General features: G+C 52.3%; 104 protein-coding genes and 1 tRNA gene (2 of these 105 running past the window's edge). 60 read left to right on the forward strand and 45 right to left on the reverse strand.

All coding sequences use genetic code 11. The annotated features are described in order from the left end of the window. The 4 genes from ACO064_RS28660 to ACO064_RS28675 form a co-directional block, all read left to right on the forward strand. Window positions 1–2187, forward strand: the 3' portion of a protein-coding gene (locus ACO064_RS28660) for a B12-binding domain-containing radical SAM protein (protein ID WP_421830616.1). 12 nt of this gene lie to the left of the window's left edge; 2187 of the gene's 2199 nt are visible here — the last part of the coding sequence; the start codon falls outside the window, past its left edge; the stop codon is at window positions 2185–2187. A 344-nt stretch (window positions 2188–2531) separates the two neighbouring features. Continuing rightward, window positions 2532–2753 (forward strand): VF530 family DNA-binding protein, encoded by a 222-nt coding sequence (locus ACO064_RS28665; protein WP_421830617.1) that lies wholly within the window; start codon window positions 2532–2534, stop codon window positions 2751–2753. A gap of 10 nt (window positions 2754–2763) precedes the next feature. Continuing rightward, window positions 2764–3681 carry a glycosylase gene (locus ACO064_RS28670; RefSeq protein WP_421830618.1) on the forward strand — a complete coding sequence of 306 codons (918 nt, stop codon included), beginning with the start codon at window positions 2764–2766 and terminating at the stop codon, window positions 3679–3681. Between the two features lie 98 nt (window positions 3682–3779). Then, window positions 3780–4787: a glycoside hydrolase family 43 protein gene (locus tag ACO064_RS28675; protein ID WP_421830619.1), complete on the forward strand. Its 1008-nt coding sequence runs from the start codon at window positions 3780–3782 to the stop codon at window positions 4785–4787. A 318-nt stretch (window positions 4788–5105) separates the two neighbouring features. Here ACO064_RS28675 and ACO064_RS28680 read toward each other — a convergent pair whose 3' ends face one another. Both ACO064_RS28680 and ACO064_RS28685 read right to left on the reverse strand, forming a co-directional pair. Further along, on the reverse strand, window positions 5106–5477 hold the full coding sequence (locus ACO064_RS28680) for a hypothetical protein (protein ID WP_421830620.1): 372 nt from the start codon (window positions 5475–5477) through the stop codon (window positions 5106–5108). A gap of 25 nt (window positions 5478–5502) precedes the next feature. Continuing rightward, complete coding sequence (locus ACO064_RS28685; protein WP_421830621.1) at window positions 5503–6210, reverse strand: DsbA family oxidoreductase; 708 nt, start codon at window positions 6208–6210, stop codon at window positions 5503–5505. Between the two features lie 230 nt (window positions 6211–6440). On the opposite strand from ACO064_RS28685, the gene ACO064_RS28690 reads away from it, so the two are divergent. From ACO064_RS28690 to ACO064_RS28700, 3 genes are all read left to right on the forward strand, one after another. After that, window positions 6441–7034: a Crp/Fnr family transcriptional regulator gene (locus tag ACO064_RS28690; protein ID WP_421830622.1), complete on the forward strand. Its 594-nt coding sequence runs from the start codon at window positions 6441–6443 to the stop codon at window positions 7032–7034. Window positions 7035–7114: 80 nt separating this feature from the next. Then, window positions 7115–7717, forward strand: coding sequence for a DinB family protein (locus ACO064_RS28695; RefSeq protein WP_421830623.1), 603 nt, complete (start codon window positions 7115–7117; stop codon window positions 7715–7717). An 18-nt stretch (window positions 7718–7735) separates the two neighbouring features. Continuing rightward, window positions 7736–9052 carry a gluconate:H+ symporter gene (locus ACO064_RS28700; protein WP_421830624.1) on the forward strand — a complete coding sequence of 439 codons (1317 nt, stop codon included), beginning with the start codon at window positions 7736–7738 and terminating at the stop codon, window positions 9050–9052. Window positions 9053–9062: 10 nt separating this feature from the next. Here the strand turns inward: ACO064_RS28700 and ACO064_RS28705 are convergent, their stop codons facing one another. From ACO064_RS28705 to ACO064_RS28715, 3 genes are read right to left on the reverse strand one after another with little or no spacing between them, the layout of a single operon-like run. Further along, on the reverse strand, window positions 9063–11312 hold the full coding sequence (locus ACO064_RS28705) for a xanthine dehydrogenase family protein molybdopterin-binding subunit (RefSeq protein ID WP_421830625.1): 2250 nt from the start codon (window positions 11310–11312) through the stop codon (window positions 9063–9065). A gap of 8 nt (window positions 11313–11320) precedes the next feature. Continuing rightward, entirely contained in the window at window positions 11321–12319 is a 999-nt protein-coding gene (locus ACO064_RS28710) for an FAD binding domain-containing protein (protein ID WP_421830626.1), read from the reverse strand. Then, on the reverse strand, window positions 12316–12966 hold the full coding sequence (locus ACO064_RS28715) for a (2Fe-2S)-binding protein (protein ID WP_421830627.1): 651 nt from the start codon (window positions 12964–12966) through the stop codon (window positions 12316–12318). Before ACO064_RS28715 ends, ACO064_RS28710 begins: the two co-directional genes overlap by 4 nt. A 237-nt stretch (window positions 12967–13203) precedes the next feature. Here ACO064_RS28715 and ACO064_RS28720 point away from each other — a divergent pair, with 237 nt between their 5' ends. The 9 genes from ACO064_RS28720 (at window position 13204) to ACO064_RS28760 (ending at window position 26442) form a co-directional block, all read left to right on the forward strand. Continuing rightward, window positions 13204–14241, forward strand: coding sequence for a LacI family DNA-binding transcriptional regulator (locus ACO064_RS28720; protein ID WP_421830628.1), 1038 nt, complete (start codon window positions 13204–13206; stop codon window positions 14239–14241). Window positions 14242–14370: 129 nt separating this feature from the next. Continuing rightward, window positions 14371–15612 (forward strand): mandelate racemase/muconate lactonizing enzyme family protein, encoded by a 1242-nt coding sequence (locus ACO064_RS28725; RefSeq protein WP_421830629.1) that lies wholly within the window; start codon window positions 14371–14373, stop codon window positions 15610–15612. A gap of 38 nt (window positions 15613–15650) precedes the next feature. Further along, window positions 15651–18785: a SusC/RagA family TonB-linked outer membrane protein gene (locus ACO064_RS28730; protein ID WP_421830630.1), complete on the forward strand. Its 3135-nt coding sequence runs from the start codon at window positions 15651–15653 to the stop codon at window positions 18783–18785. A 27-nt stretch (window positions 18786–18812) separates the two neighbouring features. Then, window positions 18813–20360 carry a SusD/RagB family nutrient-binding outer membrane lipoprotein gene (locus ACO064_RS28735; protein ID WP_421830631.1) on the forward strand — a complete coding sequence of 516 codons (1548 nt, stop codon included), beginning with the start codon at window positions 18813–18815 and terminating at the stop codon, window positions 20358–20360. A 129-nt stretch (window positions 20361–20489) separates the two neighbouring features. Next, window positions 20490–21725, forward strand: a complete 1236-nt coding sequence (gene dgoD, locus ACO064_RS28740; protein WP_421830632.1) for a galactonate dehydratase — start codon at window positions 20490–20492, stop codon at window positions 21723–21725. 115 nt (window positions 21726–21840) lie between these two features. Beyond that, window positions 21841–22839, forward strand: a complete 999-nt coding sequence (locus ACO064_RS28745; RefSeq protein ID WP_421830633.1) for a 2-dehydro-3-deoxygalactonokinase — start codon at window positions 21841–21843, stop codon at window positions 22837–22839. An 11-nt stretch (window positions 22840–22850) separates the two neighbouring features. Next, window positions 22851–23495: a bifunctional 4-hydroxy-2-oxoglutarate aldolase/2-dehydro-3-deoxy-phosphogluconate aldolase gene (locus ACO064_RS28750; RefSeq protein ID WP_421830634.1), complete on the forward strand. Its 645-nt coding sequence runs from the start codon at window positions 22851–22853 to the stop codon at window positions 23493–23495. Window positions 23496–23577: 82 nt separating this feature from the next. Next, on the forward strand, window positions 23578–24849 hold the full coding sequence (locus ACO064_RS28755) for an MFS transporter (RefSeq protein WP_421831078.1): 1272 nt from the start codon (window positions 23578–23580) through the stop codon (window positions 24847–24849). A 168-nt stretch (window positions 24850–25017) separates the two neighbouring features. Next, window positions 25018–26442: a sulfatase gene (locus tag ACO064_RS28760; RefSeq protein WP_421831079.1), complete on the forward strand. Its 1425-nt coding sequence runs from the start codon at window positions 25018–25020 to the stop codon at window positions 26440–26442. 97 nt (window positions 26443–26539) lie between these two features. On the opposite strand, the gene ACO064_RS28765 is transcribed toward ACO064_RS28760, so the two are convergent. The 9 genes from ACO064_RS28765 to ACO064_RS28805 form a co-directional block, all read right to left on the reverse strand. Beyond that, the gene (locus ACO064_RS28765) at window positions 26540–26851 is read right to left on the reverse strand and encodes a hypothetical protein (RefSeq protein ID WP_421830635.1); all 312 of its coding nucleotides are present in this window, start codon (window positions 26849–26851) and stop codon (window positions 26540–26542) included. A gap of 425 nt (window positions 26852–27276) precedes the next feature. Next, the gene (locus ACO064_RS28770) at window positions 27277–27744 is read right to left on the reverse strand and encodes a nuclear transport factor 2 family protein (protein WP_421830636.1); all 468 of its coding nucleotides are present in this window, start codon (window positions 27742–27744) and stop codon (window positions 27277–27279) included. Between the two features lie 58 nt (window positions 27745–27802). Further along, window positions 27803–29455 carry an FAD-dependent oxidoreductase gene (locus tag ACO064_RS28775; protein WP_421830637.1) on the reverse strand — a complete coding sequence of 551 codons (1653 nt, stop codon included), beginning with the start codon at window positions 29453–29455 and terminating at the stop codon, window positions 27803–27805. Then, window positions 29430–30953, reverse strand: a complete 1524-nt coding sequence (locus ACO064_RS28780) for a polyamine aminopropyltransferase (RefSeq protein WP_421830638.1) — start codon at window positions 30951–30953, stop codon at window positions 29430–29432. Before ACO064_RS28780 ends, ACO064_RS28775 begins: the two co-directional genes overlap by 26 nt. Continuing rightward, window positions 30946–31161: a DUF350 domain-containing protein gene (locus ACO064_RS28785; RefSeq protein ID WP_138990337.1), complete on the reverse strand. Its 216-nt coding sequence runs from the start codon at window positions 31159–31161 to the stop codon at window positions 30946–30948. The genes ACO064_RS28780 and ACO064_RS28785 overlap by 8 nt, the downstream gene beginning before the upstream one ends. 12 nt (window positions 31162–31173) lie before the next feature. Further along, entirely contained in the window at window positions 31174–31365 is a 192-nt protein-coding gene (locus tag ACO064_RS28790) for a hypothetical protein (protein ID WP_421830639.1), read from the reverse strand. Window positions 31366–31546: 181 nt separating this feature from the next. Continuing rightward, on the reverse strand, window positions 31547–32821 hold the full coding sequence (locus ACO064_RS28795; RefSeq protein WP_421830640.1) for a DUF4178 domain-containing protein: 1275 nt from the start codon (window positions 32819–32821) through the stop codon (window positions 31547–31549). A 14-nt stretch (window positions 32822–32835) separates the two neighbouring features. Then, window positions 32836–33192 carry an S-adenosylmethionine decarboxylase family protein gene (locus ACO064_RS28800; RefSeq protein WP_421830641.1) on the reverse strand — a complete coding sequence of 119 codons (357 nt, stop codon included), beginning with the start codon at window positions 33190–33192 and terminating at the stop codon, window positions 32836–32838. A 21-nt stretch (window positions 33193–33213) separates the two neighbouring features. Further along, window positions 33214–34908 carry a tetratricopeptide repeat protein gene (locus ACO064_RS28805; RefSeq protein ID WP_421830642.1) on the reverse strand — a complete coding sequence of 565 codons (1695 nt, stop codon included), beginning with the start codon at window positions 34906–34908 and terminating at the stop codon, window positions 33214–33216. Window positions 34909–35089: 181 nt separating this feature from the next. Here ACO064_RS28805 and ACO064_RS28810 point away from each other — a divergent pair, with 181 nt between their 5' ends. Next, complete coding sequence (locus ACO064_RS28810) at window positions 35090–35359, forward strand: hypothetical protein (protein WP_421830643.1); 270 nt, start codon at window positions 35090–35092, stop codon at window positions 35357–35359. A 122-nt stretch (window positions 35360–35481) separates the two neighbouring features. Here the strand turns inward: ACO064_RS28810 and alaS are convergent, their stop codons facing one another. Next, window positions 35482–38136, reverse strand: coding sequence for an alanine--tRNA ligase (alaS, locus tag ACO064_RS28815; protein ID WP_421830644.1), 2655 nt, complete (start codon window positions 38134–38136; stop codon window positions 35482–35484). 105 nt (window positions 38137–38241) lie between these two features. On the opposite strand from alaS, the gene ACO064_RS28820 reads away from it, so the two are divergent. Further along, on the forward strand, window positions 38242–38571 hold the full coding sequence (locus tag ACO064_RS28820) for a MerR family transcriptional regulator (RefSeq protein ID WP_421830645.1): 330 nt from the start codon (window positions 38242–38244) through the stop codon (window positions 38569–38571). 109 nt (window positions 38572–38680) lie between these two features. Here the strand turns inward: ACO064_RS28820 and ACO064_RS28825 are convergent, their stop codons facing one another. From ACO064_RS28825 to ACO064_RS28840, 4 genes are all read right to left on the reverse strand, one after another. Further along, complete coding sequence (locus tag ACO064_RS28825) at window positions 38681–40189, reverse strand: capsule assembly Wzi family protein (protein WP_421830646.1); 1509 nt, start codon at window positions 40187–40189, stop codon at window positions 38681–38683. After that, window positions 40186–40386, reverse strand: a complete 201-nt coding sequence (locus ACO064_RS28830; RefSeq protein ID WP_421830647.1) for a hypothetical protein — start codon at window positions 40384–40386, stop codon at window positions 40186–40188. The genes ACO064_RS28825 and ACO064_RS28830 overlap by 4 nt, the downstream gene beginning before the upstream one ends. Window positions 40387–41003: 617 nt before the next feature. Beyond that, window positions 41004–42782 (reverse strand): cytochrome-c peroxidase, encoded by a 1779-nt coding sequence (locus ACO064_RS28835; RefSeq protein ID WP_421831080.1) that lies wholly within the window; start codon window positions 42780–42782, stop codon window positions 41004–41006. A gap of 115 nt (window positions 42783–42897) precedes the next feature. Continuing rightward, a complete protein-coding gene (locus ACO064_RS28840) occupies window positions 42898–44385 on the reverse strand; it encodes a hypothetical protein (protein ID WP_421830648.1) in 1488 nt (495 codons plus the stop codon). A 180-nt stretch (window positions 44386–44565) separates the two neighbouring features. Between ACO064_RS28840 and dprA the strand changes: the two genes are divergently transcribed. Beyond that, window positions 44566–45594, forward strand: coding sequence for a DNA-processing protein DprA (gene dprA, locus ACO064_RS28845; RefSeq protein WP_421831081.1), 1029 nt, complete (start codon window positions 44566–44568; stop codon window positions 45592–45594). A 101-nt stretch (window positions 45595–45695) separates the two neighbouring features. On the opposite strand, the gene ACO064_RS28850 is transcribed toward dprA, so the two are convergent. The 4 genes from ACO064_RS28850 to ACO064_RS28865 form a co-directional block, all read right to left on the reverse strand. Next, window positions 45696–47279, reverse strand: a complete 1584-nt coding sequence (locus ACO064_RS28850) for a DUF4394 domain-containing protein (RefSeq protein ID WP_421830649.1) — start codon at window positions 47277–47279, stop codon at window positions 45696–45698. Between the two features lie 198 nt (window positions 47280–47477). Further along, window positions 47478–48950 carry a capsule assembly Wzi family protein gene (locus ACO064_RS28855; protein ID WP_421830650.1) on the reverse strand — a complete coding sequence of 491 codons (1473 nt, stop codon included), beginning with the start codon at window positions 48948–48950 and terminating at the stop codon, window positions 47478–47480. 12 nt (window positions 48951–48962) lie between these two features. After that, a complete protein-coding gene (gene pyrE, locus ACO064_RS28860; protein ID WP_421830651.1) occupies window positions 48963–49589 on the reverse strand; it encodes an orotate phosphoribosyltransferase in 627 nt (208 codons plus the stop codon). Window positions 49590–49639: 50 nt separating this feature from the next. Beyond that, complete coding sequence (locus ACO064_RS28865) at window positions 49640–50923, reverse strand: hemolysin family protein (protein ID WP_421830652.1); 1284 nt, start codon at window positions 50921–50923, stop codon at window positions 49640–49642. A gap of 145 nt (window positions 50924–51068) precedes the next feature. Here ACO064_RS28865 and ACO064_RS28870 point away from each other — a divergent pair, with 145 nt between their 5' ends. Further along, window positions 51069–51770, forward strand: a complete 702-nt coding sequence (locus tag ACO064_RS28870) for an NUDIX hydrolase (protein WP_421830653.1) — start codon at window positions 51069–51071, stop codon at window positions 51768–51770. Window positions 51771–51846: 76 nt separating this feature from the next. On the opposite strand, the gene coaD is transcribed toward ACO064_RS28870, so the two are convergent. The 4 genes from coaD to ACO064_RS28890 form a co-directional block, all read right to left on the reverse strand. Then, window positions 51847–52302 carry a pantetheine-phosphate adenylyltransferase gene (gene coaD / locus ACO064_RS28875; RefSeq protein ID WP_421830654.1) on the reverse strand — a complete coding sequence of 152 codons (456 nt, stop codon included), beginning with the start codon at window positions 52300–52302 and terminating at the stop codon, window positions 51847–51849. 62 nt (window positions 52303–52364) lie between these two features. Further along, the gene (locus tag ACO064_RS28880) at window positions 52365–53237 is read right to left on the reverse strand and encodes a DUF3822 family protein (protein WP_421830655.1); all 873 of its coding nucleotides are present in this window, start codon (window positions 53235–53237) and stop codon (window positions 52365–52367) included. Window positions 53238–53364: 127 nt separating this feature from the next. Next, the gene (locus tag ACO064_RS28885) at window positions 53365–53853 is read right to left on the reverse strand and encodes an NUDIX domain-containing protein (RefSeq protein WP_421830656.1); all 489 of its coding nucleotides are present in this window, start codon (window positions 53851–53853) and stop codon (window positions 53365–53367) included. A 163-nt stretch (window positions 53854–54016) separates the two neighbouring features. After that, entirely contained in the window at window positions 54017–54454 is a 438-nt protein-coding gene (locus tag ACO064_RS28890; RefSeq protein WP_114404893.1) for a CBS domain-containing protein, read from the reverse strand. Between the two features lie 192 nt (window positions 54455–54646). On the opposite strand from ACO064_RS28890, the gene ACO064_RS28895 reads away from it, so the two are divergent. From ACO064_RS28895 to ACO064_RS28950, 12 genes are all read left to right on the forward strand, one after another. Beyond that, entirely contained in the window at window positions 54647–55036 is a 390-nt protein-coding gene (locus ACO064_RS28895) for a hypothetical protein (RefSeq protein WP_421830657.1), read from the forward strand. A 44-nt stretch (window positions 55037–55080) separates the two neighbouring features. Further along, window positions 55081–56523 (forward strand): ATP-dependent DNA helicase, encoded by a 1443-nt coding sequence (locus ACO064_RS28900; protein WP_421830658.1) that lies wholly within the window; start codon window positions 55081–55083, stop codon window positions 56521–56523. Next, window positions 56510–56803 carry a hypothetical protein gene (locus ACO064_RS28905; protein ID WP_421830659.1) on the forward strand — a complete coding sequence of 98 codons (294 nt, stop codon included), beginning with the start codon at window positions 56510–56512 and terminating at the stop codon, window positions 56801–56803. The genes ACO064_RS28900 and ACO064_RS28905 overlap by 14 nt, the downstream gene beginning before the upstream one ends. A 3-nt stretch (window positions 56804–56806) precedes the next feature. After that, window positions 56807–58156 carry a neutral/alkaline non-lysosomal ceramidase N-terminal domain-containing protein gene (locus ACO064_RS28910; protein ID WP_421830660.1) on the forward strand — a complete coding sequence of 450 codons (1350 nt, stop codon included), beginning with the start codon at window positions 56807–56809 and terminating at the stop codon, window positions 58154–58156. 318 nt (window positions 58157–58474) lie between these two features. Further along, window positions 58475–59275 carry a helix-turn-helix domain-containing protein gene (locus ACO064_RS28915; protein ID WP_421830661.1) on the forward strand — a complete coding sequence of 267 codons (801 nt, stop codon included), beginning with the start codon at window positions 58475–58477 and terminating at the stop codon, window positions 59273–59275. 332 nt (window positions 59276–59607) lie between these two features. Next, window positions 59608–61740 (forward strand): beta-galactosidase, encoded by a 2133-nt coding sequence (locus ACO064_RS28920; protein ID WP_421830662.1) that lies wholly within the window; start codon window positions 59608–59610, stop codon window positions 61738–61740. Between the two features lie 300 nt (window positions 61741–62040). After that, entirely contained in the window at window positions 62041–63669 is a 1629-nt protein-coding gene (locus ACO064_RS28925; protein ID WP_421830663.1) for an NADP-dependent glyceraldehyde-3-phosphate dehydrogenase, read from the forward strand. Window positions 63670–63900: 231 nt separating this feature from the next. After that, on the forward strand, window positions 63901–64791 hold the full coding sequence (locus tag ACO064_RS28930) for a cupin-like domain-containing protein (RefSeq protein ID WP_421830664.1): 891 nt from the start codon (window positions 63901–63903) through the stop codon (window positions 64789–64791). A gap of 330 nt (window positions 64792–65121) precedes the next feature. After that, window positions 65122–65958 carry a hypothetical protein gene (locus tag ACO064_RS28935; protein ID WP_421830665.1) on the forward strand — a complete coding sequence of 279 codons (837 nt, stop codon included), beginning with the start codon at window positions 65122–65124 and terminating at the stop codon, window positions 65956–65958. A gap of 172 nt (window positions 65959–66130) precedes the next feature. Beyond that, the gene (locus tag ACO064_RS28940; RefSeq protein ID WP_421830666.1) at window positions 66131–67111 is read left to right on the forward strand and encodes an SPFH domain-containing protein; all 981 of its coding nucleotides are present in this window, start codon (window positions 66131–66133) and stop codon (window positions 67109–67111) included. Between the two features lie 45 nt (window positions 67112–67156). Beyond that, the gene (locus ACO064_RS28945) at window positions 67157–68254 is read left to right on the forward strand and encodes a hypothetical protein (protein WP_421830667.1); all 1098 of its coding nucleotides are present in this window, start codon (window positions 67157–67159) and stop codon (window positions 68252–68254) included. Window positions 68255–68414: 160 nt separating this feature from the next. Beyond that, entirely contained in the window at window positions 68415–69419 is a 1005-nt protein-coding gene (locus tag ACO064_RS28950; protein ID WP_421830668.1) for an ABC transporter ATP-binding protein, read from the forward strand. Here the strand turns inward: ACO064_RS28950 and ACO064_RS28955 are convergent. Continuing rightward, window positions 69416–70111 carry a head GIN domain-containing protein gene (locus ACO064_RS28955; protein WP_421830669.1) on the reverse strand — a complete coding sequence of 232 codons (696 nt, stop codon included), beginning with the start codon at window positions 70109–70111 and terminating at the stop codon, window positions 69416–69418. The two genes, ACO064_RS28950 and ACO064_RS28955, sit on opposite strands and share 4 nt — an antisense overlap. Before the next feature lie 68 nt (window positions 70112–70179). Next, window positions 70180–71565 (reverse strand): sulfatase-like hydrolase/transferase, encoded by a 1386-nt coding sequence (locus ACO064_RS28960; protein WP_421830670.1) that lies wholly within the window; start codon window positions 71563–71565, stop codon window positions 70180–70182. A gap of 63 nt (window positions 71566–71628) precedes the next feature. Between ACO064_RS28960 and ACO064_RS28965 the strand changes: the two genes are divergently transcribed. The 5 genes from ACO064_RS28965 to bshB1 all read left to right on the forward strand — a co-directional run bounded on the left by ACO064_RS28965 (window position 71629) and on the right by bshB1 (window position 77333). After that, on the forward strand, window positions 71629–72261 hold the full coding sequence (locus ACO064_RS28965) for a 7-carboxy-7-deazaguanine synthase QueE (protein WP_421830671.1): 633 nt from the start codon (window positions 71629–71631) through the stop codon (window positions 72259–72261). Continuing rightward, window positions 72216–74213: an OmpA family protein gene (locus tag ACO064_RS28970; RefSeq protein ID WP_421830672.1), complete on the forward strand. Its 1998-nt coding sequence runs from the start codon at window positions 72216–72218 to the stop codon at window positions 74211–74213. The genes ACO064_RS28965 and ACO064_RS28970 overlap by 46 nt, the downstream gene beginning before the upstream one ends. A gap of 228 nt (window positions 74214–74441) precedes the next feature. Then, the gene (gene trxB / locus ACO064_RS28975) at window positions 74442–75395 is read left to right on the forward strand and encodes a thioredoxin-disulfide reductase (protein ID WP_114404912.1); all 954 of its coding nucleotides are present in this window, start codon (window positions 74442–74444) and stop codon (window positions 75393–75395) included. Window positions 75396–75521: 126 nt separating this feature from the next. Beyond that, complete coding sequence (locus tag ACO064_RS28980) at window positions 75522–76595, forward strand: peptidoglycan DD-metalloendopeptidase family protein (RefSeq protein ID WP_421830673.1); 1074 nt, start codon at window positions 75522–75524, stop codon at window positions 76593–76595. A gap of 3 nt (window positions 76596–76598) precedes the next feature. Next, a complete protein-coding gene (bshB1, locus tag ACO064_RS28985) occupies window positions 76599–77333 on the forward strand; it encodes a bacillithiol biosynthesis deacetylase BshB1 (RefSeq protein ID WP_421830674.1) in 735 nt (244 codons plus the stop codon). A gap of 70 nt (window positions 77334–77403) precedes the next feature. Here the strand turns inward: bshB1 and pdxH are convergent, their stop codons facing one another. Beyond that, window positions 77404–78045 carry a pyridoxamine 5'-phosphate oxidase gene (pdxH, locus tag ACO064_RS28990; RefSeq protein ID WP_421830675.1) on the reverse strand — a complete coding sequence of 214 codons (642 nt, stop codon included), beginning with the start codon at window positions 78043–78045 and terminating at the stop codon, window positions 77404–77406. 96 nt (window positions 78046–78141) lie between these two features. On the opposite strand from pdxH, the gene ACO064_RS28995 reads away from it, so the two are divergent. Next, window positions 78142–80376, forward strand: a complete 2235-nt coding sequence (locus ACO064_RS28995) for a DUF349 domain-containing protein (RefSeq protein WP_421830676.1) — start codon at window positions 78142–78144, stop codon at window positions 80374–80376. Window positions 80377–80527: 151 nt separating this feature from the next. Further along, window positions 80528–80600 (forward strand) — tRNA-Thr (locus ACO064_RS29000). A gap of 218 nt (window positions 80601–80818) precedes the next feature. On the opposite strand, the gene ald is transcribed toward ACO064_RS29000, so the two are convergent. After that, window positions 80819–81958, reverse strand: a complete 1140-nt coding sequence (gene ald, locus ACO064_RS29005; RefSeq protein WP_421830677.1) for an alanine dehydrogenase — start codon at window positions 81956–81958, stop codon at window positions 80819–80821. A 171-nt stretch (window positions 81959–82129) separates the two neighbouring features. Here ald and ACO064_RS29010 point away from each other — a divergent pair, with 171 nt between their 5' ends. Further along, window positions 82130–82591: an Lrp/AsnC family transcriptional regulator gene (locus ACO064_RS29010; RefSeq protein ID WP_421830678.1), complete on the forward strand. Its 462-nt coding sequence runs from the start codon at window positions 82130–82132 to the stop codon at window positions 82589–82591. On the opposite strand, the gene ACO064_RS29015 is transcribed toward ACO064_RS29010, so the two are convergent. The 3 genes from ACO064_RS29015 to ACO064_RS29025 all read right to left on the reverse strand — a co-directional run bounded on the left by ACO064_RS29015 (window position 82592) and on the right by ACO064_RS29025 (window position 85029). Then, window positions 82592–83713 carry an NAD(P)/FAD-dependent oxidoreductase gene (locus ACO064_RS29015; RefSeq protein WP_421830679.1) on the reverse strand — a complete coding sequence of 374 codons (1122 nt, stop codon included), beginning with the start codon at window positions 83711–83713 and terminating at the stop codon, window positions 82592–82594. A 231-nt stretch (window positions 83714–83944) separates the two neighbouring features. Further along, on the reverse strand, window positions 83945–84481 hold the full coding sequence (locus ACO064_RS29020; protein WP_150874975.1) for a ferritin: 537 nt from the start codon (window positions 84479–84481) through the stop codon (window positions 83945–83947). Window positions 84482–84675: 194 nt separating this feature from the next. Then, entirely contained in the window at window positions 84676–85029 is a 354-nt protein-coding gene (locus ACO064_RS29025; RefSeq protein WP_114409620.1) for a hypothetical protein, read from the reverse strand. Window positions 85030–85214: 185 nt separating this feature from the next. Between ACO064_RS29025 and ACO064_RS29030 the strand changes: the two genes are divergently transcribed. From ACO064_RS29030 to lepB, 6 genes are all read left to right on the forward strand, one after another. Further along, window positions 85215–86237, forward strand: a complete 1023-nt coding sequence (locus ACO064_RS29030) for an SPASM domain-containing protein (protein WP_421830680.1) — start codon at window positions 85215–85217, stop codon at window positions 86235–86237. Window positions 86238–86428: 191 nt separating this feature from the next. Next, on the forward strand, window positions 86429–87217 hold the full coding sequence (locus ACO064_RS29035; RefSeq protein ID WP_114409618.1) for a ParA family protein: 789 nt from the start codon (window positions 86429–86431) through the stop codon (window positions 87215–87217). 23 nt (window positions 87218–87240) lie between these two features. After that, the gene (locus ACO064_RS29040; RefSeq protein WP_138994165.1) at window positions 87241–88158 is read left to right on the forward strand and encodes a ParB/RepB/Spo0J family partition protein; all 918 of its coding nucleotides are present in this window, start codon (window positions 87241–87243) and stop codon (window positions 88156–88158) included. An 86-nt stretch (window positions 88159–88244) separates the two neighbouring features. Next, on the forward strand, window positions 88245–88922 hold the full coding sequence (locus ACO064_RS29045) for a DUF5683 domain-containing protein (protein WP_421830681.1): 678 nt from the start codon (window positions 88245–88247) through the stop codon (window positions 88920–88922). A gap of 19 nt (window positions 88923–88941) precedes the next feature. After that, entirely contained in the window at window positions 88942–89670 is a 729-nt protein-coding gene (gene dapB / locus ACO064_RS29050) for a 4-hydroxy-tetrahydrodipicolinate reductase (RefSeq protein WP_421830682.1), read from the forward strand. A 112-nt stretch (window positions 89671–89782) separates the two neighbouring features. Then, the gene (gene lepB / locus ACO064_RS29055) at window positions 89783–90919 is read left to right on the forward strand and encodes a signal peptidase I (protein WP_421830683.1); all 1137 of its coding nucleotides are present in this window, start codon (window positions 89783–89785) and stop codon (window positions 90917–90919) included. A 132-nt stretch (window positions 90920–91051) separates the two neighbouring features. Here lepB and ung read toward each other — a convergent pair whose 3' ends face one another. Next, window positions 91052–91717, reverse strand: coding sequence for a uracil-DNA glycosylase (gene ung, locus ACO064_RS29060; protein ID WP_421830684.1), 666 nt, complete (start codon window positions 91715–91717; stop codon window positions 91052–91054). Window positions 91718–91881: 164 nt separating this feature from the next. Here ung and apaG point away from each other — a divergent pair, with 164 nt between their 5' ends. The 3 genes from apaG to ACO064_RS29075 are packed head-to-tail and all read left to right on the forward strand — an operon-like array spanning window position 91882 to window position 94474. After that, on the forward strand, window positions 91882–92268 hold the full coding sequence (gene apaG / locus ACO064_RS29065) for a Co2+/Mg2+ efflux protein ApaG (protein WP_114409612.1): 387 nt from the start codon (window positions 91882–91884) through the stop codon (window positions 92266–92268). A 39-nt stretch (window positions 92269–92307) separates the two neighbouring features. Next, the gene (locus ACO064_RS29070) at window positions 92308–93081 is read left to right on the forward strand and encodes an O-methyltransferase (RefSeq protein ID WP_421830685.1); all 774 of its coding nucleotides are present in this window, start codon (window positions 92308–92310) and stop codon (window positions 93079–93081) included. Window positions 93082–93088: 7 nt separating this feature from the next. Continuing rightward, window positions 93089–94474 (forward strand): hypothetical protein, encoded by a 1386-nt coding sequence (locus ACO064_RS29075; RefSeq protein ID WP_421830686.1) that lies wholly within the window; start codon window positions 93089–93091, stop codon window positions 94472–94474. Between the two features lie 187 nt (window positions 94475–94661). Here the strand turns inward: ACO064_RS29075 and ACO064_RS29080 are convergent, their stop codons facing one another. The 3 genes from ACO064_RS29080 to ACO064_RS29090 all read right to left on the reverse strand — a co-directional run bounded on the left by ACO064_RS29080 (window position 94662) and on the right by ACO064_RS29090 (window position 99244). Continuing rightward, the gene (locus ACO064_RS29080) at window positions 94662–96548 is read right to left on the reverse strand and encodes a DEAD/DEAH box helicase (RefSeq protein WP_421830687.1); all 1887 of its coding nucleotides are present in this window, start codon (window positions 96546–96548) and stop codon (window positions 94662–94664) included. Between the two features lie 390 nt (window positions 96549–96938). Next, the gene (locus ACO064_RS29085; RefSeq protein ID WP_421830688.1) at window positions 96939–98285 is read right to left on the reverse strand and encodes an anthranilate synthase component I family protein; all 1347 of its coding nucleotides are present in this window, start codon (window positions 98283–98285) and stop codon (window positions 96939–96941) included. Next, window positions 98285–99244 (reverse strand): NYN domain-containing protein, encoded by a 960-nt coding sequence (locus ACO064_RS29090; protein ID WP_421830689.1) that lies wholly within the window; start codon window positions 99242–99244, stop codon window positions 98285–98287. The genes ACO064_RS29085 and ACO064_RS29090 overlap by 1 nt, the downstream gene beginning before the upstream one ends. Window positions 99245–99497: 253 nt before the next feature. Between ACO064_RS29090 and hisB the strand changes: the two genes are divergently transcribed. Beyond that, window positions 99498–100622, forward strand: a complete 1125-nt coding sequence (hisB, locus tag ACO064_RS29095) for a bifunctional histidinol-phosphatase/imidazoleglycerol-phosphate dehydratase HisB (protein WP_421830690.1) — start codon at window positions 99498–99500, stop codon at window positions 100620–100622. A 441-nt stretch (window positions 100623–101063) separates the two neighbouring features. Then, on the forward strand, window positions 101064–101504 hold the full coding sequence (locus ACO064_RS29100) for a hypothetical protein (protein ID WP_421830691.1): 441 nt from the start codon (window positions 101064–101066) through the stop codon (window positions 101502–101504). Window positions 101505–101591: 87 nt separating this feature from the next. Here the strand turns inward: ACO064_RS29100 and radC are convergent, their stop codons facing one another. From radC to ACO064_RS29115, 3 genes are all read right to left on the reverse strand, one after another. Then, window positions 101592–102287, reverse strand: coding sequence for a RadC family protein (gene radC, locus ACO064_RS29105; RefSeq protein ID WP_421830692.1), 696 nt, complete (start codon window positions 102285–102287; stop codon window positions 101592–101594). Between the two features lie 118 nt (window positions 102288–102405). After that, window positions 102406–102669 (reverse strand): 30S ribosomal protein S20, encoded by a 264-nt coding sequence (rpsT, locus tag ACO064_RS29110; RefSeq protein WP_114409604.1) that lies wholly within the window; start codon window positions 102667–102669, stop codon window positions 102406–102408. A 104-nt stretch (window positions 102670–102773) separates the two neighbouring features. Further along, window positions 102774–103175 (reverse strand): Dabb family protein, encoded by a 402-nt coding sequence (locus ACO064_RS29115; RefSeq protein WP_421830693.1) that lies wholly within the window; start codon window positions 103173–103175, stop codon window positions 102774–102776. Between the two features lie 135 nt (window positions 103176–103310). On the opposite strand from ACO064_RS29115, the gene ACO064_RS29120 reads away from it, so the two are divergent. The 4 genes from ACO064_RS29120 to ACO064_RS29135 all read left to right on the forward strand — a co-directional run bounded on the left by ACO064_RS29120 (window position 103311) and on the right by ACO064_RS29135 (window position 108062). Next, a complete protein-coding gene (locus tag ACO064_RS29120) occupies window positions 103311–104270 on the forward strand; it encodes a zinc dependent phospholipase C family protein (protein ID WP_421830694.1) in 960 nt (319 codons plus the stop codon). 87 nt (window positions 104271–104357) lie between these two features. Then, window positions 104358–105545: a class I SAM-dependent rRNA methyltransferase gene (locus tag ACO064_RS29125; RefSeq protein ID WP_421830695.1), complete on the forward strand. Its 1188-nt coding sequence runs from the start codon at window positions 104358–104360 to the stop codon at window positions 105543–105545. Between the two features lie 30 nt (window positions 105546–105575). Beyond that, a complete protein-coding gene (locus tag ACO064_RS29130) occupies window positions 105576–106712 on the forward strand; it encodes an FG-GAP repeat domain-containing protein (protein ID WP_421830696.1) in 1137 nt (378 codons plus the stop codon). A 141-nt stretch (window positions 106713–106853) separates the two neighbouring features. Further along, on the forward strand, window positions 106854–108062 hold the full coding sequence (locus tag ACO064_RS29135) for an FG-GAP repeat domain-containing protein (protein ID WP_421830697.1): 1209 nt from the start codon (window positions 106854–106856) through the stop codon (window positions 108060–108062). An 81-nt stretch (window positions 108063–108143) separates the two neighbouring features. Here the strand turns inward: ACO064_RS29135 and ACO064_RS29140 are convergent, their stop codons facing one another. Next, window positions 108144–109166, reverse strand: coding sequence for a S1C family serine protease (locus tag ACO064_RS29140; RefSeq protein ID WP_421830698.1), 1023 nt, complete (start codon window positions 109164–109166; stop codon window positions 108144–108146). 132 nt (window positions 109167–109298) lie between these two features. On the opposite strand from ACO064_RS29140, the gene ACO064_RS29145 reads away from it, so the two are divergent. The 3 genes from ACO064_RS29145 to ACO064_RS29155 all read left to right on the forward strand — a co-directional run bounded on the left by ACO064_RS29145 (window position 109299) and on the right by ACO064_RS29155 (window position 112424). Then, entirely contained in the window at window positions 109299–109475 is a 177-nt protein-coding gene (locus ACO064_RS29145) for a hypothetical protein (RefSeq protein ID WP_421830699.1), read from the forward strand. An 82-nt stretch (window positions 109476–109557) separates the two neighbouring features. Then, on the forward strand, window positions 109558–110700 hold the full coding sequence (gene glf / locus ACO064_RS29150; protein WP_421830700.1) for a UDP-galactopyranose mutase: 1143 nt from the start codon (window positions 109558–109560) through the stop codon (window positions 110698–110700). Window positions 110701–110945: 245 nt separating this feature from the next. Beyond that, complete coding sequence (locus ACO064_RS29155) at window positions 110946–112424, forward strand: capsule assembly Wzi family protein (protein ID WP_421830701.1); 1479 nt, start codon at window positions 110946–110948, stop codon at window positions 112422–112424. On the opposite strand, the gene ACO064_RS29160 is transcribed toward ACO064_RS29155, so the two are convergent. The 3 genes from ACO064_RS29160 to folP all read right to left on the reverse strand — a co-directional run bounded on the left by ACO064_RS29160 (window position 112410) and on the right by folP (window position 114604). After that, window positions 112410–112703, reverse strand: coding sequence for a hypothetical protein (locus ACO064_RS29160; protein WP_421830702.1), 294 nt, complete (start codon window positions 112701–112703; stop codon window positions 112410–112412). The two genes, ACO064_RS29155 and ACO064_RS29160, sit on opposite strands and share 15 nt — an antisense overlap. Window positions 112704–112882: 179 nt before the next feature. Beyond that, the gene (cdaA, locus tag ACO064_RS29165; RefSeq protein ID WP_421830703.1) at window positions 112883–113713 is read right to left on the reverse strand and encodes a diadenylate cyclase CdaA; all 831 of its coding nucleotides are present in this window, start codon (window positions 113711–113713) and stop codon (window positions 112883–112885) included. Window positions 113714–113758: 45 nt separating this feature from the next. Continuing rightward, window positions 113759–114604 (reverse strand): dihydropteroate synthase, encoded by an 846-nt coding sequence (gene folP, locus ACO064_RS29170; protein WP_421830704.1) that lies wholly within the window; start codon window positions 114602–114604, stop codon window positions 113759–113761. Between the two features lie 90 nt (window positions 114605–114694). Here folP and ACO064_RS29175 point away from each other — a divergent pair, with 90 nt between their 5' ends. Both ACO064_RS29175 and ACO064_RS29180 read left to right on the forward strand, forming a co-directional pair. Then, the gene (locus ACO064_RS29175) at window positions 114695–115252 is read left to right on the forward strand and encodes a DUF1599 domain-containing protein (protein WP_421830705.1); all 558 of its coding nucleotides are present in this window, start codon (window positions 114695–114697) and stop codon (window positions 115250–115252) included. Then, on the forward strand, window positions 115249–115343 hold the 5' end (the start) of the coding sequence (locus ACO064_RS29180) for a BT_3928 family protein (protein WP_421830706.1). It continues 1054 nt past the right edge of the window; 95 of the gene's 1149 nt are visible here — the first part of the coding sequence; it begins with the start codon at window positions 115249–115251; the stop codon falls past the right edge of the window. The genes ACO064_RS29175 and ACO064_RS29180 overlap by 4 nt, the downstream gene beginning before the upstream one ends.

Consider the following 115343-nt stretch of genomic DNA (forward strand, 5'->3'; position numbering starts at 1 on the left):
ATCCTTTTTATTACCCCGCCTTTCACGCAGCTCAACACCCCGTATCCGGCCACGGCTTACCTGAAGGGCTTTCTGAATACGAAAGGATTCCATTCGCATCAGGCTGATCTGGGTATTGAGGTGATTCTGGCTCTGTTTTCGAAAAACGGTTTGCGGACGTTGTTTGCCGAGCTGGACGCTTCGGATGCTGAACTGTCTGAAAATAGCTTTCGCATTTTTTCACTCCGCGACGAGTATATCAGCACCATCGACCCGGTGATCCGGTTTTTGCAAAACAAAAATCCGACGCTGGCCCACAGCATTTGCGACCGTTCCTATTTGCCCGAAGCCTCGCGATTTGCCCAACTCGATGACCTGGACTGGGCGTTCGGCACGATGGGTATTCACGACAAAGCGCGGCATCTGGCCACCCTGTATCTCGAAGATCTTGCCGACCTGATCACCGAAGCGGTCGACCCGCACTTCGGATTCAGCCGCTATGCCGAACGACTGGGCCGCTCGGCCACGCACTTTGATGACCTTCATACCGCTTTGCAGGCGCCCGAAACCCTGATTTCAGTAACCTTAACGAATCTGCTCGAACAACGGCTGCAACAGTGGCAACCCACGGTGGTTTGTCTGACGGTTCCGTTTCCGGGAAACCTGTACGGCGCGTTGAAGTGCGGTCAGTATCTCAAGAAACACCACCCTAACATTGCCGTGATCATGGGGGGCGGTTATGCCAATACCGAACTCCGTTCGCTGAAGGAACCCCGGGTTTTTGATTACGTCGATTACATCTGCCTCGACGACGGCGAAGCGCCCCTGCTTTCGCTGCTGGATTTTCTGGCGGGTCAGCGCGACCGGGCTGGTTTGAAGCGTGTCTATACCCGAACGGAGGGCGTTGTGACCTACTACAACCAGAACCGGGAGAGGGATGTGCCGCAACGTGATACCGGCACGCCCGACTACCGCGATCTGCGACTGAACGACTATTTATCCGTTATTGAAATTGTCAATCCGATGCACCGGCTCTGGAGCGACGGACGCTGGAACAAGCTGACGTTAGCGCACGGTTGCTACTGGGGGAAATGTTCGTTCTGCGATGTCACTCTGGACTACATCAAGCGGTATGAGCCCCTGACGGCGGCCCTGCTTTGCGATCGCATCGAGGAGATTATCGAACAAACCGGTCAGAACGGTTTTCACTTTGTGGACGAAGCCGCACCGCCCGCTTTGATGCGCGATCTGGCCCTGGAAATCATTCGCCGGAAGCTGACGGTGGTGTGGTGGACCAATATCCGGTTTGAAAAAAACTTCACGCCCGACCTTTGCCAGTTGCTGAAACTATCGGGCTGTATTGCGGTGTCGGGCGGGCTGGAAGTGGCGTCGGATCGCTTGCTCGAACGCATGAAAAAGGGTGTGACGGTGGCGCAGGTGGCCCGGGTAGCCGACGGTTTTACGCGGGCCGGTATCATGGTTCATGCGTATCTGATGTACGGTTTTCCGACGCAGACGGCGCAGGAAACCATCGATTCGCTGGAAATGGTGCGGCAATTGTTCGAAACCGGCGTTGTGCAGTCGGGGTTCTGGCACCGGTTTGCGATGACGGCCCACAGCCCGGTGGGGCTGCATCCGGCGGGTTTCGACGTCCAGCGGACTGGCCCCGACCTCGGTTTGTTTGCCGACAACGACCTGGACCACCACGACCCGTTGGGAGCCGATCACAGCCGGTTTTCGGAAGGTTTGCGGAAGTCGCTTTTCAACTACATGCACGGCGTTGCTTTTGAGTTTCCGCTCAAAAAGTGGTTTGATTTCAAAACCCCGCCGACCAGCATTCCACCGAAATATATTGATCAGAGCATTCGTCAATTGCCAGACAGCGAGTTTCGCCCGAATGCGATGGTGATCTGGCCCGGAAGTTTGCCGGTCATATCCATTCTGGAAGTTAAAAAAGGTAGTAAAATAGCTGAAGTAGCCGAGTTGGTTTTCTACTCGAAGAAAAGCGAATGGGCGCTGGAAACGAGCGTTTCGGTGGGAGAGTGGCTGGAGGGCGCGATGCCTAAACTGGTGATTGGGAATCACGAACCCTACTCCCTCGGCGGCTTGAAAGCGGACTTTGAAGCCGCCGGTTTAGGGAGTTTCGGGACCTTTATGCAGTCGGCAACCTGGCGAAATTTGCGTCAGAATGGACTGCTGATTGTGTAAGATTAATAATCTTTTTTGTTGTCGCGTTTCGCCTGTTTGTCGGCCCGTTTTTCCTTCAACGTTTTCTCCGACGGTTTTTTTGCACTTCCTTTTGTGGGTGCTTTTTGCTGTGCCATGGTTTTGGGGATTAGAAGTTATAAATCGAAGAATGGATAGACTGGAAATCAATCCGGTTCTTATCCCGGTTCTCTTGTCTAACGTCTTTTCTCTTCAATCTGGCTTAAGATAACCTTAAAAAACGAATAAAAACTAGCATTGGCGATTAATAAAGAAGATTTGCCCCGGAAAACCCCCGTTTCGCAACTTGGGCTATCTTTGCAGCCGAATGTAACCGTTTTCTGACCATGACCCCACTTCAGCCCAACAACCCGCTTCACGGCAAAACCCTCGAAAATATCCTGACGGAACTGGTGGCGCATTATGGCTGGGCGCGGTTGGGGCAACGCATCACCATCCGCTGCTTTACCGATAATCCGAGCATCAAATCCAGCCTGACGTTCCTGCGCAAAACACCCTGGGCGCGGCAGAAAGTAGAAGAGCTTTACCTAACCCTCAAAACCAAGTAACCTGTTTTTTATGAGAAAACCCTACCTGATCTTCCTGATTTCCACCTTGTTTTTTGGCGGCATGGTGTCCGAAAAACCGGCTGCCGATCCCGAGTTTCCGGATGAACTCGTCCATTTTACACCCTACGAAAACAACCCGGTTTTTGCCGGTACGAAAGCATCCACCTGGGATCATCACATTCGGGAGCGGGGTTACATCCTTCGGGAGGGTAAGAACTGGTATCTGTGGTATACGGGCTATAAAGACGGGAAAAATACGACGAAATACCTGGGACTGGCGACGTCTTCCGACGGGTTTACCTGGAAACGCCATCCGGAAAACCCCATTTATACCGCAGGTTGGGTGGAGGATATGTCGGTCGTGAAATCCGGCAAGACCTATTACATGTTCGCGGAAGGAAAAGAGGACGTTGCCCACCTCCTGACGTCGACCGACCGCCTTCACTGGGAAGAGCGCGGGCCCCTCGATATTCGCGGTGTCGATGGAAAACCGCTCAGTGCCGGGCCGTACGGCACTCCGGCCATCTGGAAGGAAGGCAGTGTCTGGTATTTGTTCTATGAACGGAACGATGCTGCGGTTTGGCTGGCCACCTCCAAAGACCTGAAAAGCTGGAAGAACGTGCAGGATGAGCCGGTTCTGAAATGCGGGCCGGAGAAATACGACCAGTTTGCGGTGGCAACCAATCAGATTATCAAGTACAAAGGGCTCTATTATATGTACTACCACGCGTCGGCTTTCAAAGACTGGCGGGAATGGACCAACAACGTGGCGGTTTCGAAAGACCTGATCCATTGGAAGAAATATACTAAAAACCCCATTATGGAAAAGAATACGTCGAGCGGGTTTCTGGTTCATGACGGTGCGAAATACCGGCTTTACACGATGCACCCGGACGTCCGGGTTTTTCTGCCCGCTTCCCAACCTTAATAAATTTAGTACTTTCGCTTTTTGCCCCTTTAGGTGAACGGGGCAAAAAGCGAGATATCAGACGCAAGTCCTAAAATTGATTCAACTATCCAAATCTGATGAAACGCTATTTTCTGCTTATCGCCTTCTTTTGTTCATGCCTCCCGGTTTTTTCACAAGTTTCAACGGTTCCTCAACCGGCTACGGGGAAAAAATCGACGTCTGGTAATCCGGTGTTTCCGGGCTGGTATGCTGATCCAGAAGGCATTATTCTGGGGAACAAATACTGGATTTATCCGACCTATTCGGCACCGTATAACCAGCAGGTTTTCATGGACGCGTTTTCGTCACCCGACTTGGTGACCTGGACGAAACACGGCCGGATTATCGACACCACAGCCATCAAATGGGCCTGGCGGGCGATGTGGGCACCGGCCATTGTTGAAAAAGGCGGCAAATATTACCTGTTTTTCGGGGCCAATGACATTCAGAACGATCAGAAAGATGTGGGCGGGATTGGTGTAGCCGTGGCCGACAATCCGGCGGGCCCATTCAAGGATTATCTGGGTAAACCGCTGATCGACAAGATCATCAATGGTGCGCAGCCCATCGATCAGTTTGTTTTCAAGGATAAAGACGGCCAGTATTACATGATTTACGGCGGCTGGCGGCACTGCAATATCGCCAAACTGAAAGACGATTTTAGCGGTTTTGTGCCGTTTGCCGATGGTACGACGTTCAAGGAAATAACGCCCAAAGGCTACGTGGAAGGGCCGTTCATGTTCATTCGCAACGGCAAATATTACTTCATGTGGTCGGAAGGTGGCTGGACTGGCCCCAACTATTCCGTCGCCTATGCCATGGCAGATTCGCCGTTTGGTCCTTTCGAGCGGATCGATAAAATTCTCAAGCAGGACCCCAGCGTGGCAACCGGCGCGGGGCATCATTCGGTGATTCAGGTGCCGGGGAAAGACCAGTGGTACATCGTGTATCACCGCCGTCCGCTGACGGAAACCGACGGCAACCACCGCGAAACCTGCATCGACGTCATGGAATTTGATGCGAAGGGGTTGATTAAACCAGTGAAAATCACGGTGGAGGGGGTGAAGCCGCAGCCGTTGAAGTAGCAGCGTTCGTTATTCATTGTTCATTATTCAACATTCGGCGTTCTATATTCAATTTTAATATTAACGCCAGCTATGAGATGATGCCCTTGCCTAACAGTTGTTTGAGTGCCAGCGGCACGTAATGTTAATAGCAAATCGGTATTTCAAGAGTTCCAGGCGTGCCGGAGGTACGCGATATAGGCTGAGTTGCGTACCTCCGGCACGCCTGGAGCTCTTGAAATACCGATTTGCTATTAACATCGGACCCCTCCGGGGTCAATAATCTCACAGTTTGTGTTAAAATTAGGAAATATCGAATATAGAACAGCAAATCCCCCATCATTTAACGACTGCCCGTTTTAAAATACCACCGACGAAACTTCCCAGAAAGGTGAGAAAAATGGAGCCGTAGAGGCAGAAAAGCTCCAGTTCCTGTTTGCCGCCGTTTTCGGGAGCCGCCGTAAAAAAGGTATAACCAACCCACAGAAAAACCGCCTGCAAAACCGCCAGAATCCAGCCTTTCCGGGGTTCCAGAAAACCGATGATGGCAGCACTGACAGCCGCCAGAAAATACGGCCAATGCACCACATCCGCCCATTTGATTACAAACAGCAGCAGCGCACTGTTGGCCAGAACCAACAGGGTGTTGATGAGGAGCCGCGTGTTGAAAAACGGTTCGCGGGCGTAGGAGCTATCGGACGATTGTGGCATCGGGGCGGCTATTTTTTTTGCGAAATTAGTCACAATTCCCATCCGGCGTACACACCGGGCCGGCAATGGTTTCGGCTTCGGCCAACGGGTTGACGTCTTTCCATTCACCGTACGACTTGATTAAAGCACCCAGAAACGTCTCAGGCGCCTGCGCACCGGAAACGGCGTATTTCTGGTTAAAGACAAAAAAAGGAACCCCGGTGACGCCAACCTGACGGGCTTCCCGAATGTCTGCTTTCACCTCGGCCGCAAACTGATCGGATTCCAGCACCTGTTCAACGTCCGGAGTTGCCAGACCAATATCGGTTCCGAGTTGCAACAGGGTGTCGTGATCGGCCGTGTTGAGTCCTTCGGTAAAATACGCTTTAAACAGGCGTTCTTCCATGTCGTCACCCTTGCCCTGGGTTTTGGCCAGCTGCACCACGCGGTGAGCGTCGAATGAATTGGCCACCACAGCTTTGTCGAAGTCATAGTGAAGTCCTACTTCAGCGGCCAGGTTGGTTACATAATCATTCATTTGTTTGGCATAGCCGAGCGTCCAGCCTTTGGCCTCGGCCAGGTATTCGGTAATGCTTTTATCCGGATTCGTTTCCTGAGCCGGGTTAAGCTGAAAACTTTTCCAGACAATCTCAATTGACTCTTTATGATCAAACTGCTCCAGAGCGGCTTCAAATTTACGCTTACCGATGTAGCAAAACGGACACATCACGTCCGACCAGATTTCAACTTTCATATTCTTGGGTAGTTATAAAAAACGAGTTTATCTCATCATTCCGGGGAATCAAACGACTCCCGCCAACCATTAGATGTTGTTACATCAATAAGGATTTCGCGAGAAATTTGGTTCAGGAAACCGGCCACAATCCAACCATCACCGGATTAAATTATCCGTTAAAGTATACTACGACCTTTTTGTACATTTACGGCCGGAATTCCCGGTAGCAAAACCGGTTGATTATAGACATGGATGGACGGGAGAAATCGCTGGAAAGTCTGAAAAAAATGATTTTTCAGGCCGGTGAACTGAGTGAGGTGGAGTGGGAAGCTTTTGCGGCCTTTTGGCATCCGGTCGACTACCGACGGAAAACCACGCTGACCACCGCCGGTGAAATCGAACGCTACCTGTATTATGTGGTCGAAGGCGTTCAGCGGGCGTATTATGTGGGGGAGGGGAAACGGGATGCGACGCTGATTTTTTCGTATACCGGCTCGATGTCGGGCATTATCGACTCGTTTCAATTGCAAAAACCGTCGCTGTATTACCTCGAAACCCTGACCACCAGTCGGTTGCTCCGGATTTCGTACGCAGATTTTAACCGGATTCTTGGCACGTATCCGGCCCTGGAACGCTGGGGACGCATCGGTACGGCGGCTGCGATGTCGGGCCTGATGGAGCGGTATATCGAACTGATGACGTTCAGTGCCGAGGAGAAATTTCGGGTGTTGCTGACCCGCAGCCCGCACGTCCTGCAACTGATTCCGCACAAGTATCTGGCGTCATACCTCGGTCTGGACCCCACCACGTTCAGCAAGCTACTGGCCTCCGTCAAATTGTAGCAGAGAGCAAGAATCTTGGTCTGCGCCAACATTTTTCGGTAGAAACCGTCGTAGGTTTGTCCGTATAAACGCCCGTAGCCATGCCCGCTTTTCAACCCAATGACTTGCTCGATCAGTTAGCCCGCGAAACCCAAACACTCGTCGAGCAGGTTCTAACGGAATTTAGTCCGCTGTCAGTCGATGAGTTAAACCGTCAACCGGCCCCGGACCGATGGAGCATCGCGCAGTGCCTGGAGCACCTGAATAGCTACGGGCATTACTACCTGCCGCAGCTCGAAACCGCCGTTTTGAAAGGCGAAACCGGGTCTATTCGGCCCACTTCAACGTTTCGCAGCGGCTGGCTCGGCAACTACTTCGCCAATTCGATGCGGCCCAAAACCGACGGTTCGATTGCGTTGAAAATGAAAGCCGTCAAGGAACATACGCCCGTTTCGGACCTGAATGCGTCGGCGGTTTTGGCAGTTTTTCTCGAACAGCAACACGCCCTGCTCGAGTTGCTGGAACGTGCTAAACAGGTGAACATTCAGAAACTCCGCATCCCCATTTCCATTGCCCGATTCATCCGGCTTTCAGTGGGCGACACCTTCCGGTTTCTGATTGCGCACGAGCAACGGCATGTGCTACAAGCCCGTCGGGTGGCTTCTGAGCTGATTCTTCGTCCGAACGTTTCGGTGGAATCGTAATATTTCCTAAGTTTGGTCATGCTCCTGACCATAACCATACTCGGCATTCTTGCCCTCATTGCGCTTATCTCGTTTGTCCGCCTTCACACCTTCCTGGCCTTTCTGGCAGTTTCATTGGGCGTCGGCCTGGCCCTGGGCCAAAAACCGCTGGAAATTCTGGATTCAATTCAGAAAGGCATCGGCGGCACCCTCGGTTCCATCACCGCCATCATTGCCCTGGGGGCGATGCTCGGCAAGCTGGTGGCCCAAAGCGGGGCCGCCCAGCGCATTGCCGTCAAACTCATGGATCTGGTGGGCACCCGCCACGCCCGCTGGGCTTTTCTGGTAACCGGTTTCATCGTCGGGCTGCCGTTGTTTTATTCCGTCGGATTTCTGCTGCTGGCTCCGCTGGTCATCACGGTTTCCTACCGGTATAAACTCCCCGCGCTCTACATTGGCTTGCCCATGCTGGCGTCGTTGTCGGTGACGCAGGGCTACCTGCCGCCCCACCCGGCTCCGCTGGCGATTCTGAAACAGTTCAACGCCGACATGGGGCTGACGCTTTTTTACGGCATCATCGTCTCGATTCCGGCCATCCTGATTTCCGGTGCCTTGTTTGGCTCGACCCTGAAACGCTTCACGATCCCAGCCAATCCGGCTTTCATTGCCCCCGACCTGAGCGAAGACCAGATGCCTTCGGCCACCACCAGTTTCCTGACGGTTTTGCTCCCGATCTTACTGATTGGCCTCAGTACCTTTCTGAATCCGTTGCTGCCGGGAAATTCGCTGGTTCAGCAAGTCATTGGATTTGTGGGCGAACCGGTGGTGAGCATGTTCCTGTCGGTGCTGGTGGCGACTTACACACTGGGGCTTCGGCGGGGAAAAACCATGCCGGAAGTGACCGGGCTGTTTGGCGAAGCGGTCAAGGATGTGGCCATGCTTTTCCTGATTTTTGGTGGGGCCGGGGCCTTGAAACAGGTGTTGACCGACGGCGGGGTGAGCCAGTCCATTGCCGCCATGATGGAAAATTCGACCCTGCATCCGTTCGTGCTGGCCTGGGGAATGGCCGCCCTGATCCGGGTTTGCACCGGCTCGTCAACGGTTTCGGGCATTACGACGGCCGGTTTTGTCGCGCCCATGCTGGCGGCAACGGGCGTGGAGCCGAATCTGATGGTGTTGAGCATCGGGGCTGGCAGCATGATGTTTTCGCACGTCAACGATACCGGTTTCTGGCTGTTTCGCGAATATTTTCAGTTGTCGATGGCCGATACGCTCAAAACCTGGTCGGTGATGGAAACGCTGGTGTCGATCACGGGTTTGGCGGGGGTGATGGCGTTGAATCTGATTCTGGGCTAGTTTTGGGTTTTCAGACCAGTTTGTCCACCGTAATCGGCAGTTCCCGAATCCGCTTCCCGGTAGCGTGAAAAACCGCATTGGCCACCGCAGCCGCCACGCCAACGATCGCGATTTCGCCCAGCCCTTTCGCACCGATCGGGTTGACGTGGACATCCGGCTGATCCACAAAAAAGACTTCAATTTGCGGAATGTCGGCGTGAACCGGAATGTGGTAGCTGGCAAAATCGCTCGTTACGTAGCGGCCATACCGGTGATCCATGACAGATTCTTCCATCAACGCCATGCCGATTCCGCCCACGACGCCCCCGATGGACTGGCTGCGGGCGGTTTTGTAGTTGATGATTTTGCCGACATCAGCGCAGGTTACTACCCGTTTGACGCGCACCTCACCCGTGACTGGACTCACCTGAACCTCTACAAAATGACAACCAAACGAATACATGGAATACTGGTCCCGCTCCGGCCCTGATTTCGATTCTTCCGTCATTTCCACCTGGGGCAGCTTGTGATACTTCAGAATATCCGTGTATAAAACGCTTGATCTCGACTCGGCAGTCGGATAAATCCGGCCATTCTTAATCACGATTTCGTCGGGCCAGGCACCGCTCAGGATGGAACCGGGCATGGATGCGCCCAGAATCAGAAGCTTGTTTTTCAGAGCTTTGCAGGCGTCATGAACGGCTGATCCCACGCTGGGAATGGTGGCCGAACCGTTCTGTCCGGGGGCGTCGGGCAAACTGGAATCGCCCAGATCGAAGCGGATTTTTTTCGGACTGACGCCCAGCATCCGGGCCGCAATTTGCGTCATGGCCGTACCGGTTCCGGGGCCAATGTCCATTGTCGCGCTCTGGACCACCACCGAACCGTCGGCTTGCATCATCGCTTTGGCTTTGGAAGGATGGCGGTGAAAACCGTAGAGACTGGACGCCATACCGTAGCCGACCAGCATCCCATCGGCTTGCATCGACCGGGGTTCCGGCTTCCGGTTTTTCCAGCCAAACTGTTCCGATCCTAGGCGGTAACATTCCTTCAGCGACTTGGCCGACCACGGCAGGTTCCGTTCGGGGTCGGCATCGGCGTGGTTGCGCAGCCGCAGTTCCAACGGGTCGAGTTGGAGGGCAAAAGCCAGCTCGTCGAGTGCCGATTCCAGGGCAAACATCCCCGTCGCGTCGCCGGGGCCGCGCATCCAGGTGGGCGTGTTCACATCCAGGTTGAGCAACCGGTAGCGGGTGGAGACATTGAGACAGGCATACATCGCCCGCGTGGCCAGGATCGTTCGTTCCAGGTGTTCTTCGTAGGCCGAAGTCTGCCCAGTGCCTTCGTGCGTGATGGCCGTCAGAATACCGGTTTTAGTAGCACCGATCGCAATTCTTTGTTCGGTAAAAGGCCGGTATCCCACCGAAGTGAACATTAGTTCGCGGCCCAGAACCAGTTTGACCGGCCGTTTGACCTGTTTGGCCGCCAGCACAGCCGCAACCGTATGGGGCCAGACCCGGATGCCCGAACCAAAAGCCCCGCCGATGAATTGGGCGTTGACTTTTACCTGTTCGCGGGGCAGTTTAAATGCCTGCGCCAGATTGCCCTGCGCAGATTTAACCCCCTGATTTTTATCGTAAACTGTCAATTTGTCGTCGGCTTCCCAAACCGCAATAATGGCGTGGGGTTCCAGCGGCTGGTGGTGTTGCGTAGGGATGGTGTACGTGGCTTCCAGTTTGACTTCCGACGATGTCAGGGCGTTGGGATCACCCCGGTCGTAATCCTGAAACGGAGACGTTTTGTTCCGCTGCACATTGAGCGCAATGGCGGCTTTTGACCGGTTGACGACAAAGTCAGTCTGGTGGGTTTCAGTCTGGTAATCAATCTCGACCAGCGAGGCCGCCTGTTGGGCCTGTTCCAGCGTTTGGGCCACCACCAGGGCAACGGGCTGGCCGCTGAAATAGATCAATTCATCGTAAAACACCCGAAAAGCCGTGCCGATCGGAGCCCGTTCGGCGGGTTGTTTGAGAGGTGGGTAAGCAGGTACGCCGGGGGTGTTCCGGTGGGTGATGACGGCCAGAACGCCCGGTGCTGCTTCCGCCGGTTTGGCATTGATGTTTGTAATGCGGCCTTTGGCGATGGTGCTGGTAATCAGTACCGCGTGCGCCAGATTGTCGAGCGGGTATTCGGCGGAATAGGTGGCCGCTCCCGTTACTTTCAATCGGCCATCAACGCGGTTGAGCGAAGGTTCCGGTTCGGCAGGAGGTAGGTGGGCATTTGCCATAGAGTTGATCAGGAAAGACCGGCGGCTAGTTTTAACGCCTGAACAATGGCGTTCGGTGCCACTCTCAGTTTGTAGGCATTGTGTTCAAATGCCCGCGCGCCCTGCATGGCGGCTTCGGCGACTTGGCGAAAAACCGTTTCGGAAACCGCTTGTCCCGTCAGCATTTTTTCCGCTTCGAACAACCGCCAGGGTTTGTGCGCTACGCCCCCCATCGCCAGTCGGACGGTTTTAATCCGGTTTTGGTCGATGTCGAGCGCGGCTGCCACCGAAACCAGCGCGAAGGCGTAGGAAGCCCGGTCGCGCACCTTGAGATACTGAACGTGTTTCGGAAAAACCGCATCGGGAATCTCCACGGCTGTGATCAGTTCGCCGTTCGACAGGGTAGTGTCCTGCTCGGGTCGGTTGTTCGGTAATCGGTGAAAATCTGCCATCGGAATTTGACGTTCTCCACGAGGCCCCTGGACCAAAACGGTTGCTTCCAATGCCGACAGGGCCACGCTCAGATCGCTGGGGTGAACGGCGATGCAGCTCCTGGGATCGGGTTTTTCGGGAACGCCAAAGATGGCGTGCATCCGGTTGATGCCTCCCAAAGCACCACAGCCCGAACCGGGAATCCGTTTGTTGCAGGGGAATGCGCGGTCGTAAAAATACGGGCAACGGGTTCGCTGGAGCAGGTTGCCGCCCACCGTCGCCATATTGCGCAACTGGCCCGATGCTCCAGCATGAAGGGCCTGCGCCAGCAGCGGATGGTTGTCCCGGATCCGCTTATGGCTGGCTACCTCGCTGTTCAGCGCCAGCGCCCCGATTCGGAGAAAACCGTCACGCTTTTCGATCTTTTTCAGCGGCAAGTGATTGATATCGACGAGTTTTTCGGGGGCTGCAATGTTGTGTTTCATCAGGTCGATGAGGTTGGTGCCACCGGCAATAAACTGGGCTTTCGGATTGGAAGCCACCAGTTCGATGGCTTCCCGGATGGTTGAAGGGCGGACGTATTCGAAAGGTTTCATACGTTTTGCCCACCAGTTTTAACGTCCAGAATGGCCTTCACAATGTTGGGATAGGCCCCGCACCGGCAGAGGTTGCCGCTCATGTATTCCTGAATGTCGGCCTCGGAATTGGCGCGCTCTTCACGAATGCAACTCACCGCCGACATCAGTTGGCCGGGGGTGCAATAGCCACATTGAAAACCGTCGTGTTTGATGAACGCTTCCTGCATCGGGTGTAAACGGTCGCCTTTTGCCAGCCCTTCGATGGTGGTTATTTTCCGGCCGTTCTGCATGACCGCAAAACTCAGGCAGGCCAGCACCCGCTGCCCGTCGACGTGAACGGTACAGGCTCCGCACTGGCCGAAATCGCACCCTTTTTTGGTGCCGGTCAGTCCGAGTTGTTCGCGCAATAAGTCGAGCAGGGTGGTTCGCGGATCGGTGGAAAGCCGGTATTTTTTGTCGTTGATCGAGAGGGTGAAGCTCACTTTTTCGGCCGTTCCGACGGGTGCTGCATCCGCATCTGATTCAGCGGTTTTCAGAAGCGGGAAAGGAGAAAGGGCCAGACCGGCCACCGCCAGCGACTGTTTCAAAAACAACCGGCGGTCACGCTGCTCAAAAAAAGTACCATCGTCCGGTGGGGTAGGGTCGTCCGGTTTTTCGTCCGTCATCAAGTTCAGGTTTAGGAGCAGGAATGTTCAATTAAAGTAAGGAATGTTTTTGATAGGAACGCGGATTGAACGGATGTGACGGATCAAAAACTGATTATAATTTTAAAATCCGTTCTGATCCGTCACATCCGACTAATCCGCGTTCCCATCAAATAACAAAATTAAATAAAAAAAATATACCATTTTGTTTTTTGTTTAATCGATTAAACATACATTTGAAGCGCCTGACTGCTCCTCATGAATAAGAAGAAAGTTTCCCTGAAAGACATTGCCGAGAAAGCGCAGGTTTCAACCGCCCTGGTTTCGTATGTTCTGAATGGAAAGGAAAAAGAGAGCCGGGTTGGGCATGAGATCGCCGTTAAAATCAAACAGATTGCCAAAGAGCTGAATTACCAGCCAAATTACCTGGCAAAAAGTTTGCGGAGCGGAAAAACCCAGACGATTGGGTTGATTATTGCCGACATATCGAACCCGTTTTTTGCCAACATCGCCCGCATTGTGGAAGATGAAGCGAAAAAAAACGGGTATACCGTTATCATCGGCAGTTCGGATGAAAAAGCGGAGAAGTCCCGGGATCTGATCACGGTTTTTCTGAACCGACAGGTAGACGGTTTTATCATCGTTTCGTCGGAAAATTCGGAAGAGCAAATTCAATACCTGATCGAGAAAAATGTTGCTTTTGTCTTGTTAGACCGGCATTTTCCAGACATTCCTACCCATTTTGTTTCGCTGAACAGTTACAAAGCCGCCTTCGATGCGGGCGTTCATTTGATTCAGGGCGGTTATAAAAACATTGGGCTCATTGCTTATAAATCAAACCTATTTCACATGCAGGAGCGAATCCGGGGCTATCGGGAGTCGCTGGTGGAAAATGGGATTTCGTTTCACCCGGCGTGGCTGAAAGAAGTGGGGTTCGATACAATCGACGAGGAAATCAAAGTTGGCATCGACGAAATGCTGGCGTCGGCGTTTCCGGTGGATGCCCTGATTTTTGCGACCTACCGGCTGGCCATCACTGGGTTGAAATACATTAACGCGCTGGGCTTAAAGGTCCCGGATGATCTGGCCATCGTCAGTTTTGGTCAGGCCGAAGTGTTTGATCTGTACTATTGCCCGATTACCTACGTCCAGCAACCGATGGAGGAGTTGGGAAAAACCGCCGTTGAAATTTTGATTCATACCCTGAAAGAACCGCATGCTGAAAAAAGACAGATTCTGATGGAAGCACAACTGATGGCGCGGGATTCGTCCCGATCCAAAGCAGCCATTTCCTGAAATTTCATTATTTTGAAGTCTTGCTTAATCGATTAAACAATGCCCCAACCCCCTAAAGGCCGCCCGGCCTTTAGGGGGTTGGGGGCCAGCAGTACACTATTCCTTACCCTTAATTTTTACGTTTTTTGTATGCAACGAAGACATTTTCTGAAATCTGCGGTGCTGGGTTCCGGAGCCATTCTGACCGGTATTCCCTTGTTGAGTGAAGCGGCCATTCCCAAACTGAAGATTACCAAAATCCGGTATTATGCGGCACCCGGTTACAACAAACCGCTGTTTAACCAGGCGCGGGGCATTGTCGAGATTGAAACCGACGGCGGTATTGTTGGTATCGGTGAAGGTGGTTCGAAAGATATGATTGAGCAGTGTGCGCAGATGATGATTGGCGAAAATCCGTTCCGCATCGAACACATCTGGCAGAATCTGTACCGGGGCATGTTTTATCCGCCGGGCCGCGAAAAACTGCACGCCCAGGGTGCGCTCGACATGGCACTTTGGGATCTCAAAGGCAAGGCGCTCGGGGTGCCGGTGTATGAACTGCTGGGCGGTGCGACCCGCGATTACGTCGAATGCTACGCCACCGGTTTCCGGGCGTCCAAAGCCACAACGGAAGAAGGTCGGGCGCAGGACTGCATCAAGGCCGGATTGCGGGCCTACCGGATTGGGCCGACGGGTGGAAACGGCACCGAACCGTTCGATTTTTACGACAACGCGAAGAAAACCATCGACTTCTGCAAACGCATCGACGCGGCCGTTGGCGGGGGCGGTAAATGGGCCGTCGATCTGCACACCCGGTTCGATACGACGGAGGGCATCAAAATCTGCAAGGCGCTGGAATCGCTGGAACCGTATTTTGTGGAAGACATCGTCCGGTCGGAAAACCCGGATGTTTACAAAACCGTGCGGGCGATGACCAACGTACCCATTGCCGTGGGCGAGCAGTTTGGCGACCGCTGGGACAGCAACACCTTCATCGAGCAGCACCTGATCGACTACACCCGGTTTACGGTTCCGAATACCGGCGGTATTTCCGAATTCAAAAAACTGGCGTCGATGTGTGAAACCCATTACGTGGGCATGATTCCGCATTTTACCGGCCCCTTAGCCACCGCTACGCTGGTTCACGTCCTGGGTTCGAGCAGTCCGACGCGCTGCCTGATGGAACTGGGTGGGGGCGAACCCGAACGACCGCCCTACTTTAACGAAGACTACGTGAATTTTAAAAACGGCAAACTATACCTCAATCCCGAACCGGGGCTAGGCGTCAAATTTGATCCGAAAAAAGCAACGTTTGTCCTGGAAGTTACCGCCAACACGAAGTTCCCGCACCCGATCCTGAAAGCCCCGGATGGCTCCATCCATAACTGGTAGAATAAAGAATTTCCTACACCCTTATCTCTATTCCTAACATGAAAAAACCTGTAAAAATCCTGGTATTTCTGCTGGTTCTGGGCCAAACCCTGGCCTTTGCCCAGAACAACCGCGTGACCGGCAAAGTCACCGGGGCCGACAACAAGGCGCTTCCCGGCGTGAATGTGCTGGTGAGCGGAACCACCGTGGGGACAGTCGCCGATGCCGATGGCAACTACGCCATCAATGCGCCCTCAGATGCTTCGCTGGTCTTTTCCTACATCAGCTACATCACCCAAACCGTTGCGGTCAACAGCCGTTCGGTGATCAATGTGCAACTGGTGGAGGATACCAAAAATCTGAACGAAGTGGTCGTGACGGCCCTCGGGATCAAACGCGAAGCGAAAACGCTGGGGTATGCCACCGCCACGGTCAACGCCGACCAGATTTCGACCAATCGCAGCCCCAACCTGATGACCGGTTTGCAGGGCAAAATGGCGGGGGTCAACATCTCGACCATGTCGACCGGGCCGGGCGGCAGTTCCAAAATCCGGATTCGGGGCCAGTCGTCGTTCAGTGGACAAAACAACCCGCTGATTGTCATCAACGGGGTTCCGGTCGACAATTCCAACTATGCCCTGGGCGGCAACTTTGGAAACCGCTCGGCCAACAGTTCGGACGGGGGTGACGGTCTTTCGAGTATCAACCCCGACGACATCGAGACGATGACGGTTTTGAAAGGTGCCACGGCAGCCGCCCTGTACGGGTCGCGGGCGAAAGACGGCGTGGTGATGATCACGACCAAAAGCCGGGGGGCGGGCAAAGGTTTCGGGGTGGAATACAACACCAATTTTACGACCGACACCCCCCTGGATTTTACGGATTTCCAGTATGAATACGGTCAGGGTGAGGGCGGTATTCGACCCACGACGCCCAACCCGACGTCGGGCGTCTGGAGTTTCGGCGAAAAATTCCAGCCGGGCATGACGCAGGTGCTGTTCGATGGCGAAGTCTATCCCTACGAACCGGTGCGCAACCGGGTTCGGCAATTCTACAACATCGGGACCAATTTTACGAACACCCTGACGGTTTCCAACAACACCGAGTCGGGCGGTTTCAGTCTTTCATTTGCCAATACGGACAACAAGGCAATCACGCCGAATTCGGATTTTAACCGGAAAACCATCAACCTGGGTTTCTCGCAGAACATCAATAAAAATCTGGTCGCCAGCGGGAACATCAACTATTCCAACGAATACAACCGCAATCCGACGCAGCTCAACACCCAGGATTTTGCCACGCCCACGGTGGTCATGACGCTGGCAAACTCGATGCCGTTTGAAGCCCTCAAAAACAATCAGGTGCTGCCCAATGGCGATGAGTTCGTGTTTTCGCGGTTTCTGGTACGGAACAATCCCTACTATTCGGTGAACTACCACTTCGAAAACATTAAACGCGACCGGCTTTTTGGCAACGTCGCGCTGAAATACCAGTTTACGAAGTGGCTGTATTTGCAGGGACGGTTGGCGCAGGATTTGTATACCCGGAACCAGGATTATAACATTCCGAACGGCTACGCGCCGATTGCCAAAGCCCCGGCGGGGTACGTCAACGGGTCGTATACGCAGGATGTGCGCAAGTTTGTGGAACGGAATTATGACTTTATTCTGGGCGGAAACCACACGTTCGGAAACATTGGCGTCGATGTTACCCTCGGTGGAAACCAGCGGTTTGTGCGGATGGACTACAACAGCGTGGCTGTGCAGGATTTTGTGCAACCCGGTTTGTATACGGTGATGAACGGACGGGTGAAAAACCCCTTGTACAGTTTGTCGGAACGGAAAATCAATTCGCTGTATGCGGCCGCGACCATTTCCTACAAAGAATATCTGTTCCTGAATGCCACCGCGCGGAATGACTGGTTTTCAACGCTTTCGCCCGAAAACCGCAGCATCCTGTATCCCTCGGTGACGGGGAGCTTCGTGTTTTCGCAGGCCTTTACCAATCTGCCGACCTGGCTGACGTTCGGGAAGATCCGGGCCGCCTATGCGCAGGTGGGCGACGACAACGTAAGCCCGTATTCTAACGCGCTGTTTTATGCCGTCAACAACAACAACTTCCCGACGCCTTCCGGTCAACTGGTTCCGGTGGGGGGCATCAACGCGTCGTCGGTGCCCAACCGCAACCTGCGGCCGTTGCGGGTTTCGGAAGCCGAAGGCGGTATTGAGTTGAAATTCTTCAACAACCGCCTGGGCCTCGACTTTACGTATTACCGGAAAATAACCGAAGATCAGATTCTGGCGACGCAGGTTTCGGATGCGTCGTCGTATACCAACAAACTGATCAACGTCGGTAAAAGCATGAACAAAGGGATCGAGGTGTTGCTGACCGGCACGCCCATCAACACCTCGGCGTTCCGCTGGGATGTCAGCGCCAATTTTGCCTACAACACGTCCGAAGTGCTGACACTGGGGTTGGGCGTGGCCGATACTATGATTACCGTCGGCGGGTCGGGGGGGAGCACGCTCCGGCAGGTGGTGGGCAAACCCATTGGCCAGTTGTTCACGTTTAACTACCTCCGCGATGCGCAGGGAAGGCAGGTGTTTGATAAAGGAAGCGGGCGTCCGTTGCGCAACAACACGCCGGTGAACGTCGGAAATGCCTTGCCAAAATACTTTGGCGGTATTACCAACACCTTCAATTACAAGGGAATAACGCTTTCGGCCCTGATCGATTTCAAATTGGGACACAAAATGATTGGCGGTCAGAACATGAATTACCTGCGCCACGGTCTGCACAAAAAGACACTCGATGGCCGGGCCGAGGGCTACGTCATTGGCAAAGGCGTGAACCCGGACGGCGAAGTGAACACGACGCGCTCCGCCGTGCAGCCGTTCTATGAAACGCCGAACGTGCTCGGGATTTACGAGGATTTTATCTACAACGCCGGGTTCTGGAAACTCCGTCAGCTTACGCTGGGCTACGATTTTACGAAGCTGCTGCCGCAGAAATTTTTCATCAAGGGCATTCGCCTGAGTGCGGTTGCCAACAACGTGGCGGTTTTGAAAAAATGGACCGAAAACATGGACCCGGAGATGGTGAACAATGCGTCGGATAACGCGACCGGTCTGGATTTCTGGCCGAGTTTGCCCCCAACCCGTAGCATGGGTTTCAACCTGAACATCAAGTTTTAATCCGTTGAACGATCCTGAAAAGAAACCATGAAAACGAAACTAAAACTCATTCTGGGCTTGCTGACGACGTTCAGTCTGCTCACCGGTTGCGACGATCAATTCGACGAAATCAATACCAACAAAGTCGATCCCACCACGCTGGCACCGTCGTTCGTAATGAACAAAGCCATCATCGACGCGACTTACCTCGACGGTTTCGGCACACTGCAAATGCTGTGTTACGAATTCGGTATTGTGCAGCAGATCATCACGCCCTACGGCAGTTCGCTGGCCGGGGCCAACTACAACCAGAATAACGTGAGCAACACGCCCCTGGTCTGGCAGAATTTCTACCGGAACGTGCTGAAACAGATTGTCGATGTCGTGGAGAAAACGAAAGAAGATGCCAATCGGACCAATCTGTACCACTCGGCCCGGATCTGGAAGGCGTACTCGTTCATGATTTTGACCGACACCTACGGCGATATACCATATACCGAAGCGGCAAAAGGTTACATCAGCGAAATCACCTCGCCGAAATACGATTCGCAGGAAGTGATTTACAAGGACATCCTGAAAGAACTGGACGAAGCCTCGGCGGCACTGGATGCGACGAAAGCCATTGAAACCACCGACATTTTATACGGCGGCAACGTAGCCAAATGGAAAAAACTCGGGTACTCGCTGATGTTGCGGGCGGCCATGCGCCTGACCAAAGTGGACCCGACGACCGCCAGAACCTACGTGACGAAAGCCGTTGCTGGCGGGGTCATGCAGTCCAACGACGATAACTCGGTGATGCGGCACACGGCTTTGTATAACAACTGGATTGCCAATCACTTACAGGCTCGCGAGAAAACCAATTTTTACCTGACCGCGCCGTTTGTGAATTACCTCAAAACCAACAATGACCCGCGTTTGGCTTCAATTGCCGTCCGGTATGTGGGTGCGAAAGGCGGGCCGGAGCAGGTGGCTTCCCGGGCTTCGACCGATCCGAAAGTGCAGATTGGGATGCCAATGGGCTATGACAACGTGACGGTTTCGACCCCGGCGGTTCTGGCGCAATATGGCGTTGCCAGCCTCTGGGATTTCACGCAGGTCAACCTGAACACGGTGTTGAAACTGGACGCGCCGGAGTTTCACGTCACGCACTCGCAAACGCAACTGCTGCTGGCGGAGGCCGCCGTGCGGGGTTGGGTGACGGGGAATGCGGCTGATTTTTATGCCAAAGGCATTCGGGCGAACATGGAGCAGATGGCTGCTTACGACGCCACAGCCGCCATTAAAGAAGATGCCATTCAGGCCTATCTGGCGGCTCATCCCTTCGACACGGCCAAGGCGCTGGAGTTGATCAACACGCAATACTGGGTGTCGTCGTTCCTGAACGGCCCCGAACTGTTCGCCAATTTCCGCCGAAGCGGCTTTCCGACTTTATCCAAAAACCCCTATCCGGCTTCTGAAATAACCGAAGATTTCATTCGCCGGATGCCGTACCCCGACAGTGAAACCATTGTCAACCAGCAGAATGTCAATGCCGCCATCGCCCGGCAGGGGCCAAATACCTTGAGCACACGGGTTTGGTGGGATAAGAAGTGAGTTATTACACAGAGTTTATCAGAGGACATCAGGGTTTATCAGTGGAAAAAGAGAGAAATAATACTTTGATAAACTCTGATGTTCTCTGATAAACTCTGTGTAACAGTACGTACTTAACCTGATTCAAAAATGAAGAAATCGAGTATTTCCCGACGCACCGCCATCCAGTCGGTTTTGGGCGTAGCGGGCACCACGATCACGGCCTTGCCCCAGTCATCCTACGCGTCCAGTCCCGGCCAGTTCCGGGAGTATGGCAAAGTGAAAATCACCAAACTGGAAACGTTTCTGGTGAAACCCCGCTGGATTTTCCTGAAAATACACACCGATGTGGGCGTGGTAGGGTTGGGCGAACCACTGCTGGAAGGCCGGGCATTAACGATCCAAACCGCCATCAAAGAAGTTGAGCCGTATCTGATTGGCAAAGACCCCCGGCACATTATTCACCACTGGCAGGCCATTTACCGGCATGCGTTTTACCGGGGTGGTCCCATTTTGACGAGCGCCCTGAGCGGGATCGATCACGCCTTATGGGACATCAAAGGCAAGCTGTTGAACATACCGGTTTATGAACTGTTCGGTGGCCCTACCCGCGACCGCGTCCGGATTTACGGCCGGGCGAGCAATGCCGAGGACATGAAGAAACGGAAGGCGGAAGGCTACACGGTGATCAAAACCGGGATTGCCAAGAAAAATCCGGCCAATATTGTGGAGAATCCCCAGTTTGTAAAGTACGCAATCGATAATTTTGCCTCGCTTCGGGAAGCGGGTGGGCCGGAGATGGACATTGCCATCGACTTTCACGGGGCCATTTCGCCCCAACTGGCCAAGGTGCTGATCAAGGGACTGGAACCGTATCAGCCGATGTTTATCGAAGAACCGTGTCAGGCGCAGAACGTAGATACGATGGTGGACATCGCGCGCGGAACCCATTTGCCGATTGCCACCGGCGAACGGATTTTTACGAAATGGGGTTTTCGCGAGATTCTGGAAAAAGGAGCCGCCAGCATCATTCAGCCGGATCTTTGCCACGCGGGCGGGATTACGGAAGGGCGGATCATTGCCGGTATGGCCGAAGCTTATTACGTGCCGATTGCTCCACACAACCCGATGGGGCCGATTTCGCTGGCAGTTGGCTTGCATCTGGCTGCGAGCGTACCCAATTTTCTGGTACAGGAACAGGTTTCGCTGGGCGAGGGCTATTTGAAAAAACCGTTTAAACTGGAAAAAGACGGGACGGTTTTGATTCCGTCGGGGCCGGGTCTGGGTGTCGAACTCGATGAAGCTCAACTCAAAGACAAAATTGGCCACGACTGGAAAAACCCGGAAACGTACAACGCGCTGGACGGTTCTGTCGTCGATTGGTAATTGATTAGCAGTATCCGGTTTTCGGTATCCGGTTTTCGGTATGCGGGACTGGTGTGTCAACTACCGAAAACCGAAAACCGTATACCAAAAACTGAAACTTAAACCAGACTGGTTAATGAGTAACTATTTATTATGTTGTGACTGGGGGACTTCTTTTTTTCGATTGCGACTCATTGACCGGTCCGATTATCGACTCATCGAAGAAGTTACTTCGCAGCAGGGTATCGCCGGTATTTACACGAACTGGAAAGCGATTGGGGAACGGGCCGGCATTGGAAAGGAACAGTTTTTTCGGGATGCACTGCTAAAACAGATCGACTTACTGGCCAGCAATGCCGGAATTAAACTGGATCAGGTTCCGGTGGCGGTTTCGGGTATGGCCTCTTCCTCCATCGGAATGGACGAACTACCGTATGCGTCTTTGCCCTTCGCGATGGATGGCAGTCAGGCCAGTTTTCGCCACTTCGATGCGACCGAAGCGTTTCCGCACGAACTGATTTTGATTTCTGGCGTGAAGAGTCAGGAAGACGTAATGCGGGGGGAAGAAACGCAGTTGATTGGCTTAACGGCCCTCCTCGACCGGGAAGGAAACCGCCCCAACGAAGCCATTTTCATCTTTCCCGGCACCCATTCCAAGCACATGTATGTGCAGGGGGGGCAACTGCTGAATTTTGAAACCTACATGACCGGCGAGGTTTTCAACCTGATGGCTTCCACCAGCATTTTAAAAGACTCCGTGGACGTCAGTGGTTTCAATGACTTTTCGGAGGTTCATCTGGCGGCTTTTAAAGCGGGTCTTTCGGAGGCCGGTGCGCCCTTGTTGAACCGACTGTTTACGGTCAGAACCAATCAATTGTTCGGGAATTTAACAAAACAGCAAAATGCGTTTTACCTGAGCGGACTGTTGATTGGGGCTGAACTAAAACCGCTTCAGGAAAAGGATAGCTGGCAACTGGTTTTGTGCAGTGGAACCAACCTGTTTCCTTTTTATAAACAGGCGATTGAAGACCTGAATTTGTCCGGACGAACGACCACCATTGCCGCCGAGCGGATTGACAAAGCCGCCATCATCGGGCAGGTTATTCTGTTTCAGAACCAGAACCTAAACGTTTAAGCTGTCATCGAATGAGTCAGACTCTTTTTTCCTGGGATTTATTTAAAAAAGCCCCCATCATCGGAATTGTCAGAAATCTGGCGGTTGAGGATGTGATCAAAATCCTGCCGGTTTACCGGAACGCCGGACTCACCACGATTGAAATTACGATGAATACCGCCGGAGCCGAAGACCTCATCCGGTTTGCCGTTGCGCAGGAGCAAACCGGACTGAACATCGGTGCCGGAACGGTTTGTACAGAACCGGAACTGGAGCGGGCGCTGGCGGCCGGGGCGCAGTTTATCGTAACGCCCATTCTCAACGAGAACGTGATCCGGACGTGCGTGGCGCGTGACATACCGATCTTTCCGGGCGCGTTTACGCCTTCCGAAATTTACAAAGCCTGGTCGCTGGGAGCCAGTATGGTCAAGGTTTTTCCCGCGGCATCACTCGGTTATTCGTACCTGAAAGAAGTGAAAGGGCCGCTCAACCAGATCAGGTTGGTGCCGACGGGCGGGGTGAGTCTGGCCAACATGACGGATTTCCTGAAAGCCGGGGCCGACGGGCTGGGTATCGGCGGTCAACTATTTGATAATAAACTGATTCAACAAAAAAACTGGCACGGTTTGCAGCAACATTTCCGGCAGTTTGTCGACCAGCTCTCAGCCAGTCAATGAGTTTCGTCTCCCGTTTCAACCTGACTATTCACCCAAGATCCTACCCCGCGTGTCGACTGTTCAAATAAAGAATTACCGCTGGATGGTTGTCGCGCTGGTGTTTTTAGCGACCACCATCAATTACCTCGATCGCCAGATTATTGGCTTACTGAAACCCATTCTCGAAACCGAATTCAACTGGACGGAAACGGATTATGCCCGGATTGTGATGGCGTTTACGGCCGCCTATGCCATTGGCCTGGGGCTTTCGGGCTGGCTGATCGACAAAACCGGTACCAAACTTGGCTATACGATCACCATTGTTTTCTGGAGTGTGGCCGGGATGCTCCACGCCGTGGCCCGGGGAGCCGTGGGGTTCGGTCTGGCGCGGATTGGCTTGGGACTCGGGGAGGCTGGCAATTTTCCGGCGGCTGTCAAAACCGTGGCCGAGTGGTTTCCCAGAAAAGAACGCGGACTGGCCACCGGCATTTTCAATTCAGGAACCAGCGTCGGCGTCGTGCTGGCGTTGGTGCTGGTGCCCTGGATATTGAGTGCCTACGGCTGGCAGGAAGTATTCTGGATCACCGGCGGTCTGGGCTTTGTCTGGCTGATCTTCTGGTTAATTTTTTACGACATTCCTGCCCGGCAAAAACGACTGACTCCGGAAGAGTTTTTGCTGATTACGAATGGGCAGGAAAAGGACGAAAACAAAGCCGACGGTCAGGTTTCGATCCAGTGGTTTAAACTGTTCACACTGCCCCAAACCTGGGCATTCATCACCGGAAAAGCCCTGATCGATCCGATTTTCTGGTTTTTTTTATTCTGGTTACCCTCTTATTTCTCATCCACTTACAACCTGGATTTAAAAAAAATCAGCCCGGAGTTAATGATCATTTATACTGCCACGACCGTGGGCAGCATTGGCGGAGGCTATTTCTCATCGTGGCTCATTAAAGCGGGCTGGCCGACCCTGAAAGCCCGCAAAACCGCCCTGTTGATTTTTGCCATTCTGGAAGTATCGATCATTCTGGCGCAATTTGCTACCAATGTCTGGATGGTTGTCGCGCTGATCAGTCTGGCCGTTGCCGTGCATCAGGCCTGGGCCACCAACATCTTCACGATGGCTTCCGATCTTTTCCCCAAACAGGCCGTTAGCTCGGTGGTCGGCATCGGCGGAATGGCCGGGGCAGTGGGCGGGATCTTTTTCCCGATGCTGGTGGGGTATCTACTCGACAGCTATAAAGAAGCCGGTAATCTGTCGGCAGGCTACAATATTCTGTTCACAATTTGCGGGTTTACTTACTTAATTGTCTGGACGATTATTCATTTCTTAACCAGAAAGTCTAAATTGGTCGAGCTAAACCAATTGATCTGATTCCGAATGACTCGCGTAAAACCCAGACGTATGCCCCTAAATCCCGAACGTCGGCCCGGCCTAAAGGGGACTTTCAAATCCGGATTAAGCAGTGTCCAAGTCCCCTTTAGGGGATTTAGGGGTAACCTTTCAGGAATTAAGGGCAAACCGCAGAAAATCCTGTTGACCATTTTTTCATTACTTCTTCTTGCCGGACTGCTACCCACACTCAGCGGCTGGGTCAGTCCACCGGCGCCGACGAAGCCCAATGTGGTTCTGTTTTTTATCGACGATCTGGGCTACGGTGATTTGTCGTGCACCGGCGCATTGGGCTACAAGACGCCCAATCTCGATCGGATGGCGGCAGAGGGAACCCGGTTTACGAGTTTTCTGGCGGCTCAGGCGGTTTGTAGTGCCTCGCGGGCGGCTTTGCTGACGGGCTGTTATCCCAACCGGCTCGGCATTTCCGGAGCCTTTGGCCCCAATTCGCCGGTCGGACTCAATCCTGAAGAGGAGACGATTGCAGAGTTACTGAAAGAAAACGGCTACGCGACCGGAATTTTTGGCAAATGGCATTTGGGCAGCCAGACGAAATTTCTGCCGCAACAACAGGGCTTTGATGAATATTATGGTGTCCCATATTCGCACGACATGTGGCCGCTCCACCCCAATCAGGCGAAGGCCAATTATCCGCCTTTGCATCTGATCGAAGGCAGTACGCCCGGTAAGGAAGTCCGGACGCTGGAGGATGCGAGCCACCTGACGTCCTCGATTACGGAGCGGGCCGTCGGTTTTATTCGCAAACACAAGAAAGAACCGTTTTTTATGTACGTGCCGCACCCGCTGCCGCACGTGCCGCTGGCGGCTTCCAGCCGGTTTCGGGGCAAAAGTGCCATCGGTTTGCTGGGCGATGTGATGATGGAACTGGATTGGTCGGTGGGGCAGATTATGCAGGAACTGAAACAGCAGGGGCTGGACAAAAATACCCTCGTCATTTTCACCAGCGACAACGGCCCCTGGCTGAATTACGGCGACCACGCGGGTTCGGCGGGCGGTTTTAGGGAAGGAAAAGGAACGTCGTTCGAGGGCGGTCACCGCGTGCCCTGTATCATTCGCTGGCCGGGTGTGGTGCCAGCGGGGCGGGTTTGCAACAAGCTGTTGACGACAATGGAAATTCTGCCGACGGTTGCGAAATTATGCGGTGCCCGGCTACCGAAGAAAGCCATCGACGGCGTCGATATGGTCGCGTTGTTGAAAGGCGACGAAACCGCTACGCCCCGCGATCACTTCTTCTATTATTACCGAAAAAACAGCCTGGAAGCGGTTCGGAAAGGGGATTGGAAGCTGGTGTTTGCCCATCCGGGTCGCACCTACGAGGGTTTTCCGCCGGGTAAAGGCGGACAGCCGGGCCCAAATACCGAAGATCATGCTTTTCCGATCGCTCTCTATGACCTTCGGCGCGATCCCAGCGAACGGTATGATGTACGGGAACAAAATCCCGAAATCGTGGCGGTTTTGGAAAAATTAGCCGACGAAGCCCGCGCGGATCTGGGAGATGATTTGCAGAAAAGGGAAGGGAAAAACGTGCGTCAGGCGGGGCGGGTTGACAACTAAAGGGATACGTCCGCAACTACCTCATGTGCTGGCAAAATAAAGCCCACTGAGCCAGAAGTCTCCACCGGATGGGCTGGTTCAATGGGCTTTATTTTAATTAATTAGCTGCTTTGGCTGCTTCAATGGCTGCTGCCGCTTCAAGTGCAGCAATGGCCGCACCATTTTTCTCCGCATATTCGTCACGTTGGGATTCAAAGTACGAGAAAATCTCCGTGATGGAATCCAGGTTTTCAGCGATTTTTCCATGCATGGTTCCCAGGGTTTTTTCCAGGTGTGCATCATTCAACCCGTTCATGTTGTCAACCTCGATTTTCCCAATTTTCTGAATGAGGGCCGTCTGACTATTTTGAAGATCCTCGAATTCACGAACAATCTTATTCATCAATTCAAACTTCTGTAGCTTATCCATAATAATAATTTGTGGTAAATACAGAATACTAACCGGATGCCTGCAAAAAAGTTTTACGGATGGGATCATCAAGGTAAAGAAGTTGGGTGTTCGCCGGAGTGAATATTTATCAGCCCACAGCTAAAGCTGTGGGTAAATTGAAGCGAGACCGAATCATTCCGGAACCGTTTTAACGGTTTGCTGGCCGATGAAACCGTTAAAACGGTTCGGTTAGCATGGGGTTATTTTTCGCTTGACCCACAGCTTTAGCTGTGGGCTGATAAGCCAAAATATGAATCCGGCGGTTATTTTATTTAAAGCAATAAGGGAGCTTTTAGCATCCAGATTAAGCTGCGTCCAAGTCCGGCATCGGCCGCCCGGCCTTTAGGGGAACGGAGCAGAAAGCGACAGTCCTAAAACCATTTAACGATCGTTAGAACCAAAACTCAAAACGGGTTTTGCAAAATAAAACCGTTCCAGTCCAGGGCAGATTGGTAGAAATATTCGCGCCAGTTGCCAATCAGGCCTTCGCGGATTTTGACGCTCACCATGCCATGCGCGCTGGAACCGTTGGTGAGTGTAAACTCGCCCGAACCAACCTGGGTTTGTTCGTCGAACGTCAGGTGGTGCCACACCATCTGCACCACTTTCGGGCGTCCTTTCCAGCCGCCAAAAAACTCGAAAATCCGGTCGCGACCCCGGTAAATCTGTTTGTTGGGCGGTTCGGAATAGATGGCATCCAGTGTGAAGCAGTCGGCCGCTTTCCGGCCATTGTTTTCGTTGAGACCGGCGGCCACGGTTTGCATGAGCCGAACAAATTCGGCCCGGTTGATGGGTTTCCGGTTGCCCAACTGGGCCTGAGATTCAACGAATAATCCGAAGAAGAAAAAGCAGAAAAGTAAGGTTCGCTTCATGAAATGGGGGCAGTGGGTGCTTCCTGTTGGAGCAACGATCAGTCGTTCAGATAGATTGTCAGGCGGAGGATTTTTGCCCTAAAATTTCTTTGGCAGCCCGAATGCCCTGGTAAAAAGCTTCTTCAAAAATCGAAATTCCGCTCAGGTCCGAGTGCGCAAAATAGAGTTTGTGGTTGATAGCCGTAGCGGCATTCTGGCGGGCTTCTCCCCAAACAAAACCGGGCGTGGGCGCAATCATGCCATGCCCCCAAATCCAGCAGTCGATGGTCGTAATGAAGTCACTGACACCGGGATGCGCTCTTTCCAGGTCGGCCACCAGCAGCGACACCCAGTCTTCATACGGCGTTTGGTAGGCTTTGCGCCGGGCCAAATCGGGCGGTTCCTGAACCAGCGGCCAATACACCGTAATCACCTTTTGATGACTCGATTTCAGGTGCTGATGCGTGGCCGTAACGTAGCCGACGGAGGGGCTTCCGTAGATCACGTTATCCCAGCAAAGCGGCATGCCCCGGTTTTGCGGCAATCCGCTGACGGTCAGATTGGCCACCAGCCAGGGCGCGTATTCGAATCCGGCGATTACCCGGTTTTTGAGCAGATTCTTCGTAATAAACTGGGGAGTAGCCAGCAAAACCTTTCGGGTCTGAATTGCAGTAGTCTTCTTCTGAACCACATCGTAACTAAGAACGCGAACACCCTGATCGGTTTCTTCAATACGGAAAACCAGCCGGTTGGATTGGATGGGAGACGCTGCCTGTTTTTGTAATTGATTGACCAAAAACGCATTGCCTTCCGGCCAGGTCAGCACTGCATTGGCGTCGGCATTGGCGGCAAGGCCTTTTCGGGCGGCAAAATAATGCAAACCCGCCCAGGCTGAGGTGGTCTTCAGGGTTGTTCCGTAATCATCCTTGCAACCGTATTCCAGAAACCAGCGTAAATACGGCGAGGTAAACTGCTGCTCGTTCAGATAGGTTTCGAACGAAACCGCGTCCCACTGCCGGAAACGGTCATCCGTCGAAGACCCGTCGAGCGGAATGGCAAAGGCATCCCGGCCATCCTTTCCTTTGGCTTGTTTCAGTTCGTCTACGAGTTTAAAAAACCGGGCGATCTGCTGTCTGTCGTCGTCCGAAATCCCCACTTCCGGCACCAGCCCTTCCTGCCAGTGCCCGTTGATGAACAGCCGTTCTTCGGGATCATGACAGAGGTAATAATCATTGTAAACCGGTAAACCGCCTGAATCAAAACCAGTAATGACCTGACTATCGGTCAGAAAATCAAGTAGTTCGTGATTTCGAAGATCAGGAATCGGTAAATAATGCGCGCCCCACGGATAGGCCGATACGGCATTCTGGCCACTGACGGAGTTGCCCCCCGGCCGATCCGCCAGTTCCAGCAGCAACACATCCCGCATGCCCTGCTGCCAGAGCCACCGCCGGGCCGACAAACCGGCCACGCCACCGCCCACGATCAGGACGTCCGTTTTCAGTGTCTGGGTCGGCGGAGGCAGTTTTTCCGGATTCCGCAGCAAATGGCCGACCGCATGATTTGCCCCAACCATCCCGCCCTTGATATGCTGGTGGGACGACGGTTGACAGGCACTCAACCCCGCCGATCCGGCCAGCAAAGCCGACAAACCGAGTCCGGCGGCTTGTTCCAGAAACTGTCGGCGGCCCGGCGATTCGGGCGGGTCAGTGGGCGTAGGGCGTCCAGTCATCTTCGAAATAATGCACCAGCACCTGGTTGTTGAGCTTGTTGATTTCGGTCGGCACCTCGGCCATGTCGGGCGGAAAATTCAGCATGTCGTGGATCGTGCGCGCATTGACAAACCGGAGCCCCTTCGGTAATGGCCCGTCACCCCGCCAGTGGTGGTTTCGCAGCAGCAGAATAAAACCCCATTCGCCAAACGAGGGCACGTAAGCGTGGTACGGAATGGTCTGAAAACCGGAAGCCGCAATCGTGTTTCGAATGCACCAGAACGACTGCCGGGCGATGTAGGGCGAGGTCGATTGCACCACCGCCAGACCACCCGGTAAAATCAGGCGATTGAGTTCCTGGTAGAAGGACGTGCTGTAGAGTTTGCCAATTGAGTAATTCGACGGATCGGGAAAATCAACCACGATCAGGTCGTACCGGGCGGTGTCCTGCCGGACGAAATTGTAGGCATCGGTATTGATAATCTGTACTTTAGACGAAAGCAGGGAACAGTTGTTGAGTTTAAGAAGTACCTCATTCCGGCGAAAAAGATCCGTCATGCCGGGGTCGAGGTCGACGAGCGTAACGGACTGGATTTGCGGGTATTTCAGGATTTCGCGCACGGCCAAGCCGTCGCCACCACCCAACACCAGCACCCGGCTGGCCTTCGGAAGGGCCTGCAAAGCCGGGTGAACGAGCGCTTCATGGTAGCGGTATTCATCCGCCGAACTGAACTGGAGGTTGCCGTTGAGAAAAAGCCGCAACTCGCGGTTGTTGGCCGTCAGCACGATGCGCTGGTACGACGTGCTTTTGCTGTAAATCACCTTGTCCTGAAACGTCAGATTTTCGGTGTAGGTCATGATCTGTTCGGCGTAAACAAAACCGCCGATCAGCAGGAATGAGGAGAGGAGGATGGCCGTGACCAGCGACCGGCGATACGGGTTGGTTTCGGGAAACTGATGCAGTAGAAACCAAGCGACGGCGACGTTCATCAATCCGAAAAACAGGGACGTCCGGATGAGGCCCAGGTAGGGAACGAGAACGAGCGGGAAGATCAGCGAAGCGAGCAAGGCTCCGATGTAATCAAAGGTGAAAACTCTGGAAACCAGGTCTTTGAACGTAAGTTGGTTTTCCAGAATCCGCATCAGCAACGGAATTTCCAGCCCTACCAGAATCCCGGTCAAACTCACCAGCGAATACAGAACCAGCCGAAACGAAGCCGCGTATTCGAACAACACAAAGAGCAGGGGAGCGCTGCCACCGCCCACGATGCCGACCAGAATTTCGATGCGGATGAACCACTTCAACAGATTGCCATCGAGGTATTTGGACAGCCACGAACCGATGCCCATCGAAAACAGATAGACGCCGATGATGGTCGAAAACTGCGTTACCGAATCGCCCAGGAGGTAACTCGCCAGGGTTCCGGCCACCAATTCGTAGATGAGTCCGCAGGTCGCAATCACAAAAACCGACAGCAACAACAACAGGTGCCGGTGTCGGTGATCCGGGTTACTCATGTATGGCGGAACTGATGATAATCGCCACCGCAATCATGAAAGCGGCTGCCAGAATCGAAAGTGCGACGTTTTCTTCGTCGACAATCTTTTTCCAGAGGTTCTCGGGGGCAATTTTCTCAATAATGACGAAACTGATGACCAGGATCAGGATACCGACCAGCGAATAGACGACGGAGGGAACGATGTACTTCAGCGTAGACAAGTCCATGAGAAACAGGGTTTATTTGTGGTAAAAATAACTGCGTCGGCCCGAATGCCGCCCGCCCGAACCGTTTTTGTAATTGTCGAGTTTGTCGACACTTTCCAGATCGTCGCCCAACAACCGGCTGCCCGACATCCCGGCCCAGGCGAATCCGGCCAGGAGCAAACCGCCCGCCAGCACCAGGAATTTTATTTTTGCGAGGTTTTTCATGCGAGGTTTGTATGGCGTGTTAAAGGCTAGTGATTGATAGTTGAGCTGGTTAATTTCGCCCCTAAATCCCCTAAAGGACGGTCGGCCGCTGCCGGACTTTTAGCATCCGGAGGGCTCTGCGTCCAAGTCCGGCAGCGGCCGACCGTCCTTCAGGGGATTTAGGGGCAAAACCGGATCGAAACTAACCCGTCGGTCCAAAATCACTTTCGGCCCACCGTTTCTGTTCGAACAGATTTCGCTGAAAAAATAGAATGATCGGGTATATCGCCAGCAGGGCCAGCATGATAAACAGGTTGGAATACAGGATCGGATTTTGAATCACTTTTAGCTGGAAAGTAACCCGGTTTTTCCCTTCGGACGACGGATACAGGTTGAGGTGATAGCGCCCGGACGGAATGCGTGACAAAATGGCTTCGTCGTCCTGTGCCCCTTCCTGCCAGCTTTCGCCGTATTCAACACCGTGGTAATATTCAACAATGCGCGTGAATTCGTAGGATTGGTTGGTGCTTTCGTTGATCAGACTGACCGGTAATTCAAACCAGTTGTTGTCAATATTCACCTTCAACTGAATCGCCACAGCCGCCGGGCCGTCGATGGTGAAGGAGGGCGACACGATGGGTTGTGAACGACTTCGCACCGTCGAATCCGAGTTCCACGAAAACGCCTGATTAAACAGGGTTTGCTGCGGTTTCAGGAAGTAAAAAAGCACCTGAACGGCTACGATCAACAACGCCAGCCGGGTCGTCAGCCAGATGGCAGGCTCCCATTGATCGGCCACCGGATTAGGCTGGATGGCGCCAACGCCAGTGGGTTTTGGCAAAGCGGTTTCGGTGAGTCCGAAGGCTTTCGAAATTTCTCCCGGCGTTTTGTATTCGGCTTTATAGCATTCGGTTTTCTGGCTGGTAGCCTCCCGGCTAACCAGATAAGGCGGGTGAATATACTCCGAAATGGTCAGTTTCGTATCATCCATCACATCCCAGTAAAACTCCCCGACGGCATTCAGAATGAAGCAGTTGTAACGGTTATACAGCGCATATTCCCGGTCCTGATCCGCGACTTTCGAGCTTTTCGTTTCGGTATAGGTTTCGTCCACCGGCCGAATTACCATCCAGTGTCCCTTGAACTCGGACAGCATCTGGTGCTGACCTTCTCCGGTCATCAGGACATATTCCATCCAGCTCTCCTCGTACTGGACTTCCCGCTTGCGCAGAGCACCCGTCACCCGAATCCATTTGCCGTCGAGGTATCCTTCGGCCCCCAGCGGCAGGGCGGGTGGTACGGGCATGGGCGGAAAAGCCGTGATAATCTCCATCGGGCCGGTGTCGCCATACTGAAAATAGGTGTAGCATTGCCCACAGCAAAAATACGAACTCTCGGCCAGGTCATAGCCCGGAACCGGGGCCTGGCAGTGGGGGCAGTCGAACGAGGTGGGAGAAGAGGATGGATCGGTGGGCATGGTTTCGGACAGCGTCAGCGGATGATTTCCTGTTCGTTTAAAACCGCCGTAGCCCCGAACAGACGCAGGGATTCCTTATAAAACCGTCGGACTTTCGGGCGGTTGTCGCGTAGGAAATTGGACAGGAAAACGTCGAATGTCGCCAGCCCGTTTTCGGGCCAGGTGTGAATCGACACGTGCGATTCGGTCAGGCAGAGAACCGCCGTAAAACCGCCGTTGGGAAACGAGTGATACACCTCGCCGACCTTCGCCAGTTCCAGTTCCTGAATCAGCCTGTCGAAGCCCGCGCGACACCGCTCAACGTCCGTAAGGGCAGACAACGGGGCTTCGAAAGTCGACAGGATGTGCAGGCCGGGGCGGTAGGCATTCATGGCCCGCAAGATAGAATTTTGTTATTTCTTTTTGGAAAAATTTTGCGCTAAAAATACCGCATCAGCTTTCGACCAGCCTTGCCGGGCCAGTTGGCGTTCACGCTCGGCGGTGGCTTTGTCGCCTTTCAGTTCCGCCACGCGGGCGAGGGCAAAATGGGTTCCCGGATAATACGGATCGTGTTCAGCCAGCACCTTGGTGGCTTCTTCGGCGAAATCGGTCAATTTGAGCTGGGCGGCCACCTGCGCGATCATTTCCAGTTGGAAGAGGGCTTCAATCCAGGGATCGGGTCCGGTTTGGTCGCGGGCGCTGGCCTGGAACTTGCGGATGTCGGCCAGTCCTTTTTCCCGGGCTGCGGGGTCGTGCAGGGCAATTAGGGAGGAAAGGAACTTCGGATGCGGATCGAGCCAGGCATTCAGCCAGTCGGTGTGGGCGATGTTTTTGGCTTCCACCAGTTCGGTTTGAGACTGTTTCAGGGCAGCCCGCGCCGATTCGATCTGGTTCTTTTTCAGGGCGATCATCCCCAGTAAATAGTGTCCGATCACGCGTTCGCCCGGTGTTTTGCCTTTTGTCATTTCCTCGGCGATGGGCCTGGCCTCTTCGTCCCGGTTTTGCGTGATCAGCAGGGTTGGGTAGCCCATTTTGTTGTAAAACGTCCGCTCCAGGTTGATCGGGCGTTTGATCTCAAACCGCTCCTTCACCAGTTGTTCCGCTTCCTGAATCCGGCCCTGATACTGGTAGCAGAGTGCCAGCAACGAGATGTTGTGAATATGGTGCCAGTCGTACATCGGGTCGTATTTCTCGCTGGTGTACAGTCCGCGTTCGATGGCGTCCGTCTGTTTCATTTCCGCGATGGCACTATCCACATCCCCGGTTTTCATCAGGTCGTGGGCATACATGTGAAGCGCGTGGGCCAGATTCGGTGCCAGCCGGGCGTAGGCTTTGCCGTGTTTCAGGGCTTCGGTATAATCGCCCATGCCTTCGTAAGCGTGAATCAGATAGTGGTGGGCCGCCGGATGTTCGGGCGCAAACTGAAGGATTTTCTCGTAAATGGCGATGCTGCCCGTCGATGACCCCTGACCGCGGCCGGTGGCGAATTTTTCGTAGGAGTTGCCGGACAGCAGCCACAGTTCCGGATCGGTCGGGAAGCGCTTGACGGCCCCGTTGACTTTCGTCCGGTACTCGTTCAGTAGTTTTTGATTGCTCAGGGAATCGACAGCTTTCAACTGCGCAAACCGCAGATCGATGTGGGCTTTTTCGCGTTCCGTTGCAAATTTTGAAAACGATTTGGCGGTTTCGGCGGCTTTCAAAGCGGCCTGGTTGTCTTCCAGTTGGATATACAGACGGCTCAGGCCGACATGCGCCATCACGAACGTCGAATCGAATTTCAAGGCTTCGTGAAACGACCGGGCGGCTTCCACCAGGGCATACCCGTGCAGATACGCCATACCCTGTTCAAAATACGCCTGTGCCTTCGGGTTTTTGGTGGAGGTCGGCGTGGCGAATTGCCCGACATTCGGACGCAACGCCACGGATTGTTGCAGCAGCGAATTGGGAATCCCGCCGATGTTCGCCATGCCGCAAATGGGGGCATAGGGAACTTCGGAAACCGCCCGCGTTTGCGCCAGTACGGGCGACTTTTGGGTTTGGGAATATTCACCCACCACCAGCGCGATCAGCAGGAGCGGGAGGAAGGTGTAGGTATGGAGTCGTTTCATGAGCGTGTTGGCGGATCGGACGGGCGTTTTGTGGTCGGTTAAAAAAGCGTGTATACGTCCGGGGTGTCCGTAAAAATAGCAATTTATTGGTTGAGATGTTAACCGTTTACGAAAAGGAAAGCAAGGTCTGCCCCAACTTTTGCGCGTCGGAACGGTTTAGTAGAAAACCAGATTACACCGTATGGAAAAGATGTTTGTAGTTCGCATTGTTGCTGTCGATGAGCGGGGCGTTGAGACGCCCACCACAATACCGATGAAATTCGACACGTCGCCCGAGGTCACGTTGATTGAACAGGACTTGGATGCGCAATATCCGCACCTGAAACACCGGGTGGTTGAAATTGACGAATTAAAAACCCCGGAGCAAGTCGAAGATTGGCAGCATTCGTATCTGGGGCCGGTGCTGGGGTCAGAACATACTCCGCTGGAGGAAGAGAAGGAAACTAACTAGGTTTACGGTATTGGGTTTACCGTTTTCGGTGGCTGACGCATTCTACATTCGTTATTCGCTATTCAATATTCGTGATTTTTGAATGCGTCAGCCACCGAAAACGGTAAACCCAATACCGTAAACTATTTCAGCAACTCCCGCCCTTTCGCCAGCGCCCGGTCGAGGCCGGTGGCATCGGTGCCGCCAGCGGTGGCGAAAAACGGCTGACCTCCGCCACCCCCGCGGATTTCTTTCGCCAGTTCTTTCACCAGCGTACCGGCGTGGAGGTTTTGGGTTTTGATCAGGTCATCGGGCAGCATCACGGCCAGTTGCGGTTTTCCGTTGACATCAGCCCCCAGCACCAGGGCGAGGTTATCCAGCTTCGCTTTCAGGTCATAGGCCAGTTGCTTCAGCGCATCCGCCGATGGAACCTCGATGCGTTCCACAATGACAAAATGCCCGTTGGCCGCATACACTTTCGTCAGCAGATCCGCTTTCACTTTCTGGAGCTTCTCGGCTTCCAGCACCTCAATTTTTTTCTGCAACTGATGGCGTTCATCCATCAGGTTTTGAACGGCTTTCAGCACATCTTTCGGGGCTTTCAGGAGTTCTTTCAACTGGTCCAGTGTTGCTTGCTGCTCGTTCAGAAGGGAGAGGGCTTTTTCGGCGGTCACGGCTTCGATGCGTCGGATACCCGTCGAAACAGAGCCTTCGGAGGTAAACTTGAAGAGGCCGATTTGCCCCGTTGCCGGCACGTGCGTTCCGCCACAAAGTTCGACCGAATAATTCGGGTCGAAGGTAATGACGCGCACGAAGTCGCCGTATTTTTCGCCGAACAACGCCATCGCGCCGAGGCTTCGGGCTTCGTCGATGGGAACGTTGCGCCGTTCGTTCAACGGAATGTTTTCACGGATTTTTTCATTGACAATCCGCTCCACCTTTGCCAGTTCGTCGTCCGTCACTTTGGCAAAATGGGAGAAGTCAAACCGCAAGGCATCCGGCCCGACGTACGAGCCTTTCTGCCCGACGTGTTTGCCCAATACTTCGCGTAATGCAGCGTGCAGCAGGTGGGTAGCCGAGTGGTTGTCCTCGATGGCAATGCGACGACCGGTATCGATTTTAGCCAGTACGGCGGTATGATGATCCAGCACTTCTTCCAGATTTTTGTCGTTGGAAATGTGGATGATCAGGTCGTTTTCTTTTTTCGTATCGGCAATGCGGATCAATACGGTTTCGTCGCCCACGCGCAGTTCGAGGCTGCCCGTATCACCAATCTGACCGCCGGATTCGGCGTAGAACGGCGTTCGGTCCAGCACGATCTGGTATTGTGTGCCTTGTTTGTTTTGAACCTTCCGGTATTTGGCAATTCGGGCTTCAGCTTCGGTCTGGTCGTAACCCACAAACTCAACGCCGTCGATGTCGGTGAGTTCCGTCCAGTCGCCGGTTGCTGAGGTCGCATCCTTGCGCGAACGTTCTTTCTGTTGTTGCAGGGCTTTCTGAAAACCGGCTTCATCAATGGAAAGCCCTTTTTCACGGGCGATCAATGCGGTTAGATCGGAGGGGAAACCGAATGTGTCGTTGAGCTCAAAAACCGTCTCACCGTCAATCACTTGACCATCGGACTGCGCCAGATCGGAGGTGATTTTATCGAGTAGTTTCAAACCATTTTCCAGCGTCCGCAGAAAAGCCGCTTCTTCTTCCCGAATCACGGTTGCCACAAAATCACGCTGCGCATTCAGTTCCGGGAAAACGTCGGCAAACTGCATCGCCAAAGTGGGCACGAGTTTGGTTAGAAACGGTTCGGTAAAACCGAGGTACGAATACCCGTAGCGAACGGCCCGGCGCAAAATCCGGCGGATGACGTAGCCCGCCCGCGCGTTCGACGGCACCAGACCGTCGGCGATGGCGAACGAAACCGCCCGGATGTGATCGGCAATCACGCGCATGGCCACGTCCGGATAATCACGCTGCGAACCTTTGTAGGAAATGCCCGACAGTTCTTCGATGACCTGAATGGTGTGCGTAAACACATCCGTGTCGTAATTCGACAGTTTGCCCTGAATCGCCATGCAAAGCCGCTCGAAACCCATGCCGGTGTCGACGTGCCGCGCGGGCAGCGGGTCGAGCGAACCGTCGGCTTTGCGGTTGAACTGCATGAAAACGAGGTTCCAGATCTCCACCACTTGCGGGTGATCGGCGTTCACGAGTTCCTTGCCGGGCTTCAGTTCAACTTCCGACTGGGGCCGCAGATCGACGTGGATTTCGGAGCAGGGACCACACGGCCCCGTATCACCCATTTCCCAGAAATTATCTTTTTTATTGCCGAGAATGATGCGGTCTTCGCCCACAATCGGTTTCCACAAATCCCAGGCTTCCTGATCGAAGGGGACGTTGTCTTTGGCATCGCCCTCAAAAACAGACACATAGAGCCGGTCTTTCGGCAGCTTGTAGACCTCCGTCAGCAGTTCCCACGCCCAGGTAATGGCTTCTTTCTTGAAATAATCACCAAACGACCAGTTGCCGAGCATCTCGAACATGGTGTGGTGGTAGGTATCGAAACCGACGTCTTCAAGGTCATTGTGCTTGCCCGAAACCCGCAGGCATTTTTGCGTATCGGCCACGCGTTTGGCGGGTGGTGTTCCGTTGCCCAGAAAAAAATCCTTAAATTGAGCCATGCCCGAGTTGTTGAACATCAGCGTCGGGTCGTTTTTGGCCACCAGGGGTGCCGACTGAACAATCAGGTGGTTTTTACTCTGGAAAAAGTCTAAAAAATGCTGGCGAATTTCGGAAGAAGTCATGGTACTTGGTGGTCAGTCATCACGCCTGTGATGGCTACGGATTGAAATGTTTTGCAAATTTACGGAAAACTTGTGTTTCTTCCGGTTTGAACGGAAGTTTGTTCTATGGAGGAGTTAACAAAACGGTATTACGGCATTCGCGAGGTGGCCGACATGCTGGGGGTGAACATATCGAAATTGCGGTTTTACGAGAAAGAGTTTCCTACGCTCAAGCCCCGTAAAAACCGCGCCGGTGACCGGATTTATACCAAAGATGACATCGTGCACCTTCGGGAAATTCTGGAATTGGTGGAAGAAAAAAAACTGACGCTGGAAGGGGCGAGGCAACACCTCAAAGCCCGCTCCTCGCGTCAGACTGAAATTAAACAGATGATCGGCCGGTTGCAGGAAATCCGCAAATTCCTGGTCGAAACCCGGAGTCAGTTGGAAGGATAGTTTACGGTTTACGGTATTCAGTTTACGGTTTACGGTGGCTGACGCGTTCCTGTGTGTGCGTCAGCCACCGTAAACTGAATACCGTAAACTGAATACCGTAAACCGTTCTTTACATCCTCCTCGACCGGTATTGGTAATAATCCCAGGTTTTTCGGATGCCTGCGTAGACGCCGTTGCTGCGGGGGAACAAACCGCCCTGATCGGAAGCGGCTGAAACAGTCACGAGCAGACCACTCTGGTTCAGCGGAACGCCCACCTGCAGAAGGGATGAAAACTGTTCGACGGTGTTGGGGAACGGGACATCGTAGGTGCCAAAGTTTTCGCTGTACGACAGCTTAACCTGAAACGTGCCGTTACGCCCAAACCCACCCTGCAAACCGGTGTGGAAGGCCCGAACCCGGTTGTTGCTGAAAAAACCGTACTGTGGCAGATCCGGGCGGGCCGAGGTCATCGGCGTGATGAACGGCGTTCCGATACCTTGCCCAAAATACGACCAGCCACTGCGGTACTGGCTGTGGTTGAAGTAGTTATCCCGCCCCCGCAGTTTGTCGGTGGCTTCAAAAACACTTCCTCCCTGGCTTTTAGTATAGAGCAGTTCCACGACGGCACCCGTGATGCGGAAGCCCGAGTTCGCCGGTTTCAAACTCCGAAAGCGAATGCCGTTGAGGCCATCTTCCAGGTTCGTCCGGTAAAACAGCGAACCGTCTTCGTAAACACTCTGGCGATACAGCAGAATCGACAGTTTTTTGGTGCTGAACTCCAGACCGACGTCGATGCTCCCCAGGTGATTGCCGATGCGGTTTTCCCGGTCGAAGCGGCTGTAATACGTCGTATCGACACCCCGGTTGTAGCCCAGACTACTGCCTGTTACCATATACGAATACGCCTGAAAATTGGAGGGAAACCGGCCTTCCTTGATCAGCCCATCGGAAAGCTCGCTGGTGGTGCCGCCCCACTCGGCCTGGTGGTTGAAACCGGCGTAGAGTTTGATAGGCCATTTTGCCTTGCCAATCCGGGCATACAGGGCTTTCTGGTGAAGATAGGCCCGACTAACAAAACTTTTCTGCTCGAACCAGCCATGCGCATAAAAACCTCGAACCGACAGAATGCCGCCCGTAAAAGGAATAGGGGTATACTGCGAAAGGCCAATCTGAATTTTCGGCAGGGGAAGGGCATTGCCCGACCAACTGAAAGACCCCGAACTCAGGGTTGAATCCACCAGACCGACCACTTCCCGACGCCGTCCGGCTACCAGTTCGAAGGCCCCCGCGCGAATTTTTCCGTAGAGTTCCGGAATGATCAGGGTGGTTTTTGAACCCGCTGCCGTATTGCCCACCAGTTCGACACCGTAGCCAAAGCCAAAAAAATCTCGTTTTTTTTGTGGCGTGTTGTCATCGATGGCGTAAAACCGGGAATCCCAGCGAAGCCCGGTTCGCACGCTGGCATACGGCAAATCCGTTGGTACCGTGCCGTACTGGTTCGAGCGTAGCCAGAAGGGCGTCTGTTTTGAGTTTCCGTAAAAACCGCCCACTTCTGCAAAAAGCTGAATGGGTTTTCGCTCAATCCTGGATTGACAAAATCCGATCAATGGGCAGAAGACCAGTATTAGAAATCTCATTTGTTCCTGACCGGTACGAAAGTGCCGCCTAAGTAGTACATCACGTAAAAACCGATGCCCGCAAACCCCACAGAAATAGAACTTTCACGGGTCAGTTTATACGCCATGAAGGCGCTTCCGAGGGCTAGTGATCCGCTGATCAGAATCAGCAGAACCTGCAAACACCAGGAAAAGAAGGAGCGTTTTTCAATATTCATTTTGGGTGCCATGATCGGTCAAGAAATTTAAGTAGTGTATTGTGCTATGAATTGAACTCTGATTGTACGATATAAAGCCGCAATGTTTCGCCAGAAATCATCGATCCTGACGGATATTAAGGGGAGCAAGAAAAAGTACGGTGGGTAATGAGACGAAAGAGTGATAATGCGCTAATGGAGCGGTGGGTAATCCAGAGAACTGCTTCTGCCAAAACGGGCGAACAGGCGGTTTGAATTGTAGCCTATGGGAAACGGAATGGCAACTACTGAGCTCATGCGATTGGGTAAGTTTTCATTCTTTAACTTTTGGTAACATTAAAGGTTTGAAGAATTTTACCATTTTGAGTAATTTAAAATCAATCTATTTGTAAAGTATTGTGAAAATTTTTTTGCCGGTCTCTGTTTGTGTCTTATAAAAAAGATTAAAACGGCCGCTTCAATAGATTATTTAACTGAATTTTAGGTACTTAACAGGAAGTAAGGAAGAGATTCGGAATGAGTGTAATTCGTGAACATGAGTACTATTGACTGAGTGGTGTCACATAGCACAAAGTATACGTTTTCAAAAAAAAGGAGGTTTGGTCTATACGTTCGGAAAGTGAGTTCCCGTAAATATCCTACTTTGGATCTGACAGCGCCTTCAGAAAGGCAATCACTGCCGCTTGTTCTGAGACCGTCAAATCAAGTTTTTCGGACGGTAAGGTTTGATTTTCGAGCCGGATGCCGAGTCCCCGGCCCCCGCCACGGTTGTAAAACTCTAGTACCTCTTCCAACGTTTGGTACGCACCGTTGTGCATATACGGGCTGGTTTGGGCGCTATTTCGCACCGTTGGCGTTTTAAAAGCAAACTTCAGCGGGTCGAGCCGGAAGAGGGCATAACGACCCGGATCCGGATCGATCTGATGGCGGTTGGGCTGCACTGGAACGCCGATGACCTCCGATTCGGTTTGGGTGAAAACCGGCGGCACCGTTCCGTTGAAGAGCGGCAGAAAGTGGCAGGTTCCGCATTTGGCTTTGCCCATAAAAAGATTAAAACCGAGCCGTTCTTCAGCCGACAAAAGCGGTTTTCCGGTTCCGTGGGGCTGCTCCCGCATGGACTGGTCGAACCGGGAATTGAGACGAACAAGGGATCGCTCGAAGGCTGCCAGGGCATTCTGGATGTGAATGGGTTCAATTGAATCCCTCAGTGTCGGAAAAGCCCGCTGAAACCAAGTCCGATAGCGACTGTTTTGCTGCAACAATTGGGCCGCGTGTTCCAGAGAACCGTGCATTTCGTCCACATTCTGAATGACTTCCGACGACTGATTTTCGAGCGTCGGGGCGCGTAGATCGTAGAACTGGGCATTTTGTAAAGCCGCATTCAACAAGGTGGGCGTGTTGCGCCGGACGAACCCGCGACCCGACAGGGTGGCATTTTTGGGCAACCCGTCGGTGAAGGCTTTATCGGGCTGGTGGCAACTGGCGCACGACCGTTTCCCGCCCGACGACGGATCGTTGCCAGCGGACAAAATCGGGTCAGAAAACAACTTTTTACCCAGCAGCACCTTGGCCGGATTGGTGCGCATAGCGACCGTCGGAGCGTAGAAATCCGGATTGAATGCGTTGGTATCGAACAACGTTTTGGCGTCTGTCCGCAACGCCCGAAGCTCGTTGAACGGTTGGATATTCTGCTGTTTCTGGAACGCCAGCATCTGTGTGGAAAGCGGATTGGCAACCTTAGTGATGAACAGAAACCGGTCGAACGTGTTGAAGTCGGAAGCGCGGTTCAGGTGGGTTTCGGAGTCTTCCAGAAGCTGAATAAGGCGACGGAAACCGGGGGTATTTGTGCTGTAGAAGGATGCATACGTTCTCAAACTCCTGAGCGACGCAGCGGCTTCGGGCAAGGCCGTCTGGCAGCGGGGTGTGTCGAAGCCGCTGATTCCAAGCGTGATGATTCGAAAGATCTGGAGCCGCAGGGCATCGAAAACGTGGGCGTCCGTCAGTGCCGTATCGTTTCCAAAGTCCGCGTACCGCAGCAGTTCGCGCCGGAGTTTTTTGATTTCCCGAATCAGGTCCGACCGCCGGGTGGGATCAAATTCCGGAAAAAGCAATTCTTCGATGACCTGCAAACCGCCGGGTTCCGAAATCCGGTTGTCTTCGGCTTCAATTTCGGGCAGGGGCGGACCGTTGACCAGCCGTGTGGTAGCCGGAAAATAATACTCCGCGAAAGGTTCCAGCTTTTTGTAAGCCTGGCGGCAGGCCAGAAAGGCGGTTTTCAGTGAATCGGGAGAGGTACTGTGTTCGGCCAGGGGCAAAAACCGGGTTTCAATCAGCGTTCGGAATGCCGCCAGATCGTGGGAAAACTGCTGTTTTACGCGTTCCGTTGCGTTTTTCTCAGGAAGTGCTGGCACATCCATTTGCTGGAGTACAACGACAAATAGCAGTGTCGCAGCCAAAAATAAAAGCCCCCACCCCCCTGAAGGGGGCCTAAAAATCGGTGAGTTCAGGCCCCCTTCAGGGGGGTGGGGGCTTTTACTTCGGAACACCGCGCACAATGACAATCTGACCGCCTTCGCCCATATTCCCAATCGCATTGTCGTAGATATTGACGTTTTTGGTGATCGCGCTGCCATCCGCGTTGATGAATTTGGTGTCGCGCCAGGTGTGCGGTTGCAGGTTGATCAGGAACGTGTTCGGAACGCCCACCACGTCCGAAATGTCGGTCATCGCGCCGTATTCCCAGGTGCTGATGCCCTGATGACCAATGATGTTGTAGATGCGCTGAAAGTCGCCATCGTTTCGGCGGTGGTTCATTTCCAGGAACGGTTTGAGCTGTCTGGTGGTAATGCTATATTGCCAGATACGTCCGTCGTGGTCGGGCGTCGAAATCGGCGCGTCGCCATCTTCCCCGATGTACACAAAATTCTCGGTGACGCAGATGTTGTCCGGATTGATCAGGCTTTTGCCCGGATTAGAATACCCCTCGGCCACAAACGACAGTTGCCCTTTCAGCGGGTTGGTGGCGTCCAGTTCCAGGCGGTAAATGCGGCCCCACTGCACCCGGTCGCTGGCATGCGAACCCGTGACGGCAAAATACAGTTCACGCCCGTTTGCCGCGCTGCCTTTCCGGTAGTCGATGTCTTCGACCCGCGCAAACTGAATGGCATTTTTTTCCAGTTGCTGCGCGGCAATCTGGACACCCGTGGCGGTTTTTGCATTGTCGATTTCCACAAATTCGACCTCATACCGCTGGTCGGCCTGCATGTTTTTCTCGATGGGGTCCTGGTTGGTTCGTCGGAGTGTGTAGAGCTTTCCGTTCTGGAGGTCGCCGGGCGTCGTAGAAACGTACATCGTCACCTGCCCATTGCCTTCATCTTCCGTCATCAGCACCACGGTTTTGTTGGGATACGAGCCTTTCGGTAGCGGAAGCGCATTTTCGAACGACGCTTTTCCCAGGGCCGGGAGCGTCCGGTTGCCGTTCTTTTTATCAGCCGCGCCCAGCGGGTCGATGGCGTGAACCCGACCTTCTGCGTCGCTCTCGCCAGCGGTCAGGTAGAGCGGACCAAAACCGTGTTCGGCCGGGGTGGCCAGCGTGGCCGAACAAAGCCGCCAGATTCCGCCTTCGGCATCGACAAGGTATTCACCTTTGACCGGTTTGAAGGTTTTATCCAGATAAACCCGGGAGACCGAGCGGATCATCTCGTGGTTGGTGATCAGTACATAGCCGTCACCTGCCGGATTTTTCAATAAACCGGCTCCATCGGGTTGTCCGGCAAATATGAAATCGGGGGATTGTTCCAGTTTATCGGAACTACTGATGAGGGGCAGAATTTCCAGACTTTCAAAACCGGGCAGGGCCTTGACCAGCGGGGGGGCAGCCGAATGGGCTTTCAGTTCCACCTCCGTTTTGGTAGTCGGCGTGGTTCCGGTTTTTTCTTCTTTCTGACACCCTGCCCATCCAGGTGCTGAAAGGAAGATAACGATTTGGATGAAAGAGCGAAACAGAGTTAACCTTGACATGGAATGGGGGTGTTTAGCAAATATACTTAATTTTTATTTTGCCCCGCACCGTTACTCCGGGCTTCCGATTCCGTCTTGATTAAAACCCTGAATGAGCAGCCTGTGAATCATCCTGAATTATTCTACCAATCGGCCCTGACGTCCGTACCGGGTGTGGGCGACGTATTGATTCGTCAACTGATGAGCTATTGCGGCTCGGCTTCCGAAGTTTTTCGGTCGCCCCTGTCGAAATTGCGAAAAACACCCGGCGTGGGCGAGGTGATTGCCCGCGCTATTTTGCACCAGGACGTGTTGCGGGAAGCCGAACAAACGCAGCAGCGGTGTGAAAAGCTGGGGATTCAGCAGTTGTTTTATACCGACAAAGCGTATCCGGCCCGTTTGAAAGCCCTCTACGATTCTCCGGCGATGCTGTATTTTCAGGGCACCGCCGACCTGAACGCTGCCCGCACCCTCGGCATTGTCGGAACACGGCAGGCCACAGATTACGGACGGCGAATCACGGAAGAACTGATTCAGGCGGTGCAACCCTACCAGTCGCTGGTGATTAGTGGCCTGGCCTACGGCATCGACATTGCCGCCCACCGGGCCAGTTTGATCAACAGCCTGCCAACAGTGGGTGTCATGGCTAGCGGGGTCGATATCGTCTATCCGTATGTTCACAAGAAAACCGCGCAGGAGATGGTGCTGCTCGGTGGTTTGCTGACTGAAAACCGCCCTGGTGTCAAGCCCGACGCCCGCTTGTTTCCGGCCCGAAACCGCATCATTGCGGGCTTGAGTGATGCCATAATTATTGTAGAAGCGGCCACCAAAGGTGGGGCTTTGATTACTGCGGAATATGCCAACAACTACCACCGGGAGGTTTTTGCCGTCCCCGGCCATCTGAATCAGACGTTTTCTCAGGGTTGCAACAAGCTGATTCGGGAAAACAAAGCCCAGATTTATACCAGACCGGAGGATGTGATTGAAGCCCTGAACTGGGATCAGCCGGTGAGCAAAACCGCCCCGACCGACAAAACCGCCCTGGCGCTGGAATTTACGGAAGAAGAAAGTCAGATTCTGGCACTCTTTCGTCAAAAGCCCGACTGGCACATCGATGAGCTTAGTTGGCGAACGCAGATTCACATCGGTAAACTGGCGTCATTGCTGCTGAACCTGGAATTTAGAGGCATGGTCAGGACGCTGCCGGGGAAGAAATACCAGTTGAATTAAGGAATTTCAAATGTAAAATGATGAATGCTAAATGTAAAAAGAGTTTCCAATCCGAAACTTTTACATTTAGCATTCATCATTTTACATTTGAAATTCCCAATTTAAAACCCTAGTCCAATGGCAAATCCCCGCACCGTGGTCGGGAATGTTCCCAGGTTGGTGAGTGCGCCGTTGTTCAGATTGATGTTGTACAGGTTTGTGGAACTACCCGCTGTCAACAGCGCATAGGCTTTGTCGCTCCGCCCGCCGATGTCAAATCCGTTGGTTGCCGTGATATCGATGCCCAGTGGACTTCCACCCACCAGCGTGCCGTCATTCGGCGGAATCTGGCGGTACAAGCGGTTGGAGAAGTCGTCGAGGTCATACAGAACCGTTGTCGTTGCACCCTGAACGTTGTTCGAATAGGCAGCCGCCCGAACCGAAGGCCGGTCAACCGCCGTGGGGCCATAATTGAGCGGTTTGTCGACACTAACGTTCCCATTTGTCGGATCAATCCGCAGGTTTTGACCCGAGTTGCTGATGACCCGAATCCGGTCGACCGTCGGGTTGAAATCAAAACCGTAGTCACTGCCCGTCAGCATGGGCGTAAACGCGCCGGAACCCACCACCGTGAGCTGGGCGTTGTTGGTACCGGCCGGATACGAAATGGTATAAATGCGGCTGGAATTTCCCAGGGCGTAGAGTTGACCCGTTGCCGGACGCATGTCGATACCGCGAATCGTTTCACCCGGTTGTAGTCCGGTAATGTTACGCTGAACCGGTCGAATGTCGAAGGGATCGAAAATCAGCAGGTCGTTGCCACTGACGGCGTAGGCGACGGCATCCGTCGGAATGGCCAGCCCGATGTAGGTTCCGGAACCCAGATCGCCCAGCTTCTGAATGGCACCCGTGGTCAGGTTTACGTTGCCCAATTCGGCTTTGCCACCCACCCAGTAGGCCAGCAGGGCATGGCTGTTGTCGGACGAAATGTCAAAACCGGCACTGCCCGTAATGTCTTTTCCCAGGGGGCCGACGTTGACGAGTGTTCCGTTGTTGGGCGGAATCTGGGAGTAGAGACGATCCGAAACCGGGTCGATGTCATACAAAACCGTGCTGCTCGACACGCCTTTGCTGTTGGTGTAGGCCACCGCTGAAATTGCCGGATTGGTTCCGCCATTGATGTTTCCATCCTGCCCACCGGTTTGAAGCATGCCGGTGTTGGGATTGAGCCGGAGGTTTTGGCCGGTGCTGGTCACCAGCCGGATCAGGTCGACCGTCGGGTTGAAGTCAAAAGCGACCGAAGCCCCGTCGGCGATGGCGGGTGAGAAAGGGTCCACACTTACCGAACGCGCTACCCCCGTTTCCTGGTTGATGACGTAAACCCGGCTGGTGCTGCCCAGTCCGTAGAGTTGCCCCGTTGCCGGGCGGAAGTCGATGGCCAGGATTTTTTCGTTTTCTTTCAGGCCCGTAATCTCGGTATTCGACAGGTTTGCCATCGGGTTCGAAACGGTCTTCTTGTTCAACCGGTTGTTGTCCGTTAAAGCAAAAAATGAAACCTCCGTCGCGCTTTCACGGGCACTGTTGTGTTTCGTAACATCGGGGCTCAGGGCGCTTTCGGGTGACGTACATGCGTTCAGACCCACCATCAGGCCCAGTACCCACGCGCCTGCCGGTAGGCGAAATCCTCCTTTTTTAGTCGTACTCATGTTTCAAATTGTTTTAGAAAGGTTGAATGGAATGATAGGATATTGACAGTCATACGAATGAAGGCGGGTATTTAGATTTCCAACCCGTAAGAATGTTACGATATGGCCCCGGCGTAAAAAGGTGAATCGCTGATAATGAGTAGATTATCAGGATAGTAGTGAAGAAAGATAATACTGCGGTAAAGTTAAAACCAGGGATTACCAGCTCTTTTTAACAGACAGAAACATGCCCTTTTGAGCCGGATATAACGCGCCCTGATCCAGGGCGAAAGAGGCTGACAGGAAGGTGTTGGAAAGCGGTGGGAGGGGAACCTGAGCCGCCAGCAAGGCTGAGAACTGCTCAAAACGGGGAGAATACGGCAGATTGTAGGTGCCGTAGTTGCGGCTGAACGACGCCCGGGCATTGAGTTGTACGCGATAAAGAATTCCCTCCAGGCCGAGATACCAGACATTGACCCGGTTATTGGGGAAGAAACCGCCCCCGGTATATTGCTGCACCCGGGCGGTGTAGTCGGCTCGGGGGGCAATGAAGGGCGTGCCGATGGTTCGGCCAAAATACGACCAGCCTTCCCGGTACTGACCGTGGTTAAAATAATTGTCGGCGCCCTGATACTGAGCCGTCTGGTCGAAAACCGGCCCACTCTGGCTGGTCATCGGCAGCCACTCCACCACGGCCGCATTCCACCGGAACCGGGGGTTGGGTGTGGCGGTTTTGTTCCGGAAACGGAGGCCCCACAAGCCGTCGGGAAAGTTGAGGTAAACGATGCCGCTGACGTCTTCATAAAAATGCTGGTAGTAGAACAAGGTGATTAACCGGGAGGTCGTCCATTCCAGGGCGTAGTCGATGGAACCCAGGTGATTGCCGACCCGGTTTTCGCCATCGAAGGCGGTTTGCTGGCTGGTGGTGAGTTCTTTGGGATACAACCCAAAAATGAGTCCCGTATAATCCCGGAATGAGGAGGGCAGCTTGCCATTCACTGCAAATGAAGTGCCTTTCAGGTAATCGGCGTGACCACCCCACTGCACCTGATGATTCATGCCCACGTAAAACTTCACCTTCCAGTGCGGTTTTCCGAAGCGACCGTAGAGGTATTTCTGGTGCAGATACGCACCCTTGATGTAAGGCGCATTGAACCAGCCGTGGGCATAGCCCAGCCGGAAAGCCACCAGTTTTTTCAGAAAACCGATTGGCACGAAGCCGGGCGTGTGGAACTGCACTTTCGGAATGGGCAGCGCATTGGCCGACCAGGCGACAAAACCGGACGTCAGCGTGGTGTCACCGAGGCCGTATTGCTCGCGCCGTCGGCCCGCCCAGAGTTCAAATTTCCCCAGCCGAACCTTGACATACAGTTCAGGGAGAATAAACTGACTGCTTTGGCCCACATTGACAGCCGCGTAGCCGCCAACGCCCCAATCAAACCGGTGGTGGTTCGTATAAACCGTATCGGTGCGGTAATCACGACTCATCTGTCCCCGCAAGGTTGCAAACGGGCCTTGCAGCGGCACGATGCCGTATTGGTTGGTGCGGAGCCAGAAGGGGGGTTGGCGGGCCGTTGCGCCCATACCCCCAAGTTCGAGGTCGGCCCGAACCGGGCTGGAAAGCCGGGTTTCCTGTGCCAGGGCCGACGTGGCCAGCAGCCAGCCGAATGCCAAACAAACGAGCCGTCTCATCGGCGGTTCAGACTAACGGTTCCATTCCGCCGGATTTTGCCGCCAGGCCGCGAGGGAGTCCATGGCGTCGGCCGAAATGTAGTTCAGATCCCGGGCTTCACCCACCAGCGTTTCGTAGTCGCTCAGGCAGACCAGTTTGACGTCTTTGTCCGCAAAATTTTGACTGGCTACCGGAAAACCGTAGGTAAAAATGGCCGCCATGCCCAGCACTCCGGCCCCGGCTTGCCGCAGCACATCCACCACTTTGAGCGAACTGCCACCGGTCGAAATCAAGTCTTCAATCACGACAATGCGTTGTCCCTCTTCCAGCCGTCCCTCGATCTGGTTGCCCATGCCATGTTTTTTTGGTTCCGGCCGAACATACAGAAAGGGCAGGTTCAGCGCATCGGCGACCAGCGCTCCCTGGGCAATACCAGCCGTGGCAACGCCAGCAATGGCTTGAACATCAGGAAATTCTTTGAGGATTGTATCGGCTAACGCGGTACGGATATACGTCCGGGCTTCCGGGTATGACAACGTGATGCGGTTGTCACAATAAATCGGTGATTTCCAGCCTGAACTCCACGTAAAAGGCTCCTCCGGCCGGAGTCGAACCGCTTTCACTTCCAGTAGCAATCGGGCAACTTTTGCTGCAATCATAGGTGCTTTAAATGATGACGATTGACCATCGTCCATCGTCAGTGGTCATTTTACTCTTCAATTCTCTTCGTCACCAGAATTTTATCGATCCGGCTTTTGTCCATGTCGATGATTTCAAACTGGTAATCCTGCCAGGAAAAAGTCTCACCGGTTTTCGGGATGTCCTTGATAATCTGTAGGGCAAAACCGCCCAGCGTATCAAAACCGGTCATTTCGCGCCGGTTCTGGATAATGATGTTGAAATAATCCAGGAAATCGTCGAACGGAATCTGGGCATCGACGAGGTAGCTGCCGTCGCCCCGTTCCACAATCTCGAACTCAAATTCGTTGGTGTCCGAAATGTCGCCCACAAGCGCGTCCACGATGTCGTTGAGCGTCACCATGCCCAGAACGCCACCGTATTCATCGACGATGATGCCCACGTACTGCCGACGTTCCCGAAACCGTTCCAGCACCTGGTAGGCCATGTTGCTTTCGGGAATGTATAGAATATCGCGTTTGAGTTCTTCGAGCCGGGTGAGCTGATCATCGAGGTCTTTGCCCAGAAAATCCTTGCTGTGAATGAGACCGATCATTTCATCGACGCCCCCCTTGCAGAGCGGGTAATGCGAATGGCGGTGTTCGATGATGTACTGGCGGTTTTCTTCGACCGTGGCTTCCAGATCCAGAAACACCATTTCCTGCCGGTTGGTCATCAGGGAGGTGATCCGGCGGTCGCCGAGTTGAAAAACGTTCTGCACAATTTCCTGCTCAATCTCCTCGATGACCCCGCCCGAGGTACCTTCCTGAATCAGACTTTTGATTTCTTCTTCCGTTACGGCACTGGCATTGGGTTTGATATTCAGAATTTTAATGATCAAGTCACTGGAAAAACCGAGCAGGCTGATAAAGGGTGACGTCACCCGGGAAAGCATGTTCATCGGCCCGGCCATAAATTTGGCAATGCCTTCGGGATTCGATAATCCGATTCGTTTGGGAACCAGTTCGCCCAGCACCAGCGACAGATACGTAATCAAAATAACCGTCAGGGTAACCGCAATGCTGTTGGCGTAGGGTTGAAGGAGCGGAAACTGGGACACGAAGCCCGAAATCTGGTCGGTCAGGCTGTCACCACTGAAAATACCCGTCAGGATTCCGATGAGGGTAATCCCGATTTGAACGGTAGCCAGAAAACGGTTGGGCGATTCGGCGAGTTTCAGAGCCTCTTCGGCCCGGCGGTCGCCATTTCGGGCGTCGGTTTCGAGTCGGGCTTTGCGGGAGGAAACCAGTGCGATCTCCGATAAAGAGAAAACACCGTTCAGAATGACTAAAAATAGAATGATTGCAAGTTCCACACGGGGGAAAGTTGGCGTTCTGCAAAAATAGTGGATTTAGTTTCTCTTCAAAGATGAATGGTTTATCTAAATTTGTTTTGTAATTCACGCTATTCGGTACGTCGACGGTTCGACGGGCTCATTCACCCAGCAGTTCAACTACCTCATGACCATTTTTATTGACGACCGACCCATTCATTTAAAGGGTTCAAAGAAGGCAGCCAAATTGCAGGACGCTGCGCTGGATAACCACGTGGAGTACGACCGGATCATCGACGCCCGTCTCGACGGCCTGAAGCTGGGCATGTTGAAAGGGCATCTCCTGGTGCTCAATGCGACGCCCGTTACCATCGAAAAACTGGTCAACTTGCTCAATAACTACGAAATGGGCGACCTAAGCTCGGTTACCCTGGTGGCCGCTGAAAAAAAGGCCGTTGAGGAGAAGTTTAAAAGTATGTTCAGAATTGTCCGGGCCGCGGGCGGGGTGGTGTTTAAAGAAGATAAAATGCTGTTGATTTTCCGTCGTGGCAAGTGGGACCTGCCCAAAGGCAAACTCGACGGGGAGGAGCAGTCGCGGGTGGCAGCCCTGCGGGAAGTGGAGGAAGAAACCGGCGTTGTAGCCACGCTCGAAAACCGCATCTGTACGACCTGGCACACGTATACGCTGAACGGCAACCGCATCCTGAAAAAGACCAAATGGTATCACATGACCTGCGTCGACGATGCCAAAATGGCGCCCCAAACCGAGGAGGACATCGAACGACTCGAATGGATGGACCCCAAACAAACGGCCCTGGCCCTCACCAATTCCTTCAGTTCCATCCGGTATGTGATCGAGGAGGTGAACGGGAAGGTTATAAAGGAATGATGGATAGTAACTTTGCCCCTAAATCCCCTTTTGGGGATTTAGGGGCAAAAAGCGAAAGGCCTACCTTCATGATCCATCATTTTAATTTGTACGGCAGAAAATCGTCGATGTTTTTGGAATACCGGTGCAGTTCGCGGATGATGCTTGAACTGATGGGGGCGAGGGACGGGGACGTGATCAGAAAGACGGTTTCCACGTCTTCGTACACGTACCGGTTGACTTGCGAAATGCTGTTTTCGTACTCAAAATCCGTGGTGTTGCGCAAACCCCGCAGCAAAAACCGGGCGCCCAGACCGCGGGCGACGTTGGCGGTCAGGTCGTCATACGATACGACTTTCACCGCCGGATAGGCCGCAAAGGTCTGCTCGATCAGACCGGCCATCACGTCCAGCGGAAAATACCGCTGTTTGCTGGCGTTCCGGCCAATGCCGATGAAAATTTCATCAAAGAGTTTGAGTCCCCGTAACACAATGTCTTCATGTCCCTTCGTAAACGGGTCGAAGGAGCCGGGAAAGAGCGCGATTCGTTTCATAAAGGTGGGAGAAACCGGGTGGTGGCTGGCTGGTTAATGGAAGGTCAGTTGGTTGCCTGTTCTTACTCGATCAGCGTGTTTCCGTACAAGCTGAAATACCGGTGTTCCGGTAGCTCATCGAACGCCGGTGTCAACTGCAAGCCGGGCAGTGTTGAACCGAAGCGGATGTTGGGCAGAAACTGTTCGAGGGCCGTATAGATTTCGGCAAAAGGTGTGATTTCACCGAACAAAACCACCTGCAATTCTTTCGGTTCGGTTTTCAATTCGTTGATAACGTACAGGATGTAATACACCAGATCGGTGGCATTTTTGTAGGCAAACCGGTTGCAGAACCTGAATTCTCCGCCTTTTCGATAAATAACCGTAACGGATTCATCCTCAAAATTCAACGATAATTTCTGGTCTGAATTCAGCACCGAATCCGTCAGCGACGTGGCCTGAATCAGCGTGCTCGACTGGTGAACCAGCGTGATCTGCTGCAGGGGATACGTAGCTGATAACCAATCAGTCAGGGCATTGTCGACGCTGAAAACCGCCTGAAAATCTTCTTTTTTGTGGGCATATGCCAGCGCATGTTCCGAACTGGAAAGCGGATTGCCGCGCATCAACTGGAGGTACTGCCCTGCGTATTCTTTCCGGAACAGACCCGATGGCACCAGCGTAAACGAAGGCGAGTTGACCGACACTTGAATGCTTTTCCAGTAGGACGACTGAAGGATCGGGTGATTTTGGTAAATGGTTCGTAATGAGGGTAGTAGCGGGTTTTCGGTCAGCAGGGTCGGAAAGGTGTACTCCTCCAGCCAGACACACCGGCGGGGGTGGGGTTCGACCACACAAAACCGGAATCGTTCCTTGCCCATCTCCAGGCATAGCTGGTACGAGCCGGTCGTTGACACATCAAAAGAATCTTCCCGAATGGCGACGGTTGGGGTCACAGTAGCTAGGGTCTCGATACGCACAAAAAAAGTGATTGGGTTAACAGGTACAGTGGGAAGTTATATGTTTTCCAATTTTGGGAACATATGGTGAGCTAAATGTACAAAAATACCCGACAGACCACCGCTATTGTTTCAAATAACCTTTTAAGTGGAAGACCTCCTCCATAGACTGGCACAGGCGGAACATGCGGTGGACCTCATTTTCGGGGTACGTTTTGATTTCCTCGAACGTCATCAGCCGCACTTCGGTAATGATCTGGTTTTCGGCATCCATTTCCGGGTCGAATCCCTGGCGTAGCTGACCACCCACGATGCGGACGTCGAAAAACAGCTCCATCGCGTGCAGGGGCGTCTGCATGAATTCATTGACAAACTGGAGTTCGCCCACTTCAATGTCCAACCCGGTTTCTTCGTGAAATTCCCGAACGAGGGCTTCATAGGCGGTTTCGCCGTACTGGGGGCCACCGCCCGGCGGACACCAGAAGGTATCCGTGGGGCCAATGCCCCGGTGACGGACCATCAATAGTTTTCCGTCGATGAGGCACAAACCGCATACCCGCAGCCGCAGGCGATTGCCGTAGAGCCGCTTTACTTCTTCGCGTGCAATATCCAAGTTGATTTCTGGTGGTTTCAGCCCGCAAATATAGGGAGAATTAAGAGTTAAGAGGTATGCTTTTTTGCCCCTAAATCCCCCAAAGAGGACTTTCAGCATCTGGTTTAAGCGGTGTTCAAGTCCCCTTTAGGGGATTTAGGGGCAAAAAAGCATAATTTTCAACTCAATAGGGGCTTCCCGAAATGTAGCTTTCCAGGGAGTGAATGCGGGCTTTCTGGTCGTGGATGATGGCCGAAACGACGTCGTTGATGGAAATAATGCCAATGAGTTGGCCTTCGTCGACGACGGGCAGGTGGCGAATGTGTTTGTCAGACATGATCAGCATGGCATCTTCCAGGCGTTGATCGGAGCTAATGGTGATCAGGTTGGCGGTCATGACCTCTTCGATCAGGGTGTCTTTCGATGCCCGGCCTTTCAGAATCCCTTTGCGGGCATAATCGCGTTCGGAGAAGATTCCCGACAAATTTCCTTCATCGATCACCAGAACGGCGCCGATATTTTTGGTAGCCATGGCTTCCAAAGCTTCATAAACCGTCGTATTGGATGTGACGGAATAGATGGTGTTGATCGTTTTGCCTTGCAAAACCTGACGGATTTTCATGGTTTAAGGAAGTTTGGTAAATGGGTTGGGATCAAAATAAAAAAAAGGTATGATAAAAGCAATGCGGTGTTGCATTTTGGAAGCTATATGCCTCAATATTCTTGGAATTGTCAAAACTTGCTTGGTGATTCAAGGGTGACTGTCGATTTGTTTTTAAAAAGAAGTCCGCCTAAGTTTGAAAAAAAACCGCCTATGATTTCCTTTCCATCGCATGTTCTCAGACTGATCAGTGGGTTGTTGTTCTTCGGAAGCCTGAGTCTGTCGTGCCAGCGGCCACCGGTCAAAGCCGAGCAGGAAGACGCCAATCCGCTGGTGGGTTCCTGGGAAAAAGTGAATCCCTCGAAGTGCAGTCAGATGTACCCGGATGTGATCGAGTTCAGCGCGAACGGAGTATACCAAACGCAGTCGGAAGTGACCTCCGTGGCGATGGCCTGGGATGCCGGAACGTATGCGGTGGACCGGCAAATCGTAAAGATCGCCAACGCTACGGAAGTTTCGAAGCCCTACCGGTTTGTAATCAAGAACGAAATCGTTACGTTTGAGGATGAGCAGGGGTGCCGGTTTCCGTACCGGCGTATGTAAAAATCGGTTGAAAAAAACCGGCTGTTATTCCGTATATTCGTACAATGAATGATACTCTCACGCCCGCAGAATTGCTGGCGAAACGCTTCCCTTTCAAGCCTACTCCCGGGCAGCAGCACTTCTTTGAGCAGATGAATCCGTTCATGATTCGGACTGAACATGAAAATTACCGGGATTGCTTTTTGCTGAAAGGCTATGCCGGAACCGGAAAAACCACCCTCATCAGTACGCTGATCAAAGTGTTGCCCAAATTTGGGTTCAAATCCGTTTTGCTGGCACCCACGGGCCGGGCGGCCAAGGTCATGGCCAATTACTCGAAGCGCATGGCCCAGACGATTCACCGGAAAATTTATCGCCAGGTGGCCGACTCCAGTTCGGGAAATCTGGTGTTTCAGCGGCAGAAAAATTACCACGAAGACACGGTTTTCATCGTCGATGAAGCCTCCATGATCAGCGATGATTCGGAGATCGGCATGAACGGTTTGCTGGCCGACCTGGTCGACTTTGTGTTCGAAAACCCCGGAAACCGCCTGATGCTGGTGGGGGATGTGGCGCAGCTTCCGCCTGTGGGCAAGGAACTCAGCCCGGCACTCGACAAAGGCTACCTGGAGCGGCATTTCGACATGGTGGTGGTGGAACAGGAGTTGATGGAGGTCATGCGGCAGGACGAACATTCGGGTATTCTGCTGAATGCGACCAACTTACGCGATGTGCTGAACGACCCGAATCCGAAGATTCATCTGAATGTTCGAAAATTCCGGGACATCTATAAAATGACCGGTGAAAAGCTGGAAGACGGAATCCGGTATTGCTACGACAAATACGGGCGCGAAAATACCATCATCATTACGCGTTCCAACAAGATGGCCGTGCAGTATAATCAGTACATTCGCCGGGCCATCAACCAGTGTGAAGAAGAACTCGACGCGGGCGACATGCTGATGATCGTCAAGAATAATTATACGGTTTTGGACGACGATTCTCCGGCGGGTTTTCTGGCCAACGGGGATTTTGTGGAGGTGATGAAAATTCGTAAACGCGAAGAGCAGCACGGCCTCAAATTTGCCACCGTCACCCTGCGGCTGGTCGATCTGGAGGAGCAACCCGAGTTTGAAACCAAGATTATTCTCGATACACTGTATTCCCCGCAACCGTCGCTGGGGCGGGAAGAAAACAAGCAGTTGTACGAGAGCGTCCAGCAGGATTATTTTTACATCAAATCGAAAAAGGAACGTTCCGAAGCCATCCGTCGCGACCCGTATCTGAGTGCCTTGCAGGTGAAGTTTGCCTACGCCCTGACCTGCCACAAGGCGCAGGGCGGGCAGTGGCCGGCGGTTTTTGTCGATCAGGGGTATTTGCCCGACGGGCAGGTGAACCAGGATTTTGTGCGGTGGCTCTACACGGCCATCACCCGGGCCACCGACGAAGCGTTTCTGATGAATTTTATGCCGCAATTTTTTGGAAATACTTCCCATGAACCTGACTGAGTTTACCCAAACCCTCACCAACACCCAACCGCCGTTTGGTCTGCACCCGGTTGCCGAAGCCCTCTGGTATGACGCCAAAGGCAATTGGGAACAGGCCCACAACATCGCCCAAAGCAAGGAAGGTACCCGCGACTATGACCGGCTGCACGCCTATCTGCACCGCAAGGAAGGCGACGAGTGGAACGCCGGATACTGGTATCGCCGGGCGGGCGCAACGGTTTTTGCCGGCTCGCTGGACGACGAATGGAAGGAGTTGGTTCAGATTTTTCTGGCGAAATAAGCGATGAAACGACTATGCTGGGTGACCGTTTTGCTGCTGGCCGTCCAGACGGTTTGGGCGCAGGACTGGAAAGCCGGGGTTGCCCGGACGGTAATTACGCCCAAGACATCGCAGTGGATGGCTGGTTATGCGGCCCGTACGCGCCCTGCCGATGGCAAACTTCATGATCTGTGGGCCAAAGCCCTGGCGCTGGAGGACGAAAAAGGAAACCGGGTGGTGCTGGTGACTACGGATCTACTCGGTTTCCCCAAAAAACTCTCGGACCAGATCCGGGAGCGACTGAACCGCCAGTTCGGGCTGTCGAAAGCGCAGATTCTTCTGAACAGTTCGCACACCCATTCCGGGCCGGTTCTGGCCCATGCGCTGTATGACATTTACCCGCTCGATGCCGGTGAATTGGCGAAAATTGACCAATATACCCGACAACTGGAAGACCAGATTGTGATGTTGGTTGGGAAAGCCCTGAAGGACCTGGAACCGGCAGAATTGTTCGCTCAGAACGGTGTAACGCGGTTTCAGGTCAACCGGCGCAACAACAAGGAAAGCTCACTGCTGGAACAAACCGAACTGAAAGGCCCAAATGATCACGCAGTGCCGGTGATCAAGGTGCTTGGTAAATCGGGTAAACTCAAAGCCATTGCCTTCGGATACGCCTGCCACCCCACCGTGCTGGATCAGTACCAATGGTCGGGCGACTACGTAGGGTTTGCCCAACTGGAGCTGGAAAAAGCGCATCCGGGCGCGATGGCACTGTTTTTTCAGGGAGCCGCCGGGGATCAGAACCCGATGCCCCGCCGAACCGTGCCGCTGGCCCGGCAACACGGTCGGGAACTGGCCGTAGCCGTGGATCGCGTGCTCGAAGAACCCATGCGAAAACTGACGGCCCAGGTTCGTACGGCGTATTCAGAAATCGACCTCCCGCTGGCGGCTCCGCCTTCGGAAGCCGAATTGACAAAAACCAGCCAGGAAGGGGAGAGTTACATGAAACGCTGGGCCATCCGGATGCTGGCCGAAAAAAAGCAGGGCAAGCCGGTGTTGAACCATTATCCGTATCCGTTGCAGGTGTGGCAGTTGGGCGACCAACCCCTGCTGGCGTTTGGGGGTGAACTCGTCATCGAATACGCCAATGCGTGTAAAAAGCGGTTTGGCCCCGACGTCTTCGTGCTGGGGTATTCCAACGATGTGATGGGTTACATTCCGTCGGCAACGGTTTTGAAAGAAGGCGGGTATGAAGGGGCTTCGTCGCAGATGGTCTACGGTTTGCCGGGTCTCTGGGATGCCACCGTTCCGGACCTGATTAGTCAGGAAATCAACCGCTTAGCCGGGCAGGTGGGGCTGAAACTCAGAAATTAAAATAATTTGTTGAAGCGGTTGTTCAAGTTTCGTGATGACCAACCCAAAAAACAGACATTATCTTTTCTTAAGTTATTAATAATCATAAATTTAGGCCGAAAACGTTGCTGGTATGCCAGGGAGTAAGGACCCGCTTGCCAGTCATCGGTTTGTTGAACGAGACAAACCAGCCAATCTGGAGAATGGATCCGGGAGTTGAACGCATCAGAACGAGTAAAGCAGAACCATGCATTTCGATTGTTTTGTGCCATGTCCTCTCATCTGCCGGTTTATCAATTGCAGACCTTTTCTGATTACGAGCCCAATACGCACTTTCACATGGAACGTCTTGAAAATCTGGTGAAGGATTTCAAGGCCAGTGATGAACCCCATTCACACACCTTTTATCTCGTGATGTGGGTGGAAGACGGTGTTGGAACCCACACTATCGAGGCTGAAACCCACGCGGTCGAGGCCCACAGGCTGTATTTTCTGGCACCAGGAAAAAGGCATAGCTGGAAAGTGTCGACCGACACCAAAGGCTACACGATTTTCTTCGATTCCAATTTTTGTCGGGGGCGGTTTGGAAAAAAGATCTACCGCTACCCGTTTTTTCATTCCCCAAAACACCAGCCCTGGCTGGCTGTGACGGATCAGCAGGCGGTATTCAGCGACCTCTTAAATTTTGTTTACCGGGAATATGAGGGAAATCAGCCCAATCGCTACGAAGTAATTTTGTCGGCTTTTCATATTGTGCTGGAACTGGCCGATCGGTTATACAACCAATTGTGGACAGATGATGATACCTACCAGTATGATCGAATTCGTCAATACGAGCAATTAATTGAGGAGCAATTTCTGACGGTTCGGGAAGTAAGCGCGTATGCCGCCCAGTTGCATGTGACACCGCATTACCTGAATCAGCTCTGCAAAAAGATCGCTGGTAAAACCGCCAGCCAACTCATACAGGAGCGAATACTGCTGGGAGCGTACTATTTTTTACGGCATTCAACGGCCTCTATCAAGGAAATTGGGTTTCAGTTGGGCTTTCAGGACCCCTCTTACTTTGTCCGTTTTTTTAAAAAAAATGCGGGCGAAACCCCCGCCCATTTTCGGATAAATCATAAAACTAAACGATGATCTGTACCATGAAAGGTTGGTTTTGTCTTAGTTGCAACACGCGTACGGCGGTAATTTTGTGCGATTTGTAGACGTTCCTCTTTTCTCAAAACAGGTATTTACTTTATTTTTTATCAGTACTGCTGGTAAAATCAATGTCTGATAATGGGTGGTTGGTTGTGGGGTCTTGAATGGAGTTAATAACGTACATCATTCGATCAAATATACCTTCGGTAGGATCAAACTGCCGCTATGCCATCGGTTACGGGCTGTAGTGTATTCCTGGGCGGAAAAGACGCGAGCTGCTGCAAATTCGTTTGCAACTCACTGTTTTTTTCAACCAACTCAACTCAATGAAAAACCGTAACGTAACACGGGTTTGGTATGCCGTACTTTTTACCATTAGTTTTTTCTCTTTCGAATCCAAGGGGGATTCAGCACTTTCCCTGCCGGGCCTGACCACACCAACCTCCTACGAACCCGTCCCCGTCAATCGGCAGCGGTATCTGGGCGTCACCATCTTTAACTTCGAAAATGACCCCCGGGTCGACGACGAGCGCATCGAACATTCGGCCGCAGCGGGCTGCAATGCCGTTGAAATCACCATCAACTGGGACCGGGTTTACCCCACCCGCCAGAGCGTGGCCAACTGGAAAGTGGTTGATTCACACGTTCAAACCGCCTTGCGGCTGGGCCTGAAGATTGCCCTGCGGATTCATGTCGGTCGTGAAATCAAGTTTTTGGGCGATTTTTGGGAGACCAACGAGACCATGCAGGCGGCTGACGGGTCACGGAGTACGGGCAGTGGCATCACGCAGTTTAGCTATGCCCACCAGCCGACCATTGAACGGGCGAAGGATTTTGTGAAGGAAACCACCCGGCGGTATCTCTATTTACAGCAGCAGAATAAACTGCTGTTTTTCTCCGTGGTGGCCTCACCCGCCCTCGAATCCGAATATTCGCCGGTGCTCGACAAGGCCGATGGTGCTAAGGTGGTCATTGCCTTCGATTACAGCGATCCGATGAAAGGTGCCTTCCGGCAGTGGTTGCAGGAAAAATTCACGCTATCGGAGCTCAACAAGCGCTGGAATACCGGTTTTGGCGACTGGAATGCAGTGACGCCACCCGGCAACACGACCAGCGATCCACGGGGCATCTTCAGCGCCAATCGCCGGGGGCTGGATTGGTACGTTTTTCGGCACCGCCTGCTCGAACGGTTTTTGAACGACATCACGAGCACGATCAAGGGTGTCGATGGGTCGATTCGGGTGGTCAATCAGCACGGGGCCGTCTGGGATCGGCTGAGTGGTCTGCGGGGCACATACGCTTTCAAGAGCCTGAACCAGAACTCGGATGGGCTGAAATTCAACGACGGACCCACCTACAACCACCGGTTTTCGATGGATCTTGTGCGCAGCAATTTAAAACCGGGTGCGTTCATGATCAATGCGGTCGACGGAATGTTCTGGCAGACGGTTTCGATTGGTACGTACTACGATCAGGTGAAGGAATGTTTTGATCACGGGGCGTCTATGTTGACGCTGGCCAATTTCGGGGGAAAAGATGCCCGCGCCACCCTTACGCAGTTGGTCGATCGGGTCGTAAATGCCGGTTTGCTGAATCCGCCCGTTACGCAGGTGCAAACCGGCGGCAGCATCAGTTACAAACTGTCGGAAATTCTTCGGGACACTTATACCCCCATCACCAATCGCTGGACGGATCAATACACTAAGTCCGGAAAAAAACCGGTGCAGGTTACACTGATCGAAGATTTGCTGGATGAGATGGATGAGCCCGCCCCAGCCCCGGCTCCCGTCCCTACACCGGAGCCTGAACCCGCCCCTGCCCCCGCCCCAGAACCTGCCCCGGCCCCCAAGCCGGAAGGACCGGTAACGGGTAGTTTCGACGGCTTCCTGGATAAAGTGGAATGTGGAACGATGCGCGGGTGGGCCTGGGATCGGAACAAACCCAACGCGTCGGTGACGATTGAATTTTCGGCCGACGGCAAGGTGATCGGAACGGCGGAAGCGGATATTTACCGAACGGATCTGGAACAGGCGGGAAAGGGAAATGGGAAACATGCCTACAGCTTTCCGACGCCGGCGAGTCTGAAAGATGGCAAATCCCGCCAGATCAGTGCCAAAGTTCGGAACAGCACCTTTACCTTGAAATATGCCCCCAAATCATTGACCTGCCCCTCGCCGGTGAGAACTTCCGTGGCGTCGGCAGAACGGGGTTTGATGGTGACGGTTTTGGGAAATCCCGTTGGCGAGCAAACGAGCGTGGAAGTTCGGGGGGTGCAAGGAAAAACCGTTCGTTTTCAACTCAGTGACGTCCGCGGGCGAATCATCAGCGAGCGGGCGGTAGAAACCGCCGGAGCCGTTGAAAGACAGCAATTCAATCTGGACCGCGAACTGACGGGTCTGCTGTTGTTACGGGTGGTATCAGGTCAGGAGGCCGTAACCGTAAAACTGCTAAAACCCTGAAAATGTCTATTTTGAATAAAAACAGCCCAAACGACTCATTTGGGCTGTTTTTTTGCTTGATAAAGCCGTGTTTATTAAAAAAAAAGGTAAAATAGAGTAGTATTTGTCTGACACCCTCAATAATTCTGGTGATTGGGTAGCCACGTTTCGTCACGCATTCTGTACTTTTGCAGGGCTGATCCGAAAGGACAGCCTCTGTTCATTCTTCATCGACTTCTGATTGACCGACCGGCCTGCCTGACTTGAGGACGGTTTTTTTGTGCCTTTTTACGCTGCAATTACCATTTCTAATTTGATAGTATGACTAATTTATCACAGCAACTGGAAATTCTGTTTTCGGCAGAAGACCAGATTCCGGATGAATTTCGGATCGAAGCATTGCATCAGCGGGACTACCTCGTGGATGGCGAAATCCGGCAGTGGGACGGCCCGACGCAGGAGGTGGTGTCGCCGATTTTTGTTCAGACGCCCGCCGGTCTGGTTCGGAAAGTGATCGGCAGTTACCCCTTGCCGGTGGATGACAACGAAGCCCTGGATGCGCTGGACGCAGCCGTTCGGGCTTTCGACAGCGGTCGGGGTGCCTGGCCGACGATGTCGGTAGCGGATCGGATCGAGTGCATGGAACGCTTTGTCGGAAAGATGATGGAGCAGAAAAAGGCCGTCGTCAACCTGCTGATGTGGGAGATCGGGAAAACCCTCGCCGACTCGATCAAGGAGTTCGACCGCACCGTGCAGTACATCTACGACACCATCGACGCTTTCAAGGACGTCGATCGCGCCGGTTCTCGTTTCCGGATCGAGGAGGGCATCATCGGCCAGATCCGGCGTTCACCCCTGGGAGTCGTTTTGTGCATGGGACCATTCAATTACCCGCTCAACGAAACCTACACCACGCTGATTCCAGCCATTTTAATGGGCAATACGGTTTTGTTCAAACCCCCGAAACACGGCACGCTGTTGCACCATCCGCTGCTCGACGCGTTCCGGACGTCGTTCCCAAAAGGGGTCGTCAATACGGTCTATGGCCGGGGAGCTACCGTGGTTCCAACGCTGATGAAGTCGGGCAAGATCAATGTGCTGGCGCTCATTGGGTCGAGCCGGGTGGCCGACAGCCTCAAAAAGATGCACCCCAAAAGCAACCGTCTGCGGGCGGTTTTGAGTTTGGATGCCAAAAATGCCGCCATCATTCTGCCCGATGCCGACATCGAGCTGACCGTAAAAGAGTGTATGCTGGGCGCGATGTCGTTCAATGGGCAGCGGTGTACGGCCCTGAAAATCCTGTGGGTACACCGGTCGGTGGCCGACGTTTTTCTGCAACGCATGGGCGAAGAACTGAACAAGCTGAAACCCGGAATGCCGTGGAGCCAGGGAGCGCAGGTAACACCCCTGCCGGAACCCGGAAAACCGGCCTATCTGGATGCGTGTCTGCGGGACGCCGAAGCACAGGGTGCCCGGATTATGAATGAAGGGGGCGGCACAACGGTGGAATCTTTCGTCTTTCCGGCCCTGGTGTATCCCGTAAAAGAAGGTATGAAACTCTACCGCGAGGAGCAGTTTGGCCCGGTGGTTCCGGTGGTGCCTTTTGACGATATCGATGAGCCGATTGCCTACATCATCGACGCGGATCACGGCCAGCAGGTTAGTATTTTCGGCAGCGAAAGCGCACCGCTCGCGCGTTTGATCGATCCGCTGGTCAACCAGGTTAGCCGGGTGAATATCAATGCACAATGCCAGCGCGGCCCGGATACGTTTCCGTTTACGGGTCGGAAAGATTCGGCAGAAGGCACGCTGTCGGTGGAGGATGCGCTGCGGTCGTTTTCCATCCGCACCGTGGTGGCCACGAAAGATACGGCGCAGAACAAAGCGATTCTGAACGACATCGTCGAGCAGCACCAATCCGAATTTTTGTCGACGAAATTTATTTTTTAATTCATTGCCATAGCCGGGTCCGCCGTGCCTTTTATCCAACATTGTCCGGGGTGTTTCGATGCAGATTGGAAAAAGGTACGGCGGTATCGCCGGATTGCATTATAGTAGGATTCCATTAATCGAAATTTAATTCCATTTCTCCCTCATTTTCGAACGGTTTTGTGAACTCATTGGTAGCAATCTTGTTTCATCCAATAAATTTTGGGTTGTACGTTGCATTTATCTACCCGTATGGCACTTGAACTCGTTCCGATCGATCGCATCAGCAAACAGGATAAAGCTCTTTTTCAACAAAGCTATTTCAAAAAACACCAGCCCGCCATCATCCGGGATTTTTGCCACGACTGGCCGGCGTATAGAAACTGGTCATTCGAGAAACTCAAACAACGGGCTGGTCATCTAACGGTCGATTTGTACAATAACAAGCCGGCTGATCCAGATAAAAGTACAATGTTTGTCGATGAGCGTATGAATTTTGGCGATTATCTGGACAAAATTTCTTCCAATCAGCCCGTCGAACTCCGCATATTTCTTTTCAATATTTTCAAGCACATTCCTTCCCTTAAGAAAGACATTCTGAAGCCGGATCTGGTGGACGGTTTTGTGATGAGCCTGCCGTTCATGTTCTACGGCGGAGCCGGGTCGGTGGTGCACATGCACTATGACATTGATCTGTCGCATGTTTTCTTGACGCAGTTTGTGGGGCGGAAGCGGGTGGTATTGTTTGCGCCCGAATACACGCCCCTGCTGTATCGGCTCCCGTTTTCTGTCATTTCGTACATGAACGTCAACAACCCGGATTACCAGAAATACCCCGGTTTGCAGCACGTCAAAGGCTATGAATGCACCCTGAATTATGGCGAAACGCTTTATATACCAGCCGGTTACTGGCATTACATTGAGTACATCGATGGCGGTTATGCGTTGTCGCTCCGGGTTCTCAACGAATCCTGGCTGAAACGGATTCAGGGTGCGTGGAATCTGTTCGGGCAAATGCGGATTGACAACTTTATGAAAAAATACTTTACCAAATCGTGGTTTCAGTATAAAAACCGGAAAGCGTTTGAAAATGCCAATGAAGCGATGAATGATCTTCCGCGTTTGGAAAATGCGGAAGCATAAACCATTTCAAAAGGTATAATGAAAAGTCCCGGCTGTATTCGGAAGCCGGGACTTTTTGTTTACGGCCTTGTTCATATGGACTTTATTCTGCTGTCATCAGATGAAGGAATAGCCTGTTTTAGAAATTTTCTTGCTGGAATTAATTTCGTAATATGACTTCAGATTAAATAGTATGCCCTTGCTATCAACATCGGCCCCTCCGGGGTCAATAACCTCACTGGTTGCGTTAAAATAAAAGATAATCCGCTGGCAGAATGGTTGATGCGGGCGGTGTAATGATAAAAACCGGAATACTTCTTGGTCACAGTTTCGTAACCAGACTATTGAAAAATGAGCACAATCATCACCCCCGAAGACCCCGACTGGCTGATAAAACTGGTACAGGAACGGTACAGCTTTTGTAATCCGGATCTGGCACAGGCCGAACGCATTCATCGCTATGAACAGGACAAAAGGCTTTCTTCCAAAGACACGTACTTTTCGCAATGGGAAGAATGGGATTTTGAATGGGCGACTTTTAAAGACATTCTGACCAACGAACAATTCGAACGGTATGACGCGAATCTAAAAACACGGATTCGGAGTTACGAAGAAAGTCTGGTGGAAGAGGACAACGGCAAACTGGGCGAAATTGCGTATAACCAATCATTGCTAGCCAATTACGAAAAGATATTGCCTGATTTTTTTAACCCCCGGTCTCCGTTAAAATTGACAGGCTTGTTTCAGGAAGAGACCAAAATTGATTTTTTAAAAGCAGAGTATAAACGGTATTTAAATGAGATGAAAGTCAAGTTATTGGTTGAGCATTTTCGATTTGCCCGAACGTTTATGCCCAATCTGTTAAAGGTAACGTTACTGCAACATCAATTCGATTATCTGTGGCCGGACTATTTTTATTTTAAACACAGAATGGACGAGCCTACCAAAGCCACGGCGAACTACCTGAAAGGAAAGCTTTACTACATTGATGACAAAATCTATAACCTGGTTCAGGAGAAGTTTGATGAGCTAAAGTCTTTAAATCAGGAAAATTACAACCAATACCTGGGTGGACGTTCCGCCGGTGGTATTCTTTCGAATGGGCCGTCAACGCCCGAAGACCTGCGGGAACACCTGTTGATGAGTTTGTTGCTTCTGGATGAGAACAAATACGGATGGCGGGAGTAAACGTCTGAATTCAGGCAGCCGCTCCGTCATTCCTGAAAACGGAACGTCCGGCGGTTTTTTCTTGCCGTTCAAAAAAACGAACTCGCGCGGGTTCGTTTTTTTTGTGTAGAATTGAACGTGTAAAACAGCACACCGAAAAAACGACGGCCTTGCGGTTGTCGTAGACAAGCATATGGGACTATTTGACTTCATTCGTAATGAATTTATCGAGGTCATCGACTGGGTCGATAACTCGAACGATACGGTAATCTGGAAATTTCCGGACAATGGCAATAACATCAAATACGGCGCCCAACTAACCGTGCGCGAATCGCAGGTGGCGGTTTTCATCAACGAAGGCCGGATTGCCGATGTGTATCAACCGGGTCGTTATGAACTGACCACGCAGAACATGCCGATCATGACCACCTTGCGGTCGTGGAAAATGGGATTTGAGTCGCCGTTCAAAGTCGATATTTACTTCGTTTCGACCAAGCAGTTTACCAACCTCAAATGGGGAACACAAAACCCGTTCATCGTCCGCGATCCCGAACTGAAACAGGTGCGGGTTCGGGCGTTCGGGGTGTTTGCGCTACGGGTGGTCGATGCCGGGAAGTTCATCAAGGAATACGCCGGAACGACGCCCGTGGTCCGGATTGGCGACGTGGAGGACCAACTCCGGTCGGCCATCATCACCAACTTCACGGATACGATTGGCGAAGCCGGTATTTCGGTCTACGATTTATCCCGCAATTACAAGGAAATCGGCGACAAACTGCTGCCGCTGCTGCAGTCGGATTTTACGGGCTACGGTCTGGAACTGACCAAATTTTACGTCGAAAATACGAGCCTGCCGCCCGAAGTCGAAGCGTTCCTCGACAAAACCACGCAGATGAATATGGTGGGTGATATGGCTCGTTTTCAGCAGTTTCAAGCGGGTGTTGCCCTGGAAGATGCCGCCGAGAGCGGTGGTGCCGGTGGTGCTGCCGTGTTGCTGGGCGGTTTGGGTAATTTTATGCAGAACACCAGCGCGGCCAACGCTCCGCAGGCTCCCAAAGAAGACAAAACCGAGGTCATGAATCTGCTGAAACAACTGGGCGAACTGAAAGCCGCCGGGATTTTGACCGAGGAGGAATTCAACGCCAAAAAAGCCGAGTTACTAGCCCGATTATAGCCCCAAACCGGTAGGAACGCGGGTCGTCCGCGTTCCCGTCCCACCATGCAACCATCAGAACTTTCAGACCTGGTCCGGGCTCCCTGCAAGGCCTGCGGAGCGCAGTTGAAATTTTCGGCCGAGAAGCAGAAACTGAGCTGCGATTATTGCGGCAACACCGAAGAGATTCCGTTTACCAAAAGCAACCTGCACGAGAATCCGCTGGCCTTTCGGGTCGAAGACCGGCAATTACCCAACGCGCCGACCGAGGAAAAACGCTTGTTTACCTGCCAGAATTGCGGGGCCAAAACGACCGTGAACTACGACGCGCCGACGATTACCTGTGCCTTTTGCAATTCCAAAAACGTCAACCCGGATGCGCAGAAAACCCGGCTGATCGAACCCGCCGGTTTGCTGCCGTTCCGGATTTCGAAAGAACAGTCGTTGCAGCGGTTCAAAAGCTGGGTAGGGGATAGCTGGCTGGCGCCGTCGGATCTGGCAGCCGGTGCGATGCTGGATAACCTGCACGGTATTTACATCCCGTTCTGGACGTTCGACGCGCAGGCGCATTCGAACTACACTGGAGAAGCCGGTTTTTATTACTACGTTCCGGTGCAGGTGCGCGACGCCAATGGCAAGACCGTAACGCAGCAACAGCAGCGCGTCCGGTGGGAATACCGCAGTGGGTCGCATCAGGCGTTTTATGACGATATGCTCGAAATGGCGTCCCGAAAATTGTCGGAGCAGGAAAGCCAGGTGCAGGAAGCCAGCCGCTACGATTTGAAGGAAATCGTCGATTATGACCCACGGATTTTGCTGGGCTGGGAAGCCGAAGTCTACAGCATCGATTTACAGGAAAGCGCCCGCAAAGCCGAGGAACAGATTCGGAGTCGCGAAGAAAATGCCTGTGCTTCCCAAATGGGCGGGGATACGCAGCGCAACCTGAATGTCGATACGACCTTAACCAACCAGACGTTCAAGCATATTTTGTTACCGCTCTGGATTTGTATGTATCTCTACAACGGCAAGCAATACCGGTTTCTGGTCAATGGACAGACCGGACAGATTGCGGGCGAAAGACCCAAATCGGCCTGGAAAATTGCCCTGGTGGTACTTGCTTTTCTTTTGTTGGTACTATTCTTTTATTGGCTGGGGAAACGGTAAAAACGCTTTGAGATTTTTCTCACATATGATAAAATCTTATCGCAAGGTTGTTCCCGTAATTCCTTAATTTTACACCTTCGGCAAAGACGGTTTTCGTTTGTTATCTGCGTAAGTCATTGTTGGTCAATATATTGCACGTACTGAAAAAGGTCATTGTCCATTGCTTGAGTCTATCCATCTTGTAAAATCTTTCGGGGACGTAACCGCCGTTCGGGGCGTCTCATTGGTTATAAAACCGGGTGAGGTGGTGGGATTGATTGGAGCAAGCGGCTCGGGAAAAAGTACCATGCTCAATCTGATGGCGGGTTTACTCGATGCAACAGATGGGGTCGTTCAATTGAATAATGAACGGATTAAAGGACCATCAGAACAGTTGGTTCCGGGGCACCCGCATATCAAATTGGTGCACCAGGAATACCAGTTGATGCCCCATGTTTCCGTTCGCGAAAATATCGCCTACGCCTTACGGTTTTACGAAAAACGCTACCAGGATTTCCGGGTCGAGCAATTGATCAACCTGTGTCGGCTCGAAGCGGTGCAACACCGGCTCCCGCGCCAGGTGTCGGGGGGCGAAAAACAGCGGACGGCCATTGCCCGCGCCATTGCCGAAAAACCGGCCGCGTTGCTGCTCGACGAACCGTTCAGTCACCTTGATTTGCCCAATCGTGAACTGATTCGGAGTATGTTGCTGGATCTGGTTCGGAACGAGAAAACCGCCTGCCTGTTTGTCACCCACGACTCGACCGACGCCCTGTCCATTTCGCACCGCATCGGAATTTTGCAGGATGGCCAACTGATTCAGATGGGTGCGCCGATGGATGTCTACCGCCGTCCGTACAACGCCTATGCCGCACAAATGACCGGCCCGGCCAACCTGATTCGGGCCAAACACCTGCCGCTGATGGGCATCATTCACGCCTATCAACCCAACGCACTGGCCTGTGTCCGGCCGGAAAACATCCGGTTGAGCGACCGCGGACGCTTCGGCGGAACCGTCCGGAATGTGTTTTTCAAAGGCGCTTACCTGGAAGTGGAGGTCGAAATGAACCGGTTTGTCAACCTGACGTTTGTGGCGGCCTCCCACGAAAAAATCAAAGTCGGCCAGTTGGTCGGGCTGGAAATGTCGCCTGAATCCGTTCACTGGATGCGCGGTTCGTCGGTCTAGTCGTCCGATTTTTTCTGGTTCGAAATCACCGTCTTTGGATTGCCCCGGTGCGAAACATCCGCTCCGCCCCGCGTGTTTTTCTCCAGTCGTTTCGTGACGGTCACCGAGGCATCACTTGCCCCCGACGCCCGGATAATCGCTTCATCGGCCGTCAGATCATAGGCCTGCAAATCCGAAGCCCCCGAAATATCGACATCGAGTTGCTTCACGCGACCCCGCAGTTTGGTATCGGAAGCCCCGGATGCTTTCAGCCGGATGCGGTTGGCCGAAATATCTTTCATCGTCAGGTCGGCGGCTCCCGACAGCGTAATGTCCAGTTCTTCACTGTCGAAGGCATCATTTACGTCGCCGTCGGAGGCACCGGAAAGGGTAATGCCGCGGAGGGCGGGCATCGTGACCAGCAAGCGGGGCGATTTGCGGTTTTTGCCCGGCATCCAGTTGCCCGCTGGCCGGTTGAACCGGGCGACCAGCACGCCGTTTTCGCTTTTGACGGACAGGTATTCGGTTTCGCCGGGCGACAGATCGGCCACAATGTCAAAAGAGCCTTTCCGGATTTCGATATCAATGGCATTGGCTACGTCGATGCGGTCGAACGACTTGATACTGAACTGTTTCGTTACCGACTGCGCTTCTGAAAAACCGGCAATCAGCGTCGAAAGCAGGAGGGGTAAATAAAATCGATGGGTTTGCATGGTGGTTAGCGAATGGTAAGATTCCTGCGAAGAAGATGCCGTCCTGAATCGGAACGTTGCACCGACTCCTATTTTCTTTTCTGCCACGGCACGGCCCCGCCCTGCTGGATGTGGTTCATCAACAGGCGGGTCAACTCATTGGCTTTCGCTTTTTCCTGCTTCGCCAGATCGGTGGTTTCTTTCGGGTCGTCTTTCAGATTATACAATTCAAAGGGCGAAAACGGACTGGGTTGCAGCAATTTCCAGTCGCCCAGCCGCACGGCCTGGGTGGTCAGTCCTTTGAAGGCGTCGTTGCCTTCCCGGCGGATGTAAAAAAGCGGCCGCTGGCGGAGCGTTTCGAGTTTCTGCGCATCCGGTTGGTTGGTCAGCAAAACCGGCACCAGCGATTTTCCATCGACCGGCGTGGTGGCTTGCTGACCCGCCAGTTCCAGAAATGTGGGCATCCAGTCGCTGAGTTGCCCCCGCTCGTCCGACACCCGGCCCGGCTGGATGTGACCCGCCCAGACCACGCCCGCCGGAATCCGAATCCCGCCTTCGTACATCGTCCCTTTGAAAGCGCGGTAGGGGCCATTGTTGGCTTTGGCCGGTTCCCAGCCGCCGTTGTCGCTCGTAAACACGATCAATGTATTTTCCAACTGTCGGTTTGCCTTCAGCGTTGCCAGCAGCCGACCGATGTTGTCGTCCAGGTGTTCGATCAGCGCCACCAGTTTGGCCCGGGTCGGGTCAATGGTGGGTTCCCGCTTTTTTACCCGGTCGAGCCATTCGGCGGGAGGTTGGAGCGGATTATGAGGAGCGTTGTAAGCGAGGTAGAGAAAGAACGGTTTCGGGTTGTTTTTCCGGCTGTTCACATACCGGATCGCTCCTTCGGTAAACACATCGGTTGCGTGACCGGGCGGATCGATGACCTGGCGGTTGTGGCGCATGAAGTTGTGGCCATTGCGTCGTTTGGTGTAATAATCATCCATCATATCGCCCAGAAAACCGTAAAATTCCTGAAAACCGCGTTCGTTGGGGGCGTTTTCGGGTTCCAGTCCCAGATGCCATTTTCCAACCAGTGCCGTGTGGTAGCCCGCTTTTTGCAGATCGTTGGGGAGTAGCGGCCCCGGAGCCAGGTAGCCCCAGCTATCGGCCAAATCGTCGCGAATGACGCCCGGAACGCCCACCGCTTCCGGCCAGCGCCCCGACAGCAAAGCCGCCCGGCTGGGGGAGCAAACCGGGCTGTTGGCGTAAAAATTTGTAAACCGCAACCCGGCCCGCAACAGGCTGTCGATGTGGGGTGTTTTCAGGTCGGTAGCCCCATACGAAGAAAGGTCACCCCAGCCGAGATCGTCGGCGAAGATGAAGACGATATTGGGCTTGGGAGTCGCCAGAGGGGGCGTATGACTGATGAAAAAAGTGCTCAGTACGGCGAAAATCAGACCGGTAAGCAGAAACGAAATCGGACGATACTTCATAAAGGCTGCGGAAAGCCGTGGGAATAGATAAACCTTCGCCCGCAAATTCCGTAACTTTGCACCATGAATCAAGTACTCAATCAACAAACTGACACCCTGGAGCGGCTTCCGGTCATGGAATCGTTCTACACGTTGCAGGGAGAGGGGGCGCATACCGGAAAAGCCGCGTATTTCATCCGGCTCGGCGGCTGCGATGTCGGGTGTCACTGGTGCGATGTGAAAGAATCCTGGGATGTAAACGCCCACCCCCGCTACACAATCGACGAACTCGTCGACGGGGCATTGCAATATCCCGGACGCATGGCCGTCATCACGGGCGGAGAACCGCTGATGCACGACCTGAGCGGTTTGACACAGGCCCTTCAGAACGCCGGTTTTCAGACCAACATTGAAACGTCGGGCGTTTATCCCGTCACCGGGCGTTGGGACTGGATCTGTTTTTCGCCCAAGAAATTCAAAGAACCTAATCCGGACATTTTCAGCAAGGCGAATGAATTAAAAGCCATCATCTACAACAAAAGCGATTTTGCCTTTGCGGAGTCCTTTGTAGCGTCGCTGCAACCGCATTGCAAATTGTTTTTACAACCGGAGTGGAGTCGTTCAAATGAAATGCTACCTCTGATCGTTGAGTATGTAAAACAGCATCCGCAATGGCAGGTTTCGTTGCAAACACACAAATTCATGGACATTCCGTAAGGGAATCGAAGCAACTAAAAGGAAGAAAGGAGCGACGGCCAAACCGCCTGTTTGTTCTTTTATTCCTTTTTTCGTTTCCGCCCTTTCTTCTCCCTTCCTTCGCCCAGAATAAAAAGGCCGTCGAACTGTATAAAAAAGCGGTCGATGCCTTGTCGAACCGGAAAATGACCGAGTCGCTGGATTTGTTTCACCAGGCGGTGGAACGTGATACCGGCTATACCGATGCGTATCTGAAACTGGGGCAGGTCTACGAATTCATGCGCCAGCCCGACCAGGCTTTTCAGGTTTACCAACGGGCCATCGGACAACAGCCCGACAAACCCACGACGGGGCTGGCGTATCAGTTTGTGAGTGCCTATCTGCTCAAAAAAGGCAATTATCGGGTCGCCATCCCGCACATCGAACGGTATCAGAAACTGTTTGCACCCCAGTCGCTGCAATGGAAACGGATCGACCGGATGCTGCAAACCGCCCACTTTGGCGAGCAGGCGATTCAAAATCCGTTGCCGGTCAAACCACAGCCTTTGTCGCCAACCGTTCAGGCGTTTCCGTCCCAGTATTTCCCGGTGTTGACCGCCGATGAGCAGACGCTGGTGTACACGGTTTTGAAACCTGAAGGCGATGAGGATCTGATGGTTTCGACGCACAAGGGCGAAACCTGGAGCCCGCCCGAATCCATTTCACCCCTCATTAATTCCATCAACAACGAAGGGACGCCCACGCTGTCGGCCGATGGCCGGACGCTGGTGTTTACGGTTTGCCAGGGTCGTGCGGGCTACGGGAGTTGTGACCTGTACATCAGTCATAAAACCGGAAATGCCTGGTCGGAGCCGCAAAACATCGGGCCGGTGGTCAACACCCGCGCCTGGGAGTCGCAACCGGCTTTGTCGGCAGACGGCCGTCGCCTGTATTTTGTTTCGGATCGGAAAGGCGGAATGGGTCGGCGCGACATCTGGTGCAGCGATCTGGGGGACGATGGCGAATGGAAACCACCCTACAATCTGAAAAGCATTAACACGCCCTTTGACGAGGCATCGCCGTTCATTCACGCCAACGGTTTGAGCCTGTTTTTTGCGTCGGAAGGGCACCTGGGCCTGGGCGGTTACGATCTGTTTGTGGCCGACAGCACGGCCACGGGCTGGTCGAACCCGCAAAACCTGGGGTATCCGATCAACACCTCCGACGATCAGGCGGCTTTGTTTGTGTCGGCCAACGGCACCCACGCCTATTATTCGCAGGAACAGGCTGCCAGCGACGGTAAGCAGCGTTCCAAACTCTACGTTTTCGATCTGCCCGAAGCCCTGCGGCAGAAGGTGCGTCCGGTGAGTTACCTGAAAGGACTGGTGGCCGATGCCCGCACGAAAAAACCGCTGAATGCTACCATTGAACTCATTGATCTGGCGACCAACCAACTCATTACCCGCGTTCAGTCCGATCCGCAAACCGGGCAATACACCGCCATTCTGCCCACCGGTGGCGAATATGCCCTGTATGTCATCGGGCCGGGTTATCTGTTCAAAAGTCTGTCGTTCGATTTTACCCGGAAACGGGAAGGAGAGGGGCTGACGATGAGCGTGCCGCTGGAACCAATCAAACCGTCGGAGGGCGGGGCTCCGGCCAAAGAGACGCTGAACAACCTCTTCTTCGAAACCGGGCGGTACGATCTGGCCGACAAATCGCGCACCGAACTCGACCGGCTGGTGAAGTTTCTGGAAGTCAATCCAACCGTCAACATCGAGGTTTCCGGGCATACGGACAATCAGGGCGGTACGGCCAACAACCTGGAACTGTCTAAAAAACGGGCGCAATCGGTGGTGAGTTATCTGGCCAAAGCCGGTGTCGCCCCAAACCGGATCAAATCCGCCGGATACGGTGAAACGAAGCCGGTTGCTCCCAACACGACCGAAGAAAACCGGAAACTGAACCGGCGGATCGAATGGCGGATTTGGTGATAGGCGGTTGACGGTTGACGATCGACGGTTGACGATGGTCCATGGTCAACCGTCAATCGCCTATCATCAATGGTCAATCGTCGATGGTCCATGGTCAACCGTCGATCGTCAACCATACAACTTTGTTTCGCCGGGAATTTTTTGCACCTTTGCGCTTGTTTTTTCAGTGTCTGGCTCCGTATTTAAGCAAAAGCCGACCAGATTAAACATTCTATTCTTTGTCAGACGATGACCACCGAACACGTCAATTGCCTTATTATTGGTTCCGGCCCGGCCGGATATACTGCCGCCATCTATGCTTCCCGTGCGGGCATGAAACCCGTTTTATACCAGGGAATGCAACCGGGCGGACAACTCACCATCACCAACGAAGTTGATAATTTCCCGGGCTATCCCCACGGTGTCAACGGCCCCCAACTGATGACGGACCTCGAAGAGCAGGCTCGCCGGTTTGGAACCGACATCCGGTATGGTGTCGTCACCGCCGTTGATTTCTCCGGCACCATTCACAAGGCTACGGTGGACGACCAGCAGGAAATCAGTGCCAATGTCGTGATTATTTCGACCGGAGCCTCGGCCAAATGGCTCGGTTTGCCGTCGGAAATGCGCCTGAACGGCCTGGGCGTTTCGGCCTGTGCGGTTTGTGACGGTTTTTTCTTCCGGGGCAAAGACGTTGCCATTGTGGGCGCGGGCGATACGGCGGCTGAAGAAGCGAGTTACCTGGCCAATTTGTGCCGGAAAGTATACATGATCGTTCGTCGGGACGAAATGCGGGCTTCGAAATTCATGCAAAACCGTGTGAAATCGCTTCCCAATATTGAAATTTTGTGGAACAGTGAAACGGAAGAGGTACTGGGTGAGGAGGAAGTAACCGGTGCGCTGATCAAAAATGCAGTGACAGGTGAAAAACGGGTGATCGATGTCTCCGGCTTTTTCGTCGCCATCGGCCACGTACCCAATACGGCCATTTTCAAACCGTTCGTTGATATGGACGAAACCGGTTATATCCTGACGGAAAAAGGCAGCACCCGGACCAATGTGCCGGGCGTATTCGCCTGTGGCGATGCGCAGGATAATACGTATCGCCAGGCGGTGACGGCCGCCGGAACGGGCTGTATGGCCGCCCTGGATGCCGAACGGTATCTGGCCATGAAAGAAGTTGAAATGCACGCGGAAGCGTAAACGATATACAATTAGTAACCACCACAGAGGGATTTTGAGTTATCACCATTGACCATCGCCGGTGGGCCATTGTCGATGGTCAATGGTCATAGCTCAAAATCCCTCTGTCAAACTTTATCCCCAAGGATGAGAAAACTGGCAGTCTGGTGGCTGTTCGCCAGCGTTTGCTGTTTGGCAAGCGTAACGACCGTAGAAGCACAGGAACGTGGAAAATTCAAGAAGAACCTGAGCATCAAGCCAAAGAAATCAGAAAAAGAAAATTCCAATTTCCCTACGCAATCACCGGTTCAGGTACCGGATGAGGAATTTGAACAGGAGCCTTCCAACCTGCGGTTTAACAATCAGTTTGAGCCCAAAAAAGAGGTGAATCCCGTAGTCGCGGAGGACACTTCTACCATCGACGAAGGTGAACCGGCCGTGGTAGAATATATCGACTCGGTTCAGGTGGGCGACGATTGGGTGAAAATTGCGGATTATTATGCCATTTGGGACCCCCACAACGTCGATCCATATGGCATCGACCCCCTCCAGTTTGACGAAGTAATTGATCTGAAATTATACGATCCGGGTGAAAACCGGTATTGGTCGGCCCCGACTGTCGACGGAAAAGTAACCTCCATGTTTGGCCCGCGCTGGGGACGGTGGCACAAGGGAATGGACCTCGACCTGGAAACCGGCGATCCAGTCTATGCCGCTTTCGACGGGATTGTGCGGGTGTCGGGCTGGGATGGTGGTGGTTTTGGTCGCTACATTCTGCTTCGGCATTACAATGGACTGGAAACGGTATACGGTCACTTGTCCAAAGCCCTGGTCGAATCCGGCCAACTCATTAAAGCGGGCGACCAGATTGGCCTGGGCGGCAGCACCGGCCGCAGTTCGGGCTCTCACCTTCATTTCGAAACCCGGTATGAAGGCAACCCCTTCAGCCCCACGTTCGTTTACGATTTTCCGACTAACTCGCTGATTTCCGACCATTTCATTTTGACTGCATCGGTCTGGGATTATTTACGCGGAAAAAGCGTCAACTTATCCGGGTTTAAGCCGCGGTATAAACGCACGGTTCTCCACCGCGTTCGGTCGGGCGAAACCCTCACCAGCATTGCCCGGCGGTATGGATTGACGGCATCGACGCTTGCCCGGAAAAACCACCTTTCAACCCGCTCACGGATTCGGCCGGGACAAAAACTGAGAGTCCACTAACGAATGAAACTGGATTTACTTGTCATTGCCGTACACCCCGACGATGCTGAACTGGGTTGCGCCGGCACCATTCTTTCCCTCGTTGCACAGGGCAAAAAAGTCGGAATTGTGGATCTGACCCGCGGGGAACTCGGTACGCGGGGAACGCCCGAAATCCGTTTGCAGGAGGCCGATGCGGCTGCCCGGATTCTGGGGCTGTCGGCACGCGAAAACATGGGTTTTCGGGACGGGTTTTTTCGCAACGATGAAGAGCACCAGAAGGCACTGATGGTGGCGATCCGGCGCTACCAACCCGACATTGTGATTACCAATGCCATTTACGACCGCCATCCCGACCACGGGCGGGCGTCGGAACTGGTGGTGGATGCGTGCTTTTATTCGGGGCTCCGGCAAATCAAAACCGTCGATAATCTTGGTGCTGACGCGCCGGGGCAGGCGCAGGAAGCCTGGCGTCCGAAACTGGTGTATCACCTGATTCAGGATCGCTACATCAAACCGGATTTCATTGTCGATATTACCGATTTCTACGGGAAAAAACAGGAGTCGCTGCTGGCCTACAAGAGTCAGTTCTACGACCCGAAGAGCAATGAACCCATGAGTTACATTGCCAGTCAGGAATTCATGGAATTTCTGCGCGCCCGCGCCGAGGAGTTCGGCCACGTCATCGGCGTCAAATACGGCGAAGGCTTCACGGTGGATCGGACGATTGGGGTGAAGAATCTGTTTGATTTAAAATAACGATAAATTGTGAACGATGAATTTACAAGCCAGCTCATTCATCGTTTATCATTCATAACTCATCATCCCACTACGGTGCCAGCCGCTCGATTACCCAATTTTCTTCCTCTTTTCGATACAAAACCCGGTCGTGCAGACGACTGGGTCGGCCTTGCCAAAACTCGATGCGATCGGGAATCAGGAGGTATCCGCCCCAGTGCGGGGGGCGCGGAATGGGGCGGTTTTCATAAAGTTGCTCCAGTTCCCGCTGGCGGTTTTCGAGCACCTCACGACTTTCAATGGCTGAACTCTGGTGCGAAACCCAGGCCCCGATTTGGCTACCCCGGGGGCGACTCTGAAAATAAACGTCAGAGTCTTCCGCGGACACTTTCTGAATCGCACCTTCGATCCGGATCTGGCGTTCGAGTTCGGCGTAAAAAAAAGTCAGCGAGGCAAACGGGTGCGTGGCCAACTCAGAACCTTTGCGGCTCTGGTAATTCGTGAAAAAAGAAAAGCCTTTTTCGTCGAATCCTTTCAGCAAAACAATTCGCCCGGAAGGCTGGCCTTCCGGACCAACGGTAGCCAGGTGCATGGCATTCGGTTCCGGAACGCCCGCAGTCAGGGCTTCGGTGAACCACCGCTGAAATTGAGCGAACGGATTTGTTGTAACATCTGACGGGTCCAAACCGTTTAGGGTGTACTCTTTGCGTAGGTCAGCCAGGGGAGATAGCATGGGTGTTTGGGATTCGATCCGGTGATGCGGTCTGTAAAGAAATAATAATCCGCTTTTTTTCGTATTTTTGCAAAAGTAACGATTCCCAAAGATCGTATGGCGAGCGAAGAGCAAGAAATAACTGAACGCAAGGAACAGAATCCGGAAGCATCTCACGAGAAAAAACCGGAGACTGAGCCGACTGATGCGGTAGAATCAAACGAGGAACCGACTGATGCGGTAGAATCAAACGAGGAACCGACTGACAAGGTGGAACTGGAATCGAACGAAAAACCGGCTGACAAAGTAGAATCGGCTCCGGAGCCCGCCAACACGGTGGAAACGGAACTCAATCAGGAAACGACCGATTTGGAAGAACCCAAGCCGGAAGGAGCGGAAACGCCGGAAGCTTTGGCAACGGAGCCGACGGAGGTTGTCGAATCCACTCCGGAGGTGGCTGCTGAAGAACAACCGGTTGCAGAACCGCAGGCTGTGGAAGAATCCGTACCGGAGACTTCGGCGGTGGCAGAAATGCACGCTGAATCCACGGAATCGGCCGAACTGGAACTGGAGGAGGTGACACCGGCTGCCGACTACAGCCAGCTATCCCGGGCGGACATGGTCGCGTTGCTCGAAAAAAATCTGGCTTCTTTGAAGACGGATGCGGTTTCGGCATCGGATTATCGCCGGGCGGATGACGTTCTGAAAGAATTACGTCCGTTGTTTGATCAATCGAAAGCATCGGATCGGGCCGAAGCGCTGCAACGGTATGTGCAGGAAACCGGTTCCGAAGAGGGATTCGAGTTCAAACCGGATGAACTGGTTGGTCGGTTCGATAGTCTGTTCAAGCAGATTAAAGACCAGAAAAATCAGTATTTCCAGCAGCTTGAAAAAGCCAAGGATAACAATTTTAACCTCAAAACGGAGCTGCTGCGCCGGTTGCGGGAATTGGTGGAAGCTGACGAAAACAACGCCGGTGATCCGAAGACGAGCTGGAACGGTTTCAAGCACATTCAGGACGAGTGGAAAGCAGCCGGGAATGTGTCATCGCCCCACAATGCGACGCTTTGGGCAACCTACCACGCTCTGGTTGACCGGTATTACAGCAACCGCAATATTTATTTTGAATTAAAAGAACTCGATCGGAAGAAGAACCAGACCCAGAAGGCGGAGCTTTGTGAAAAAGTGGAAGCAATGGTGCTGGCGAACGAAGGCAGTCCGGTAACCAAAGCGGTTATTGACGAAGCCAACGCTTTGTTCGAAGAATATAAACACGTCGGTCCGGCTCCGAAAGCGGAGCAGGAAGTGTTGTGGCAACGCTTCAAAAAAGCGCTTGATACGCTCTACGACCGCCGTCGCGGGCAGAACGAAGAGATTCGGAAAGAAGGTGCACAGTTATACGAAGAGAAATCGAAACTCTACGAAGAACTGATTCCGTTTACGTCGTTCACCTCCAACAGCATCAACGACTGGAACGAAAAGACCCGCGAAGTGATGACGATCCAGGATCGTTGGAACAACATCCGGGGGCCTATGCCGCGCGACGAAGGCAAAGAACTGAGCAAGAAATTCTGGGCTTCCCTCAAGCAGTTCTTCCACCACAAAGGTGAGTTTTTCAAGCAACTCGAAAGCAAACGGGAGCAAAACCTGAAAGCCAAAGTACAGTTGTGCGAAGAGGTGGAAAGCATTCTGGAGTCGGGCGAAGAGTCGGCCGAAACCACCCAGAAAGTCATTGAACTGCAACGTCAGTGGAAAAATATCGGGCAGGTTCCGGAGAAATTTAAGGACACGATTTTTGAACGTTTCAAAGCCGCCTGCGACGGTTTTTTCAACAAGAAACGCTCCCGGAATCAGGAGGTTGAGAAAGAGTTTGAAGAGAATCTGGCGAAAAAAACCGCGCTTTGCGAGCGAATTGAAACCGTGGCAAACAGTGGTAATGCGGATTTGGCGCAGTTGAACGACTTCAAAAAAGAATGGTCGCAAATTGGGTATGTGCCGAAGAAAGACATGCAGTCGATTCAGAAGCGATACATCAACGCGGTCAACTTGTTTGTGGGGGCTAACGGAAAAATTTCGCCAAGAGAGAAAGAACGGCTGACGCTTGAGAATGAAGCTGAAATGATCCGTGAAACCGGTTCATCGCGGGATTTGTACAAAAAAGAAGGTGATATTCGTCGGAAAATGACGACGCTGGAAAACGATATTGCGGTGTATAACAACAACATCGAATTCTTCAGCCGTTCGAAAGGCGCGGATAAACTGCGGGCCGATATTGACAAAAAGATTCAGGTGGCCCAGAAGCAACTGGATGATCTGAAGCACCAGTTGAAAGTGATTCGGGAAGCCCAATAAACGAAAAAAACGGCTTCGGCTGGAAAAATAAAGGAATCTTTCTTTGACCGAAAAGGCAAAATTGTTATTTTTGCACCAGATTTAAAGAAAGCCATCCAGCACGTACGGTTTTCGGTTGACTGTCCGCCTGACAGAACGCTCAAATCGAATTGCCTCCATAGCTCAGCTGGTAGAGCAACTGACTTGTAATCAGTAGGTCGTTGGTTCGATCCCGACTGGGGGCTCTTCAGAATCAAGAGGTTATGACGAAAGTCGTAACCTCTTTTTGTTTTTACCCTACGCTGGATCGGTTACCCAGGAACATAAAAAAAGACACGACTCATGGTGGTCGTGTCTTTGCTATTTCTATTCCTAAACCCTTAAAAAATTGTTGATGAAGTTGTACTAATCATTCGTTAATGAAGTGTAATCTTAACCAGGTTGGAATATATACGGTCTTGCTTTAATAGTCGATTTCTTCTTCTTCGCGCTGCAGCAATTCGTTCACATCGTCCAGCGGTAAACCAAACGCATCGGCCACACCTTTGTAAACGATTTTGCCGTTAACGACATTCAGCCCACGCTTCAGTTCTTCATTGTCGCGACACGCTTTTTGCCAGCCTTTGTTGGCCAGTTGCAGGGCGTAAGTGAGCGTGGCATTGGTCAGGGCCACAGTTGAAGTATAAGGAACGGCACCCGGCATGTTGGCAACGCAGTAGTGAACCACATTGTCGATGACATACGTTGGATTTTCGTGCGTAGTCGGTATACAGGTTTCGATACAACCACCCTGATCGACGGCTACGTCGACCAGAACTGTTCCGGGACGCATCAGTTTCAGCATCTCGCGGGTGATGAGGTGGGGGGCTTTCGCACCCGGAATCAACACTGCGCCGATGATGAGATCGGAATGTTTGACGGCTTCCCGAATGCTGTATTCGTTCGACATCAGCGTATCGACGTTCTCAGGCATGATGTCCGATAAATACCGCAGACGCGGCAGGCTGATGTCCATGATGGTGACGTGAGCGCCCAGGCCAGCCGCCATTTTGGCTGCCTGCGTTCCCACAATTCCACCACCCAGAATCAGAACATGGGCCGGTTTTACGCCCGGAACACCGCCCAGCAGGATACCCCGGCCTTTTTGCGGTTTTTCCAGGTATTTGGCGCCTTCCTGAACCGCCATCCGACCGGCGACTTCCGACATCGGAATCAGCAACGGCAGGCTGCGATCGGTTTTTTCCACGGTTTCGTAGGCCAGACAAACGGCTTTGCGTTCGATCATGGCGTGCGTCAGTTCTTCCGACGACGCAAAGTGAAAATACGTAAACAGCAGTTGATCTTCTTTAATCAGGTTATATTCCGACGCAATCGGTTCTTTCACCTTCATAATCATCTCGGAAATGCCGTAAACATCCTCAATGGTGGGCAGCATAACGGCTCCGGCGTCAATGTATTCTTCGTCTTCAAAACCGCTCTCCACCCCCGCATTGACCTGCACATAAACAGTATGGCCAAATCGACGAAACTCAGCAACACCCGCGGGGGTCAGCGCCACCCGGTTTTCATTGTTTTTTATTTCTTTAGGAACACCGATTACCATCGTATTCTGCGGTTGTGGTTGGTATTGATTGGATACACAAAGGTATGAATTGCCAAACAGATTTCTGATTCTATAACTCCTTTTGGGAAATACTGTTTACTTTTCGTAGTATAGAAGGAAATAATTTGGTGAGGAGCCATTCGAACGGCTTTGTAAAGAAAAAATTCCGTCATGACGCAGGTAGACAAGATTGACCGGCAGATATTGTCCCTTCTACAGGATAACGCCCAACTCACGATTCAGGAGATCGGCCAGCGGATCAACCTCTCGAAATCGCCCATTCACGAACGAATTAAACGGCTTGAACGGGAGGGAATTATTGAGAAATACGTGACGCTTCTGAACAAGAAAAAACTAGGTCATCTGCTGGTGGTTTTCTGCCACGTCACGCTCGACAAGCAAACCCGCGACACGTTCGTGGAGTTCAATCAGGCCATGGCCCAGCTCCCGGAAATCATGGAATGCAACCTGGTGTCGGGAACCTTCGATTACCTGCTGAAAGTGGTAGTCCACGACATGGAGACCTACAATCGCTTTTATCAGGAACGGCTTTCGGTGATCCCCGGTATTCTGAACATCAGCAGCTTTTTCGTGATGTCGGAGGTGAAAAATACGACGGTGATTCCGGTGTAACTATTTTTCGACCGCAATCACCGCCCCATGCGTCTGCCGAATCACCCCCCGCAGCAAAGGCTTGAACGTACCGAAAACCGTAACCGCTGCTTCCGACAGCCAGCGATCGCCGAAGAGACGCTGCACGGTTCGACCCACCCACAGCCGCCGGGCAAACCGGTTCGACCATTCCGATTGATACTGCCGTTCCAGTTCGTTGCGCGTACATTGCCCATTTAAATACATCGATGAGCGTTCACTAACCAGCTTGCCACTGTGGATGGCCAACGCCATGCCGTTGCCGCAGAGGGGCGTAATCAGTCCCGCCGAGTCTCCCGCCATCAGGATGTGCTGCTCGACGGCACGTTTGGGGGCAAACGAGAATTCGTTGATGACTTCCGGCTTGTCGTACAAAAATTCGGCGTTTTCGAATATTCGTTTCAAATGGGGATTCTGAAACAAAACCGCCCGTTCCATCGCCGGAATGTTGCCGAAAGAACGGAGATTTTCGCGCGTTGTCAGGTAGCAAAGGCAGTATTTTCCGTCTTCGATGGCCGACAAACCGCAATACCCGTCCTGGAAATTGTGCAGCGCAATGGTGTCGATCGGAAAGTTCGTCCGGATGTGATACTTCACACCGAGGTACGGCGACGGTTTTTGCATGAACGGACGCTCCAATTGCCGGTCGATTTTGGATCGTTTGCCGTAGGCTCCCAGCACCAGCCGACTGGTTAAAAGTTGCCCGTCATTTAGCAAAACCGTAAACTGATCGGAAGCAAAGGTGACGTTTTCAACCTGTTTGCCCAGTAAAAACCGGATACCGGCCGATTGGCCCAACTGATACAGGCAATGATCAAGAACAAAGCGGCTAATGCCAAAACCGCCTAAGTCCAGCGTCGTTTCCAGCAACCGGCCCGAAGGGGAACTGAATTGAAACCGGTCGATGTGGGTGGCTCCCAGGGCTTTCAAATCGACTCCCAGTGACTCGATGTAGGGCCGGACTTCATTGGAGACGTATTCGCCACAGACTTTGTGAAAAGGGTACGTTTTTCGCTCGACAATCGCAACCTGATAGCCCGCCCGGGCCAGTTCCAGCCCGCTGACTAACCCGGCCAGCCCACCTCCGATAATAATGACATCCATGCTTCAGGCTGGTTTGTATGCGATTGGGTGTTGATTGGTAAAGATAAGGAATCGAAGTGGCCAAATAAACACAATCAAACCGGGGAAAGCCAGGACGATCGCTATCAATTTACTTTCCTAAATTCCCGTTTTAGCCTCATTTATAACGTAGCATAAAAAGAAAACCCGGATGGTTTAAATCCGGGTTTATTCAATTCAGTAAGAAGCTATAGGAAGTAGCAATGAATTAATTTATTGCGCTTCAACGTCGCCGTACGTGATTTTTGGAATGGCTTTGTCGATCATATAACGTCCCACGCCTTCTTCACCAATGACATCGAATAATTCGACAGCGCGACGCGCTACGTATTCTTCTTCGATTTGTTCTTTCACGAACCACTGCATGAACTGATCGGTTGCAAAATCGTTCAGTTGGCGGGCCTGACCTACAATGCGGTTGATCGAATTACTAACCGCAATTTCCTGTTGCAGAGCCAGTTCGAAGACGTCCCGGAAACCGTCGAATTCCTGCGGCACATTGGTTACTTCGGGTGAAATGGCGTGACCGCCCATATCGGAAACATAGTTGAAAAGCTTCAGCATATGATTCCGTTCTTCGTTGGATTGCTTATAAAAATAACCGGCGCTAAAATCAAAACCGTTGCGATCACACCACGCAGCCATCGACAGATAAATGGCCGAAGAGTGGGCTTCCATTTTTATTTGTTCGTTGAGAATGCGCTCAATTTCTTCTTTCAGCGACGTTCTCATTCTCACTAAATCTTTCATCGTTGTATCAGTTTTTGGTTCTTGACCAGATGGATGGATTTGCCTTTTCTGTTACAAGAATACTGATTTCAACCGGAAAAAGTTTTGAGTGTACAAAATTTGGAAACAGTCTAATTGCAGTGATTGAGCCCTTTAGGAAGGAGAGTGCCGTAAAACGGAAGTGATGTCCGGTAAACCAATCCGGTGATGGTCGGTTAATAGACCAGCGAGCTGTAAATGCGCTCGTTCAGGAGCGTGTTGAGGTCGAGCACGAAACGGGTACCGGCCAGCAGGTCGCGAAGGGCAATGAGGTCACAGAGACTCAGGACAAAAAGATGGCCGGTGCGGGGCGCATCGATGATTTCGACGTCGTAGGCGTCGTCCGTATTGAAGATCATCGTGTGAATATCCACCGAATCAACCCGCTTCTTAAACGTCAAAAAATCGGAAATCCGGAGCGAAACGCGCGCTTCGCCGAACTGAATGATGATCCGATTGGTTGTATCGCATTGGTAGGTTGCGCCTTTTGAGCTGGCGAATAGTTCAGTTAATGGAAGGGTATTCGACACGGATGATACAAAAGAATTCGGTGAAAAACAGATTGCGATGCGTTTGACTCCGTAAAAGTACAATTGGATTGCAGACATGTCAAGTTTATTTGAAACAATTCTAAATAAATTTGTTTTCATACGTTGTAAAGTAGTAACCATCGGGGCCGATAGCCTACCTTTGTTCCACATCTTGATTGATCCGCATGAATCGTAATATTTCCGACGGCTTAAATTTTTTCTCGAAAGTAACCCCCAAACGTGCCTGGAACGCACTGAAAGTGTTGTCGAGTTATTACGAATCGAAATGGACCGGAAAGGCGGTTCATCGGGGTTCGCCGATTGCCATTTCGTTTGAACCTACCACCTCGTGTAACCTCCGCTGCCCCGAATGTCCGAGCGGATTGCGGTCGTTTACAAGGCCGACGGGCATGTTACCAGCCGATCTTTTCAAGCAGACCATTGACGAAATTGCCGATACGCTGTTGTACCTGACGTTCTATTTTCAGGGCGAACCGTACCTGCATCCCGATTTCCTGAAACTGGTGGGCTACGCGTCGCAAAAAGGAATTTATACCGGAACCTCGACGAATGCGCATTACCTGACGGATGCCAACGCCCGAAAAACCGTCGAATCCGGGCTGGACCGGCTGATTATTTCCATCGACGGCACGACCCAGGAAACGTACCAGCAATACCGAGTGGGCGGGAAGCTGCACAAGGTGATCGAGGGCACGAAGAACATCATCAAATGGAAGAAGGAACTGAAGTCGAAAACGCCCCACGTGATTTTCCAGTTTCTGGTGGTCAAGCCGAATGAACACCAGATTGGGGAAGTCTACCAACTGGCAAAAGAACTGGGCGTGGATGAAGTCGGTTTGAAAACCGCCCAGATTTACGACTTTGAACACGGCTCCGATCTGATGCCGACCATCGACAAATACTCCCGCTACGAAAAAACAAACGACGGGACCTACGCCATCAAAAACGCGCTGGATGGGCATTGCTGGAAAATGTGGCATTCGTGCGTCATTACCTGGGACGGTCTGGTGGTACCCTGCTGTTTCGACAAAGATGCCCACTACCGGCTGGGTGATTTGAAAGAACAGACGTTTACGCAGTTGTGGGGCAGTGAACCGTACCGGAAATTCCGGCAAACACTCATTCAGTCGCGCTCCGGCATTGAAATGTGTAAGAATTGCACGGAAGGGACACAGGTCTGGGCTTGATCACAATAAAATAATACGACCGGAAACCTGAATGGGTAAGGGTCTAGACAGTCAGACGATTAGCGTATGGAATGCTCCGGTTTGTCTGCCCGTCATTTTTTCATCCGTGAAACATTTTCAAAAAATCCGTGAAACGTTCCTTGCTTTAGAATAACCATCTATAGATATTTGGGTCTGTAACGAACAAACCCATGGGTAAAGTTATTGCTATTGCCAACCAAAAGGGGGGCGTCGGAAAAACCACCACCACGATCAATCTGGCAGCCAGTCTGGCGGCTCTCGAGTTTCGAACACTGATTGTCGATGCCGACCCACAGGCCAATTCCACGTCGGGTCTTGGTTATAATCCGAAAGAAATTGAGAACAGCATTTACGAGTGCATGATTGAAGATATTCGCACCCGGGATGCCATCATCCAAACCGATTTTCCGAATCTTGACCTGCTACCCTCGCACATCGATTTAGTCGGGGCCGAAATTGAGATGATCAATCTCAAAAACCGGGAGGAGAAAATGAAGGAGGCTTTGTATGATGTAAAAGATGAGTATGATTTTGTTATCATCGACTGCTCGCCTTCACTGGGTCTGATTACCATCAACAGCCTGACAGCCGCCGACTCCGTCATTATTCCGGTTCAGTGCGAATATTTTGCCCTGGAAGGACTCGGTAAATTGCTGAATACCATCAAGATCATTCAGTCGCGGCTCAACACGTCGCTGGCCATCGAAGGCATTCTGCTCACCATGTACGATCTGCGGGTTCGCCTGTCCAATCAGGTGGTTGGCGAAGTCACGGCCCACTTCCAGCAAATGGTGTTCAACACCATTATCCCGCGCAACATTCGGCTGAGTGAATCACCCAGCTTCGGATTACCGGTTCTGGCGCAGGATGCCGACAGCAAAGGAGCCATCAGCTATCTGAATCTCGCCCGCGAAATTCTGATTAAAAATGGCCGGTTGCCGCAGGATCAGACCGTATAATATCCAACCCGAATCAAGCAGCCATGGATAATACGAACGCAAAAAGTAATCCGAAGAAAATGATAGGTCTGGGGCGTGGGTTAGGAGCCTTATTGCATGACAGTGACCAGGTAAATCGTCCCAGCAAACCGTCGCCGTATGAGTCGATCTCAACGATGACGGAAATCAGCGTCAACCACGTTGAAACCAATCCCTTTCAGCCCCGAACCCGGTTCGATGAAGAGGCTTTGATGGAATTGGCGGAGTCGATCCGGGTCCAGGGCATTATCCAGCCCATTACGGTTCGGCAACTGGGCCGCGACCAGTACCAGTTGATTGCCGGTGAACGGCGGTTACAGGCGTCCCGCCTGATCGGGCTGACGCACGTGCCGGCCTATGTTCGGCAGGCCAACGACCAGCAGATGCTGGAAATGGCGCTGATCGAAAACATTCAGCGTGAAAACCTGAATTCGATCGAAATTGCCCTGAGCTACCAACGGCTCATTACCGAATGCAATCTGAAACAGGAAGAACTGGGCGCCCGGGTCGGGAAAAACCGGACGACGGTGAATAACTACATCCGGTTGCTGAAATTACCGCCGGTGATTCAGGCGGCTTTGCGTGACACCAAAATTCAGATGGGACACGCCCGGGCCATTATCAACGTCGATAATCCGGATATCCAGATCAAACTATTCAACAGGCTGATTGAGGAAGACTGGTCGGTTCGCCGGGTAGAGGAAGCCGTACGCGGCCTGTCAACAGCACCCGAAAACGAACCCGAACGCCGGTCGACACCCTACAAGCAGGAGATTCGCGGGTTGCAGTTTAAACTATCGTCCATGTTTGGAACCAAGGTGTCCATCAAGGCTGACGACAAGCACAAGGGGGAGATTAAAATTCCGTTTACCTCCCAGGATGAAATGAACCGGATTCTGGAAGTGCTGAATTACAAGGCATAAAAAAAGTTAATTTCCTGAAATCCGGTGGCGGGTCGGATGCGTACTACGTTAGTATACGGACAATCTGCACTGAAAACACTTGGAAGATGGAAACAGGATACCGGGTACGGTTACGAATGGAGTGGAAAAAATACATTTGGGTTAGCATGCTGATCCTGCTGGGTACAGCGGCACACGGGCAAACACCGGCTGGTGCGGTTCCCGGCATACAGCCACAGCCGGTTTTGGTCGATTCTGCTCGCACGCTGGTCACGGCTGATACGATTTCGCTGACGCCGAAGCAGAACGCGAAGATTCGTAAAATTGTACCGAGAACCGCCACGATTCGCTCGGCCATTTTGCCGGGGCTCGGCCAGATTCACAACGGCCACTGGTGGAAAGTGCCGATCATTTACGCCGGATTTGGGACTATGATCTATTTTTCCCAGTACTACAGTGGTGAATACCGAATGTATCGGGACTATGGCATTAAGGCGAACTATTCTACAGGTCAGGAAACCGAAGTGCCGGGCTACTCGCGAAAAATAACCGTGGCCGAACTGGAACGGGCCGCCCGCGCTGTTGCACGGTATCGGGATTATAACTACTTGGGAATTGGCCTGTTGTGGGGGGTGAATGTCATTGAAGCCAACGTGACGGCCCACTTGAAAACGTTCGATATTTCGGAAGACCTGACGATGAAAGTAAAGCCGGGATTGCTGATGCCCGTCATCGGCATCATGCCGGTTCCGGGAATCCGGGTTGCTTTCCAGTTTAAAAATTGAAGCCAGAACGATTACCTGAATGAAGATTTTATTACTCGGATACGGCAAAATGGGTAAAACCATCGAGCAGATTGCGCTGAACCGGGGGCACGAAATTGCGGGTCGGATCGATGTCAACAACCGCGCCGATCTGGATGCTTTAGGAAAAGAAGACGTCGATGTCGCCATTGAATTCAGTTCGCCGGAAGCCGCGCTGGACAACGTACGCGATTGTTTGAAACGCGGTTGGCCGGTGGTTTGCGGCACAACCGGCTGGCTCGAACACCGGGCGGAAATTGAAGAACTGTGCCGTCAGCAACACGGAGCCTTTTTTTATGCTTCGAACTACAGCATTGGCGTCAATCTGTTTTTCCGGCTTAACAAGATACTGGCCCGGTTTATGAAGGGCTATCCGTCATACCACGTATCGATGACCGAAGTGCATCATACCGAGAAAAAAGATGCACCAAGCGGAACGGCCATTACGTTGGCGGAAGGCATCATTGAACAGATTTCGACCAAAAAGCGTTGGGTCAATGACGTTGATAGTCAACCGGATGCGGTTTTGATTGAATCCCTGCGGGAAGGCACGGTGCCGGGAACCCACGTGGTTCGGTATGATTCGGAGGTCGATACCATCGAGATCAAACACGTCGCCCACAGCCGCCAGGGATTTGCCCTCGGCGCCCTCACCGCCGGGGAATGGCTGGTAGGGAAAGAAGGCGTTTTTGGAATGGAAGATCTGTTGGGAGAAACCGTTAATGTATAAAGTAAGAAATATCGAACACCGAATACTGAATAACGAATAACGAAATAGTCGGGCCCAAGTCGGTTCGTTATTCCATATTCGGTGTTCATTATTCATTATTCATTTCAAAAGCATGTCTGTCGTTAAAAACCAGGAAACCGCCACCCGGCGCACTGTCAAGAATAAATCGCCGTTCCGTGAGTGGATTGATTCCATTGTCTTTGCGGTGGTTGCGGCTACGCTGATTCGCTGGCTGTTCATGGAAGCATTCACGATTCCGACGCCTTCGATGGAAAAAAGCTTGCTGGTTGGAGATTTTTTGTTTGTGAGTAAACTGCATTACGGAACCCGGACCCCGAAAACCCCTTTGCAGGTTCCACTGACGCACCAGAAAATCTGGGGGACCGAAATACCGTCGTACCTCGACTGGATTCAATTGCCCCAATATCGTCTGCCCGGTTTCTCGTCCGTCAAGCAGGGCGACGTCGTGGTATTTAACTACCCCCCCGAAGATTATCCGACCGATCTTAAAACCAATTACATCAAACGTTGCATCGGTGTTGCGGGGGATGTACTGGAAGTGCGCGACCGCAAGGTTTTCGTCAATGGCCAGGCGTTTCCCGACCCGGTAAAATCCGAAACGGAATATTTTCTGAAGACAAATTCGGTGATCAGTGCCAAAGTGTTCAAGCGGTATGACATCACGGATTTTGAGCAAAGCACGGAAACATTTAATGATACGATTGCCGCAAACGATGCTTCCGGCTACCGGATTCATACCACCCCGGAAACTGCAGCACTGTTGAAGCAGCAGGATTTTGTGCAGGGCATCGAAGCCCTGAGTACGCCGAAAGGATCGGTCAATCCTTTCCAGCCGGTGTATCCGCAGTCGTCGCTGTTTCCCTGGAATGTCGATAATTACGGCCCGATTACAATCCCGAAAGAAGGCGCGACGATCCAACTGGACGAAAAAAATATTGCTTTGTACGGCCCGGTGATTCAAAAATACGAGGGCAATGAGAAGGTCGAACTGGCCGAAAATTCCGTTAAAATTGATGGGAAAGCCATTACGTCTTACACTTTCAAGCAGGATTATTACTTTATGATGGGCGATAACCGCCACAACTCCGCCGACTCGCGGTATTGGGGTTTTGTACCCGCCGATCACATTGTGGGTAAAGCGGTTTTCATCTGGATGTCGATCGATCCCAATCCGGAAAGCGTTCTGAATAAAATCCGCTGGAACCGCCTGTTCCGCATTATTGACTAACCGAAGCAGGGTTAGGACTTACTAAGGAATGTAAAATGATGAATGAAAAATGTAAAAGTAGTTTCCAAACCAGCACTTTTACATTTTTCATTCATCATTTTACATTTATTATTCTTTTAATTGAGCGGTTGATTACCACTCAATTTCGGCAAGCCCTTTGCTTTTCAGGTAAGCATTGGCCTGGCTAAAATGCCGGGTGCCAAACCAGCCGCCATAATTGGCCGCCATTGGCGAGGGATGTTTGGCTTTCAGAACCAGGTGTTTGCGGCCGTCGATAATGGCCCCTTTCTTTTGGGCATAGGCGCCCCAGAGCATAAAAACCAGGTTTTCTTTTTCGTCGGACAGGTGCTGAATGGCGGCATCCGTAAATGTTTCCCAACCTTTGTTCTGGTGCGAACCGGCCTGATTGGCCCGCACCGTCAGCGTGGCGTTGAGCAGCAAAACGCCCTGAACCGCCCAGCGTTCCAGATTGCCGGATTTTGGAATCTCCGTACCCAGATCGTCTTTGATTTCTTTAAAAATATTGACCAGCGAGGGCGGTTTGGAAATTCCGTCATTGACCGAAAACGATAATCCGTTGGCCTGACCTTCGCCGTGATATGGGTCCTGCCCCAGAATAACGACCTTGGTCTGATCGAACGGACATTTATCGAAAGCGTTGAAAATCAGTTTGCCCGGCGGATAGCATCGGTGCGTGGTATATTCCAGCCGGACGAATTCGGCCAACTGGGGGAAATACGGTTTTTCAAATTCAGCGTGCAGCCGTTGCTGCCAGGAGGGTTCAATGACAACCTTCATATAAATGGTGTTTGAGATTCGGTAAAGGATGGACGCGTTCGAAACATTTCATGCGTTATACTGACAAAAGTAGCCGAAACCGAAAATAATCGGTGACCTTATTGGAATTATAAACTCTTAAAATTAATTTTCGTTTTAAGGGTATTTACCAACACGGAACGAAAATGATATCGGCAGTTACCGACGGCGTCAAGGTCAGTGTGATGACCGAATACCAACCGGAATATTCCAGTCCGTCACAGGCGCATTATGTGTTTACGTATCGAATTACCATCGAAAACGAAGGGCCATCGACCGTTCAACTCCTGCGACGTCACTGGATTATTTACGACGCCCACGGTATGGCGCGGGAAGTGGAAGGCGAGGGCGTGGTAGGTCAGCAGCCCATTCTGGAGCCGGGCGAAACCCATGAGTACGTTTCAGGCTGCAATCTGCGGTCGAGCCTTGGCAAAATGGGAGGGACCTATCTGATGGAACGGATCATTGATGGAAAACAGTTTCGGGTCAATATTCCTGAATTTACGATGGTGGTTCCGTATCGGTTGAATTAATTGTAGTCTGTTTTAAATCCGTGGTAGCGGTTTTGTTTCTTGATTCGTGCTTATCTGAAATTTCTCCTGAAGGCCGGCGATGCGCATTCTCTGCATTCGCCGTTTGTATTTGATCTATATTCCACCCTCATTCGTCGCGACAACCCTGATGAGCCGCAATTTGCGCCCATTCGGGCTTTGCAGCAGCAGTTGTTGAAGGATGTCACCCGAATTCAGATAACGGATTTTGGGGCGGGTTCCCGCATCAATGCGTCGCGCGAACGGGCCATCCGGGACATTGCTAAAAATTCGCAGAAACCGGCGCGTTTCGGGCGGTTGATGTACCGCCTGATTCAACGGTTCCAGTCGCAGACCATTGTCGATCTGGGTACATCGCTTGGCATCACGACATTGTATGAGGCTGTAGCGGCTCCTGAGGCACAAATCCTGACTTTCGAGGGGTGTCCGCAAACCGCTGCCGTGGCCCGACGCAACTTTCAGCAGTTGAACCAATCGTCTATTGAAATCATAACCGGTAACATCGACACGACTTTGCCGGAACGATTGAAGACGGTTTCTGCCATCGACTTCGCTTTTTTCGATGCCAACCACCGGTTTGAACCGACCGTTCGGTATTTTGAAACCTGTCTTGCGAAGGCACATAACGATTCCTGTTTTATTTTTGACGATATTCACTGGTCGGATGAGATGGAGCAGGCCTGGGAGACGATCAAGGCGCATCCGGGGGTGACCATTTCCATCGATCTTTTTTACGTCGGGTTGGTCTTTTTCCGGAGCCAGCAGCCCAAACAGGATTTTGTTCTGAAGTTTTAACTGCCTTATGCAACACCATTTCCATCCCTTCAAGCTGAGTTTGCTCGGTGCTGTTGGCCTCAGTCTACTGATTGCCTCCTGCGAAAAATCGGGTGATAATTCCGCCGATGACCCCGAACCGGCAGCAGTAGTGACGAGTTTTGACCAATTGCAACGGCGTATTTTGACGCCCACCTGTGCGGTTTCCGGCTGCCATTCGTCCGAAACTGACCCGACGTTTGCGCAGCATAAGCTGGTGCTGGCGGCCGATGTAGCCTACAAAAACCTGGTTGGCGTTGCCTCGACCAATGCGACGGCCAAAGCCAACGGATTGCTTCGGGTGAAACCGTTTGCTGCGCTGGAGAGTCTGCTTTACCACAAAATCAATGCGGCTGCGAGTCATCACAGCGGAGCCAATTACGGCAATCCGATGCCGCTGGGCAAGGAATTATTGACGGTGGGTCAGATCGAGTTTGTGCGTCGCTGGATCGAAGCCGGTGCGCCCCGGGAAGGAAGCGTTGTCGATTCTACTTTGCTGGATGACAAGACGCCCAGTACGCCGGCTACGGAAGCTTTTGAAGGCTTGAAGGTGCCAGCGGCCACTGAAGGGCTTCAGCTCAAACTGGACCCGTTTACCATCATTCCGAATTTCGAGCGGGAGTTGTTCATCCGGAAGTCGATTGGCAATACCCAGGATATTTACGTAAACCGGTTCGAGGTGAAGATGCGGAACAACAGCCACCATTTTGTGATGTATAATTTCCGGAATAACCAGAACCTTCCGACCCTGAATCAGATTCGGGATCTTCGGAATTCGGACAATTCCTACAACCTGCTGACGGCACTCTCGATGCAGAACCATGTCTATTTTATCGGTATTCAGGCACCCTATATCGACTACGCTTTTCCGGAAGGAACCGCTTTATTAATTCCGGCCAATACGACGATGGATTTTAACTCACATTACGTTAACAAATCCACTACATCCATTACCGGCGAGGTGTTTGTAAACTTATATACAACCGATAAGTCCAAGGTGAAAAACGTGGTAAAAACCATGGATTTCACCAATAATGATTTGTCCATTCCTGCCAATAAGCGCGTCACACTTTCCAAAACATTTTTGATGACCAAGCCGGTCAAAGTGCTGGTTTTAACCTCACACACGCATAAGCTGGCGGAGAAATTTGTGATCAAAATTAAGGGTGGAGCGCGGGACGGCGAAGTGATTTATACGTCCACGAACTGGGAACACCCAGAAATTAAAACTTTTACGACTCCCATTTTATTGGCCAAAGGAGAAGGACTTATTTCTGAAATTACCTATAATAATACCACGGCGAAAGACGTCAGCTTCGGACTGACAAGCGAGGATGAAATGGGCATTATTTTTGGGTATTACCTGGAAGATTAGTTTTATTGATCGAATGCCCCTAAATCCCCTAAAGGGGACTAGGACACAGCCTGATCCGGATGCTAAAAGTCCGGCAGCGGCCGACCGTCCTTTAGGGGATTTAGGGGCATTCGATCTTCTTTTCTCGATTATCAAAAAAGCCGCTCTGAATCCAGAGCGGCTTTTTTAATAGTCATAAGCAGACAACTTAGCGTGCGACTTCAATCTGAACGCGTTTGCCTTTGATCGTGTTGCCTTCCATGACATCCACCACGCGATTGGCGACATCGCGGGGGACGTCAACGTAGGTATGTTTGTCGAAAATATCAATGTGACCGATGCTGCTGCCCGGAATGTTGGCTTCGCCGGCGATGGCACCAACGATGTCGCCCGGACGGATGAAATCGCGACGACCGACGCTGACAAACAACCGGGTCATGTTGGCTTCCTGCTCGCGGGGTGCACGGTTATCATCGCGCTCGAACTTGCGACCTTCTTCCCGACCACCGAAACGGGGAGTACGTTCCCGGTCACCGAAACGGCTTTCACCGCGGGTACCGCGTTCGCTAAACCGGCCGGGGCCTTCGCTGCGGCCAGCGCGATCACCGAAACGTGAACCGCTTTCTCCGCGACTCCGATCACCGAAGCGTCCGCTGCTTTCGCCCCGTCCACCGCGATCACCGAAGCGTGATCCGCCTTCTTTCCGTTCCCGACGGTCATCGTCATGGCCCAGATTCTGGTCTGAGAATTCGTTTTTCTCGATCCCCATTCCGCGTTTCACCAGTGCCGAAACGATTTGTTCGGTGGAAAAACCGGAGTGATGCAGGGCCGTCAGCAGATCGTCATACAGATTCAGATCGGTGCTGGTTTCGATGCTTTGCTTTACCTGTTCGATAAAACGGGCCTTGCGCAGTCCAACGATGTCTTCGAAAGATGGAATAACGCCTTTTTCGATCCGAACTTTGGTGTAGTTCTGGATTTCGCGCAGCCGGTATTTTTCGTCTTTACCCACCAGTGAGAAGGCTTTGCCCGACTTTCCGGCGCGGCCCGTCCGGCCAATCCGGTGTACGTAATATTCTTCGTCGAGGGGAATGTCGTAGTTAATAACGGCGTCTACGTTGTCGACGTCAATACCGCGGGCGGCTACGTCCGTGGCAACCAGGATGTTGGTAACACCCGACCGGAATTTCGACATCACGTTGTTCCGTTGGGCCTGACGCAGGTCACCATGAAGACCTTCTGCCTGATAACCACGGACTTGCAGGTCTTCAACGATTTCGTCGACGCGTTTCTTCTGGTTACAGAAAACCAGCAGCAGGTTTAGGTTGTGCATGTCGATCAAACGGCACATCACTTCCACTTTGGCTTTCGGTTTCACTTCGAAGAACACCTGCTCGATGTTCTGGGCGGTCAGTTCGTTCCGAACCACTTTCACCAGAACGGGATCTTTCTGGAAGCGCTGCGTGATCGTCATGATCGGTTTCGACATCGTGGCCGAGAACAAAATCGTCTGACGTTCTTCCGGCATGTCTTCCAGAATGCTTTCGATGTCGTCGCGGAAGCCCATGTCGAGCATTTCGTCGGCTTCATCCAGAATCATCATCCGGACATTGTCCAGTTTCAGCGTCCGGCGCTCCATGTGGTCCATGACGCGGCCCGGCGTACCGATGACGATGTGAACACCGGTTCTGAGCGACTTGATCTGACGGTCGATCGAATCACCACCGTAGATGGCTTCGATGCGGATTCCCCTTTTAAATTTCGATAATTTCCGCATCTCTTCCGAAACCTGGACGGCCAGCTCGCGGGTTGGACACAGAATCAGCACCTGCGGATGGCGTTCGGCCACATCAATCATGTTGATGGCCGGAATGCCAAAAGCTGCGGTTTTTCCGGTTCCTGTCTGAGCCTGACCAATCACGTCACGACCGGCAAGAATGGGAGGGATGGCTTCGGCCTGAATGGGAGAGGGGTGCGTAAAACCCATTTCAGTTACCGCTTGTAAAATTTCGTCTGAAAGATTCAGATCGGCGAAGGTACGCTGGGGAATGCCCGGCGTAACAATAATTTCCTGTTCAATGATTTCAGGAGTCATACCTTGTAAGAGTTTTTAAAAATGAAACTACTACAAGCGTTTATCGGCAGAAGTGCTCGTGCTGCACGGCCATGCAGATCCGATTGCGAAAAATCGGCATACGATACGTGAAAATTTGAGATACAAACGTGAAGGAACCCCCGAAAATGCCCAGCTTAGCCCAAAGTGAAACTTGATTCACCAATGCAATTGCCCCAACAGATGCGCCCAACGAATGTTAAACCCCTAACCGGTTGACATCCGTGCAGCTCTGTGGTAATAGAAAAAATCCCATGAAGAGTATCTTTTACAGAGATCGGACGGATGTCCGCTTGAAAACTGTTGCAAAAGTAAGGTGAATTTTTGATAAATACAAGCCTGGTCTGTACTTAATTGTATTATTTTACGAAACTACGCCTGAAAAACTGACCTCATTGCTTCTGCTTTCAGCAGACATTCCTCATATTCCTGCTGAGGATCAGCGTCGTAAGTAATGGCGCTTCCGACCGAAAACGAAACGGTGCCGGTATCGGCGTTGTAGAAAATACTCCGAATCATGACGTTAAAATCAAAGTCGCCTTCCGGCGTGATGAAACCGGCGGCTCCCGAATACAACCCCCGCCGACTCGCTTCGTATTGATCGATCAGCTCCATGGCCCGGATTTTGGGTGCGCCCGTCATGCTGCCCATCGGAAAGGCGTAGCGGATGGCTTCGGTGAAGGGAAGGTCGTTCCGGATGGTGGCGGAAACCGTCGAAATCATCTGAAACAACTGCTGAAACGGGTAGATGCCGAATAGCTCGTCCACCTGAACGCTGCCGGTTTCGGCGCTGCGCGCCAGGTCGTTGCGGACCAGGTCGACAATCATCAGGTTTTCGGCCTGCTCTTTTTCACTGCTGCGGAGTTGCTGCCGGAGTTGCGCATCTTCATCGGGGGTCGTTCCGCGCCGGATGGTACCTTTGATGGGTTGGGAAATGAGCCTTGGGCCTTCTTTCTTCAAAAAACGCTCGGGTGATGCGCCGATCACGTACTGGTTTCGGATTCGCTGGAAATGGGAAAAAGGCATCGGCGAGCGTTTGGTCAAGTCGCCATACAGCTTTAACGGATCAATTTCGGTGTTTTCAATAAAAAACTCGATGCAGTAATTCAGTTCGTAAACCGTGCCGTCGATGATGTCCTGTTGAATCTGGCGGACGGTTTGGCGGTATGCGTCCGGCGAAACCCGGCTTTGTACCGGATTGCCCAATTTGTTTTTCGAAGGTTCGGGTGACGTTTTTGTTGAATCGGCCAAAATTGCGTCGATTACCGCATCGGGATTTCCCCAGGAGCGAACGGTCAGGTGTTCGTCGTCAAAATCGATGAGGTGGAGGGGCTGGAAAAAATAGATTTCCGGAAAACCGAGTGTGTCTTCGTGCCGGCTGACCAGGGGTTCGATCCGGTTTTTCAGATCATAACCAAAATAACCAATCAGAAAATCCGGATGTTGCTGGTGGTGCCGAAACAGGGTTTGGAACGGATCGGTGTCAGGCTGAAACGCAACCGGCTGATAGACCCCGGCGGCCAGTCGGTTCGGAAAACCGGGGAAGGGAAGGGCTACATTCGAAAGCGATGCCTGGTTGTTGTTGAACAGCACAACGTGGTCAAACTGACTCATGGCCCAGGACAGGGCTTTTTTTTGCCAGAAGTCAACGGGCAGTGAACCCGTTGACTCAAGCGGTATGGTACGTTCCTGACGAATGGTTCCGGCAGTGGGTGGCATTAGTTACTCTCCAGATGCACATCGATGGCAATGTCTTTGCTCTCGGCATTTTTCCCGATGCGGAATTTTACCTCGTCGTCGACCTGCAATTCGTTGAAATCGATGTCGTTCAAACTCGTGTAGTGAAAGAACAGGTTATTGGGCGGATAATTGATAAAACCGTATCCGTTTTTGAGGCTGCGAATGGTGCTGATTTTAAATTCGGACGGGTCGGAATCATCGTCTGCGCTGTCGGCATAACTGTCAAAGCCATTGCCCGCCGGTACGGGGGCACCGTTTCCCAGTAACACCCGCGCCGATTGTTTGACGAACAGGTTCTGAATCAGCGGATCGTTTTTCCGAAGCCGTGTATCGATCATTTCGTGCATGGCAACGGGATACGAAACCTCGGCCAACAGATCCTGGGAGGTACGGGTCACCATTTTCTCGCCCTCGTCGTTGTAATACTCAAAATCCCAGCTCAGCACCATCAGGCGCGTTCCGAGCGTATTGAGTTTCCGGATCAGCGGGACATAGTCGCCGTCGGCCGTGATGAGCACCACCACGTCGAATTTTTTGGAAATCGTCAGTTCGAAGGTTTCGAGGGCAAGCCAGACGTCAATGCCTTTTTCCTGACGCGAGCCTTGAAAGGTTTTAACCGGCAGATAATGCGTAACGACCCCTTCTGACATCAGAATGTCATCGAACAAGCGGTCATAAAAGAGTTGATTTCCGCGTTGGCTGGCTTCGTGGGCGTTCAGACGACCCCGGAAATAGTGCGCATCGACAATTTGACACAGGCGAAAATCCGTTTCCTCTTCCTGGGCCACCTGCGCCCGTATAAACTCATGTAAGCCCGATATGCTGATACGGCTGCGTCTTTCGTGGGAGTAATTGTAATAATTGCTTACGTGAAGAAAATAGTTGCCATCATAAATTACTGCAATACGGGTTAGTTTGGAGGATTTTTCTGGGTGCATTTTTTTACGGAATGGAAAAAATAAACGATATAAAACTACGATCTGGATAAAAAGGCAGGACCTGGCTTGCAAGTATCATGCATTCTATTTCTGTACTAACCTGTAAGTGTGTTAGTTACGTATTTATTTTTTAATATTTATCTAACGATAAAATAGGTAGGGGAGTCTATTTGGGTACAATAGTAGTAAAAAAATACAGAAATGCCGTTCCAGTTGATGCATTCGCTACCTTTGCATTCCACTAAAAAGCTTTATGAAGAAAGTTCTGTTCATCGACCGGGATGGTACCATCATCTTCGAACCTCAGCCCGACCAGCAGGTAGATTCGCTGGAAAAACTGGAATATATTCCGAAAGTCCTTTCCAATCTGCGCAAAATTGCTGAAGAAACCGATTTTGATCTGGTGATGGTTACCAATCAGGATGGTTTGGGAACGGCGGTTTTTCCGGAAGACACGTTCTGGCCTGCCCACTACAAAATGATGAAAACCCTGGAAGGGGAAAATATCCATTTCAAAGCCGTTCATATTGACAAGACGTATCCGCACGAAGGCGCATCGACCCGCAAACCCGGAATCGGGATGTTGACGGAATACCTGACGGAGGCCTATAATCTGCCGGAAAGTTACGTAATCGGTGATCGGCTGACGGACATTCAGATGGCGGTCAATCTGGGTGCCAAGGCCATTCTGATTGCTCCGCAGGACCCCACGGAAGGCATGACCGACGATATGCAGAAGGCCCTGGCGCTGTCGACCGACAACTGGGACCTGATTTATGAACTGCTGAAATTACCAGCCCGGACGGCCGTTGTGGACCGCCATACGAACGAAACCCAAATCCACGTTGAACTGAATCTGGACGGCCGCGGTCGGGCCACCATCGAAACCGGTATCGGTTTTTTCGATCACATGCTCGACCAGGTAGCCCGCCATTCCGGTTCCGATCTGGTGATTCGGGTGAAAGGTGACCTTCACATTGACGAACACCATACGATTGAAGATACCGCTCTGGCACTGGGCGAAGCCTATCGCAAGGCGCTGGGTGACAAACGGGGCATTAGCCGGTACGGTTTTTTGCTGCCGATGGATGAAGCCCTGGCCCAGGTGGGAATCGATTTCTCGGGACGCCCGTGGCTGGTGTGGGAAGCCGACTTCAAGCGGGAGAAAATTGGCGAAATGCCAACGGAGATGTTCTTCCATTTCTTCAAGTCGTTTTCCGACGCGGCCCTCTGCAATCTGAACATCAAAGTGGAAGGGGAGAACGAGCACCACAAAATCGAATCGATTTTTAAAGCCTTTGCCAAATCGATCAAGATGGCCGTCAAACGCGATCTGAAAGAACTGGATACCTTACCAAGCACCAAAGGAGTGCTCTAACCGGAGTTGGGAACGATTATTTGAGGTAAAGTGATCGAATAATCGTTCGATGAGTAAGCTTCCCGTTCAGTTTTTACTATTTTTGCGTCAACAATTCATAAACCGGTACTATTATGTTCATGACTATCGTAACCATCGTTTTTTACATTGTTTTGTTAACTGCGGCATTCATTGCGGGTCGTTGGCTGGAAAACAAGGAACGGAAGTACTAAGACTCAGTTCGTAAATGTTTGTTGCAGGCTCTCCCCGTCTCGGGGTCGTCTGATAACATCATCCATATTTGATTGTAAAAGGGCCTGACCAGGCCCTTTTTTATTGACCAAAACGGCAGATTCCCGGTTTTTCTAAAAACTGGTGTTAATGAAAAAAGGCGTAAAAAAATCAAAACGGTTCCAACCGTCGTTCCTGGAATGGGGTCATTCAGACAAACGACAACAACAAATGACACCATTTAAAAGTTTGTATGGATTCCTGCTGGTCGGTTTGCTGGCAGTCGGTTGCGAAAAAGACAACAAAGAAGCGCCAACGCCCAACGAAGACGCCCAGGCCGTAACGGTGAAAGTGAACCAGTTGGCCCGGGTCAAACAGGACGTAACCCTGAATGTCGACAGTATTTCCGACAGCCGTTGCTCGTATAATGCCAATTGCGTATGGTACGGGAATGCGCAGGTGAAGTTTACGCTGAAAAGCGAAACGCAGTCTCAATCCGGCGAATTGTGCATTGGGCAGTGCGGAACCCAATTGAAAAACCGCGATGTGATGACGGTTCAGTTGGGAGCCGAAAGCTATGAAGTAACGTTATCGGACGTTCAGCCCTTTCCGGGAACCAAACCGGATGGCACCCCAAAAGAAGCCGTGATTACGGTCAATCTGAAGAAATAACCTGATAGGATCGAGTAGTTAGACGGTGACCGGTATGATTGTATGAATCGTACCGGTCTTTTTTTGCTGTCTTTTATCACAGCGGTCTTATAAAATTCCCTGATCGGCAAAGCTCATATACGATTGATCCGTAAAAATCAGATGATCGAGGATGGGAATATCGAGCAATCGCCCGGCTTCTTTCAATTTTTTGGTCAGGTCACGATCCGCCTGGGAGGCTGCCAGATTGCCGGAGGGGTGATTGTGAACCAGAATCAGGGCGCTGGCCAGTTGTTCGAGCGCGTGTTTGAAGATCAGTTTCGGATCTGCCACCGTCCCCGACACGCCACCGGAGCTGATCTGAACGGGCCGGATCACTTCATTGGCGCGGTTCAACAGTAAAATCCAGAACTCTTCGTGTTGCTTGTCCAGCAGATGCGGTTTTATCTCTTCGTAGGCATCCCGGGAACTGGTGATGCGCAAGCGGAGCGGACGGTCCTGTTCTTTGCGCCGTCGGCCCAGTTCGAGTGCCGCAACGATGCTGATGGCTTTGGCCTGGCCAATGCCTTTGAATTTCGACAAATCCTTGACACTCAGCCGGGCCAGATCGTTGAGGTTATGGCCCACACTTTGCAGAATTCCCTTCGCTACGTCGACGGCGGACAAGTCACGGGTGCCGGAACCGATGAGGATAGCGATGAGTTCGGCGTCGGAGAGCGCGGCCCGGCCTTTGAGCATTAGTTTTTCGCGGGGGCGGTCTTCTTCCGCCCAACTCCGGATTTTGCGGGAACTTTCGTAAGTCATGGTAAGGTGGGTGTGGATGGACAAAAAAAAACCTTACCTGAACAAAATCAGATAAGGTTTTTCTAACGTTTTGCGCGTATTGATAAACCGCTCAGGCAGTTTACTGATACGGAATTAATTAAGCAGCAACAGCCAGTCCGTTGACGAGTTTCGCCAGTTTCGACTTGTTGTTAGACGCTTTGTTTTTGTGAATGATATTCCGCTTTGCCAGTTTGTCCAGCAGCGATGACACCGTTTTATACAACTCAGTTGCAGCCACCTTGTCGGTAGTCAGCCGCAAACGCTTGATCAGTGAACGGGTCGTTTTGTGTTGGAAACGGTTCAACAAACGTTTCTTTTCGTTTGCCCGGACCCGCTTCAATGCCGACTTATGATTTGCCATTGCTTATTAGTACAGTATACAGTTTCTCAGAAATATCCGCAAAAGTAGGGATTTACGAGAAACAATGCAAATTAATCTTGGATCACCGGAACGATTCGGGAAGGTTACTGGCGGATATCCGAATTGATGGTGAACACCTTGTCCCAACTGGCCCGATTATTTTTTACGAACTCCTGTTGCTTTTGGTTCTTGTTGAACGTCTCAATATCAGCTTCGCTCTGGAAAGTGAGGTAGTGCATCACATCATAGTCGGAAGAACCACCGCTAACCCCGTTTAAGGTCTTCCCGGAGGTGTAAGAAATGATCTGAGGAATTTCATGCTTTAAAGCGGCAAACTCACGCATATGTTGCTCAATCGCTTCATTTTTAGTGCCTTCTTTGAATTTAAAGCAGACAATTTGCTGTTTTTGGGCTTTTCTGGCAGGTGAGTAGGCACCGTAGATAACAAGGCCAAAAACTCCGAAGAAGAAAAGAATTAGGCTGTAGCCAATGGATTTGCGTTTCATGATGATTGTGAAATTGATGTTATTCCAAATATTATTCTGAACAACACAGTCTTTTATAAATAAAGTAGAAACTTTTCTTGTTAAAGTGCTATGTTTGAACAAAGGTATCGTATAAATATTTCGAATCAAGTATTTGTGTTCTTTTTTTTCGCAACGGTGGCCTATTCGCTGCCGACTGGAAAACCGCATTGGGGGTTTTACGCCCACAAACGAATCAACCGGCTGGCGGTGTTTACCTTACCGCCGGAGATGCTGGGCTTTTATAAGAAGCACATCGACTACCTGACCGAGAATGCCGTCAATCCCGACAAAAGGCGGTATGCCGTCGCCGGGGAAGCCCCCCGGCATTTCATCGACCTGGATGCGTACCCGGATACCACGAAGGCGACCTTACCGCGTTCGTGGAAACAGGCAACCGAACGCTATGGAGAAGATACCCTGGCCCTGCACGGGATTGTGCCCTGGCACATTCAACTGGCCAAATTTCAATTGACCGAAGCTTTCAAGGCCCGCGACGCCAAACGCATCCTGAAGATTTCGGCCGACCTGGGCCATTACATTGCCGATGCGAATGTGCCGTTGCATACCACCCGCAACTACAACGGGCAGATGACGGGGCAGCAGGGGATCCACGGTTTCTGGGAATCGAGACTACCGGAACTGTTCAGCACGGAATATGACTTTTTTACTGGTTCGGCCACCTATGTGTCTTCACCCCAGAAAGCAGCCTGGCGGGCGGTTTTCGACGCCCATGCCGCGCTGGACTCGGTCCTGCGGTTTGAAAAAGAACTGACCGACCAGGCAGGCGAAACCCGGAAATATGGTTTTGAAGAGCGAAATGGCCAAACCGTGAAGGTATATGCCGACGATTTCTCCCGAAAATACCACGAACGACTGCGTGGGCAGGTAGAGCGACAGATGCGGGCATCGGTTAAAATGGTCGGTGATTTCTGGTATACCTGCTGGATAGATGCCGGACAACCCGATCTGGAAAAACTGGCCAGGGATGCCACAACGGCGGTCGATGGGAAAGAAGAGATCGAAGAAAAACAGAGCTGGTGGAAACGCCTTTTTAACGTCAGAACAGAAGAGTAAGACCGATTCGGGGCTTAAAGTCCGCGGGGTCGTAATGCCAATGGGCCGTGAATTTTGTAGTTTCGCCCGTTCAACGAGTCAACAAAAATGAATCTACCCAAAATATACCTGCGTTCCGGGCGTGAGGAAGCCATCCGGCGGTTTCATCCCTGGGTGTTTTCCGGAGCCGTGGTCCGGACCGAAGGGGAACCCCAGGATGGCGACGTGGTGGAAGTACTGGACAAAAAAGGGACTTACCTGGCGACCGGCCATTTTCACAATGGAAGCATTCTGGTCCGCATTTTCTCTTTTCAACCCGTCATTCCCGATGTCGCGTACTGGACTGCCAAACTGACTGCCATTCGAAGCATCCGAACGGCCATTTTGCCGCCCGATACCAATTGTTACCGGCTGGTTCATGGCGAGGGCGACGGTTGCACGGGTTTGATTATCGACATCTACAACGGAGTCGCGGTTTTGCAGGCCCATTCCATCGGGATGCACCGCGAGCGAAACCTGATTACGGAAGCGCTGAAAAATGTGTTTGGAGATCAGCTCCGGGCCGTATATGACAAAAGTGCCGAAACGTTGCCCGACGACTATGCGGCCACGATCCAGAATGCCTACCGCTTTGGCCGGGCGGACGTACCGCACGAGGTGATGGAAAACGGACACCGGTTTCTGGTCGATTGGATTACCGGGCAAAAAACCGGTTTTTTCCTCGATCAACGCGACAACCGGAAATTGCTGGCGCATTATTCAGCCGGGAAAAAGGTGTTGAACGCCTTTTGTTATTCGGGCGGTTTTTCCGTCTATGCGCTGAAAGCCGGGGCAACCCTGGTGCATTCCGTGGATGCTTCCCAGAAAGCCATCGACCTGACCAACCGCAATGTGGCCCTGAATTTTGGCGAAACCGAGGTAGCGAACCGGCACGAAGCCTATGCGGATGATGTGATGAAATACTTGCATGCCCACGACGATCAGTATGATGTGGTCGTGCTGGACCCGCCCGCCTACGCCAAGAGTTTGTCGGCTCGGCATCGGGCCGTCCAGGGCTACAAACGGCTGAATGCCGAGGGATTGCGCCGGGTGGCAAAAGGTGGAATTCTCTTTACGTTTTCGTGTTCGCAGGTGATCGACCGGGAACTGTTCTACAATACGGTGGTGGCGGCTGCCATCGAAGCCGGGCGGCAGGTGCGCGTTTTACACCATTTGAGCCAACCCGCCGACCATCCGGTCAATTTATTTCACCCGGAAGGCGGTTATTTGAAAGGATTGGTTTTGTGGGTTGAGTAACAAACCAAGATTATTTATAAACTTGCAGGCATGAAGATAAGTATCCTATCCATTGCGCTGGCAGGTTGGGTTTCGCTGGCAACCGACTCCAAAGAGATTCTGTTTAGCCGCTATTTCGTGGCGGCCGAAAGCTACGAAACCGTTGGTGTCGTCGATATCAATAAGGATGGTCGCCCGGATTTGGTTTCGGGGGATTTCTGGTATGAGAACTCCGCTGATCCGAAGGCACTTTTTCGCAAACGGTATTTGATTGGCAACCAGAAACGGTTCGACCAATATTATGATGACTTTTCGACCATTCCGCTGGATGTCAATGGCGACGGTCATGCCGACATTGTAACCGGCGGCTGGTTTGGTGAAAATCTGAAATGGCTCGAAAACCCCGGTATTGGCAAAAAGGATTTGTGGGCGGTTCACGACATCGGCAAAGTTGGCAATGTGGAAACCACCCGCGCCTGGGATGTCGACGGCGATGGCGTCATCGAAATTGTCCCCAACAACCCAAAGCATCCACTGAAATATTTCAAACTGGAAAAAGGAGGCACGTTCAGGCAGGTCGACGTGGCACCGACGCAGGATCATGGCCTGGGTCTGGGTGATGTAAACGGCGATGGTCGCAGCGATTTTATCGTGAGTAAAGGCTGGCTCGAAGCCCCCGCCGACCGCGAAAAAGGGCCCTGGACGCTCCATCCCGAATTTGATCTGGGCAAACAGGCCAGCGTACCGATTCTGGTGGTCGATGTAAACGGCGATAAACGCAACGATCTGATTGTGGGGCAGGCACACGGCTACGGGTTGCACTGGTACGAACAAACACTGGAAGGCGGCAAACGCGGCTGGAAAAAGCACAGCATCGACGAAAAAGCATCGCAATACCACGTTCTGGAGTGGGCCGACCTCGACGGTGATAAAAAACCGGAACTCATTACCGGTAAACGCTACCGCGCCCACAACGATGGCGACGCCGGAGCGTATGACGATGTGGGACTCTATTACTTCACCTGGAACGGCAAGGAATTTATAAAGCACACCATTGCCTACGGGCAGCCGGGAAAGGGCAAAGGAACCGGTATTTATTTCGCCCTTGCCGACCTGCGCGGCACCGGACGTTTGGACATTGTGGTTGCCGGCAAAGACGGTCTGGAGATTTTTTTCAACGAAAAGTAGGAGGGCACTCTTAACCGGTTTGGACTGGCTTTGGGAGGTCAGGATTTGCCGGTTAGGCATTGATACCGAGTAGAATTGAACAAAAAACCGCTTGTTTGCTTACTACGGTAGTAGAACATCGTATTTCAACCGCGATATAAAATGAATAGTAAAGCGATTACCACGGCGTCGTTTACCCGGAAAGGCTGGCTTCTGACCAGTTGTCTGGCGCTGGGAATTCTGACCGGCCACGCCCAGAAAGGAACCGAGCTTCAGTTCAAAAAAAGTGTACTGACCAGCGATTTCATTGCCGAAGGCGCCACCGTCGGGGATGTTAACAAAGATGGGAAAAAGGATGTCATGGCCGGAGCTTACTGGTTTGAAGCCCCCAACTGGACACCCCACGAGCTGGCTAAACCGGAAAAATTCTCGTATAGCACGGGCTACAGCAACTCTTTTCTGAACTTCGCGCTGGATGTCAACAAGGACGGCTGGGTGGATATGATTCGGATCGATTTCCCCGGGAAATCGGCGGTTTGGCACGAAAATCCGAAAAACCAGCCCGGTCTCTGGAAGGTTCATCCCATCCACTCCTCGGTCGGCAACGAGTCGCCCTTGTTCGTGGATGTCGATGGCAATGGCCGGGCCGACATTATTTGCAACGACCCGACGGCCAAGGAAATCATCTGGCTGCGGTCACCTGACAATAATTTTACGGATGAGTGGGAGCGGTTTGTGATCAGCAAGGGCGAAAATACGCCCGGAACGCACATGTATACCCACGGGTTGGGCTTTGGCGACGTCAATGGCGACAAAAAAATGGATGTAGTGATCCATACGGGCTGGTGGGAAGGCCAGACCGATCCGAAACGCTCCAACTGGACGTTCCATCCCGCCAAACTGGGCGAAGAGTGCGCCCAGATGTACATCACAGACGTGAACGGCGACGGTTTGAACGATGTCATCAGTTCATCGGCTCACAAATACGGCATCTGGTGGCACGAACAGGGGAAAGATGCGGAAGGAAATCCAACCTGGACGACGCATGAAATTCACAAGACGATTTCTCAAACCCATAATCTGGCGCTGGTCGATATGAATGGCGACAAAAAGCCCGATCTGGTAACCGGAAAACGGTATTATGCCCATAATAAGACAGACAATGATCCGGGCCGGGAAGAACCGGCGGTTTTGTATTGGTTTGAGTTCAAACCCGGTAAAAATCCCTCCTGGATCCCGCACGAGATCGACAACAACTCCGGCGCAGGCTTACACGTTGTCGTGGAAGATATGAACGGTGACCGATTGCCGGACATCGCCGTGGGCAACAAAAAAGGAGTTCACGTTTTCGAGCAACAGAAAAAGAAATAACCCTGAACAAAAAAAACGGTCCGGAATCCCGTTGAGCGGTGTCGCTGGACGGGATTCCGGACCGTTTTTTTTAAGGGAACATTACGTAATTTCGCCCGGAATGACCACGATGCTCTGGCGGAAGTTTTCCCGCAAAACCGCCATCGAAATGCGCTGTCCAATCGTTTCTTCGGTGAGCAATTTATGCAGATCGTCGACGGAGGCAACGGCCTGCCGGTTGAATTCGACAATGATATCGCCTTGTTGCAGTTCGCTGTTGTAAGAAACGCCGTCGGCTTCGGTGCTCACAACAATTACCCCGGTTTTGGCATTCAGATGGTTGTATTGTTTGATGCGTTCGGTGAGGTTGATGAGCTGACCGGAAATGCCGAGGTACCCGCGACGAACCCGCCCGTGCATGATCAGTTTTCCGGCCACCAGGGCAGCCAGATTGGACGAAACCGCAAAACAGATTCCCTGCGCGGGCAGGATCACGGCGGTATTGACACCGATCACATCACCCTGTGAATTGACCAGCGGACCACCCGAGTTGCCCGGATTCAGAGCCGCGTCGGTCTGAATCACATCATCGATCAACCGGCCGGATTCCGACCGGAGCGTCCGGCCCAGCGCGCTGACGACTCCCGCTGTAACCGAATACTGAAAACCGTACGGATTGCCAACTGCAATGGCAATTTGCCCGACCTGCACCAGGTTGGAATCGGCAAAGCGAATGGCTTTGAGACCTTCGCCGTAAATCTTAATAACCGCAATGTCTGTTGCGGGGTCGCGACCAATCAGGGTGGCTTCAAAATCCCGGCCATCGGGCAGGGCTACTTCAATTTTGGTTGCACCCGCCACCACGTGGTTGTTGGTGATAACGTAACCATCTGACGAAATGATGAATCCCGACCCCGTTCCACCATCTGCCTGGCCGCGCCCCCGGACGGATGGCGGCCCTTCTTTGGCCCGACCGCTTACTTTGATCTGGACCACCGACAGGCTAACTTTTTTTGCTACATTTACCACCGTGTTGGAGTAGGCATCGAGCAGCGGGGCATCCCGGTCGGTGAATCCTCCGGGAATGGACGCTGATCCGGTATCGGTTATGCGTTGTATTTCCATGATTAGACTAATTTAGTTGTAAATGCAACTTTCAAACCCTGTACCAATTGCCGGTATGCACCGATGTGCGCCAAATTGTCAGTCTACCGGGTGATTTCCAATAGCTCATTTCCAACCACTTTCATCTTAACCATGACTTTTGAGGAATACCTGGTCAGTAAGAAGATCGACGAAAACCGATTCCAGCAGCAGGAACCCGTGCGGTATTCGGTCTGGAAAGCGGAGTTTGAACAACAGCATCCGGAGAGCTTCACTACCCAAAAAAAGTTTCTCATCAATGCGGTTCGGCGCAAGTATTTGGTACGTTAAATAAGGAAAACCGTCCCGCAACGGTCGATTGGAGAAAAATTGCTACTTTTAACCTCGTAAAAACCACCCTTTTTGTCTGTTTATGCAGCATTACGATTTTGCAATTGTTGGAGCCGGATATGCCGGTAGTGTGTTGGCCGAACGCCTGGCCAGCCAGTCCGGAAAAAAAGTTCTGGTTCTCGACAAACGCCCCCACATCGGCGGAAATGCCTACGATTATTACAACGAAGACGGTATCTTAATCCACCTCTACGGCCCGCACATTTTCCACACCAACTCGCCGGAAGTGTTTGGGTATCTGTCCAATTTTACGGAATGGCGTCCGTATGAACACCGGGTGCTGGCGTCGGTCGAGGGTCAGTTGCTGCCCATCCCGATCAACCTGGATACCGTCAATAAACTCTACGGCAAAAATTTTACGTCTGAAGAACTGGGCGAATACTTCAAAACCGTCGGTGAGCCCGTCGAGGATATCAAAACGTCGGAAGATGTGGTGGTGAGCCAGGTAGGACGCGATCTGTACGAGAAGTTTTTCAAGTTCTATACCAAAAAGCAGTGGGGTGTTTATCCCTCCGAACTCGACAAGTCCGTAACGTCCCGGATTCCGACCCGGACCAACCAGGACGACCGGTATTTCTCGGATGAATTTCAGTCGATGCCATTGCACGGTTTTACGAAGATGTTCGAAAAAATGGTCGATCATCCGAACATTACATTGATGCTGGGGACGGATTTTAAAGAGGTGAAAGAAACTTTATCCTACGATCAGTTGATCTATACCGGCCCGGTCGACGAATATTTCGACCATTGTTTCGGTAAACTTCCGTATCGCTCGCTCCATTTTGAGCACAAAACCCTCAACGAAGAGTGGCACCAGCCGGTGGCCGTGGTCAACTATCCGAACGACAATGCCTATACCCGCATCACGGAGTACAAGCATTTGACGGGCCAGGAACACCCCACCAAAACCAGCATAACCTTCGAATACCCCCAGTCAGAAGGTGATCCGTATTACCCGGTGCCGATGCCGGAAAATGCCGAGCTTTATCGAAAGTACAAGCAACTGGCTGATCAACAGCAGAATGTGTATTTCGTAGGACGTCTGGGAACGTACCGCTATTACAACATGGATCAGGTTGTTGCGCAGGCGTTGACCTTGTATAAGAAACTGGTAGGGGCCGATTCGCTGGCGGAAGTTGCCGCAGGCAAAGTGCCAACGAAATAAAAGAAATACGAACTCAATTGATAGCCATTTCCGGTTTTTGCGCGCTTCCTTGTGGGCGCGGCAAGGCTGGAAATGGCTTTTTTATATTTATTTGAGAATGTTTGTCCGATAACGATTACTTCTGAATCGAAACAGCGTCTAAAGTAAACCGGTGCGTTTAATTTTCACGATGCTGTATGCGGATACTTTTTCTGATCACGTTTAGCCTCTTTTTTTGGGTTTCCCCTGTTTTTAGCCAGGATTCTTTGGGTGTAGTAACCGTCATCAGAAAACCGCCCATCCGACTGTTTGCCGAGTTGGGCGCATCCGGTAGTTCTGCAGCCCGAACACCCTTCTGGTTTCGCACCAACCAATCCGGCATTGTTCCGAACACAGCCCCGTTCCTGACAGCACGTGCTGGCATCCGGGCCGAGTATACCGGTAAAAACCGCAGGACGGCATGGGGGTACGGTTTTGAAGGCGTTGGTTTAGTCGCGGCAAAATCGGTCTTACTGATTCCGGAAGCCTATGTCAAAGGGAAATGGGGCGTTTTTGAAATCCTGGTTGGTCGACGCCGGGAGATCATTGGGCTGGCGGATTCTACGGCTGTTGGTTCGGGCTCCTACAGTTGGTCGGGGAATGCCCTGCCGATGCCTAAAATCCAGCTTTCGCTGGCGGATTATACGCCCATCGGTTTTACCCGGGGACTAATTGCGTTCCGGGGTTTGTATGCCCACGGCTGGTTTGACAACAAGGGGCCGGTAACGCATTCGTATCTCCATCAAAAGGCACTTTATGGTCGAATTGGAAAACCGAACTGGCCAGTCCGGTTTTATGGCGGACTGAATCATCAGGTGCAATGGGCTGGTCGAAGTACGGTCATAACCGGGGATGATGTGATCAAAAACGGGCGATTCCCCACCGGTTTTACCAATTATCTGAATGCCATCACCGGCCTTTCGCTGGCGGCCAAAGGCGATGCCGTCGATACGACCGAATACAGTAAAAACGATCGCGGGAACCGGGTGGGAAACCACCTCGGCACAGTCGACGTTGGACTGGAAATAGTCCGGAAATCATTCACACTGCTGTTTTATCGCCAGAGCATCTATGAAGACGGGTCACTGTACTATTTGACCAACCTTGCCGACGGGCTGAATGGCCTGCGCTTCCGGAATCTCAAGCCGACCACCCGGACCTGGCAGATCCAGACGGCCGTTGTGGAGTTTTTGTTTACGAAAAGCCAGGGAGGCTCGGTATTTAGCACAGAAAATAAAAAACGGGGTTCGGATAATTATTTCAACCACGGTCAATACATCGACGGCTGGTCGTATGGAGGCCGAACCATTGGAACGCCTTTTATTACCCCTGCTATGGATGCTAAGCCGGACCTGCCGCGTTCCTACAAAGAACAACTCCTCTTCTTTACGAACAACAACCGCGTACGGGTGATGCACCTGGGGCTGGTGGGTAGTTTCCGGTCAACTTATATTTTTCAGTTGAAAGGGTCGCTGAGTGACAACTATGGAACCTACACCCAGCCGTTTCCTAAACGAGCCCGTCAGTTTTCGTCCCTGATTTCCGTCAGCTTTCCGGTTACCTGGCTGGAAGGTGCGCAAGCCACCCTTTCGATGGCCAGCGATTTGGGGAAACTGTATACCAATAGTACTGGTATTTACGTCAGCCTTCGGAAAAACTGGCAGGCCCATTCTCTAAAACACCGCCAGTCATTAGACCCGGAGTAGCTGATGCAGGTCGATCTGATCTAAATAGGGTTCAAAAGGATGCTGGCTTCTTGATTTCCGCCGGTTTTGGCTGCGGAGTGAGAAGACATGCTGTAGTTCATGGTTGCCTTCGTAATACGGACTCTTGCTAAAATACGCTTCAACGAAAAAATCGCCGACGGCATACAAACGAACCGTAAACGGAGGAGAAGAGCGATTCATCAGGTGGTGTCCGTAACGCCAAAGTAAATCGGCTTTCTTGGGTAGCGGGAGCTGGTTATATTCAATTCGAGTTAACATGAGCTGCAGTTGATGATTTGATTCGTCGTATTTACGCTGCAGTTTACGTTCCCGGATTTATAATTGTATGCAAAAGCACCCAATAATATGGCCAAAGTTAGCTAGCGGTTTTTTAAGTGTTCGTATTTTTTAGTTCGTTGATTGGTAGTTAATTAAAATAAAATATGAGTAACATTTGATTATTCCACGGAAGCGTCTTTTCCGTTCTCCCGTCGCTTAATCCGGTTGAGGTCGATCAGATACTGCTGGAGCTTTTCTTCCAGTTCGGCAGACGCAATGTTGGGGTACAGTTCGCCGTCGATGGCCAGGGATATCCGACCGGTTTCTTCGGAGATGGCAATGGCTGCGGCATCCGTCACTTCACTGATACCGAGGGCAGCCCGGTGGCGAAACCCCGTCGTCGTCGGAATTTCGTCGTTTTCAGAAATCGGCAAAATACAGCGGGCGGCCCGAATCCGGTCTTCGGAAATGATGACGGCCCCGTCGCGCAGCGGACTATACTGCCCGGCAATGGAAAGCAGCAATCGTTTCGAAACCAGGGCGTCCAGTCCGTCGCCGGTTTGAATGAATTTGTCCAGATCGTCATTTTTGGCAATCACGATCAGCCCGCCGGTAAATTCCGACGACATGGATTTGCAGGCATCGATGATCGGTTTCAGGGGCGTCGTGGGTTCAGTCACCGAAGGCTGGCGAAACCACCGCATCACAAACCGGCTGTTAGCGATGTTGGTCGATTTGCCGATGATGAGCAAAAACCGCCGGATTTCCTGCTGAAAAATGATGATCAATGCCAGGGCGCCCACGCTGATGAAATACCCCAGAATGGTGGTCAGTAATTCCAGCCCAATGGCTTTTGCTACCAGATAAAGCAAATAAACGAGCAGATAACCCAGAAAAATCCGGCTCGCTATGGTGCCTTTGACCAAAAAATAAATCTGATAGAGCAGGAAGGCCAGTAACAGAACGTCCAGCACATCAAACCATTCGATATCGAGAAAACCAATTTTCATACTAGCGCGTCTCTTTTTTTAATGGGGTACAGGCGGTCGTTGCCATCAGACTGGCTGATAGTTTGCAACCAGCGTAATGGCTTCCATTGCTTCCCGCACGTCATGGACCCGTAAGATATCGGCCCCTTTGGTCAGGGCCAGCGTATTCAAAACCGTTGTTCCGTTCAACGCATCTTCAGGCTGAATGTTCAGCGTTCGCCAGATGGTCGATTTGCGCGACAGTCCGACCAGCACCGGCGCGTCGAACGTCTGAAACGCTTCCAACTGGTTCAGAAGCTGGAAATTCTGCTGCGGTGTTTTGGCGAATCCAAAACCGGGGTCGATCAGCACGTCTTTCTGTCCCAGGGCCCGCAGCGTCGCCAGTTGTTGCTGCAACTCGAACAGAACATCCGGCACCAGATCGCTGTAAACCGTGTGTCGGGTCATCGTCTGCGGGGTTCCGCGCATGTGCATCAGGACGTACGGAACGCCCAACCCGGCGACGGTTTCGAACATCTGCGAATCAAGTGTGCCGCCCGAAACATCGTTGACCAGTACTGCACCCGCTTCAACAGCCTGCCGCGCCACCGAAGAGCGGAATGTATCGACCGAAATCCGAACGTCCGGAAAATGCTGAACCAGGGCTTCGATCATGGGTAGAACCCGGTCTAGTTCTTCCGATTCACTAATATCTGCAGCACCCGGCCGGGTCGAATAACCGCCAATATCGAGCAGGGAGGCCCCTTCGGAAAGCATGATGCCCGCCCGTTCAACCGCCTGATCGACAGAGTGTATGCGGCTGTCGGCGTAGAACGAATCAGCGTTGCTGTTCAGGATTCCCATGACCACGGGTGTGGTCAGGTCCAGAACATTTCCCCGGAGATTGAGCGTTTTTTTCTTAACTTTCGGCATGAAATTAGTGGGTGGTCATCGGTTGCCTTTCTTCAGACATCTGTAGAAAACGAGTGGCTCCTGAAGACGGATAACTGAAGATTCCAACGTATGTTGCAAACCGAAGCTCAATATCGGCAAGTCATTCAACTCTGCAAAGAGGTTTTCCAGAAAAAGAATAAAGACTACGGTACGGCCTGGCGCATTCTGCGACTGCCCTCCATCACGGACCAGATTTACATCAAAGCGCAACGGATTCGGACTTTGCAGGAACTCCGGACGCAGCGCGTCGCGGAAGGGGTGATCCCGGAATTTATGGGCATCATCAACTACTGCGTTATGGCCCTGATTCAACTGGAGCTGGCCGATAGCGACCAGATGGAAGTTCCGGTGGACGAACTCATGGCATTGTATGACCGGCAGGTAAATAATGTGATGGCGTTGCTGTTTGCCAAAAACCACGATTACGGCGAAGCATGGCGCGAAATGCGGGTCAGTTCGATGACCGACATTATCCTGATGAAACTGCTTCGTACGAAACAAATTGAAGACAACCAGGGACAAACCCTGATTTCGGAAGGCGTCGACGCGAACTACATGGATATCATTAACTATGCCGTGTTCTGTTTGATAAAATTAGATGTAGTAGAAACCTCTGTACCTCGATGAACACCAGTAAAGTCCGGACCACACCCGTTCGAAAAACCGCGCTCTGGCAGCGTATTCTGGCCCAAACCGCCCGTTTTATTGTGGGAGCCAT

It is taken from the genome of Larkinella sp., assembly GCF_965227735.1.
Lineage (GTDB): Bacteria > Bacteroidota > Bacteroidia > Cytophagales > Spirosomataceae > Larkinella.

Excerpts from the sequence above, each read along its gene's own strand:
- ACO064_RS28665 (WP_421830617.1), top strand. The coding sequence starts at position 2,532 with ATGACCCCACTTCAGCCCAACAACCCGCTTCACGGCAAAACCCTCGAA.
- ACO064_RS28670 (WP_421830618.1), top strand. The coding sequence starts at position 2,764 with ATGAGAAAACCCTACCTGATCTTCCTGATTTCCACCTTGTTTTTTGGC.
- ACO064_RS28675 (WP_421830619.1), top strand. The coding sequence starts at position 3,780 with ATGAAACGCTATTTTCTGCTTATCGCCTTCTTTTGTTCATGCCTCCCG.
- ACO064_RS28680 (WP_421830620.1), bottom strand. The coding sequence starts at position 5,477 with ATGCCACAATCGTCCGATAGCTCCTACGCCCGCGAACCGTTTTTCAAC.
- ACO064_RS28685 (WP_421830621.1), bottom strand. The coding sequence starts at position 6,210 with ATGAAAGTTGAAATCTGGTCGGACGTGATGTGTCCGTTTTGCTACATC.
- ACO064_RS28690 (WP_421830622.1), top strand. The coding sequence starts at position 6,441 with ATGGATGGACGGGAGAAATCGCTGGAAAGTCTGAAAAAAATGATTTTT.
- ACO064_RS28695 (WP_421830623.1), top strand. The coding sequence starts at position 7,115 with ATGCCCGCTTTTCAACCCAATGACTTGCTCGATCAGTTAGCCCGCGAA.
- ACO064_RS28700 (WP_421830624.1), top strand. The coding sequence starts at position 7,736 with ATGCTCCTGACCATAACCATACTCGGCATTCTTGCCCTCATTGCGCTT.
- ACO064_RS28705 (WP_421830625.1), bottom strand. The coding sequence starts at position 11,312 with ATGGCAAATGCCCACCTACCTCCTGCCGAACCGGAACCTTCGCTCAAC.
- ACO064_RS28710 (WP_421830626.1), bottom strand. The coding sequence starts at position 12,319 with ATGAAACCTTTCGAATACGTCCGCCCTTCAACCATCCGGGAAGCCATC.
- ACO064_RS28715 (WP_421830627.1), bottom strand. The coding sequence starts at position 12,966 with ATGACGGACGAAAAACCGGACGACCCTACCCCACCGGACGATGGTACT.
- ACO064_RS28720 (WP_421830628.1), top strand. The coding sequence starts at position 13,204 with ATGAATAAGAAGAAAGTTTCCCTGAAAGACATTGCCGAGAAAGCGCAG.
- ACO064_RS28725 (WP_421830629.1), top strand. The coding sequence starts at position 14,371 with ATGCAACGAAGACATTTTCTGAAATCTGCGGTGCTGGGTTCCGGAGCC.
- ACO064_RS28730 (WP_421830630.1), top strand. The coding sequence starts at position 15,651 with ATGAAAAAACCTGTAAAAATCCTGGTATTTCTGCTGGTTCTGGGCCAA.
- ACO064_RS28735 (WP_421830631.1), top strand. The coding sequence starts at position 18,813 with ATGAAAACGAAACTAAAACTCATTCTGGGCTTGCTGACGACGTTCAGT.
- dgoD (WP_421830632.1), top strand. The coding sequence starts at position 20,490 with ATGAAGAAATCGAGTATTTCCCGACGCACCGCCATCCAGTCGGTTTTG.
- ACO064_RS28745 (WP_421830633.1), top strand. The coding sequence starts at position 21,841 with ATGAGTAACTATTTATTATGTTGTGACTGGGGGACTTCTTTTTTTCGA.
- ACO064_RS28750 (WP_421830634.1), top strand. The coding sequence starts at position 22,851 with ATGAGTCAGACTCTTTTTTCCTGGGATTTATTTAAAAAAGCCCCCATC.
- ACO064_RS28755 (WP_421831078.1), top strand. The coding sequence starts at position 23,578 with ATGGTTGTCGCGCTGGTGTTTTTAGCGACCACCATCAATTACCTCGAT.
- ACO064_RS28765 (WP_421830635.1), bottom strand. The coding sequence starts at position 26,851 with ATGGATAAGCTACAGAAGTTTGAATTGATGAATAAGATTGTTCGTGAA.
- ACO064_RS28770 (WP_421830636.1), bottom strand. The coding sequence starts at position 27,744 with ATGAAGCGAACCTTACTTTTCTGCTTTTTCTTCTTCGGATTATTCGTT.
- ACO064_RS28775 (WP_421830637.1), bottom strand. The coding sequence starts at position 29,455 with ATGACTGGACGCCCTACGCCCACTGACCCGCCCGAATCGCCGGGCCGC.
- ACO064_RS28780 (WP_421830638.1), bottom strand. The coding sequence starts at position 30,953 with ATGAGTAACCCGGATCACCGACACCGGCACCTGTTGTTGTTGCTGTCG.
- ACO064_RS28785 (WP_138990337.1), bottom strand. The coding sequence starts at position 31,161 with ATGGACTTGTCTACGCTGAAGTACATCGTTCCCTCCGTCGTCTATTCG.
- ACO064_RS28790 (WP_421830639.1), bottom strand. The coding sequence starts at position 31,365 with ATGAAAAACCTCGCAAAAATAAAATTCCTGGTGCTGGCGGGCGGTTTG.
- ACO064_RS28795 (WP_421830640.1), bottom strand. The coding sequence starts at position 32,821 with ATGCCCACCGATCCATCCTCTTCTCCCACCTCGTTCGACTGCCCCCAC.
- ACO064_RS28800 (WP_421830641.1), bottom strand. The coding sequence starts at position 33,192 with ATGAATGCCTACCGCCCCGGCCTGCACATCCTGTCGACTTTCGAAGCC.
- ACO064_RS28805 (WP_421830642.1), bottom strand. The coding sequence starts at position 34,908 with ATGAAACGACTCCATACCTACACCTTCCTCCCGCTCCTGCTGATCGCG.
- ACO064_RS28810 (WP_421830643.1), top strand. The coding sequence starts at position 35,090 with ATGGAAAAGATGTTTGTAGTTCGCATTGTTGCTGTCGATGAGCGGGGC.
- alaS (WP_421830644.1), bottom strand. The coding sequence starts at position 38,136 with ATGACTTCTTCCGAAATTCGCCAGCATTTTTTAGACTTTTTCCAGAGT.
- ACO064_RS28820 (WP_421830645.1), top strand. The coding sequence starts at position 38,242 with ATGGAGGAGTTAACAAAACGGTATTACGGCATTCGCGAGGTGGCCGAC.
- ACO064_RS28825 (WP_421830646.1), bottom strand. The coding sequence starts at position 40,189 with ATGAGATTTCTAATACTGGTCTTCTGCCCATTGATCGGATTTTGTCAA.
- ACO064_RS28830 (WP_421830647.1), bottom strand. The coding sequence starts at position 40,386 with ATGAATATTGAAAAACGCTCCTTCTTTTCCTGGTGTTTGCAGGTTCTG.
- ACO064_RS28835 (WP_421831080.1), bottom strand. The coding sequence starts at position 42,782 with ATGGATGTGCCAGCACTTCCTGAGAAAAACGCAACGGAACGCGTAAAA.
- ACO064_RS28840 (WP_421830648.1), bottom strand. The coding sequence starts at position 44,385 with ATGTCAAGGTTAACTCTGTTTCGCTCTTTCATCCAAATCGTTATCTTC.
- dprA (WP_421831081.1), top strand. The coding sequence starts at position 44,566 with ATGAGCTATTGCGGCTCGGCTTCCGAAGTTTTTCGGTCGCCCCTGTCG.
- ACO064_RS28850 (WP_421830649.1), bottom strand. The coding sequence starts at position 47,279 with ATGAGTACGACTAAAAAAGGAGGATTTCGCCTACCGGCAGGCGCGTGG.
- ACO064_RS28855 (WP_421830650.1), bottom strand. The coding sequence starts at position 48,950 with ATGAGACGGCTCGTTTGTTTGGCATTCGGCTGGCTGCTGGCCACGTCG.
- pyrE (WP_421830651.1), bottom strand. The coding sequence starts at position 49,589 with ATGATTGCAGCAAAAGTTGCCCGATTGCTACTGGAAGTGAAAGCGGTT.
- ACO064_RS28870 (WP_421830653.1), top strand. The coding sequence starts at position 51,069 with ATGACCATTTTTATTGACGACCGACCCATTCATTTAAAGGGTTCAAAG.
- coaD (WP_421830654.1), bottom strand. The coding sequence starts at position 52,302 with ATGAAACGAATCGCGCTCTTTCCCGGCTCCTTCGACCCGTTTACGAAG.
- ACO064_RS28890 (WP_114404893.1), bottom strand. The coding sequence starts at position 54,454 with ATGAAAATCCGTCAGGTTTTGCAAGGCAAAACGATCAACACCATCTAT.
- ACO064_RS28895 (WP_421830657.1), top strand. The coding sequence starts at position 54,647 with ATGATTTCCTTTCCATCGCATGTTCTCAGACTGATCAGTGGGTTGTTG.
- ACO064_RS28900 (WP_421830658.1), top strand. The coding sequence starts at position 55,081 with ATGAATGATACTCTCACGCCCGCAGAATTGCTGGCGAAACGCTTCCCT.
- ACO064_RS28905 (WP_421830659.1), top strand. The coding sequence starts at position 56,510 with ATGAACCTGACTGAGTTTACCCAAACCCTCACCAACACCCAACCGCCG.
- ACO064_RS28910 (WP_421830660.1), top strand. The coding sequence starts at position 56,807 with ATGAAACGACTATGCTGGGTGACCGTTTTGCTGCTGGCCGTCCAGACG.
- ACO064_RS28915 (WP_421830661.1), top strand. The coding sequence starts at position 58,475 with ATGGAACGTCTTGAAAATCTGGTGAAGGATTTCAAGGCCAGTGATGAA.
- ACO064_RS28920 (WP_421830662.1), top strand. The coding sequence starts at position 59,608 with ATGAAAAACCGTAACGTAACACGGGTTTGGTATGCCGTACTTTTTACC.
- ACO064_RS28925 (WP_421830663.1), top strand. The coding sequence starts at position 62,041 with ATGACTAATTTATCACAGCAACTGGAAATTCTGTTTTCGGCAGAAGAC.
- ACO064_RS28930 (WP_421830664.1), top strand. The coding sequence starts at position 63,901 with ATGGCACTTGAACTCGTTCCGATCGATCGCATCAGCAAACAGGATAAA.
- ACO064_RS28935 (WP_421830665.1), top strand. The coding sequence starts at position 65,122 with ATGAGCACAATCATCACCCCCGAAGACCCCGACTGGCTGATAAAACTG.
- ACO064_RS28940 (WP_421830666.1), top strand. The coding sequence starts at position 66,131 with ATGGGACTATTTGACTTCATTCGTAATGAATTTATCGAGGTCATCGAC.
- ACO064_RS28945 (WP_421830667.1), top strand. The coding sequence starts at position 67,157 with ATGCAACCATCAGAACTTTCAGACCTGGTCCGGGCTCCCTGCAAGGCC.
- ACO064_RS28955 (WP_421830669.1), bottom strand. The coding sequence starts at position 70,111 with ATGCAAACCCATCGATTTTATTTACCCCTCCTGCTTTCGACGCTGATT.
- ACO064_RS28960 (WP_421830670.1), bottom strand. The coding sequence starts at position 71,565 with ATGAAGTATCGTCCGATTTCGTTTCTGCTTACCGGTCTGATTTTCGCC.
- ACO064_RS28965 (WP_421830671.1), top strand. The coding sequence starts at position 71,629 with ATGAATCAAGTACTCAATCAACAAACTGACACCCTGGAGCGGCTTCCG.
- ACO064_RS28970 (WP_421830672.1), top strand. The coding sequence starts at position 72,216 with ATGGCAGGTTTCGTTGCAAACACACAAATTCATGGACATTCCGTAAGG.
- trxB (WP_114404912.1), top strand. The coding sequence starts at position 74,442 with ATGACCACCGAACACGTCAATTGCCTTATTATTGGTTCCGGCCCGGCC.
- ACO064_RS28980 (WP_421830673.1), top strand. The coding sequence starts at position 75,522 with ATGAGAAAACTGGCAGTCTGGTGGCTGTTCGCCAGCGTTTGCTGTTTG.
- bshB1 (WP_421830674.1), top strand. The coding sequence starts at position 76,599 with ATGAAACTGGATTTACTTGTCATTGCCGTACACCCCGACGATGCTGAA.
- pdxH (WP_421830675.1), bottom strand. The coding sequence starts at position 78,045 with ATGCTATCTCCCCTGGCTGACCTACGCAAAGAGTACACCCTAAACGGT.
- ACO064_RS28995 (WP_421830676.1), top strand. The coding sequence starts at position 78,142 with ATGGCGAGCGAAGAGCAAGAAATAACTGAACGCAAGGAACAGAATCCG.
- ald (WP_421830677.1), bottom strand. The coding sequence starts at position 81,958 with ATGGTAATCGGTGTTCCTAAAGAAATAAAAAACAATGAAAACCGGGTG.
- ACO064_RS29010 (WP_421830678.1), top strand. The coding sequence starts at position 82,130 with ATGACGCAGGTAGACAAGATTGACCGGCAGATATTGTCCCTTCTACAG.
- ACO064_RS29015 (WP_421830679.1), bottom strand. The coding sequence starts at position 83,713 with ATGGATGTCATTATTATCGGAGGTGGGCTGGCCGGGTTAGTCAGCGGG.
- ACO064_RS29020 (WP_150874975.1), bottom strand. The coding sequence starts at position 84,481 with ATGAAAGATTTAGTGAGAATGAGAACGTCGCTGAAAGAAGAAATTGAG.
- ACO064_RS29030 (WP_421830680.1), top strand. The coding sequence starts at position 85,215 with ATGAATCGTAATATTTCCGACGGCTTAAATTTTTTCTCGAAAGTAACC.
- ACO064_RS29035 (WP_114409618.1), top strand. The coding sequence starts at position 86,429 with ATGGGTAAAGTTATTGCTATTGCCAACCAAAAGGGGGGCGTCGGAAAA.
- ACO064_RS29040 (WP_138994165.1), top strand. The coding sequence starts at position 87,241 with ATGGATAATACGAACGCAAAAAGTAATCCGAAGAAAATGATAGGTCTG.
- ACO064_RS29045 (WP_421830681.1), top strand. The coding sequence starts at position 88,245 with ATGGAAACAGGATACCGGGTACGGTTACGAATGGAGTGGAAAAAATAC.
- dapB (WP_421830682.1), top strand. The coding sequence starts at position 88,942 with ATGAAGATTTTATTACTCGGATACGGCAAAATGGGTAAAACCATCGAG.
- lepB (WP_421830683.1), top strand. The coding sequence starts at position 89,783 with ATGTCTGTCGTTAAAAACCAGGAAACCGCCACCCGGCGCACTGTCAAG.
- ung (WP_421830684.1), bottom strand. The coding sequence starts at position 91,717 with ATGAAGGTTGTCATTGAACCCTCCTGGCAGCAACGGCTGCACGCTGAA.
- apaG (WP_114409612.1), top strand. The coding sequence starts at position 91,882 with ATGATATCGGCAGTTACCGACGGCGTCAAGGTCAGTGTGATGACCGAA.
- ACO064_RS29075 (WP_421830686.1), top strand. The coding sequence starts at position 93,089 with ATGCAACACCATTTCCATCCCTTCAAGCTGAGTTTGCTCGGTGCTGTT.
- ACO064_RS29080 (WP_421830687.1), bottom strand. The coding sequence starts at position 96,548 with ATGACTCCTGAAATCATTGAACAGGAAATTATTGTTACGCCGGGCATT.
- ACO064_RS29085 (WP_421830688.1), bottom strand. The coding sequence starts at position 98,285 with ATGCCACCCACTGCCGGAACCATTCGTCAGGAACGTACCATACCGCTT.
- ACO064_RS29090 (WP_421830689.1), bottom strand. The coding sequence starts at position 99,244 with ATGCACCCAGAAAAATCCTCCAAACTAACCCGTATTGCAGTAATTTAT.
- hisB (WP_421830690.1), top strand. The coding sequence starts at position 99,498 with ATGAAGAAAGTTCTGTTCATCGACCGGGATGGTACCATCATCTTCGAA.
- ACO064_RS29100 (WP_421830691.1), top strand. The coding sequence starts at position 101,064 with ATGACACCATTTAAAAGTTTGTATGGATTCCTGCTGGTCGGTTTGCTG.
- radC (WP_421830692.1), bottom strand. The coding sequence starts at position 102,287 with ATGACTTACGAAAGTTCCCGCAAAATCCGGAGTTGGGCGGAAGAAGAC.
- rpsT (WP_114409604.1), bottom strand. The coding sequence starts at position 102,669 with ATGGCAAATCATAAGTCGGCATTGAAGCGGGTCCGGGCAAACGAAAAG.
- ACO064_RS29115 (WP_421830693.1), bottom strand. The coding sequence starts at position 103,175 with ATGAAACGCAAATCCATTGGCTACAGCCTAATTCTTTTCTTCTTCGGA.
- ACO064_RS29125 (WP_421830695.1), top strand. The coding sequence starts at position 104,358 with ATGAATCTACCCAAAATATACCTGCGTTCCGGGCGTGAGGAAGCCATC.
- ACO064_RS29130 (WP_421830696.1), top strand. The coding sequence starts at position 105,576 with ATGAAGATAAGTATCCTATCCATTGCGCTGGCAGGTTGGGTTTCGCTG.
- ACO064_RS29135 (WP_421830697.1), top strand. The coding sequence starts at position 106,854 with ATGAATAGTAAAGCGATTACCACGGCGTCGTTTACCCGGAAAGGCTGG.
- ACO064_RS29140 (WP_421830698.1), bottom strand. The coding sequence starts at position 109,166 with ATGGAAATACAACGCATAACCGATACCGGATCAGCGTCCATTCCCGGA.
- ACO064_RS29145 (WP_421830699.1), top strand. The coding sequence starts at position 109,299 with ATGACTTTTGAGGAATACCTGGTCAGTAAGAAGATCGACGAAAACCGA.
- glf (WP_421830700.1), top strand. The coding sequence starts at position 109,558 with ATGCAGCATTACGATTTTGCAATTGTTGGAGCCGGATATGCCGGTAGT.
- ACO064_RS29160 (WP_421830702.1), bottom strand. The coding sequence starts at position 112,703 with ATGTTAACTCGAATTGAATATAACCAGCTCCCGCTACCCAAGAAAGCC.
- cdaA (WP_421830703.1), bottom strand. The coding sequence starts at position 113,713 with ATGAAAATTGGTTTTCTCGATATCGAATGGTTTGATGTGCTGGACGTT.
- folP (WP_421830704.1), bottom strand. The coding sequence starts at position 114,604 with ATGCCGAAAGTTAAGAAAAAAACGCTCAATCTCCGGGGAAATGTTCTG.
- ACO064_RS29175 (WP_421830705.1), top strand. The coding sequence starts at position 114,695 with ATGTTGCAAACCGAAGCTCAATATCGGCAAGTCATTCAACTCTGCAAA.